General features: G+C 71.6%; 106 protein-coding genes and 1 riboswitch (2 of these 107 running past the window's edge). Of the genes, 50 read left to right on the top strand and 56 right to left on the bottom strand.

Translation table 11 applies throughout. The features are described from left to right. From pulA to ACH4G3_RS28360, 3 genes are all read left to right on the top strand, one after another. On the top strand, positions 1–1035 hold the 3' portion of the coding sequence (gene pulA, locus ACH4G3_RS28370) for a pullulanase-type alpha-1,6-glucosidase (RefSeq protein ID WP_397627156.1). It extends 4368 nt beyond the left edge of the window; 1035 of the gene's 5403 nt are visible here — the last part of the coding sequence; its start codon lies beyond the left edge, outside the window; it ends in the stop codon at positions 1033–1035. A 77-nt stretch (positions 1036–1112) separates the two neighbouring features. Next, positions 1113–2738 (top strand): SpoIIE family protein phosphatase, encoded by a 1626-nt coding sequence (locus tag ACH4G3_RS28365; protein WP_397627155.1) that lies wholly within the window; start codon positions 1113–1115, stop codon positions 2736–2738. A 35-nt stretch (positions 2739–2773) separates the two neighbouring features. Further along, positions 2774–3130, top strand: a complete 357-nt coding sequence (locus ACH4G3_RS28360; RefSeq protein WP_037673691.1) for a 5-carboxymethyl-2-hydroxymuconate Delta-isomerase — start codon at positions 2774–2776, stop codon at positions 3128–3130. A 36-nt stretch (positions 3131–3166) separates the two neighbouring features. On the opposite strand, the gene ACH4G3_RS28355 is transcribed toward ACH4G3_RS28360, so the two are convergent. The 3 genes from ACH4G3_RS28355 to ACH4G3_RS28345 form a co-directional block, all read right to left on the bottom strand. Continuing rightward, the gene (locus tag ACH4G3_RS28355; RefSeq protein ID WP_397627154.1) at positions 3167–3856 is read right to left on the bottom strand and encodes a TetR/AcrR family transcriptional regulator; all 690 of its coding nucleotides are present in this window, start codon (positions 3854–3856) and stop codon (positions 3167–3169) included. Positions 3857–3929: 73 nt separating this feature from the next. Continuing rightward, positions 3930–5852 carry a hypothetical protein gene (locus tag ACH4G3_RS28350; RefSeq protein ID WP_397627153.1) on the bottom strand — a complete coding sequence of 641 codons (1923 nt, stop codon included), beginning with the start codon at positions 5850–5852 and terminating at the stop codon, positions 3930–3932. Positions 5853–5901: 49 nt separating this feature from the next. Further along, positions 5902–6447 (bottom strand): tetratricopeptide repeat protein, encoded by a 546-nt coding sequence (locus ACH4G3_RS28345; RefSeq protein WP_397627247.1) that lies wholly within the window; start codon positions 6445–6447, stop codon positions 5902–5904. A gap of 128 nt (positions 6448–6575) precedes the next feature. Between ACH4G3_RS28345 and ACH4G3_RS28340 the strand changes: the two genes are divergently transcribed. Next, complete coding sequence (locus ACH4G3_RS28340) at positions 6576–7007, top strand: hypothetical protein (protein WP_397627152.1); 432 nt, start codon at positions 6576–6578, stop codon at positions 7005–7007. A gap of 68 nt (positions 7008–7075) precedes the next feature. Here ACH4G3_RS28340 and ACH4G3_RS28335 read toward each other — a convergent pair whose 3' ends face one another. From ACH4G3_RS28335 to ACH4G3_RS28295, 9 genes are all read right to left on the bottom strand, one after another. Beyond that, on the bottom strand, positions 7076–8659 hold the full coding sequence (locus ACH4G3_RS28335; RefSeq protein WP_397627151.1) for a DUF1996 domain-containing protein: 1584 nt from the start codon (positions 8657–8659) through the stop codon (positions 7076–7078). Positions 8660–8862: 203 nt separating this feature from the next. Next, positions 8863–9516, bottom strand: coding sequence for a LuxR C-terminal-related transcriptional regulator (locus ACH4G3_RS28330; protein WP_397627150.1), 654 nt, complete (start codon positions 9514–9516; stop codon positions 8863–8865). Continuing rightward, entirely contained in the window at positions 9501–10766 is a 1266-nt protein-coding gene (locus tag ACH4G3_RS28325; protein WP_397627149.1) for a sensor histidine kinase, read from the bottom strand. The genes ACH4G3_RS28330 and ACH4G3_RS28325 overlap by 16 nt, the downstream gene beginning before the upstream one ends. Before the next feature lie 52 nt (positions 10767–10818). Continuing rightward, complete coding sequence (locus ACH4G3_RS28320) at positions 10819–11844, bottom strand: NAD-dependent epimerase/dehydratase family protein (protein ID WP_397627148.1); 1026 nt, start codon at positions 11842–11844, stop codon at positions 10819–10821. Between the two features lie 75 nt (positions 11845–11919). Then, on the bottom strand, positions 11920–12525 hold the full coding sequence (locus ACH4G3_RS28315) for a winged helix-turn-helix domain-containing protein (RefSeq protein ID WP_397627147.1): 606 nt from the start codon (positions 12523–12525) through the stop codon (positions 11920–11922). Between the two features lie 117 nt (positions 12526–12642). Continuing rightward, positions 12643–12765 carry a hypothetical protein gene (locus tag ACH4G3_RS28310; protein WP_086025076.1) on the bottom strand — a complete coding sequence of 41 codons (123 nt, stop codon included), beginning with the start codon at positions 12763–12765 and terminating at the stop codon, positions 12643–12645. Positions 12766–12929: 164 nt separating this feature from the next. Further along, positions 12930–13961 carry a glutamine synthetase gene (glnII, locus tag ACH4G3_RS28305; RefSeq protein ID WP_397627146.1) on the bottom strand — a complete coding sequence of 344 codons (1032 nt, stop codon included), beginning with the start codon at positions 13959–13961 and terminating at the stop codon, positions 12930–12932. A gap of 364 nt (positions 13962–14325) precedes the next feature. Continuing rightward, positions 14326–15009, bottom strand: a complete 684-nt coding sequence (locus ACH4G3_RS28300) for an RlpA-like double-psi beta-barrel domain-containing protein (protein ID WP_397627145.1) — start codon at positions 15007–15009, stop codon at positions 14326–14328. A 127-nt stretch (positions 15010–15136) separates the two neighbouring features. Beyond that, a complete protein-coding gene (locus ACH4G3_RS28295) occupies positions 15137–15496 on the bottom strand; it encodes an arsenate reductase family protein (RefSeq protein WP_397627144.1) in 360 nt (119 codons plus the stop codon). Between the two features lie 200 nt (positions 15497–15696). On the opposite strand from ACH4G3_RS28295, the gene ACH4G3_RS28290 reads away from it, so the two are divergent. After that, positions 15697–16011 (top strand): hypothetical protein, encoded by a 315-nt coding sequence (locus ACH4G3_RS28290; RefSeq protein WP_020274434.1) that lies wholly within the window; start codon positions 15697–15699, stop codon positions 16009–16011. A gap of 71 nt (positions 16012–16082) precedes the next feature. Here the strand turns inward: ACH4G3_RS28290 and ACH4G3_RS28285 are convergent, their stop codons facing one another. From ACH4G3_RS28285 to glnA, 7 genes are all read right to left on the bottom strand, one after another. Then, on the bottom strand, positions 16083–17279 hold the full coding sequence (locus tag ACH4G3_RS28285; protein WP_397627143.1) for a winged helix DNA-binding domain-containing protein: 1197 nt from the start codon (positions 17277–17279) through the stop codon (positions 16083–16085). A gap of 93 nt (positions 17280–17372) precedes the next feature. After that, complete coding sequence (locus tag ACH4G3_RS28280) at positions 17373–19016, bottom strand: alpha/beta fold hydrolase (protein WP_397627142.1); 1644 nt, start codon at positions 19014–19016, stop codon at positions 17373–17375. 54 nt (positions 19017–19070) lie between these two features. After that, positions 19071–19655, bottom strand: a complete 585-nt coding sequence (gene pspAB / locus ACH4G3_RS28275; RefSeq protein ID WP_397627141.1) for a PspA-associated protein PspAB — start codon at positions 19653–19655, stop codon at positions 19071–19073. 7 nt (positions 19656–19662) lie between these two features. Beyond that, positions 19663–20580 (bottom strand): zinc metalloprotease HtpX, encoded by a 918-nt coding sequence (gene htpX, locus ACH4G3_RS28270; RefSeq protein WP_397627140.1) that lies wholly within the window; start codon positions 20578–20580, stop codon positions 19663–19665. 97 nt (positions 20581–20677) lie between these two features. Further along, positions 20678–21049 (bottom strand): cupin domain-containing protein, encoded by a 372-nt coding sequence (locus ACH4G3_RS28265; protein WP_397627139.1) that lies wholly within the window; start codon positions 21047–21049, stop codon positions 20678–20680. Positions 21050–21098: 49 nt separating this feature from the next. Beyond that, positions 21099–21371 (bottom strand): SCO2583/SCO2584 N-terminal domain-containing protein, encoded by a 273-nt coding sequence (locus ACH4G3_RS28260; RefSeq protein WP_397627138.1) that lies wholly within the window; start codon positions 21369–21371, stop codon positions 21099–21101. Between the two features lie 131 nt (positions 21372–21502). Continuing rightward, on the bottom strand, positions 21503–22912 hold the full coding sequence (gene glnA / locus ACH4G3_RS28255) for a type I glutamate--ammonia ligase (protein ID WP_020274427.1): 1410 nt from the start codon (positions 22910–22912) through the stop codon (positions 21503–21505). A gap of 210 nt (positions 22913–23122) precedes the next feature. Here glnA and ACH4G3_RS28250 point away from each other — a divergent pair, with 210 nt between their 5' ends. Then, positions 23123–23590, top strand: a complete 468-nt coding sequence (locus ACH4G3_RS28250; protein WP_010037124.1) for an RDD family protein — start codon at positions 23123–23125, stop codon at positions 23588–23590. Between the two features lie 76 nt (positions 23591–23666). On the opposite strand, the gene ACH4G3_RS28245 is transcribed toward ACH4G3_RS28250, so the two are convergent. The 4 genes from ACH4G3_RS28245 to lipB form a co-directional block, all read right to left on the bottom strand. Next, positions 23667–24371 carry a DUF4191 domain-containing protein gene (locus ACH4G3_RS28245; protein ID WP_397621337.1) on the bottom strand — a complete coding sequence of 235 codons (705 nt, stop codon included), beginning with the start codon at positions 24369–24371 and terminating at the stop codon, positions 23667–23669. A 78-nt stretch (positions 24372–24449) separates the two neighbouring features. Further along, the gene (locus ACH4G3_RS28240) at positions 24450–24662 is read right to left on the bottom strand and encodes an SCO2195 family GlnR-regulated protein (RefSeq protein WP_397627137.1); all 213 of its coding nucleotides are present in this window, start codon (positions 24660–24662) and stop codon (positions 24450–24452) included. 260 nt (positions 24663–24922) lie between these two features. After that, positions 24923–25888: a lipoyl synthase gene (gene lipA, locus ACH4G3_RS28235; protein ID WP_397627136.1), complete on the bottom strand. Its 966-nt coding sequence runs from the start codon at positions 25886–25888 to the stop codon at positions 24923–24925. Between the two features lie 94 nt (positions 25889–25982). Then, a complete protein-coding gene (lipB, locus tag ACH4G3_RS28230; RefSeq protein ID WP_397627135.1) occupies positions 25983–26783 on the bottom strand; it encodes a lipoyl(octanoyl) transferase LipB in 801 nt (266 codons plus the stop codon). A gap of 238 nt (positions 26784–27021) precedes the next feature. On the opposite strand from lipB, the gene ACH4G3_RS28225 reads away from it, so the two are divergent. Further along, positions 27022–28494 carry an NsdA family TPR-like regulatory protein gene (locus tag ACH4G3_RS28225; RefSeq protein WP_397627134.1) on the top strand — a complete coding sequence of 491 codons (1473 nt, stop codon included), beginning with the start codon at positions 27022–27024 and terminating at the stop codon, positions 28492–28494. 63 nt (positions 28495–28557) lie between these two features. Here ACH4G3_RS28225 and ACH4G3_RS28220 read toward each other — a convergent pair whose 3' ends face one another. Continuing rightward, a complete protein-coding gene (locus ACH4G3_RS28220; protein ID WP_397627133.1) occupies positions 28558–29961 on the bottom strand; it encodes an NAD(P)/FAD-dependent oxidoreductase in 1404 nt (467 codons plus the stop codon). Positions 29962–30210: 249 nt separating this feature from the next. Then, positions 30211–31113: a TIGR01777 family oxidoreductase gene (locus ACH4G3_RS28215; protein ID WP_397627132.1), complete on the bottom strand. Its 903-nt coding sequence runs from the start codon at positions 31111–31113 to the stop codon at positions 30211–30213. Between the two features lie 70 nt (positions 31114–31183). Here ACH4G3_RS28215 and ACH4G3_RS28210 point away from each other — a divergent pair, with 70 nt between their 5' ends. After that, a complete protein-coding gene (locus ACH4G3_RS28210; protein ID WP_397627131.1) occupies positions 31184–31681 on the top strand; it encodes a GNAT family N-acetyltransferase in 498 nt (165 codons plus the stop codon). 15 nt (positions 31682–31696) lie between these two features. Here the strand turns inward: ACH4G3_RS28210 and ACH4G3_RS28205 are convergent, their stop codons facing one another. Then, the gene (locus tag ACH4G3_RS28205) at positions 31697–32881 is read right to left on the bottom strand and encodes a MarP family serine protease (RefSeq protein ID WP_397627130.1); all 1185 of its coding nucleotides are present in this window, start codon (positions 32879–32881) and stop codon (positions 31697–31699) included. Between the two features lie 260 nt (positions 32882–33141). Here ACH4G3_RS28205 and ACH4G3_RS28200 point away from each other — a divergent pair, with 260 nt between their 5' ends. Together ACH4G3_RS28200 and ACH4G3_RS28195 are read left to right on the top strand one after the other, a co-directional pair. Then, the gene (locus ACH4G3_RS28200) at positions 33142–33993 is read left to right on the top strand and encodes a peptidoglycan recognition protein family protein (protein WP_397627246.1); all 852 of its coding nucleotides are present in this window, start codon (positions 33142–33144) and stop codon (positions 33991–33993) included. Then, a complete protein-coding gene (locus tag ACH4G3_RS28195; protein WP_397627129.1) occupies positions 33990–34199 on the top strand; it encodes a hypothetical protein in 210 nt (69 codons plus the stop codon). The genes ACH4G3_RS28200 and ACH4G3_RS28195 overlap by 4 nt, the downstream gene beginning before the upstream one ends. 1 nt (position 34200) lies before the next feature. Here the strand turns inward: ACH4G3_RS28195 and ACH4G3_RS28190 are convergent, their stop codons facing one another. The 8 genes from ACH4G3_RS28190 to ACH4G3_RS28155 all read right to left on the bottom strand — a co-directional run bounded on the left by ACH4G3_RS28190 (position 34201) and on the right by ACH4G3_RS28155 (position 45000). Beyond that, a complete protein-coding gene (locus ACH4G3_RS28190) occupies positions 34201–34719 on the bottom strand; it encodes a DUF4240 domain-containing protein (protein WP_397627245.1) in 519 nt (172 codons plus the stop codon). Positions 34720–34775: 56 nt separating this feature from the next. Further along, positions 34776–35762 (bottom strand): helix-turn-helix transcriptional regulator, encoded by a 987-nt coding sequence (locus tag ACH4G3_RS28185; RefSeq protein ID WP_397627128.1) that lies wholly within the window; start codon positions 35760–35762, stop codon positions 34776–34778. Between the two features lie 59 nt (positions 35763–35821). After that, on the bottom strand, positions 35822–38524 hold the full coding sequence (gene aceE, locus ACH4G3_RS28180) for a pyruvate dehydrogenase (acetyl-transferring), homodimeric type (RefSeq protein ID WP_397627127.1): 2703 nt from the start codon (positions 38522–38524) through the stop codon (positions 35822–35824). Positions 38525–38791: 267 nt separating this feature from the next. Continuing rightward, on the bottom strand, positions 38792–39415 hold the full coding sequence (locus ACH4G3_RS28175; RefSeq protein ID WP_397627126.1) for a GntR family transcriptional regulator: 624 nt from the start codon (positions 39413–39415) through the stop codon (positions 38792–38794). 259 nt (positions 39416–39674) lie between these two features. Further along, positions 39675–41471 carry a 2-oxoglutarate dehydrogenase, E2 component, dihydrolipoamide succinyltransferase gene (gene sucB, locus ACH4G3_RS28170; RefSeq protein WP_397627125.1) on the bottom strand — a complete coding sequence of 599 codons (1797 nt, stop codon included), beginning with the start codon at positions 41469–41471 and terminating at the stop codon, positions 39675–39677. A gap of 63 nt (positions 41472–41534) precedes the next feature. Then, positions 41535–42923 carry a dihydrolipoyl dehydrogenase gene (lpdA, locus tag ACH4G3_RS28165; RefSeq protein ID WP_397621347.1) on the bottom strand — a complete coding sequence of 463 codons (1389 nt, stop codon included), beginning with the start codon at positions 42921–42923 and terminating at the stop codon, positions 41535–41537. Between the two features lie 260 nt (positions 42924–43183). After that, a complete protein-coding gene (locus tag ACH4G3_RS28160) occupies positions 43184–44710 on the bottom strand; it encodes a leucyl aminopeptidase (RefSeq protein ID WP_397627124.1) in 1527 nt (508 codons plus the stop codon). 164 nt (positions 44711–44874) lie between these two features. Further along, positions 44875–45000, bottom strand: coding sequence for a hypothetical protein (locus ACH4G3_RS28155; RefSeq protein ID WP_397627123.1), 126 nt, complete (start codon positions 44998–45000; stop codon positions 44875–44877). Between the two features lie 56 nt (positions 45001–45056). On the opposite strand from ACH4G3_RS28155, the gene ACH4G3_RS28150 reads away from it, so the two are divergent. The 5 genes from ACH4G3_RS28150 (at position 45057) to ACH4G3_RS28130 (ending at position 51649) form a co-directional block, all read left to right on the top strand. Continuing rightward, a complete protein-coding gene (locus tag ACH4G3_RS28150; protein ID WP_397627122.1) occupies positions 45057–47090 on the top strand; it encodes a hypothetical protein in 2034 nt (677 codons plus the stop codon). A gap of 101 nt (positions 47091–47191) precedes the next feature. Further along, positions 47192–48715, top strand: coding sequence for a GT4 family glycosyltransferase PelF (pelF, locus tag ACH4G3_RS28145; RefSeq protein WP_397627121.1), 1524 nt, complete (start codon positions 47192–47194; stop codon positions 48713–48715). After that, positions 48712–50220 (top strand): hypothetical protein, encoded by a 1509-nt coding sequence (locus tag ACH4G3_RS28140; RefSeq protein WP_397627120.1) that lies wholly within the window; start codon positions 48712–48714, stop codon positions 50218–50220. The genes pelF and ACH4G3_RS28140 overlap by 4 nt, the downstream gene beginning before the upstream one ends. After that, the gene (locus ACH4G3_RS28135; protein ID WP_397627119.1) at positions 50217–50876 is read left to right on the top strand and encodes a spherulation-specific family 4 protein; all 660 of its coding nucleotides are present in this window, start codon (positions 50217–50219) and stop codon (positions 50874–50876) included. Before ACH4G3_RS28140 ends, ACH4G3_RS28135 begins: the two co-directional genes overlap by 4 nt. Continuing rightward, complete coding sequence (locus tag ACH4G3_RS28130) at positions 50873–51649, top strand: endo alpha-1,4 polygalactosaminidase (protein WP_397627118.1); 777 nt, start codon at positions 50873–50875, stop codon at positions 51647–51649. The genes ACH4G3_RS28135 and ACH4G3_RS28130 overlap by 4 nt, the downstream gene beginning before the upstream one ends. On the opposite strand, the gene ACH4G3_RS28125 is transcribed toward ACH4G3_RS28130, so the two are convergent. Both ACH4G3_RS28125 and ACH4G3_RS28120 read right to left on the bottom strand, forming a co-directional pair. Further along, positions 51609–52214 carry a hypothetical protein gene (locus tag ACH4G3_RS28125; RefSeq protein WP_397627117.1) on the bottom strand — a complete coding sequence of 202 codons (606 nt, stop codon included), beginning with the start codon at positions 52212–52214 and terminating at the stop codon, positions 51609–51611. The two genes, ACH4G3_RS28130 and ACH4G3_RS28125, sit on opposite strands and share 41 nt — an antisense overlap. Before the next feature lie 108 nt (positions 52215–52322). Then, complete coding sequence (locus ACH4G3_RS28120) at positions 52323–53105, bottom strand: adenosylcobinamide-GDP ribazoletransferase (RefSeq protein WP_397627116.1); 783 nt, start codon at positions 53103–53105, stop codon at positions 52323–52325. 60 nt (positions 53106–53165) lie between these two features. Here ACH4G3_RS28120 and ACH4G3_RS28115 point away from each other — a divergent pair, with 60 nt between their 5' ends. Continuing rightward, positions 53166–53930: a hypothetical protein gene (locus ACH4G3_RS28115; RefSeq protein WP_397627115.1), complete on the top strand. Its 765-nt coding sequence runs from the start codon at positions 53166–53168 to the stop codon at positions 53928–53930. Between the two features lie 790 nt (positions 53931–54720). Here ACH4G3_RS28115 and cobT read toward each other — a convergent pair. Then, entirely contained in the window at positions 54721–55839 is a 1119-nt protein-coding gene (gene cobT, locus ACH4G3_RS28110; protein WP_397627114.1) for a nicotinate-nucleotide--dimethylbenzimidazole phosphoribosyltransferase, read from the bottom strand. Positions 55840–56009: 170 nt separating this feature from the next. On the opposite strand from cobT, the gene ACH4G3_RS28105 reads away from it, so the two are divergent. After that, positions 56010–57056, top strand: a complete 1047-nt coding sequence (locus tag ACH4G3_RS28105; protein WP_397627113.1) for a class I SAM-dependent methyltransferase — start codon at positions 56010–56012, stop codon at positions 57054–57056. Positions 57057–57089: 33 nt separating this feature from the next. On the opposite strand, the gene ACH4G3_RS28100 is transcribed toward ACH4G3_RS28105, so the two are convergent. After that, positions 57090–58289, bottom strand: a complete 1200-nt coding sequence (locus tag ACH4G3_RS28100) for a bifunctional adenosylcobinamide kinase/adenosylcobinamide-phosphate guanylyltransferase (RefSeq protein ID WP_397627112.1) — start codon at positions 58287–58289, stop codon at positions 57090–57092. Positions 58290–58513: 224 nt separating this feature from the next. On the opposite strand from ACH4G3_RS28100, the gene ACH4G3_RS28095 reads away from it, so the two are divergent. Next, complete coding sequence (locus ACH4G3_RS28095) at positions 58514–58726, top strand: hypothetical protein (protein WP_020275851.1); 213 nt, start codon at positions 58514–58516, stop codon at positions 58724–58726. A 44-nt stretch (positions 58727–58770) separates the two neighbouring features. Here ACH4G3_RS28095 and ACH4G3_RS28090 read toward each other — a convergent pair whose 3' ends face one another. Then, positions 58771–59472: a class I SAM-dependent methyltransferase gene (locus ACH4G3_RS28090; protein WP_020275852.1), complete on the bottom strand. Its 702-nt coding sequence runs from the start codon at positions 59470–59472 to the stop codon at positions 58771–58773. A gap of 83 nt (positions 59473–59555) precedes the next feature. Then, positions 59556–60155, bottom strand: a complete 600-nt coding sequence (locus tag ACH4G3_RS28085; RefSeq protein ID WP_020275853.1) for a DUF3043 domain-containing protein — start codon at positions 60153–60155, stop codon at positions 59556–59558. 336 nt (positions 60156–60491) lie between these two features. On the opposite strand from ACH4G3_RS28085, the gene ACH4G3_RS28080 reads away from it, so the two are divergent. The 6 genes from ACH4G3_RS28080 (at position 60492) to ACH4G3_RS28055 (ending at position 69226) form a co-directional block, all read left to right on the top strand. Then, on the top strand, positions 60492–61277 hold the full coding sequence (locus ACH4G3_RS28080; RefSeq protein ID WP_397627111.1) for a PspA/IM30 family protein: 786 nt from the start codon (positions 60492–60494) through the stop codon (positions 61275–61277). 23 nt (positions 61278–61300) lie between these two features. Beyond that, positions 61301–61579, top strand: a complete 279-nt coding sequence (pspAA, locus tag ACH4G3_RS28075) for a PspA-associated protein PspAA (RefSeq protein ID WP_397627110.1) — start codon at positions 61301–61303, stop codon at positions 61577–61579. A 172-nt stretch (positions 61580–61751) separates the two neighbouring features. Further along, positions 61752–62969 (top strand): sensor histidine kinase, encoded by a 1218-nt coding sequence (locus ACH4G3_RS28070; RefSeq protein WP_397627109.1) that lies wholly within the window; start codon positions 61752–61754, stop codon positions 62967–62969. Continuing rightward, positions 62966–63649: a response regulator gene (locus tag ACH4G3_RS28065; RefSeq protein ID WP_397627108.1), complete on the top strand. Its 684-nt coding sequence runs from the start codon at positions 62966–62968 to the stop codon at positions 63647–63649. The genes ACH4G3_RS28070 and ACH4G3_RS28065 overlap by 4 nt, the downstream gene beginning before the upstream one ends. A gap of 160 nt (positions 63650–63809) precedes the next feature. Further along, entirely contained in the window at positions 63810–66926 is a 3117-nt protein-coding gene (locus ACH4G3_RS28060; protein WP_397627107.1) for an efflux RND transporter permease subunit, read from the top strand. A 125-nt stretch (positions 66927–67051) separates the two neighbouring features. Next, entirely contained in the window at positions 67052–69226 is a 2175-nt protein-coding gene (locus ACH4G3_RS28055) for a protein kinase domain-containing protein (protein ID WP_397627106.1), read from the top strand. Positions 69227–69244: 18 nt separating this feature from the next. Here ACH4G3_RS28055 and nadA read toward each other — a convergent pair whose 3' ends face one another. After that, positions 69245–70429, bottom strand: coding sequence for a quinolinate synthase NadA (nadA, locus tag ACH4G3_RS28050; protein ID WP_397627105.1), 1185 nt, complete (start codon positions 70427–70429; stop codon positions 69245–69247). Positions 70430–70710: 281 nt separating this feature from the next. Here nadA and ACH4G3_RS28045 point away from each other — a divergent pair, with 281 nt between their 5' ends. Beyond that, positions 70711–71067: a HesB/IscA family protein gene (locus ACH4G3_RS28045; protein WP_010037217.1), complete on the top strand. Its 357-nt coding sequence runs from the start codon at positions 70711–70713 to the stop codon at positions 71065–71067. Positions 71068–71189: 122 nt separating this feature from the next. Here the strand turns inward: ACH4G3_RS28045 and ACH4G3_RS28040 are convergent, their stop codons facing one another. After that, a complete protein-coding gene (locus tag ACH4G3_RS28040) occupies positions 71190–73040 on the bottom strand; it encodes a hypothetical protein (RefSeq protein WP_397627104.1) in 1851 nt (616 codons plus the stop codon). 146 nt (positions 73041–73186) lie between these two features. Further along, the gene (locus ACH4G3_RS28035; RefSeq protein ID WP_397627103.1) at positions 73187–73396 is read right to left on the bottom strand and encodes a hypothetical protein; all 210 of its coding nucleotides are present in this window, start codon (positions 73394–73396) and stop codon (positions 73187–73189) included. Between the two features lie 132 nt (positions 73397–73528). Here ACH4G3_RS28035 and ACH4G3_RS28030 point away from each other — a divergent pair, with 132 nt between their 5' ends. After that, positions 73529–74503 (top strand): carbohydrate kinase family protein, encoded by a 975-nt coding sequence (locus ACH4G3_RS28030; protein WP_397627102.1) that lies wholly within the window; start codon positions 73529–73531, stop codon positions 74501–74503. Positions 74504–74567: 64 nt separating this feature from the next. Here ACH4G3_RS28030 and ACH4G3_RS28025 read toward each other — a convergent pair whose 3' ends face one another. Beyond that, positions 74568–75947, bottom strand: a complete 1380-nt coding sequence (locus tag ACH4G3_RS28025) for a cysteine desulfurase/sulfurtransferase TusA family protein (RefSeq protein WP_397627101.1) — start codon at positions 75945–75947, stop codon at positions 74568–74570. Positions 75948–76234: 287 nt separating this feature from the next. Between ACH4G3_RS28025 and ctaC the strand changes: the two genes are divergently transcribed. The 4 genes from ctaC (at position 76235) to ACH4G3_RS28005 (ending at position 80715) form a co-directional block, all read left to right on the top strand. Then, positions 76235–77200: an aa3-type cytochrome oxidase subunit II gene (gene ctaC, locus ACH4G3_RS28020; protein ID WP_037672256.1), complete on the top strand. Its 966-nt coding sequence runs from the start codon at positions 76235–76237 to the stop codon at positions 77198–77200. After that, positions 77197–78933: an aa3-type cytochrome oxidase subunit I gene (ctaD, locus tag ACH4G3_RS28015; RefSeq protein WP_102514879.1), complete on the top strand. Its 1737-nt coding sequence runs from the start codon at positions 77197–77199 to the stop codon at positions 78931–78933. The genes ctaC and ctaD overlap by 4 nt, the downstream gene beginning before the upstream one ends. Then, positions 78930–79328, top strand: coding sequence for a cytochrome c oxidase subunit 4 (locus ACH4G3_RS28010; protein ID WP_356929770.1), 399 nt, complete (start codon positions 78930–78932; stop codon positions 79326–79328). Before ctaD ends, ACH4G3_RS28010 begins: the two co-directional genes overlap by 4 nt. A gap of 130 nt (positions 79329–79458) precedes the next feature. Then, complete coding sequence (locus ACH4G3_RS28005; protein WP_397627100.1) at positions 79459–80715, top strand: L,D-transpeptidase; 1257 nt, start codon at positions 79459–79461, stop codon at positions 80713–80715. Between the two features lie 34 nt (positions 80716–80749). On the opposite strand, the gene ACH4G3_RS28000 is transcribed toward ACH4G3_RS28005, so the two are convergent. Beyond that, the gene (locus ACH4G3_RS28000) at positions 80750–81151 is read right to left on the bottom strand and encodes a response regulator (protein WP_397620106.1); all 402 of its coding nucleotides are present in this window, start codon (positions 81149–81151) and stop codon (positions 80750–80752) included. 145 nt (positions 81152–81296) lie between these two features. On the opposite strand from ACH4G3_RS28000, the gene ctaE reads away from it, so the two are divergent. The 6 genes from ctaE (at position 81297) to ACH4G3_RS27970 (ending at position 88404) form a co-directional block, all read left to right on the top strand. Further along, entirely contained in the window at positions 81297–81917 is a 621-nt protein-coding gene (ctaE, locus tag ACH4G3_RS27995; RefSeq protein WP_033312739.1) for an aa3-type cytochrome oxidase subunit III, read from the top strand. Positions 81918–81994: 77 nt separating this feature from the next. Beyond that, positions 81995–82807 carry a cytochrome bc1 complex diheme cytochrome c subunit gene (gene qcrC / locus ACH4G3_RS27990; protein ID WP_037669479.1) on the top strand — a complete coding sequence of 271 codons (813 nt, stop codon included), beginning with the start codon at positions 81995–81997 and terminating at the stop codon, positions 82805–82807. Further along, positions 82804–83874: a cytochrome bc1 complex Rieske iron-sulfur subunit gene (gene qcrA, locus ACH4G3_RS27985; protein WP_397627099.1), complete on the top strand. Its 1071-nt coding sequence runs from the start codon at positions 82804–82806 to the stop codon at positions 83872–83874. The genes qcrC and qcrA overlap by 4 nt, the downstream gene beginning before the upstream one ends. Beyond that, complete coding sequence (gene qcrB, locus ACH4G3_RS27980) at positions 83871–85493, top strand: cytochrome bc1 complex cytochrome b subunit (protein ID WP_397627098.1); 1623 nt, start codon at positions 83871–83873, stop codon at positions 85491–85493. The genes qcrA and qcrB overlap by 4 nt, the downstream gene beginning before the upstream one ends. Before the next feature lie 135 nt (positions 85494–85628). Then, positions 85629–86693, top strand: coding sequence for an anthranilate phosphoribosyltransferase (gene trpD, locus ACH4G3_RS27975; RefSeq protein WP_397627097.1), 1065 nt, complete (start codon positions 85629–85631; stop codon positions 86691–86693). A 66-nt stretch (positions 86694–86759) separates the two neighbouring features. Then, positions 86760–86876: riboswitch (SAM riboswitch) on the top strand. Positions 86877–87036: 160 nt separating this feature from the next. Further along, entirely contained in the window at positions 87037–88404 is a 1368-nt protein-coding gene (locus ACH4G3_RS27970; protein WP_397627096.1) for an aminotransferase class V-fold PLP-dependent enzyme, read from the top strand. Here the strand turns inward: ACH4G3_RS27970 and ACH4G3_RS27965 are convergent. The 7 genes from ACH4G3_RS27965 to ACH4G3_RS27935 all read right to left on the bottom strand — a co-directional run bounded on the left by ACH4G3_RS27965 (position 88359) and on the right by ACH4G3_RS27935 (position 94645). Next, complete coding sequence (locus ACH4G3_RS27965) at positions 88359–89564, bottom strand: glycerate kinase family protein (protein ID WP_397627095.1); 1206 nt, start codon at positions 89562–89564, stop codon at positions 88359–88361. The genes ACH4G3_RS27970 and ACH4G3_RS27965 overlap by 46 nt on opposite strands. A gap of 12 nt (positions 89565–89576) precedes the next feature. Further along, the gene (locus ACH4G3_RS27960) at positions 89577–90992 is read right to left on the bottom strand and encodes an SLC13 family permease (RefSeq protein WP_397627094.1); all 1416 of its coding nucleotides are present in this window, start codon (positions 90990–90992) and stop codon (positions 89577–89579) included. A gap of 134 nt (positions 90993–91126) precedes the next feature. Next, a complete protein-coding gene (locus tag ACH4G3_RS27955; RefSeq protein WP_020272949.1) occupies positions 91127–91786 on the bottom strand; it encodes a response regulator transcription factor in 660 nt (219 codons plus the stop codon). After that, positions 91783–93297 (bottom strand): sensor histidine kinase, encoded by a 1515-nt coding sequence (locus ACH4G3_RS27950; protein WP_397627093.1) that lies wholly within the window; start codon positions 93295–93297, stop codon positions 91783–91785. The genes ACH4G3_RS27955 and ACH4G3_RS27950 overlap by 4 nt, the downstream gene beginning before the upstream one ends. After that, entirely contained in the window at positions 93224–93535 is a 312-nt protein-coding gene (locus tag ACH4G3_RS27945; protein ID WP_397627092.1) for a small secreted hydrophilic protein, read from the bottom strand. The genes ACH4G3_RS27950 and ACH4G3_RS27945 overlap by 74 nt, the downstream gene beginning before the upstream one ends. An 88-nt stretch (positions 93536–93623) precedes the next feature. Next, positions 93624–93905 (bottom strand): Lrp/AsnC family transcriptional regulator, encoded by a 282-nt coding sequence (locus ACH4G3_RS27940; protein ID WP_010048935.1) that lies wholly within the window; start codon positions 93903–93905, stop codon positions 93624–93626. Next, positions 93902–94645, bottom strand: a complete 744-nt coding sequence (locus ACH4G3_RS27935) for a rhomboid family intramembrane serine protease (protein WP_397627091.1) — start codon at positions 94643–94645, stop codon at positions 93902–93904. The genes ACH4G3_RS27940 and ACH4G3_RS27935 overlap by 4 nt, the downstream gene beginning before the upstream one ends. Before the next feature lie 159 nt (positions 94646–94804). Here ACH4G3_RS27935 and ACH4G3_RS27930 point away from each other — a divergent pair, with 159 nt between their 5' ends. The 5 genes from ACH4G3_RS27930 (at position 94805) to ACH4G3_RS27910 (ending at position 100177) form a co-directional block, all read left to right on the top strand. Beyond that, positions 94805–95044 (top strand): hypothetical protein, encoded by a 240-nt coding sequence (locus ACH4G3_RS27930; RefSeq protein ID WP_020272953.1) that lies wholly within the window; start codon positions 94805–94807, stop codon positions 95042–95044. A 40-nt stretch (positions 95045–95084) separates the two neighbouring features. Next, positions 95085–96434: an NYN domain-containing protein gene (locus ACH4G3_RS27925; protein ID WP_354750160.1), complete on the top strand. Its 1350-nt coding sequence runs from the start codon at positions 95085–95087 to the stop codon at positions 96432–96434. Between the two features lie 245 nt (positions 96435–96679). Continuing rightward, positions 96680–97720, top strand: coding sequence for a C40 family peptidase (locus ACH4G3_RS27920; protein WP_397627090.1), 1041 nt, complete (start codon positions 96680–96682; stop codon positions 97718–97720). Positions 97721–97942: 222 nt separating this feature from the next. Beyond that, positions 97943–98956, top strand: a complete 1014-nt coding sequence (locus tag ACH4G3_RS27915; RefSeq protein WP_397627089.1) for a C40 family peptidase — start codon at positions 97943–97945, stop codon at positions 98954–98956. A 33-nt stretch (positions 98957–98989) separates the two neighbouring features. Continuing rightward, positions 98990–100177, top strand: a complete 1188-nt coding sequence (locus tag ACH4G3_RS27910; protein WP_397627088.1) for a hypothetical protein — start codon at positions 98990–98992, stop codon at positions 100175–100177. A 72-nt stretch (positions 100178–100249) separates the two neighbouring features. Here the strand turns inward: ACH4G3_RS27910 and ACH4G3_RS27905 are convergent, their stop codons facing one another. Then, complete coding sequence (locus tag ACH4G3_RS27905) at positions 100250–100780, bottom strand: PadR family transcriptional regulator (protein ID WP_397627087.1); 531 nt, start codon at positions 100778–100780, stop codon at positions 100250–100252. Between the two features lie 87 nt (positions 100781–100867). On the opposite strand from ACH4G3_RS27905, the gene ACH4G3_RS27900 reads away from it, so the two are divergent. Continuing rightward, on the top strand, positions 100868–102193 hold the full coding sequence (locus ACH4G3_RS27900; protein WP_397627086.1) for an MATE family efflux transporter: 1326 nt from the start codon (positions 100868–100870) through the stop codon (positions 102191–102193). On the opposite strand, the gene ACH4G3_RS27895 is transcribed toward ACH4G3_RS27900, so the two are convergent. After that, entirely contained in the window at positions 102151–103389 is a 1239-nt protein-coding gene (locus ACH4G3_RS27895) for a glycosyltransferase 87 family protein (RefSeq protein ID WP_397627085.1), read from the bottom strand. The two genes, ACH4G3_RS27900 and ACH4G3_RS27895, sit on opposite strands and share 43 nt — an antisense overlap. 118 nt (positions 103390–103507) lie before the next feature. Between ACH4G3_RS27895 and ACH4G3_RS27890 the strand changes: the two genes are divergently transcribed. Together ACH4G3_RS27890 and ACH4G3_RS27885 are read left to right on the top strand one after the other, a co-directional pair. Continuing rightward, positions 103508–104650, top strand: a complete 1143-nt coding sequence (locus ACH4G3_RS27890) for a glycosyltransferase family 4 protein (protein WP_397627084.1) — start codon at positions 103508–103510, stop codon at positions 104648–104650. A 129-nt stretch (positions 104651–104779) separates the two neighbouring features. Then, positions 104780–106402, top strand: coding sequence for a GMC oxidoreductase (locus ACH4G3_RS27885; protein WP_449657604.1), 1623 nt, complete (start codon positions 104780–104782; stop codon positions 106400–106402). Positions 106403–106421: 19 nt separating this feature from the next. On the opposite strand, the gene ACH4G3_RS27880 is transcribed toward ACH4G3_RS27885, so the two are convergent. After that, on the bottom strand, positions 106422–108218 hold the full coding sequence (locus ACH4G3_RS27880; RefSeq protein WP_397627083.1) for an AMP-dependent synthetase/ligase: 1797 nt from the start codon (positions 108216–108218) through the stop codon (positions 106422–106424). Between the two features lie 297 nt (positions 108219–108515). On the opposite strand from ACH4G3_RS27880, the gene ACH4G3_RS27875 reads away from it, so the two are divergent. From ACH4G3_RS27875 to ACH4G3_RS27850, 6 genes are all read left to right on the top strand, one after another. Beyond that, the gene (locus tag ACH4G3_RS27875) at positions 108516–109313 is read left to right on the top strand and encodes a metallophosphoesterase family protein (RefSeq protein ID WP_397627082.1); all 798 of its coding nucleotides are present in this window, start codon (positions 108516–108518) and stop codon (positions 109311–109313) included. 109 nt (positions 109314–109422) lie between these two features. After that, the gene (locus ACH4G3_RS27870; RefSeq protein WP_086564878.1) at positions 109423–109860 is read left to right on the top strand and encodes an SRPBCC family protein; all 438 of its coding nucleotides are present in this window, start codon (positions 109423–109425) and stop codon (positions 109858–109860) included. A gap of 100 nt (positions 109861–109960) precedes the next feature. Next, positions 109961–111136: an ArsA family ATPase gene (locus ACH4G3_RS27865; RefSeq protein ID WP_397627081.1), complete on the top strand. Its 1176-nt coding sequence runs from the start codon at positions 109961–109963 to the stop codon at positions 111134–111136. Between the two features lie 44 nt (positions 111137–111180). Continuing rightward, positions 111181–111681, top strand: coding sequence for a DUF5304 domain-containing protein (locus ACH4G3_RS27860; protein ID WP_397627080.1), 501 nt, complete (start codon positions 111181–111183; stop codon positions 111679–111681). A 135-nt stretch (positions 111682–111816) separates the two neighbouring features. Next, positions 111817–112770, top strand: coding sequence for an ROK family glucokinase (locus ACH4G3_RS27855; protein WP_020272969.1), 954 nt, complete (start codon positions 111817–111819; stop codon positions 112768–112770). Between the two features lie 108 nt (positions 112771–112878). Beyond that, a complete protein-coding gene (locus ACH4G3_RS27850; RefSeq protein ID WP_397627079.1) occupies positions 112879–113625 on the top strand; it encodes an endonuclease/exonuclease/phosphatase family protein in 747 nt (248 codons plus the stop codon). Here ACH4G3_RS27850 and ACH4G3_RS27845 read toward each other — a convergent pair. Further along, positions 113622–114183 carry the 3' portion of a hypothetical protein gene (locus ACH4G3_RS27845; RefSeq protein ID WP_397627078.1) on the bottom strand. The gene runs 74 nt beyond the window's last position, so only the last 562 of its 636 coding nucleotides appear in the window; its start codon lies beyond the right edge, outside the window; it ends in the stop codon at positions 113622–113624. The genes ACH4G3_RS27850 and ACH4G3_RS27845 overlap by 4 nt on opposite strands.

The raw sequence follows: 114183 nt of genomic DNA, 5'->3' as shown, positions 1-114183 counted from the left end.
CAGGCCACCCAGAAGAACATGGCCGGCACCGGCATCGCCACCTTCTCCGACCGGGCCCGTGACGCCGTGCGCGGCGGCGGCCCCTTCGACGAGGACCCCGGCGTGCAGGGCTTCGCGTCCGGCCTCTACACCGAACCCAACTCCTCGAAGAACAACGGCACTCCCGCCGAGCAGAAGGCCCGCCTGCTGCACTACCAGGACCTGATCAAGGTCGGGCTGTCCGGCAACCTCGCCGGCTACCGGTTCACCGACGCCGGCGGCAAGGAGGTCAAGGGCTCCGAGGTCGACTACAACGGCTCACCCGCCGGCTACGCGGACGCCCCCGGCGACGCCCTGGCCTACGCCGACGCGCACGACAACGAGTCCCTGTTCGACGCGCTGGCCTTCAAGCTGCCCGCCACGACGAGTGCGTCCGACCGGGCGCGGATGCAGGTCCTCGCCATGGCGACGGCCACCCTGTCCCAGGGCCCGGCCCTCTCCCAGGCGGGCACCGACCTGCTCCGCTCCAAGTCCCTGGACCGCAACTCCTACGACAGCGGCGACTGGTTCAACGCCGTCCACTGGAACTGCGCCGACGGCAACGGCTTCGGCCGCGGACTGCCCATGGCGGCCGACAACGCCGCCAAGTGGCCCTACGCCAAGCCCCTGTTGAGCAAGGTCAGGGTGGGCTGCGAGCAGATCGACGGTGCCTCGGCGGCCTACCGCGACCTGCTGCGGATCCGTACCACCGAGCGGGACTTCTCCCTCGGTACCGCCGAGCAGGTGCAGTCCCGGCTCTCCTTCCCGCTGTCCGGCGAGGACGAGACACCCGGCGTGATCACCATGCGGCTCGGTGACCTCGTCGTGGTCTTCAACGCCACGCCCGAGCGGCAGGAACAGCGCGTCCCCGCACTCGCCGGAACGGGCTACCGGCTGCACCCCGTGCAGGCGGCGGGGGCGGACTCTACCGTCAAGTCGGCCTCCTACGCGGCGAAATCGGGCACGTTCGCCGTTCCGGGGCGCACGGTCGCCGTCTTCACCCGGGCCGCCGGATAGCCGCACTACGTTGGGTGGGGCAGGCCGCGACCGACGGTCCGCCCCACCCACGTACGCCCCGAGGCGCCCAGTCGAAGATGGACCGCAACGGCACGCAGCACAGCCCCGGCACCACCGTGCTGGTCGTGGACGACGTCGCGGCCAGCCGGTACGCCATGGGCGCGGTGCTGAGCCGCGCCGGCCACCGGGTCGTGCCGGTCGCCAGCGGCGGCGAGGCGCTCGTCGAACTCGACGTCCGGCTGCGGGACGGCACCCTGCCCGACGTGGCCCTCGTCGACGTGGGCCTGCCGGACATGAGCGGCTTCGAACTGTGCAGGCGGGTCCGGGCCCGGCCGCCCATGGCCGCCCTGCCCGTCGTGCACTTCTCCGCCGCCGCGACCGCGCCCGGCGACCGGTGCCGGGGACTGGACGCGGGCGGTGACGCCTATCTGACCGTGCCCGCCGAGCCACAGGAGATCCAGGCCGTCGTACGGGCCGCCGTGCGCGGGGCCCGGCGCAGCACGGGCGCCGAGACCGCCGTCCACCGTCTGACGCTGCTGTCCGAGGCCATCGTCACCGTGCAGACCGCCCGCTGCCCGCGGGAACTCGCCGCCGCGGCCGCCGACGGCGCCGCACGCCTCACCGCCTCGCCCGCCGTGGTGTTCGTGATCGGCCCGGACGGCGAGCCGTACCGCGGCACGGCCCGTTGCCGTCCCGCGCCCGCGGACAGCGGCGCCCACCAAGCGGCGGCACGGCTGATCACCCGGCTCGCGGAGGACCGCACGGGCGTCCACAGCACGGTCGTCCCCGCGCCGCTGTGGCCGGCCGGGATCTTCCGGCCGGGCGTCGAGGAGGACGCCCGGCTGACCGTGGCGACCGCCCAGGACGGCCGGACGGCGGTCTGTCTCGCCACACCCGTACGGCGGGCCGCGATCACCGACCCCGCGGCCGACGGGTTGCTCGCCCGCCTCGCCCAGGCCTGTGCGCTGGCCGCCGAGCCGCTGCTGCTGTACCGGGTGGAGCGGCACGTCGCTCTGACCCTCCAGCGCAGCTTCCTGCCCCAGCCGCACAAGCTGCCGCACCTGCCCGGCGTCGACATCGTCGTCCGCTACGTGCCCGCCTCCCGGCAGACCGAGATCGGCGGCGACTTCTACGCCGCCCTGCGCACCGGCGAGGGCGTGCTCATCGCGGTCGGGGACGTCGTCGGGCACTCGCTGGACGCGGCCACCGTCATGGTCGAGATCCGGCACGCGCTGCGCGCCTACTGCGTGACCGAGAGCGACCCGGTGGTCCTGGCCGAGCAGCTCGACCGGATGCTCCAGCGGTACCACCCCGACTTCACGGCCACCGTGTGCCTGGCCCTGGTCGACCCCGGAAGCGGGCGGGTGCGGATCGCCAACGCCGGGCACATCCCCCCGCTGATCCTGCGCGAAGGGGGCGGTGCTGAGTACGTCGACGCGTGCGGTCCGCTGCTCGGGCTGGGCCTGGAACGGCCCGCGCCGACCGAGCGGCGCCTGGCCCCCACCGACCGCCTCCTCATGGTCACCGACGGCCTCATCGAGACCCGCGGCACTCCCCTGGAGACCTCCCTGGAACAGCTCCGCACGGCCGCCGCCGACGCCCCGGCCGGCCTCGACACCCTCTGCGACGTGCTGCTCGGCTGCTTCGGCCGGGACCGGGAGGACGACATCGCGATGCTGGCCCTCCGGTTGGGGCCTGTCTAAGGTGAGCCCGTTGCCCGCCCAGAACAGGAGTGCTCATGCCGCAGATCACCGTCGACTATTCCGCGGACCTCGCGGACGGCTTCGACCGGCCCGGGTTCGCGAAGGCGCTGCACGAGGCGACCGTCGAGATCGCGGCCGCCAAGCCGCCGGCGTGCAAGACCCGGTTCCGCCGGACCGAGGACGTCGTGGTCGGCCCCGAGACCGGGGGACACGCCCATGTGCACGTCCACATCGCGCTGCTCCCCGGCCGCACCGAGGAGACGAAGGCCCGGCTCACCGAGGCCACCCTGGAGTTGCTGCGCACCCACCTGAAGGCCGCCGAGGGACGCGTGCTGCACGCCTCCGCCGAGGTGCGCGAACTGGACGCGTCCTACCGGAAGTTCGAGAGCTGAGAAATCCGGGAGCTGAGAGGTCGGGGGCGCGCCGTCTCAGGTCGCCAGCGCCAGCAGGCGGCCGGCCAGCTGGGCGAACGGGCCGTCGGCCGGTTCCTCCTGGGCGATGCGGCGCATCAGGGCACCCATCTCCGCGTCCTGGGCGGCGCTGACCGCGGTGAGCGCGGCGAAGTCGTGGACGAGCTGGACCTCCAGCTCGGCCCGCGGGATACGCCGGCCGTCCAGCCAGATCAGCGCCGTCGACTCGGCGAGCGAGATCCACGAACGCACGACCAGTTCCAGCCGCGCGGGCGGATCGGTCACGCCCAGATGCGAAAGGATCTGGACATAGGCGGCCTGCCGTACGGAGTCGATGAGCGCGTTGGTCGTCGAGGAGCCGACCGCCGGGCCGCCGCGCATGAGGGCGGAGAAACCGGGGCCGTGCTCGTCCACGAAGTCGAAGAAGCGGCGCATCACCCGCAGCAGCCGCGCCCCCAGCGGCCCCTCGTGCGGCTCCACGAAACGGGCCGCGAGATCGTCCGACGCCCGCTTCAACGCGGCCTCGTACAGGCTGAGTTTGCCGGGGAAGTAGTGGTAGACCAACGGGCGTGAAATGCCCGCGGCCGACGCTATCTCGTCGATGGAGACCTCGTCGGGCGAGCGGCGGCTGAACAGTTCGAGGGCGACGCCGATCAACTGCTGCCGCCGCTCCTCGACTCCCATTCTGCGGCGAACCCCGGTAGTCATGCGAACACCTTACCGATCGATTCCGGCCTTGAACGGATCGGATCGATCAGGGATGTTCACCCGGGCCCGTCGGTCAGCGCAGCCCGCCGATCGAACGCCCGTCCCGCAGCGTGCCCTTCAGCTCGGCCCGCGCGCCCCGCTCCGCCGGCACCGTCAGCAGACTGGTCTGCGACGACCCGGCGACCCCGCCGGTCGCCCGGACCGACGCGGTCTCCCGGCTGCCGGCGGCCAGCAGGTACCAGTCGCCCGCCTTCGACTTCCACAGCACTCCGGCCAGGACGTGCGGTTCGCGCGCCCCGCACGCCGGGACGTTCTCGGCCTTCGCCGCCACCGCCCCGTACGTACCGCCCGGCGTGTGGAACTGGGCGAGCACCCGCGACCCGCCGCCCCGCCAGGTCTCGGCCCGGGTGCACACCCACGCCGCCGAACCGCTCGCGTCCGGCAGCGGCTGCTCGTTGAACGCCCAGGCGTTGACGCTCCGCACACCCGCGGAGCGCACCGTGCCCAGCGAGCAGGCGAACGGCTCCCAGGTGCGCAGCGCCCTGGCGCCGGACGCCTCGCCCGGGGATCCGGGCCGTCCGGCGGTGAGCCGGGCCGGGACCAGTTCGCCGAGGTCGGTCAGCAGCCGCGTCCGCGTGCCGTCGGTCAGTTGCAGCACGTTCCACGACGTGCACGCGCCGGACCGCAGGACCGGGCTGGCCAGCGGCGCGGTCACTCCGTCGGTGAGGGTCAGGTCCATCGCGCCGGAGCCCGGCTTCATCAGGTCCCGCTCGCCCGCCTCCTTCACCCAAGGGGCGGTCAGATAGCGGACGTTGCCGTCGGCCCGGCCCAGGACCACCGCGCCCGCTTCGGCCCGGCCCGCGCCGTCGACCCGTGCGAAGTCGAGAGCGGCGCCCTGCGTGCCCTCCTTCGGCTCGGCGTACCGGGCGATGCGCAGACCGTCGTAGAGGATCACCACGCGTGCCGCGTCGACCGTCCCCGCGTACAGCAGCTGGGGCGGTCCGGCCGGGCCGCCGGACGCGGTGCCGGGCGTCGCGGAGACCCGGACCGTCTCGCCGGGGCGGGCCCAGACGGCCAGGGCGCGGCGCAGCAGGGCCGAGTCGCCGGTGAGATCACCGCGCGCCGGCCACACCGAGAAGTCGGTGCGGGCCGAGCCGCGCCACGCGGTGGGGGAGGCCCGGGTCAGTTTCGCCGGGTCCAGGGCGGCCTGGGCGGCCGGGTTGCGCGCATACGGCGGTGCGGCGGCGCCGTCGGGGCCCCAGCCCTCGCCGGGCAGACCCAGCAGCGCCCCGCACACCAGCAGCGCCGCCCCGGCGGCCAGCGCGGCCTTCAGGTGCTGGCGGCGCCGCATCAGGTCGGTGGGGCGGGCCTGCAGCGAGCAGGGGTCGAACTCGGGGGAGTCGAGCAGCCCGTACTGCGCGGGGACCCCGTCGGCCTCCAGCAGCGCGCCGTCCGCGTCGGCGACGCCCGCGGCCGTGAGCACCTTGCGTACGCCGTCGTCCGTCAGCCGCTCCAGGCCGCGCAGCGCGTAGGCGGCCCGGGCCGGTCCGGACAGGGTGGACAGCCGCTGGTCCAGGGCGAGTTCGTCGGCGCCGCCGGAGCGCGGGAACAGCTTCAGGCCCCACACCTGCGGCAGCACCGGCGGCAGCTGGGACCGCCTGGGCCATGCCTTGCGCTTCAGCGGCAGCCCCGCCTCCAGTGCCGTACGCAGCACCTGCAGACGGACCAGGGCGTAGCCCGGGTCGCCGTCCCGGCCGGTCGACTGGGCGGGGATCACCGGTGCCGGTGTGCGGTTGCGGGGGAGTGCCCGCTGGGTGAGGGCGTGTGCGGTGAGGACGCGCCTGCTGCGGCCCAGGTTCGGCGGCAGCACCAGATAGGCGAGCCGCACGAGCCGCGGATAGTGCTCGACGAGCGCGGCCTCGGCCTGCTCGACATCGACGACCGGGCCGGCGGGGGAAGGGGGCGCGGGGCGCTGGGCGACATCCTGTGACTGCACGTTCAGCAGAACGAGCGAATCGGGGGATGGTCACCTGACAGCGGGGGCGTCACGCCCCCGGCGACTCCCCGGGCTCCACGAGCAGCCGGGCGTAGTTCGCCATCGACCGCTGGTAGCGCGGCAGATGCGGGGCCAGGGCTCCGAGGGCCAGCGACAGCGCCTCGCGGTCGCGGCCCAGGCTGGACAGGCACAGCGCGAGCGTCGCGCGTACGGGGTCGTCCAGCTCGTCGGACGGGGCGTCCAGCTCGGCTTCGAGCAGCTTGACGCCCTCCGCCGCCTGCCCGATGTTCCGCAGGGAACTGGCCAGCTGGATCTTCGTCCGGCGGGTCTTGTAGGGGCTGATGTCGGCGAGGCCGAGGTCGAGCGCCTCCCGGTAGAGCGGGACCGCCTTGTCCGAGTGGCCCGTGGAGTCCCAGGCGCAGGCCTGCTCGAACGGCCGGAGCGGGCTGCCCTCCGGCAGCTCGGCGACGAGGGTGTCGACGTCGGCCCGGAAGCGGGCCTCGTCCTCCTCGGTTTCGGCGTAGTCGTCGAACCGGTCCCACAGAGCGGCCACGCGATCTTCCCAGTCCTGGTTCACCGGGACACACTCGCACAGGAGTGCCTACGCCGGCACCCGGATTTGAGCGCTGCGCCCGCCACAGCCGTATCGAAGGCGAGAGCCTCTTGCCGGGGCTCCGTGCGGCATGCGTCCGGACCGTGCCGTGACAAGGACCGGAGGAACAGATGAGGGTGACCCGACCGATGCTCGCGCTGAGCGGCGCGGTGGCGATACTGGCGCTGGCCGGCTGCGGATCCGGCGGCAAGGACGAGGCGGCCGTGCCGGAGGCGGTGACTGGCAGCCTGGAGCACATCGCGGCAGAGGCCAAGTGCAAGCCGAACATGCAGACCGACGCCGACGAGATCCGCCAGGCCCTCTGCAAGAAGGGCAAGGAGAAGTACGTCCTCGCCACCTTCGCCACCGACCGCGGCCAGCGCGAGTGGCTGAACGGGGCGAAGGACTACGGCGGCTACTACCTGGTCGGCCGCAAATGGGTCGCCATCGGCGAGAAGAAGACGGTCACGGCGCTCCAGGGCACCATCGGCGGGACCATGGAGGAAGGCTCCGAGCACATGAACCCCGGCGGCAGCCACAACAGCGGCAACCACCACGGCTGACCGCGTGGACCGGGCAAGCGAAAGCCGGCGGTGGGAAATCCCACCGCCGGCTTTCTACCGCGTGCTTACTACTGGCAGTCCTCGCCGTTGTTGATGCACTGGACCATCTCGTTCATCACGTTCTCGTCGAAGAAGTTGATGAAGTCGTTGTGGTCGGTGATCGCCTTGTGCAGCTGCTCCGGGAAGGAGTCCACCGCGAAGGCGTTCTGCACCTGTCCGTTGTTGATCTGCGGCGCCTGAACGTCGTAGACCAGGCGGACCTGGAGCTGGGGGATGGCCTGGAAGCCGTTCGAGCAGCTGCCGTCCGCCTCCACGAAGTCCACGTGGGTGCGGTGGTTGGCGCTGTCGATGTTCTGGCCGTCCCAGCAGCTCTGGAAGTTGGACGTCCGTACCACGGAGCTGCCCTCGGGGCAGAGCGGGTACTTGTCCGTCACCTGCCGGTCCTCGAAGCCGGTGCAGCTCCAGGAGGTGTTGGCGTTGTTCAGGCCGTTGGTGAAGGCCTTGGCGTCACCGGTGATGATCCGCAGGGCCTTCGGCATCGCGACGACGTCGCTGGTGCGGTTGCCGACGAACTTCAGCTGGGCCTCGGAAGGCTCGACGATCTTGCCGACGTTGCCGTCCTGGCCACCGCCGGGCTGACCCGCGTCGATGTCGTCCGAACCGTCCTGGATCCGCAGGACCGGCCAGAAGTACGACGACTTGTCGCCCTGGTTCTGGCAGGTCGTCTCGGCGTTCGCCAGGTCCTCGTCGCTCGCGAAGGCGTTGTTGCTCTGGTTGCCGACGTAGTCGTGCTGGTGCTGCGCACCGTTGGACACGCCCGGCGCCACGATCACGTTGTCCGAGTTGCGGTTCTCGTTCTCGTTGGTGCCGCAGTTCGTGGTGAACGAGCCCGTGGAACCACCGTCGCCGTTCGCCGCCAGGCCGTTCGGCAGGTTGCGGGAGTTGGGCTGGACGTCCTCGATGTTGATGAAGTCGCCCGCCGCGGGGCCGTTGCCGGCCTGACCGCCGTTGCCGCCCTGACCCTGGTCCTGGCCCTGGTCCTGACCGCCGTCCTGGTTCTGACCGCCGTCCTGGTTCTGACCGCCGTCCTGGTTCTGACCGCCGTCCTGGTTCTGGTCCTGGCCGTCCTGGTTCTGGCCGTCGTTGTTCTGACCGTCCCCGGCGTTGCCGTCGTTGGTGTTCGCGTCGGCGGCCATGCCCTTGCACTCGGCCATCTGGGCGAGGTTGTCCGGGGCCTGTCCGCCCACCCGCCGGATGTTGATGCCGATCCGGTCGATGGCCGCGGTCCGCTTCGACTTCAGCGGGCCGAGGATGGCGTTGTTGACGAAGCCCGGGTCACCGGCCTGGGCCTGGCGCGTGGAGGCGAGCCGGGTGTAGGCCTCGCTGATCTGCTTGTCGAGGTTGGCCAGCTCCTTGTCCACCCCCTGGCGCGCACCGTCCGGCACATCGGTCAGCTGCTGTCCTACGTCCGGACACTGGATCGTGGCGACCTGTGCGCCCGCGGACTTCGTCTGGTTCGCCGAGTTCTCCTCGTGCGCCGAGGCGTAGAAGTTTGCCCAGATCAGCCCGCCCCCACCGAGCGCTAGGGCCGCCGATGCGGCTATGGCCTTGGTGGCCATCGGCGTCCGGCGTTTTCTTGTGTTGCGTCCCATGGAACTCCTCTGACTTCCTTTTTCGGGGGCATCGAGGCGCCCGACAGGAGTGAAGCGGCTCCCTTCCATACGGAGGCCGTCCCAGGGGTGTTCAGATGTCTCGGAAATTGATGCGAGATTCGTGAGGGAGCTGTGTTCTCAACAGCCCCTCACACACCGGGAGTTGTTGATCTCCGACCGTGGGTGAACAATCCGGTCCGATTTCACCGGCCGTGGTCGAGATACGCGAGAACCGCCAGCACGCGCCGGTTGTCGTCGTCCGAGACCTCCAGTCCCAGTTTGGCGAAGATGTTCGCGGTGTGCTTGGCGATCGCCCGTTCCGTCACGACCAGTCGGCCCGCGATCGCCGCGTTGGACCGGCCCTGCGCCATCAGCTCCAGCACCTCTCGCTCCCGGGGCGTCAGCCGGGCCAGCGGACGGTCGTCGCCCGACTGCCGCGCCAGCAGCTGCTGGATGACCTGCGGATCCATCGCCGTACCACCGGCGGCGACCCGCCGCACCGCGTCCACGAACTGCTCGGCGTCGAACACCCGGTCCTTCAGCAGGTATCCGACGCCGCCGCTGCCGTCGGCCAGCAGCTCCCGCGCGTACAGCTGCTCCACGTGCTGGGAGAGCACCAGCACCGGCAGCCCGGGCCGCTTCCGGCGGGCGTCCAGCGCGCACTGCAGCCCCTCGTCGGTGTGCGTGGGCGGCAGGCGTACGTCGACCACGGCGACGTCCGGCGCCAGTTCGGCCAGCGCGGCGGCCAGTTCGGGACCGGACTCGACGGCCGCCGCGATCTCGAAGTCGTGCGCCTGGAGCAGCCGGACGAGTCCGTCGCGCAGCAGGAAGAGGTCTTCGGCTAGGACAACGCGCAAGGGATCTCCATGGTGACCATGGTGGGACCGCCCGCGGGACTGCCGACGGCCAGGACGCCGTCGAATGTACCCAGTCGCCGCTCGACCCCGGCCAGCCCCGAACCGGCCCCGATCACCGCACCTCCCTTGCCGTTGTCGGTGACGGTCGCCCGCAGATGGCCGTCCGCGTGGTGCAGGTCGACCCAGATCCGGTCGGCGCCGGAGTGCTTCACGGCGTTGGTGAGCACCTCGCTCACGGCGAAGTACGCGGCCGACTCCACGGGCGCCTCCGCCCGCCCGGGCAGGTCCACGTTCACCTCGGTCGCCACCGGCAGCCGCAGCGCCAAGGCCCGTACGGCGTCGCCCAGTCCGCGCTCGGCCAGGACCGGCGGATGGATGCCGCGCACCAGCTCGCGCAGTTCGGTCAGCGCCTCGACCGAGGACCTGCGGGCCTGCGCGATCAGCTCCCTGGCCTTGGCCGGGTCCTTGTCGAGGAGCGCCTCGATGGTGCCCAGGTCCATGCCGACCGCGACCAGCCGGGCCTGGGCCCCGTCGTGCAGGTCCCGTTCGATGCGCCGCAGTTCGGCGGCCGAGGTGTCGACGGCGTCGCGCCGCGTCTCGGTCAGCACGCGCACCCGCTCGGCCAGTTCGCGCCGGCCCGAGCCCAGAACGGCCTGGGTCAGCCGGAAGTGGACGTCCAGCAGCAGCGGGGTGAGGAAGTGCGCGAAGAAGAGGATCACCAGGCCCAGAGCGGCGGCACCGAACGCCGACAGCTGCCCGGTGACCTCGACGAACCCGTACCAGTACCCCTCGGGAAAGACCCGCCACAGCCCGGCCGCGAGCGCGAACCCCTCCAGCGGGTACAGCCACAGCGCGGCCGGCAGCAGCGCGGTCAGGAACCCCGCCGTCATGTCGACCGGGAGCCACATCAGGTCCCGCCAGGTCGCCGGGTCGCCCAGCATCCCGAAGGTGCGCGACCACGGATTGGCGTCCTTCGGCAGCGGCCGGTACGCCGGAGGTATACGCACCCCGCCCCACTCCGCCGCGAGCACCCGCCGCCAGTCGGCGAACGCCCGCACCCCCTTCAGTACGTACGGCGTCGTGACGAGCCCGATCCCGATCGGGATGAGCGCCATGGACACCAGGGACAGGGCGAAGCACAGCACCGCCCCCGGCAGGGAGACGAGGGCGACCCCCAGCCCCCGCACCGCGGCGAGTGCGAGGCCCCGCCCCTTCGTACGCCCGTTGCCGCTTTTCGTGTCGATGGTCATGGCGTCAGTCTCGCCGAGCGTGGATGCGGGGTCACTGGGGCGGAACACCCGGTCACGGGGTGGTGTTACGTACACCTCCGCCGGCTGCGAGCACCTTGGCCTCCACCTCCGGGTCGAGGCCCGGGTGAGGCCGGTCCGGGCGCTGTGGCGCGGCGCCGCCGACGTCCTGGAGCCACCGCCAGGTGTCGGCCACCGTCTCCTCGACGGGCCGGCAGCTCAGCCCCGCCGCGACCGCCCGTGAGACGTCCCTGTTGTGCAGGGCGTCGTGCAGGTCACTGCCCGGCGGCACCCACACCGGCAGCTCGGTCCACGGCTGGATGCCCGACTGGAGGATCACCTCCGGTTCGGTCCACCGGAGTTCGGCCGCGCCGCCGGTGACCCGTACGCAGGTGTCCAGCAGCTCACCCATCGTGGTGTGCCCCGGCGGACTGACCAGGTTGTACGGTCCGCTCAGCTCCCGCTCCGCCGCGTGCAGGACCCACCCGGCCAGGTCACGGACGTCCACGTACTGCAGAGGCAGGTCGCGCGGGCCGGGCGCCAGCATCGGGCCGCCGCGTGCCGTGCGGGCCAGCCACCAGGGCAGCCGGCCGATGTTCTCGTACGGGCCGAGGATCAGCCCGGCCCGTGCGAGCACCGACCGGTCCTCGCCGAAGGCGTCCAGCACGGCCAGTTCACCACCGCGCTTGTCCTGTGCGTACGCGGTCTGCTCCGCGTCGGCCGACGCCCCCTCCACCAGGGGCGCGTCCTCGCCGTACCCGGCGGGCCGGGCCCATGCGTACACCGAGCAGCTCGACACGTACACGTACCGGCCGGCGCGGCCCCGCAGCAGCCGCGCCGCGTCCCGGACCGCCCGGGGCGCCGCCGACCAGGTGTCGACGACGACGTCCCACTCGCCCGGGTCCTCGGCGAGGGCGGCCGGCCCGCCGGGCTCGGTGCGGTCGCCGAGCAGTGAGCGCACACCCGGCGGCGCCTCGTGCCGCCCCCGGTGGAAGACGGTCACCTCCCAGCTCCGCCGCAGGGCCGCCTCCACGACGGCCCGGCCCACGAACTCCGTACCACCCAGCATCAGAAGTCTCATGCCGTCGACTCTGCCCGCCGGGGCGGCGGAACGGAACGCCCCTCTGCCGTCAGCAGACGGGCGGGCACCAGCGGCTCAGTGACCCGCTGGAGGCACGTACTTGTAGCCGACCCGCCGCACCGTGCGGATCGTGTCGCGGTGCTCGGCACCCAGCTTGCGGCGCAGGCGGGCGATGTGGACGTCGACCGTACGGCCGTCGCCGACGTGCCCGTAGCCCCACACCGTGCCGACCAGCTGGTCGCGGGTGTGCACCCGGCCCGGGTGCGCCACCAGGTGGGCCAGCAGCTCGAACTCCAGATACGTGAGGTCGAGCGGCCGCCCGGCCACCTCGGCCGTGCGCTGCACGGTGTCGACGCGGATCGGCGGCTCGCCACGCGGCTCGGAGCCTGCGGGCCGTGCGGTGCCTTCGGGACCGGCGGCCTCGGGCCGGTCCGTCACAGCCACCGGGAACGGCGGCTGCTGGTCGGCCGGGACGAGCACCAGATAGCCGATCATCGGCGGCTGCCCGGGGAGCGTGGGCAGGGTGTGCTGCGGCGCCGGCAGCCAGGTGGCGCCCGGGGGCAGCAGATCCGCGACCGTCACCACCTCGTCCCGGTCGACGGCACGCAGCCGGTGCCGTGGCCCGGTGGCCGACGGGGCGTTGAAGGGGGCGGCGGTGGACAGGGAACGAGTGGTCGCCATGAGAGGTCAGCTCTTTCGCGCGAGGAGTTCGTCGGGGAGGTCGACGGCCGCGAGTTCGTGGTCGGGCTCGCCGAGGACGTACGCGGTTCGCGCTGGCCGAAGGCCGGGGGTACGGCTTTAGAGGGCCGGCGCGTTCGTCGCGCGGCAACACACCCGGTCGAAGTCGTGGTGCTGACGGGACGGCCAGAAGGGCTCGAGGTCATGGCGACCCGTCGCGGTGTGCTTCTGGTAGCTGGCCATGGGGCCATTGAAGCAGACCGGTGCCGGGTGCCGGGACCCTCCTCTCACAGCTTGGACACCGGCCGGGAGGCGGACGGTCGCCCGGGCGTGCGGACGGCCCGCTGACAACGCGAGGGGGCGCCCACCGCGAACGGTGAGCGCCCCTCAGGAGCCTTGCGGGTGGATCAGACCTGGCCGGCCTTCTCCAGCGCCGAGCAGCAGGTGTCGACGAGCAGCCGGGTCACCACGTACGGGTCGACGTTGGCGTTCGGGCGGCGGTCCTCGATGTAGCCCTTGCCGTCCTTCTCGACCTGCCACGGGATACGGACCGAGGCACCGCGGTTGGAGACGCCGTAGGAGTACTCGTTCCACGGGGCGGTCTCGTGCAGACCGGTCAGGCGGTCGTCGATGCCGGCGCCGTAGTTCTTGACGTGGTCGAGCGGCTTGGAGCCCTCACCGAGCGACTCGGCCGCGGTGATGATCGCGTCGTAGGACTCGCGCATCGCCTTGGTGGAGAAGTTGGTGTGCGCGCCGGCGCCGTTCCAGTCGCCCTTCACCGGCTTCGGGTCCAGCGTCGCGGCGACGTCGAAGTCCTCGGCGGTGCGGTACAGCAGCCAGCGGGCCACCCACAGCTGGTCCGAGACCTCCAGCGGGGCCAGCGGGCCCACCTGGAACTCCCACTGGCCGGGCATGACCTCGGCGTTGATGCCGGAGATGCCCAGGCCCGCCTTCAGGCAGTTGTCCAGGTGCGCCTCGACGACGTCACGGCCGAAGATCTCGTCGGCGCCGACACCGCAGTAGTAGCCGCCCTGCGGGGCCGGGAAGCCGCCCTTGGGGAAGCCGAGCGGGTAGCCGTCCTTGAAGAAGGTGTACTCCTGCTCGATGCCGAAGATCGGCTCCTGGGCCGCGAACTTCTCCTCGACCTCGGCCAGCGCGGCACGCGTGTTGCTGGCGTGCGGGGTGAGGTCGATGTTCAGGACCTCGCACAGGACCAGGACGTCGTCCCCGCCGCGGATCGGGTCCGGGCAGGTGAAGACCGGCTTGAGGACACAGTCCGAGGCGTGGCCCTCGGCCTGGTTGGTGGAGGACCCGTCGAAGCCCCAGATCGGCAGCGCGTCGAGACCGGCGGGGGAGCCCGCGATGATCTTGGTCTTGGAACGCAGCTTGGCCGTCGGCTCGGTGCCGTCGATCCAGATGTACTCAGCCTTGAAGGTCACGGGCCACATCCTTCGGGGGTGTGTCTGGGCGCGTATCGCGGGTGCTTGCGGCGCTGCGGCACTGGGGCGCCGCGTCAATGCCCGGCAGCCTGTCAACAGGCGATTTCCCGGCCATTGCTCGAATGTGAACCCCGTGTTACCTGGTGCCGCTGTGCCGCACCTCACGGTGTGAGGGCGTTTGGTCGCGGGGCAGGAGCCGGTCACCGGCTTCCCTCCGTCAAGCCGGTGACCGGCGCCGCGTGTCCCACAGCGCGCCGGTCCTGCCGCTCCTGGCCGGGAGCGGCAGGACCGCTGACACGTACGAGGAGACGGCCGAGGGGGAGGCCGCCGCCTCAGCGACTCACTCGTCCTCGTCCGTCCGGCGTCACCCCACCTTCTCGATCACGGCCCGGCGGATCAGGAACTTGCCGGGCTCACGGACCTGTTCGAAAGCCGCGTTGTTCAGCAGCACACAGCTGCCGGAGACCGAAGTGACCTCCACCGTCGTGGACTTGTTGTTGTCCAGGTTGGTGACCTTCAGCTTCGTGCCGGCCGGGAACTGGTTGCTGGACGCGGCGGGCGCACCGTCCTCGCCGGAGAGCGTGACGGTGGAGCCGTTGCACACCTGCTGCCCGGAGGCGGCAGCGCCACCACCGGGGTTCGCCGCGGGGGCGGACTCAGCGGGCTGAGCGGACTCAGCGGGCTGTGCGGACTCAGCGGGCTGCGCCGGCTGCTCGGGCTGCGCGGCCTGGGAGTCCTGAGCCGACTCCCCCACCACGCACCCCGACGCCTCCTGCTTCCGCTTGATCTCCGCGACGACCGCCTCGCGGTTGGCGATCCGCGCCTCGGACTGCGCGTCCGGGTTGGCCCGCTGGTCCGCGATGAACCTCTGGTTGTTGCCGAGGGCGGTGGCGAGGCCCTGGCAGACCGCCGACTCCGCCGCCGACTTGGGGGACTGCGCGGCGTTCGACGTACTCGCCATGACGAAGGCCCCGCCTCCCGCCACGGTCGCCGCGCTCACCAGCAGCGCGATCTTCTTCTTCGTACCGAGCGTTCTCCTACGCGACATGCGCGCCTCCTGAAGAGATAGGGGAGCGTACGCCGCTATGTACGAGATACCGAACGAGGTTACTCAGCGGTTACAGGAGTCACTGAAGTAACCTCCGTCACACGAGAAGGAGATCTCCAGGGGGCCTCTAACGGGACATGGCGTCCCGTACGGCCTCGTCGGTGCGCGCGACCACCGCCGTACCGTCGTCCGCCGTGATGATCGGCCGCTGGATCAGCTTGGGATGCTCGGCGAGGGCCTTGATCCACTGCTCCCGCGAACCCGCGTCCCTGTCCCACTCCTTGACGCCGAGTTCCTTGGCGGCGTCCTCCTGGGTGCGGGTGATGTCCCAGGGCTCCAGCCCGAGCCGGTCCAGCACGCCCCGGATCTCGTCCTCGCTCGGCACGTCCTCCAGATAGCGGCGGACGGTGTAGTCGGCGCCTTCGGCGTCGAGCAGCTTCACGGCACTGCGGCACTTCGAACAGGCCGGGTTGATCCAGATCTCCATGGGGCTACGGTACGCCCTCGTGACGCCGGGGAGAGTGGGCCCGAAACCCGTTCTCCACTTGTGTCACCGCACCCCCGAAAGCCCTTGTGGCCAGGGCCTTTTGTCAGTGGTGGGCAGTAGAATAGAAGCAGTGTTCGAGGGTGGCGCCGGGATCGCCGAGGAGTCCGGAGTGCCGCCCTCACCGCGACAGGAGGATGCCTGTGCCCGCTGCCGCACTCAAGCCGAAGCCGCTGCCCACCCAGTCCACCGCGAAGCGCCCCGTCCTGCTCGACCTGCCGTACGCGCCCCTGGAGAAGCGGCCGCTGCCGCCGGGCCGGCCGCGCGAGTGGTACGTCATGCACAACCGTCGTCTCAAGGCGATGCGCCTCGCCATCGCCCTGCTCGACTCCGGCGTCCACACGCCGAACCAGGCCCGCAACGAGACCATCCGCGACACGGCGGAACTGATCGGCGTCCACCCGCCGTCGGACACGACGTGCCACATGGTGAGGGCGTTCATGCGCTACTCGCGCTGAGCCGCCTGACCTGAACAGAGCTGAACCGAGCGCCGGGTGCCCGTTCTCCAGGGCACCCGGCGTCGGGGTTCTCAAACGTCCTGCCCCGCCGCCAGCTCCTTCTCCAGCGGCGTCCGGAAGCGCGGCGTGATCCTGGTCGTCCCCACCCACCCGCTCAGCCGCTCCGCTTCCTTCTCGATCGCCGCGAGCGCCTCCCGGCCCACCCCCTCCTCGTCGAGGATCCGCCAGACGATCTCCCCGCCGGGCCGCTGGGCCCACCCGCCGACCACGCGTCCGTTCCACCACACCGTCGGCCCGACGTTCCCGCTGCGGTCGAACAGCCGGGGCCGCAGCTCCGGCGCGAGATACCAGTCGCGCTGCTGCCACCCCATCGCCGTCGGGTCGAGGCCGGGAAGCAGCGCCGCCCAGGGCTCGCCGGGCTCGGCCACCTCGTCGAGATCGCCGTCGGTCACCCAACCCGTGCCCTCGTCCAGCGACACCGGCCGCGCCCCGAGCGCGGCCAGTGCCGTGCGGACCTCCGTCACGCGCCATCCCGTCCACCACTTCAGATCGGCCTCGGTCGCCGGACCGCACGCGGCGAGCCACTCCCGCAGCAGCTCCGCCTGGGCCTGCGCCGGCTCCAGTTCGGGATGCTCGGGCGCGAGCGCCCAGCGGAACTGGCTGGACGTCCAGGAGCCGAGCGGCCGCCCGCGTACGACCTTCCCCTCGACGCCCAGCACCCTCAGCAGCCGGGTCGAGACCGTGTGCAGACCCTCGTACTTCTTGCCGGCCGCGTACACGAACTGCTCCCGCAAGCGCGGCTCGTCCTGGGCGAGTTCGGCGGCCGTGGCCTGCCCGCGCCGGGCGAGTGCCGCCAGCGCCGACTCCTCGACCTCCGTCAGCCAGGCCGCGTCCGGAGCTCCGGCCGCCGCCATGTCCCTGAGCAGCGCGGTCCGCTCCCGGGCGGCGACCGCCAGCCCGGTCGAGGCGTGCACGACGGCGGTCAGAGCCGTGGGGAACACGAACACCGTGTGCCGCATGCCGTGCATCCGCACCAGGGAACGGTCGTCGTACAGCGCGCGCCCGGTCTCGGCCACCGTCTCCGAGGGATCCGCGAGCCGCGCGCCCACGGCCAGATACACCGTCGCCGGGTCCGTACCGTGCAGGGCGACGAGCGAACCGGCGACCTCCTCGGGCGTCCCCGCCCGCGCCTGCCCCGCCAGCCGCTGCCGCAGCGCGAGCCGGGCCCGCCGCTCCGCCACCCCGATGTACCGCTGCGCCTCGCCCATACCGGCCTCCTCCCGTCACGTCCCTGCGACCCGACCGCATCATCGCGAACACCACTGACAATCGGCCGTCGCCCGCACACCGGCTGCCACCTCTCAGGCGTACCGCTCCAACAGGCCCGCCACATACGCCTCCAGCCGCCCGCCCAGCACCTGGGGCGTCAGATCCGTCCGGCCCAGCTCCCGCCACGGGCCCGCCAGCTTCGCCGCGTCGGGGGCGTAGGCCAGGGCGTCGAGCAGCCGCCAGTACAGGTGGTCCGGGCCGTCGGCGAGCCGGTGGCCGCCGTGCGCCTCGTAGCGCTCCCGGAAACCGAGGCCGTACTTCGGGCCGTGCAGCAGCGCGAGGGCCGTCGAGCAGTGGGCGACGTCCAGGTCGGCGGGGCCCCACGAGGTCTCCACCCAGTCGACGACACCGCTGATCCGCAGGCCGGCCCCCGAGCCGGTGAACAGCACGTTCCCCGGGTGGAAGTCGCGGTGCAGGAAGCAGCCCTCGTACGGCGGCGGGTCGCGGCGGAGCACGTCCACCGCTCGTTCCCACAACGCACCCTCGGGTGCGAGCACCCGGTCCGGGGACGTCCACGCCTGGTACGGCCGCGGGCGCTCCTCGGGGACGACCCGGTGGATCCGGGCCAGCTGGGCCGCCAGCAGGTCCACCCGCGGGTCCAGGTCGTCCTCCTCGTCCACCCGGACCCGCCCCGGCAGCACGGACATCAGCAGGGACGGGTGGTCGCACTGCTCGGCGGTCGCGTCCACGCCGGTCAGCCCGGGTGCCGGCACGCCCTCCTGCCCGGCCAGCAGAGTGAGCACCTCCGCCTCGCGGGCGAGCAGCCCCGGGGCGTGCCGCCGGAAGAAGGGCTTCACGAAGGTCCGCAGGGCGAGTGCGGTGCCGTCGTCGAGGGTGAGCCGCCGCATCTGGGCGCTCCAGCCGCCCGTGAGGAAAGTGGACTTGTCGACCGTACGGCCGTCCGGGAGCTGTTTGGCCACCCACGCGCGGGTCGCCGTCCAGCCCTGGTCGCCGAGCCCGGTCAGAACGGCGGTGACGAACTCCCGCAGGTCGCCGGGGTGGTCGCGGAACCACCGGCCCAACCGGTGCTCCGCCTGGGGGAGTTCCCAGTGGGTGAACTGGGCGCGCCGGGCCAGCGCCGCCGAGACGGCCTCCGTCACTGCGGGTGGGATGACCTCGTCCGTGCCCGGCACCGCGAGCACCGCCCGCCCCTCGTACCCGCCCAGGACGTCGAGCGCGGGCGACTCCCGCCAGCTTCCGGGCCGTCGGATGATCTCGCTGAACCGCCCGTCGCCCGTGCCGAACGGCACGTCCCACGCCTGCGCCGCGTAGACCGCCGGCGCGCACAGCCCCAGTGCCGCCACCCGGTCCCCGTAGTGACGGGCGAGATCGGCCACCGTCTGGCCGCTCATGCTGAAGCCGGCGAGGATCAGCGGCCCGCCCACGCGCGCGCGGGCGTCGATGACGGACACGGCCTGCTCGAAGCGGCGGCGCAGGCTCAGCTCCCGCAGCAGGCCGGTGCTCTCCCCGTGCCCGGAGAAGTCGAAGGCGAGGGCGTGGCAGCCGCGGGCGGCGAACTCCTCCAGCAGGGGCACCAGCCGGTCCTTGCCGCCGTTGCCCGCGCCGTGCAGCAGTACGGCGGTCGCCCGGGCCGGCTCACCCGGGCCGGGTCCGCCGGACAGCCCGCTGAGTCGTTCACCGTCGACGGTGTGCGTGAAGGGGATCAGCTCACTCATACGGCCATTCACTCACGCGCCCGGGCCGGGTGACGGGCGGTCGCACCGGGACGGTCACAGACCCGGCGCGCCCCACACCGGGAACCAGCGGCTCAGGTCCTGCTCGATCGGCAGGTCCTCGGCGAGCGCCGCCCGCACCTGGAGTTCCAGCGCGTTGTCACGCCGCTGCGTCTCTCCGGGCACGGGTGCGAACGGGTAGAAGGTGCCGCGCTTGTAGAGGTAGACCAGGCCCAGCGGCCGACCCGACCGGTCCCGGAACCCGGCCAGGGAGCACAGGAGTTGGGGGCCGAAGCCGTTGACCTCCATCTGGCTGTTCACGGCGTGCAGGTCCGTCACGAGCGGGGCCAGCTGGTCGGGGGCGCGGTGCGAGACCAGCCAGGAGTAGCCGTAGTCGTCCTGCCGCAGTTCCACCGGCGGGCCGTCGCGGTCGGTGTCCGCGTCCAGCAGCGCCTGCACCTCGCGGTGGGTCTGCTCGAAGGCCGCGCCCTCGACCGTGGCGAAGCACACCGCGCCCTGCCCGGTCGGGGTGAAGCCCGCCGCGGCCTCCAGCGTCACGGCCGCCGACGGCAGCGCGAAGAGCCGGTCGAGGTCCGGCGCGACCGGCTTCGTGCGGCCGAGCAGGATGTCCAGCAGCCCCATGCCCCGCTCACACCCCTCCGGGTGCCGTCGCCTCGCCCAGCTCGGCGGAGATCCGGCCGAGCTGGTCGAGCCGCTGCTCCAGGCTCGGGTGGGTCGAGAAGAGCCGCGCGACACCGGGCTCGCGGCCCAGCGCCGGCGTGAAGTAGAAGGCGTTGAACGCCTGTGCCGTGCGCAGGTCCTTCGTCGGGATGCGGGCGATGTCGCCCGACACCTTGGTGAGGGCGGAGGCCAGCGCGGAGGGCCGGCCGGTGAGCAGCGCCGCCGCACGGTCCGCGGCCAGTTCCCGGTACCGGGACAGGGACCTGATCAGCAGGAAGCTCAGGGCGTACACGGCCGCCGACACGCCCATCACCGCGGCGAAGACCACCGCCGTGTTCTGGTCCCGCCGGCCCCCGCCGAACAGCTGCGAGTAGAAGGCGAACCGCACGATCAGCCCGGCGAGCACACCGAGGAACGAGGCGACCGTGATCACGGCGACGTCCTTGTGTGCCACATGCGACAGCTCGTGCGCGAGCACGCCCTCCAGCTCGGCCGGCTCCAAGCGCCTGAGCAGCCCGGTCGTCACACAGACCACGGCATGGTCGGGATTCCGCCCCGTCGCGAACGCGTTGGGCATGTCCATATCGGACACGGCCACCACCGGCACCGGCATGTCCGCGATGGCGCACAGCCGGTCCACCACACCGTGCAGCTCGGGAAACTCCTCCCGCTCCACGACCCGCCCGCGCATCGCGAACAGCGCGACCCGGTCCGAGAACCAGTACTGCGCCCCGAGCACCGCCGCCGCGACCACCACGACCAGCACCCACGACTTCAGCAGCACGATCAACGCCGCGACGAACCCCACGTACACCAGCCCGAGCAGGAACAGCGTGACCCCCATACGGGTGGTCAACCGCCGGTCGCTCCGGAAGCGGCTGTGCATCTGCATCACCCCGCAGTCAGGCACTCGTCCCACTGCCAGTGTGCACCCGCACCGGCCCATGAACGGGTCGCGATCACCCCCAGGCCCGGCAAAGGCGTCAGCCGCCCGCGGCCACCGCGTACCCGGGCACGGACGGCCACCGGACCGTCAGCACGACCGACTCCTCCTCGGCGAACCAGGAGTGATCGACCCCGCGCCCCCACACGACGTAGTCGCCCTGGCGCTCCAGCAGGACAGTGCGGCCGGGAAGTTCCACCCGGAAGCGCCCGCTGATGAGAACCAGCAGCGCGGTCCGCTCCTCACCCCGCACCCACTGCGACCGCTCGTCGCCGGCCGGGTGGACACCCCACTTGATCTCGACGGCCTCGCTGTGACGCGGATCGCCGACGTCCTTGAAGTACCCGAGGAGCCACCCCCGGTCCAGCGCAGCGTCCTCGCCGGCGTTGCCCACGTACACACCGTCATCCACGCGGCGGGACGCTAGCACCCGCGTCGACGGCCCCCTAGTACGGCGCCCGCTAGTACGGCGCCCGGAAGTTGAGGTACCCGAGCAGGACGATCACCGCGGCCACGCAGCCGAGCACCACGGCCGTCGACACCCACGACGAGCGGGACCCGCGCCCGCGCGACCTGTGCTCTGGCTCGGGGCGGAAGGGCACGGGCCCGGGCGGGTTGTGCTTCCAGCGCGCGGCGAGCATACGGGCCCGCGCCGAGGGCTCCTTGTGCTCGGCGCTGTCCGCCCATCTGAGGTCGAACTCGCGCTCCTGGCCGTCCTGTTCGTGCTCGGGCATCTCCTGCTCCACCCCCGTGAGGTCCTGACAGCAGAATAGAACACACGACCGCGCCTGCGCCGCCCGTACGGGCGGCGCAGGCGCGGTCGTGATGCCTCGATCAGGCCCCGATCACACGGATCGGGTGTCGATCACACGTCGAAGTACAGCTCGAACTCGTGCGGGTGCGGACGCAGCTGCAGCGGCGCGATCTCGTTCGTGCGCTTGTAGTCGATCCACGTCTCGATCAGGTCCGGCGTGAACACGTCGCCCTGGAGGAGGAACTCGTGGTCGGCCTCGAGGGAGTCGAGGACGGCCGGGAGCGAGGTCGGGACCTGCGGGACGCCCGCGTGCTCCTCGGGAGCCAGCTCGTAGAGGTCCTTGTCGATCGGCTCGGCCGGCTCGATCTTGTTCTTGATGCCGTCCAGGCCGGCGAGCAGCAGCGCCGAGAACGCCAGGTACGGGTTGCCGGAGGAGTCGGGCGCGCGGAACTCGACGCGCTTGGCCTTCGGGTTCGAGCCCGTGATCGGGATACGCATGGCCGCGGAGCGGTTGCGCTGCGAGTAGACCAGGTTCACCGGCGCCTCGAAGCCCGGGACCAGGCGGTGGTACGAGTTCACCGTCGGGTTGGTGAAGGCCAGCAGCGACGGGGCGTGCTTGAGGATGCCGCCGATGTAGTAGCGGGCGGTGTCCGACAGGCCCGCGTAACCGGCCTCGTCGTAGAACAGCGGGGAGCCGCCCGACCACAGGGACTGGTGGACGTGCATGCCCGAGCCGTTGTCACCGAAGATCGGCTTCGGCATGAAGGTCGCCGTCTTGCCGTTCTTCCACGCCACGTTCTTCACGATGTACTTGAAGAGCTGGAGGTCGTCGGCAGCGGCGAGCAGCGTGTTGAACTTGTAGTTGATCTCGGCCTGGCCGGCGGTGCCCACCTCGTGGTGCTGGCGCTCGACCTGCAGGCCGGCCCGGTTCAGCTCCAGGGAGATCTCGGCGCGCAGGTCGGCGAAGTGGTCGACCGGCGGGACCGGGAAGTAGCCGCCCTTGTAGCGGACCTTGTAACCACGGTTGTCCTCGACGGCACCGGTGTTCCAGGCGCCGGCCTCGGAGTCGATGTGGTAGAAGGACTCGTTCGCGCTGGTCGCGAAGCGGACGGAGTCGAAGACGTAGAACTCGGCCTCGGGGCCGAAGTACGCGGTGTCGGCGATACCGGTGGACGCGAGGTAGGCCTCGGCCTTCTTTGCCACGTTGCGCGGGTCACGGGAGTACTGCTCGCCCGTGATCGGGTCGTGGATGAAGAAGTTGATGTTCAGCGTCTTGTCACGGCGGAACGGGTCGACCCGGGCGGTCGACAGGTCCGCGCGCAGCGCCATGTCGGACTCGTGGATGGCCTGGAAGCCGCGGATGGACGAGCCGTCGAAGGCCAGCTCCTCGTCCGCGTCGAACGCCTCAGCAGGCACCGTGAAGTGCTGCATCACGCCCGGCAGGTCGCAGAAGCGGACGTCGATGAACTTGACGTCCTCGTCCGCGATGAACTTCTTGGCCTCGTCGGCGTTCTGGAACATCCAGCTCCTCCTACTCCCGACCGTCCCGCCGGGGTGGTAGTTCGTTCGTGCGGCCAGTGCGGGTGGCACACGCTGACCTCGACCCTAGGGACGGGTGGTTTCTCGGGCGTGACTCATTTGTTTCGCACAAGTTAACCGGCCCGGCTTCCACCCTAGCCCCGACGCACCCCGGCGTGCCCTGGTCATTTCCGGGCGCAGTACCGTGGACGGGTGGACAACAGGCAAGCACTCGGATCGTGGCTTTCCGGGCCCCGCGCGGCGGCGGAAGAGGCCGGTGTCGACTTCGGATACCGGGGTGAACAGCTCGGTCTGCCCGAGGAGGGACCCGGCTCGATCGCCCGACCGGGGCGGCGGCTCGGCGCCCTCGCCGTGGACTGGGGCCTGAGCCTCCTGATCGCATACGGTCTCATCACCCAGAGCTACAACGAAGCGGCCCAGATCTGGGCGCCGCTCATCATGTTCGCCCTGATGGTCCTCACGGTCGGTACCGTCGGCTTCACGCCGGGCAAGCGGCTCCTCGGCCTGCGGGTGCTCGCCCTGGACACCGGCCGGGTCAGTCCCTGGCGGGCCGTGCTGCGCACGGTCCTGCTCTTCCTCGCGATCCCCGCCCTGATCTGGGACCGCGACGGCCGGGGCCTGCACGACCGGCTGGCGGGCACGGTCGAGGTCCGCATCTGACCCGGACGAACGGACATGGAAGAAGGGGCGCCCGGACTGGTCCGGGCGCCCCTTCGGGTGTCTCGTGAGGGTGCGGTCAGCGCGCCTTCGGCCCGCCGCCCCGCGGCATCCGCATGCCCTTCGGCATCGGCCCCTTCGGCAGCGGCATGTTGCTCATCAGGTCGCCCAGGGCGCGCAGCCGGTCGTTGGTGGCGGTGACCTGCGGGCCGGTCAGCACGCGCGGCAGCTTCAGCATGGTCGTGCGCAGCTTCTTCAGCTCGACCTGGCCCTCGCCCGTGCCCACCACCAGGTCGTGCACCGGGACGTCCGCGACGATGCGGTTCATCTTCTTCTTCTCGGCGGCGAGCAGGGACTTCACCCGGTTCGGGTTGCCCTCGGCGACCAGGACGATGCCGGCCTTGCCGACCGCGCGGTGCACCACGTCCTGGTTGCGGTTCATCGCCACCGCGGGGGTCGTCGTCCACCCCCGGCCGACGTTGTCGAGCACCGCCGCCGCGGCACCGGGCTGGCCCTCCATCTGCCCGAAGGCGGCCCGCTCGGCCCGGCGCCCGAACACGATCGCCGACGCGAGGAAGGCGAGCAGGAGGCCCAGGATGCCGAGATAGATGGGGTGACCGATCAAGAAACCGATCGCGAGGAAGACACCGAAGGTGACGATTCCGACTGCCGCGAGTACAAGACCGATCTTCTTGTCGGCCTTGCGGGTCATCTTGTAGGTCAGGGCGATCTGCTTCAGTCGCCCGGGGTTCGCAGCGTCCGCTGCAGGTTCCTTCCTCGCCATGCCACGAAGTCTACGTGGCCCCACAAGCGCCTACGACGGCAGTGTCCGCCGGGCGACCCGCGGGGGAGGGGAGCGGGCTCAGGGGCGGGCGGAGAGGGACCGGGAGACGGACTGCTCGAGGACGCGCTGCGCCTCGACCCGGTCCTTGGCGCGGCGGCGGTCCTCCAGCACGGAGGTCCAGGCGTTACGGCGGGCGGTGCGCTGACCGCTGCTCAGCAGCAGCGACTCGACGGCACGCAGGGCGGTGGTGAAGGACGGAATCGCGGTGGCGCGAACGGGCGCGGCCTGCATGGGTCAGGTCCCCCCTCGGGAGCGGTGTACGTGCTGTGAGTTCAGCGTCACTGATTGGTGTTACCAGGGCGTGTCCGACCGGTCAAACACCCATGAAGCCCCGGCGTGGATCCGTGGAACGCCGACGCGGCCCTGACATACGCCCTCATCTGCGAGGACGGTCAGGACCGCGTCATATCGGTCACTACCGGCGGGTAGTTTCTTGTGCGCGAATTCACACGCTTGTCTCGCCCTTTGGCGGGAAGGGCGGTGACGGTTCGTCAGACGGCCTGGGCCGCGATGCGCGCGTCCCGCTGCTCCATGGCCATCCGGTAGAGCCGCCCGGCACGGTACGAGGACCGCACCAGCGGGCCCGACATCACACCGGAGAAGCCGATCTGCTCGGCCTCCTGCTGCAGCTCCACGAACTCGTGCGGCTTGACCCAGCGCTCCACCGGGTGGTGGCGCACGGAGGGCCGCAGGTACTGCGTGATGGTGACCAGCTCGCAGCCCGCGTCGTGCAGCTGCTTCAGCGCCTCGCTGACCTCCTCGCGGGTCTCGCCCATGCCGAGGATGAGGTTCGACTTGGTGACGAGGCCGTAGTCGCGGGCCTCGGTGATGACCTTCAGGGAGCGCTCGTAGCGGAAGCCGGGGCGGATCCGCTTGAAGATCCGCGGGACGGTCTCGACGTTGTGCGCGAAGACCTCGGGGCGGGAGGAGAAGACCTCCTCCAGCTGCTCCGGGACGGCGTTGAAGTCGGGCGCGAGCAGCTCGACCTTCGTCCGGCCGGCCTCGCGGCCCGCCGTCTGCTCGTGGATCTGGCGGACCGTCTCGGCGTACAGCCAGGCGCCGCCGTCCTCCAGGTCGTCGCGGGCGACGCCGGTGATCGTGGCGTAGTTCAGGTCCATGGTGACCACGGACTCGCCCACGCGGCGGGGCTCGTCGCGGTCGAGCGCCTCGGGCTTGCCGGTGTCGATCTGGCAGAAGTCACAGCGCCGCGTGCACTGGTCGCCGCCGATGAGGAAGGTGGCCTCGCGGTCCTCCCAGCACTCGTAGATGTTGGGGCAGCCGGCTTCCTGGCAGACCGTGTGCAGGCCCTCGCTCTTCACGAGGTTCTGCATCTTGGTGTACTCGGGACCCATTTTCGCCCGGGTCTTGATCCACTCGGGCTTGCGCTCGATGGGGGTCTGGCTGTTGCGGACCTCCAGGCGCAGCATCTTGCGTCCGTCGGGTGCGACTGCGGACACGACCGGCTCCCTAGCGATTGATTCTTCGGCGCCCTCAAGGGTACGCCCGTTGATTTGAATGCCTGTGTGGGTGCCAGCCCCTCCACAGCCCGATTTATGCCGCCGGCGCCTTCTCGATCTCCCGCGGCTTCAGCTCGGCGTTCTCCAGGACGTCCCGCAGGTGCCGTTCGACGACCGGCAGGACCTCCTCGATCGTCACGTCGCGGCCCAGTTCGTTCGCCAGGGAGGCGACCCCCGCGTCACGGATGCCGCACGGGATGATCCGGTCGAACCACTTGTTGTCCGGGTTCACGTTGAGCGCGAAGCCGTGCATGGTGACGCCCTTGGCCACCCGGATGCCGATCGCGGCGATCTTGCGGTCCTCACGGCGCTGGCCCGCGTTGGAGGGCGCGTACTCCGGCCCGTTCATCCGCGGGTCGAACTCCTCGTCGTGCAGACGCGGGTCGAAGTCCAGGGCCAGCCCGCCGAGCGCGGGGCGCCGCTCGACCGGGTCGCCGAGCACCCACACCCCGCTGCGGCCCTCGACCCGGGTGGTCTCCAGGCCGAACTCCGCGCAGGTGCGGATCAGGGCCTCTTCGAGGCGGCGCACGTGCGCCACGACGTCCACCGGGCGCGGGAGCTTCTGGATCGGGTAGCCCACCAGCTGGCCGGGGCCGTGCCAGGTGATCTTGCCGCCGCGGTCCACGTCGATGACCGGCGTGCCGTCGAGGGGCCGCTCGTTGTCCGCCGTGCGCCGTCCCGCCGTGTAGACCGGGGGGTGCTCCAGGAGCAGCACGGTGTCGGGGACCTCGTCGGCGAAGCGCGCCGCGTGCACCCGGCGCTGTTCGTCCCACGCCTCCTGGTACTCGACGGCCTCGTCACCGAACCCCATGCGGACGAACCGCAACTCACTCACGGCAAGCGCCTCCCTAGGACGGGTGTGTCAGGCACGTATCGCGCCCCAGCCACTGTACGTCCGGCCCGGACACGTCAGTCCTGGGGTCAATCCTCACACGATCGGATGAATGTCCGCGAAAATGTGTGATGGGGTGTTTACTCTCCGCTACATTCGCGCCGTCCAGCAAGCCATAAGGCCTGCTCACAGGCAATCCGGCAGATCACCCACACCGGAAGGCAGGAGACCGCACCGCACCATGACGGAACGACCCGCGCAGCGCACCCCCAACCGACAGCTCGCCGCGCTCATCGCAGAAGCGGGGTTCTCCAACGCGGGTCTCGCCCGTCGCGTGGACCAGCTCGGTCTCGAACACGGGCTCGATCTGAGATACGACAAGACATCCGTCACCCGGTGGCTGCGCGGTCAGCAGCCCAGGGGCACCACGCCCGCGCTGATCGCCGAGGTCTTCACCCGGCGCCTGGGCCGCCGCCTCACCGCCCAGGACCTCGGCCTGGACGCCTGCGCGCCCGTCTACGCGGGGCTGGAGTTCGCCGCCACCCCCGAGGAGGCCGTCGACATCGTCAGCGGGCTCTGGCGCAAGGACTCCGGCAGCCACGCCGAGCTGCGCAAGATCGCCTTCACGCCCGCCGGGCTCGTCGTGCCGAGCCGGGACTGGCTGATCGGCCGCGCGGACGAGAAGGTGGCCCGGGGCGAGCCGGCCGCCGCACGCATCCCGGCGCAGGGCCGCGTCGCCCTCCGTCCCCCGTCCGAGCAGGGCGTGGCGTCCCTGCCCCGCCAGCGTGGGCAGGCCGAACGCGGACCGGGCCAGAAGGTGACCGCCGGCGACATCGCCGCCCTGCGCTCGGTCGGCGAGCTGTTCCGCACCCTCGACGACGCCTACGGCGGCGGTCACGCCCGCCAGGCCCTCGTGCGCTATCTGGAGCACGAGTGCGAGCCGATGCTGCGCGGCAGCTACGGCGAGCAGACCGGCCGCCGGCTGTTCGCCGCCGCCGCCGACCTGACCCGGCTCGCGGGCTGGACGTCGTACGACATCGCCGCGCACGGACTCGCCCAGCGCTACTTCGTGCAGGCGCTCCGGCTCGCCCAGGCGGCCGGGGACCGGACGTACGGGGCGTACGTGCTGGTCACCATGAGCCGGCAGGCCGTCTACCTCGGGCACGGGCGGGAGGCGGTGCAGCTCGCGCGCGTGGCGCAGCAGGGCGTCGGCACCTCGGCCCCGCCGGTCGTACAGGCGCTGCTGCACTCCTCCGAGGCACGCGGGCACGGCGTGCTCGGCGAGGTGCGGGCCTGCACCGCCGCACTGGTCCGTGCCGAGCGCGCCCTGGAGACGGCCCGGTCCGGGGACGACGTCCCCCACTGGGCCAAGTTCTTCGACGAGGCGCAGCTCGCCGACGAGTTCGGGCACTGCCACCGGGACCTTCAGCAGTTCCGCGCCGCCGCCCAGCACGCGGAACGCTCACTCCAGCTCCGCGCCCCGTCCTACGCCCGCAGCCGCCTGTTCTGCCGCGTCGTCCTCGCCACCGCCCGCCTGGGCCTGGGCGAACTCGACCAGGCCTGCCAGCTCGCGGCGGAGGCCGCCGGCCAGGCCGCCGAGATGCGTTCGGTAAGGGCGGTGGAGTACGTGCGGGACTTCGAGCGGCGACTGGAGCCATACAAGGACGCGGCTCCGGTGCGCACTTACCGCGACAAGGTAGCGGCCCTTGGGTGAGGTTCTTCAGGGGCGCGGGGAACTGCGCGACAAGCCCCCACGCACCCGCACCCGACGCATCACCTAGGCAGCCCTAGGCACAGTCGGCAGCGGATCGGCAACATGCATCGACCGCCCCGCCCCCAAGTCCGCCAGAATCGCCGCCGACGCCCGATGCCCCGAGTGCAGAGCGCCCTGAACCGTACTGGTGTCCCGGTGATCCCCGCACACGTACAGCCCCGCGAGCAACCGCACCGGCCGCCGCAGATCATGCGGCGGCCGCATCGCCGGCACAGCCTCCGCCGTGTGATGCACTGCCAACGTCTCCCACCGCGCCGTCGACACCCCGTACAGCCGCGCCAGATGCATCCGCACAGCCGTGTCGACATCCCCCGGCGGCCGCCCCAGCACCGTCGAGGACACCAGCGCCCGCCCCGCCGGAGCCCGGGACGGATCAACGCGACTGACCACAGCCGTGTGCGCGACCGGCCCGCCCAGGTCCGCGTCGAGCAACAGCGACGCGCCTGTCGCCGGCGGCTCGTCGGTCGTGTGGTGCACCACCGTCACCGGATGGAACTCCGGCACCCGCAACCCGGGCAGCAACTCGGCCGCGACCCTGGCGCCCGTCGCCACCAGCACCGCCCGGCAGCGGATCTCGCCGTGCTCCGCGGTGGTCACCGAGGTCGTGGACACGGACGTGACGCGCACGCCGGTGTGCACGGTGCCCGGCGGCAGCGTGCTCGCCAGCAGCTCCGGCAGGGCCTCGGCGCCGCCCTCCGGCAGACACAGCCGGCCACCCGCGAAGGCGCGCAGCGCGAGGTCCGCGCACCGGCTGGACGTCGTCAGGTCCGGGTCGCACAGCAGGGCGGCGAGCAGCGGACGCAGGAAGCCGTCGATCGTCCGGGCCGGCAGTCCGCGGGCCGCCAGGGCCTCACCGGCGGGCAGCTCGGGGCGGGCCAGCAGCCGTTCGGCCGGTGTGCCCGCCAGCCGGGTCAGGGCGGCACCCAGGCGGGCTTGGTCGACCGCCGTGCCCAGTGGCGCGCCGGACCGGCTCCGGGGCGCGGAGACCTGCCGGCCGGGCACCGCCGGCCTCCTGGGCGGCCTGGGCGCGGACGGGGGCCGGGGAGCATTCGCCAGGGCGCGCACCGCATGCAGCGCGCCCCGTGCGCCCCCTGTGCCTGCCTGGACGCCCGCGCGATGGTGGCGTCCGTCGCCGTGCAGCAGGACCCCGGGCGCGAAGGGGCGCAGCACGAGGGTGCCGAGGCCGGGTGTCAGTCGTAGTTCCGGGTATGCCGTGGACAGCAACTGGCCGATTCTGTCGAGCCGGAAGCCGTCGACCTTCTCCGTCGCCATGCGGCCGCCGACCCCGTGGGCGGCCTCCAGGACCATGGTCGTCACTCCTGCGCTGGTCAGCCGGTGCGCGGCCGAGAGTCCGGCGACCCCGGCCCCCACCACGACCACGTCCGCCTGGTAAGCGGGCTCAAGCACGTGCCCCTCCTCGAGGTTGCGCGGGCGCTGGAGACGTCATGCCCTCAACAGGCCCCAGGGATACGCCAGTTCTGGTCGAGGGTAGGGCCGTGATCGGTCATGGGGAGTCGCGCATCGGCAGGGCACGGTCGCACAGCGGTCGCATACGGACGCCTTGTGGGCATGAAGTGGTCACAGGGGGCTGGAGTGCGGCGCGAGGGGCTGTCTCGGAACGGTCGGTCGGCGGACGGTCGGCGGTCTCGGAGTGCGTCACAACGCTGCCCGGATCGCCCCCTCGATCTCCGGGAAGGCGAACCGGAACCCCGACTCCAGCAGTCGCGTCGGCAGGACCCGGGCGCTGCCGAGCACATCCCCGGCCATCTCGCCGAGCACGGTCCGCAGGACGGGCGTGGGCACCGCGAAGAGCGTCGGGCGGTGCAGCACGCGCCCCATCGCCGCCGTGATCTCACGGTTCGTCAGCGGGTTCGGGGCGGTGAGGTTGAACGGCCCGGACAGGCCGTCGGTGTCCATGAGATGCCGGATCGCGGCGACTTCGTCGTGCAGCGCGATGAACGACCAGTACTGCCGCCCGTCGCCCAGCCGCCCGCCGAGGCCGGCCTGGAACAGCGGGAAGAGCCGCCCCCACGCACCGCCCTCGCGGGACACGACCAGCCCGGTCCGGGTGAACACCGTGCGGACACCGGCCTCCTGGGCGGGGGCTGTCGCGGCCTCCCACTCCACGCACAGCTCGGGCAGGAAGCCCTCGCCCGCCGGCGCGCTCTCGTCGACGGTCCGGTTCCCGGTCTCGCCGTAATAGCCCATGGCGCTGCCGTTCACGAAGACCCGTGGCCGGTCCTTCTCGTCCAGCGAGGCGACCGCGCGGGCGAGCGCCGCCGTGCCGTTCACCCTGCTGTCGCGGATCCGCCGCTTGTAGGCGTCGGTCCAGCGGCGGTTGCCGACCCCCGCACCGGCCAGGTTCACCACCGCTTCGCACCCGGCGAGCCCCGCCGCGTCCACACGCCCGCCCTCGGGGTCCCAGCGGACCTCGTCCGCGGCCCGGGGCGCATGGCGCACCAGGCGCACCACCTCGTGCCCGTCCGCGGCCAGGGACCGCACCAGGGCGCCGCCGATGAGACCGGACGCACCGGCCACTGCGATTCGTGAGCGTTCCATGGGCCCCATCCTGCCTGCCGGCGCAATAAATCCGGCGTACGGCCACAAGCCATCGCCGTAGGGTGACGCCATGCCCGAGTCCCGCGATCTCCGTGTACGCGTCGCCACGCCCGATGACGGCGACGGGCTGGCCCTGCTGGACCGGCTCGCGTGGTCGCACCTGCACGCCGTGGTGCCCGAGCCGCAGCCGCCGTACCCGCCGTTCTTCAGCGAGCGGCACGCCCCCGAGGACTGCCTGGTCGCCGAACTCGGTGACCGCCTGGCGGGCTACATACGTCTCGGCTTCCCGACGCCGGTCGAAGCGAACCGGCACGTCCGGCAGGTCCAGGGCCTCGCCGTCGCGGAGGAGGCGCGCGGCCGGGGCGTGGGGCGGGCGCTGGTCCGGGCCGCCGTGGACGAGGCGCGCCGGCGCGGGGCCCGCCGCCTCACCCTGCGTGTCCTCGGCCACAACACCCCGGCGCGGGGGCTCTACGAGGCCGAGGGATTCGTGGTGGAGGGAGTCCTCCCCGAGGAGTTCCGGCTCGATGGGCGGTACGTGGACGACGTACTGATGGGACGTTTCCTCTGAGCGGTGACAGGACGCCTACGACGCGGCCAGCTCGCCCGTGTCCACCGGCGCCGTCGCGTTCGCCGCGCGCTCGGCGTCGGAGGAGACCTCGGCCGCCGTCAGCACGTAGCCCGTCTCCGCGTCCGAGGTGGAGCGGGCGAAGACCACGCCGAATACCCGGCCGTCCGTGGTGAGGAGCGGGCCGCCGGAGTTGCCGGGGCGGACAGTGGAGCGGATCGAGTAGATCTCGCGGGTGACGGTGCCGTCGTTGTAGATGTTCTGGCCCGTCGCCCGGACCCGGTTCGCGACCGTCGCCGCCTGGAGGTTCAGGTCGCCGTCCTGCGGATAGCCCGCGACGACCGCCGAGTCGCCGCGCTCGGCGTTGTCGTCGAACCGCAGCACGGGCGCCCTGAGCCCCGGCACGTACAGCACGGCCACGTCCTTCTGCGGGTCGAAGAGCACCACCCGCGCCTCGTACGTCCGCCCGACCCCGCCGATCTGCACGGTCGGCTCGTCGATGCCCGCCACCACGTGGGCGTTGGTCATCACGTGCTCCCGCGCGTACACGAACCCGCTGCCCTCGCGGCCCTGGGTGCCCGCGACGCCCTCGACCTTGACCGTGCTCAGCTTGGCGGCGTTCGTGGCGGCCGCCGTGACGCTGTCGCCGGAGGGGGCGGCGACCTCGGCGGTCGACTCGTTCTCGAAGGGGTTGAAGACCTGCGGGAAGCCCGCCTCGGTCAGCGCCGACGTAGCCCGCGAGAACCAGGCGGGGGTGGTCTCCGGCATGGTCTCCTGAACCGCGCCGAGCAGCCGCGAGTCCCGGATCGCCGAGGTGACCAGCGGCGACGAGGACGCGCCCAGGACGCTCGCGGCCACCCACGCCACGATCAGGACCGCGACCGAGTTGGCCACGGCCCCGCCGATCCCGTCCGCCACTCGGAGCGGCCCCCGGTCCAGCTCCCGCCGCAGCCTGAGCGCGAGACGCCCCGCCAGCTCGTGGCCCACCACCGCCGGGAGCAGCACCGTGAAAACCGCCGTCACCGTCGCGCCGGTCGTGCCCGGCGGCACCAGGTCCATCACCCACGGCAGGATCCACACGCCGACGACCGCACCGCCCACGAAGCCCGCCAGCGACACACAGCCGGCCACCAGCCCGCGCCGGTAGCCGGACGCCGCATAGGCCAGGACCACCAGCAACAGCAGGATGTCGAGCAGGTCCACGCAACGCCGCCTTTCTGTCGGAACCCTTTAATACGCGGGGGGAGGGCCCGGTGATCAGTCACACGCGCGCCGATGATCAGAACCGGCCACGCGCGCGTGCACTCGGAAAAACGCCGCGGACCGTGACGATGGTTCCACCGGGTGGCACATCACACATCGCGGACGGACCGGATCAGGCCGACAGTGGGTCCATGCGTGTCTTCCGAAGACGGCGGGGCACGCGCAGGCACCGCACCGCCGGGACACCCGGCGCAGCCGGTATGCCGCGCGCGGCCCGGGTGCTGCTCGGCTGCCTGCCGGGCGTGGCCGCCGTCGCGGCGCTGGTGCTGTGCGCCCACGGCGTCGAGAACGCCGCCGAGACCAGCGCCCGCCCGGCCACGCACCGCCCCGCCGCCACGCCCTACGCCGCACCCCGCCCGCACATCGTGCCGAGATCGCAGTGGCTGGGCGACGCCGCACGCAAGCAGCCCCGCCCGCGCTACGACGACCGGGTCGCCGCCGTCTTCGTCCACCACACCGACTCGCCCAACGGCTACGACTGCGCCGACGCGCCCCGCATCCTCCGGGACCTGTACACCGGCCAGACCGGCACCCGCGACTGGGACGACATCGGCTACAACTTCGTCGTCGACCGCTGCGGCACCGTCTACGAGGGCCGCGCCGGCGGCATCGAGCGGGCCGTCACCGGCGCCCACACCCAGGGCTTCAACCACCGCACCACCGGCATCGCCGCACTCGGCACCTTCACCGCGGGCATGCCCGTACCCCGGGCGATGATCCGCGCCATCGCCGCGCTGTCCGCCTGGAAGCTGGGCCTGACCGGCACAGACCCGCGATCGCGCGTCCGCCTGGTCTCCAGCAACGGCCTGAGCCGGTACGCGGCAGGCACCACCGCCGAGCTGCCCGCCCTCGCCGGCCACAACGACGGCTACATGACCAGCTGCCCGGGCGCCGCCCTGCACGCCAGGCTGCCGGAGATCAGACAGCTGGCCGCCCGGTTGCAGGGCCGGCCGGCGGGTCCACAGGAAGGCCACAGCCGGCACGCAGCGTCCTCCGATCCCGGCGCCCTACCGTCGTCCCCACAGCGGGCCGACCGGAGGTGGGGATCATGAACAGCAGCCGTACGGAGGATCCGGCGCGCACCCGGCCGGGCGGCCCCTGGGCGGTGCTGTGCGCGGTCGCGACCGTCGTCCTGGGCCCGGCCGCGGCCACCGCGTCCGCCCTCGACCAGGCCAACGCCGCCCCGCTGCACGACGCGGGGGCGGGGGACCGGACGCACGCCCTCCCGTCCGACACGAGCCGCCGCCCCGTCGCCTGATTCAGCCCCTGAAGCGCTGCCACAGCCGGGGATAGCGCTCGGCGAGCAGGTCCTCGTTCTCGAAGTCCAGCGGGGTGCCCTCCGGTTCCGGGGGCGGGGGCGGGATCGCCAGGTCCGGGGCGACCGTGCCGGTGAGCTGCTCGTAGGCCTCGTCCGCCGCGTAGCCGAGCTCCTCGCCGTCGCCGTCGATCTCCTCGTCGAAGTCGCCCAGCAGATCGGCGAGCGAGTCCGGGTCGTGCACGGCGCCCTCGAAGACATGGCGGCCCTGGCCGATCAGCCAGCACCGGAAGAAGTCGAAGGCGTCGTCGCTCGCCCCGTCGAGCAGCACCCAGGCGGCGCCCCACAGGTCCCAGCGGTAGGCGCGGTTGTAGCGGGACTCGAAGTGCCGGGCGAAGTCCAGGACCGAGTCCGGGTCCTTCTGCGTGAGCCGCTCCACGAGCAGGTCGGCCTGCTCCTCCGGGTCGCCCTCGGCGGCCTCCCGGGTGTCGTCCACCAGCTCCCAGAACTCCGTCTCGTCCATCACGGGTCCAGCATCGGCCCTGGGGCACGGGGGCGCACCCGGAGTGCGCGGGATCGTTATACGCCGTCCCGGGGGTGGTACAGCCCGGCCAGCCGCAGCGCGTCCCCGGCGAACCGCTCGCGCAGGCTCTCCGGCGCCAGTACCTCCACCTCCGGGCCCAGCGCCGTCAGCTGGGTGTGGGCGACCTCCTCGGACTCCACCGGCAGGGCCACCGTCACCCAGCCGTCGCCGTCCGGGGCGTCGGCGCCCGCCAGGGCCTCGCGGGCGGACAGCGAGTCGAGGGCGTGCGGCAGTCCGCGTACACCGTCCGGGGACAGCCGCACCACGACCCGCGCCCGCAGGATGGAGCGCGCGAACTGCTCCGCCCGCTCCTCCCAGAAGGCCGGCAGATCGAACTCCGGCTCCCGCTCGAAGCGCTCCTCGCCCGGCTCCACCGCCGTGAACCGGTCGATCCGGTACACCCGGAAGGAGCCGCCCCCGGCCACCCGTGCGCACAGGTACCAGACGCCCGCCTTCAGCACGAGCCCGTACGGCTCCAGCTCCCGGACGACCTCGTCCTCGCCGCGCCGGTAGCGCGCGGTGATCCGCCGGTCGTCCCACACCGCGTCGGCGACCGCCGGCAGCAGCACGGGCGTCTCCGGCTCCCTGAACCAGTTCGGCGCGTCCAGATGGAACCGCTGCGCCGCCGTCCTCGACGCGTCCCGCAGGGAGGGCAGCAGAGCCGCGGACACCTTCAGCCGGGCCGCCGAGGCCGCGTCCTCCAGCCCCATCTCGCGCAGCGCCCCCGGCACCCCGGACAGGAACAGCGCCTCGGCCTCGCTGCGGTGCAGCCCGGTCAGCCGCGTACGGTACCCGCCGACCAGCCGGTACCCGCCGACGCGGCCCCGGTCCGCGTACACCGGCACACCCGCCTCCGACAGCGCCTGGGCGTCCCGGGTGACCGTCCGCTCGGACACCTCCAGCTCACGGGCGAGTTCGGCGGCCGTCATGGAGGGCCGGGACTGGAGCAGCAGCACCATCTTGATGAGCCGGGCAGCGCGCATGGACCACATGATGCAGCAGGAGGCCCCCGCAGCAGCGGGAGCCTCCTGCCGGACAGCCCTTACAGGCCGTACTTCGCGCGCGCTTCCTTCACGGCCGTCGCCTTGACCTCGCCGCGCTTGGCCAGCTGGGCCAGGGCCGCGACGACGATCGACTCGGCGTCGACGCCGAAGTGGCGGCGGGCCGCCTCACGGGTGTCCGAGAGGCCGAAGCCGTCGGCGCCCAGCGAGGACCAGTCCTGCTCGACCCACTGCGCGATCTGGTCCGGGACCTGGCGCATGTAGTCGGAGACCGCCAGCACCGGGCCTTCGGTGCCCTGGAGCGCCTGCCGGACGAACGGCACCCGCTCCTCACCGCGCAGCAGTGCCTCGTCGGCCTCCAGGGCGTCCCGGCGCAGCTCGCTCCAGGACGTCGCCGACCACACATCGGCCGCCACGCCCCACTCCTCGGCGAGCAACTGCTGCGCCCTGAGCGCCCAGTGGATCGCCGTACCGGAGCCGAGCAGCTGGATCCGCGGGGCGTTGGCCGGCGGCGTGATGCCCGCCGACTCCGCCGTGTTGAAGCGGTACAGGCCCTTGACGATGCCCTCGTCGATGCCGTCCACGGACGGCTTCGCGGGCTGCGGCAGCGGCTCGTTGTAGACGGTCAGGTAGTAGAAGACGTTCTGGTCCTCACCCGGGGCCGCCTCGCCGTACATCCGGCGCAGACCGTCCTTGACGATGACCGCGACCTCGTACGCGAACGCCGGGTCGTACGTCAGCGCCGCCGGGTTCGTCGCGGCGATGACGGGGGAGTGGCCGTCGGCGTGCTGGAGGCCCTCACCGGTCAGCGTCGTACGGCCCGCCGTGGCGCCGACGAGGAAGCCGCGGCCGAGCTGGTCGCCGAGCTGCCACATCTGGTCGGCCGTGCGCTGCCAGCCGAACATCGAGTAGAAGATGTAGAACGGGATCATCGTCTCGCCGTGCGTCGCGTACGACGTCGAAGCGGCGATGAAGTCGGCCATCGAACCGGCCTCGGTGATCCCCTCGTTGAGGATCTGGCCGTTCTTGGCCTCCTTGTAGTACATCAGCTGGTCGCGGTCGACCGGCTCGTACGTCTGGCCCTTGGGCGAGTAGATGCCCAGGGACGGGAAGAGGCTCTCCATGCCGAAGGTACGGGCCTCGTCGGGGACGATCGGCACCCAGCGCTTGCCGGTCTCCTTGTCGCGGACCAGGTCCTTGACCAGGCGGACGAACGCCATGGTGGTGGCCACGTTCTGCGAGCCGGAGCCCTTGTCGAAGGACGCGAACGCCTTGTCCGCCGGGGCGGGCAGCGGCGCGACCGGGTGCACGCGGCGGGCCGGGGCCGGACCGCCGAGGGCGGCACGGCGCTCCTGGAGGTAGCGGACCTCGGGGGAGTCGGCGCCCGGGTGGCCGTAGGGCACCACGCCGTCGACGAAGTCGCTGTCCTTGATCGGCAGGCCGAGCAGGTCGCGCATGTTCTTGAACTCGTCCACCGAGAGCTTCTTCATCTGGTGGTTGGCGTTCTTCGACGCGAAGCCCTCACCGAGGGTGTGGCCCTTGACCGTCTGGGCGAGGATCACGGTCGGCGCGCCCTTGTGCTCGACGGCCGCCTTGTACGCGGCGTACACCTTGCGGGACTCGTGACCACCGCGCGAGAAGTGGAAACACTCGAGGATCTTGTCGTCGCTCAGCAGCTTCGCCAGCTCCGCCAGCGCCGGGTCGGCGCCGAAGAAGTCCTGGCGGATGTAGGCCGCGTCGCGGGTCTGGTACGTCTGGATCTGCGCGTCCGGTACCTGGCGCAGACGGCGTACCAGCGCGCCCGTGGTGTCGAGCTGGAACAGCTCGTCCCAGGCCGTGCCCCACAGCGTCTTGATGACGTTCCAGCCGGCACCGCGGAACTGGGCTTCCAGCTCCTGCACGATCTTGAAGTTGGCGCGGACCGGGCCGTCGAGGCGCTGCAGGTTGCAGTTGATGACGAAGGTGAGGTTGTCCAGCTCCTCACGGGCCGCCAGCGCGAGGGCCGCCGTCGACTCGGGCTCGTCCATCTCGCCGTCACCGAGGAACGCCCACACGTGCGAGGCGGAGGTGTCCTTGATGCCGCGGTTGGTGAGGTAGCGGTTGAAACGCGCCTGGTAGATGGCGGAGAGCGGGCCCAGACCCATGGAGACGGTCGGGAACTCCCACAGCCAGGGCAGGCGGCGCGGGTGCGGGTAGGAGGGCAGGCCGTTGCCGCCCGCCTCGCGGCGGAAGTTGTCGAGCTGCTCCTCGGTCAGACGGCCGTCGAGGAACGCGCGGGCGTAGATGCCGGGGGAGGCGTGGCCCTGGATGTAGAGCTGGTCGCCGGAGCCGTCGGCCTCTTTGCCTTTGAAGAAGTGGTTGAAGCCGGTCTCGTAGAGCCAGGCCGCGGAGGCGAAGGTGGCGATGTGGCCGCCGACGCCGTACTTGCTGCCCCGGGTGACCATCGCGGCCGCGTTCCAGCGGTTCCACGCGGTGATCCGCTGCTCCATCGCCTCGTCACCGGGCACGGCCGGCTCGGCGGCGGTGGGGATGGAGTTGACGTAGTCCGTCTCCAGGAGCTTCGGCAGCGCGATGCCGGCGCCCTCGGCACGCTCCAGCGTGCGCCGCATCAGGTACGCGGCACGGTGCGGCCCGGCCGCCTCGGTCACCGCGTCCAGGGAGGCCTGCCATTCGGCGGTCTCCTCCGGGTCCCGGTCCGGGAGCTGGTCGAGCTCGCTCGGCTGGATGGCGTTGGGGTCGGTCATGTCGCCGCCTTCCTCAGTCGAAGGGGGTTCCCTCACGTAAGGGGATCGGGGGTGCCCTTTGTCTTTGGCAGGACAGGGCTGGAGCTTGGGTGGCAAGCCCGTCGGCGACTGTAACTCGCTGATCGATGATCGATCAAAGGGTTGAGGGGCAAAACCTCTTGATCACGAGAAAGTAGGCACGGGGTGCCTCCAGCGGTGGCACGCGGTGACGGCGTGGCTCTGGGTTTTCGCAGGTGGGAGGCGTTTGAGCGGGGGTGTGCTCGGGTGTCACGCCCGGGGCGCGCAGCCCAGGACGTGCGCCTTCACGAGCTCGGCGATCCGGGGGTCGCGGCGCTTGAAGGCGGCGACCAGCTCCTCGTGCTCCTCGGCGTACGACTGCTGCCGGGTGCCCAGCCAGCGGATCGACAGGGCCGTGAACACCTCGATGCCGAGGCCTTCCCAGGTGTGCAGCAGGACCGAGTTGCCCGCCGCGCGGACCAGTTCGCGGTGGAAGGCCACGGTGTGACGGACCTGGGCCGTGCCGTCGGACATGCGGTCGGCCTCGTAGAGGGCGCTGACATGGGGTTCCAGGGCCGAGCAGTCCTCGGCGAGGCCCTGGGCCGCCAGTTCCGCGGCGATGGCCTCCAGGCCGGCCCGGACCGGGTAGCTCTCTTCCAGGTCGGCGGCCGTCAGGTTCCTGACGCGGACGCCCTTGTTCGGGGCGGACTCGATCAGGCGCAGGGACTCCAGTTCGCGCAGCGCCTCACGGACCGGGGTCTGGCTGACTTCCAGCTCCGTGGCGATCCGGCGCTCGACGATCCGCTCACCCGGCTGCCAGCGTCCGCTGATGATGCCCTCCAGGATGTGCTCGCGGATCTGCTCGCGCAGCGAGTGGATGACGGGCGCGGTCATGAGGGCTCCTCAGTCGGGATTGACGTTTAGACAATACGGCCGGTTCGCTCCGCGGGTGGGGCGGGTGGGGGTGTCTTGGTGCAGGTGAGACGAGACTTACATGGGGGAGTCGGGTTGTCGTTCGGCTGACGGTTGTGGGGGGTTGCTCGCGCCCACGCGGCGGAGCCGCACATCGATACGGCCCCGCGCCCCTGAAAAACAGGCGGTGCCCCCGCCCGGGGATTTCCGGACAGGGGCACCGCTCAGCCGTGAAGGAAGGTCAGAGGCCGAGCTCGACCTCGAACTCGCCCGCCTCCAGGATGGCCTTGACCGCCGTCAGGTAGCGGGCGGCGTCGGCGCCGTCCACCAGGCGGTGGTCGTAGGACAGGGTCAGGTACGTCATGTCGCGGACGCCGATGACGGGGCCGTCCTCGGTGTCGATGACGGCAGGGCGCTTGACCGTGGCGCCGATGCCGAGGATGGCGACCTGGCCCGGCGGCACGATGATCGTGTCGAAGAGCGCGCCGCGCGACCCGGTGTTGGAGATGGTGAAGGTCGCGCCGGACAGCTCGTCCGGGGTGATCTTGTTGGCCCGCACCTTGCCCGCGAGCTCGGCCGTGGCCTTGGCGATACCGGCGAGGTTGAGGTCACCGGCGTTCTTGATGACCGGGGTCATCAGGCCCTTCTCGGAGTCCACCGCGATACCGATGTTCTCGGTGTCGAAGTAGGTGATGGTCCCCTCGGCCTCGTTGATCTTGGCGTTGATCGGCGCGTGCGCCTTCAGCGCCTGGGCCGCGGCCTTGACGAAGAACGGCATCGGGGAGAGCTTGACGCCCTCACGGGCCGAGAACGCGTCCTTGGCACGGGCGCGCAGCTTCATCAGGCGCGTGACGTCGACCTCGACGACCGAGGACAGCTGGGCCTGCTCGTGCAGGGCCTTGACCATGTTGTCGCCGATGACCTTGCGGATCCGCGGCATCTTGATGGTCTGGCCGCGCAGCGGGGACGCCTCCAGCGCGGGGGCCTTCTTCGCGGCAGCCGGAGCAGCCGCGGCCGGAGCCGGGGCAGCGGCGGCGGCCTTGGCGGCCTCGGCGGCGGCCATGACGTCCTGCTTGCGGATACGGCCGCCGACGCCGGTGCCCTTGACGGTGGACAGGTCGACGCCGTTCTCGGCGGCGAGCTTGCGCACCAGCGGGGTGACGTAGGCACCGTCGTCGGCCGGCTTGGCGGCGGCCGGAGCGGCCGGGGCCTGGGCCGGAGCCGGGGCGGGAGCAGGAGCGGCCGGGGCCGGCTCGGGAGCCGGGGTGACCTGCTGCTGCGGAGCCGGGGCGGACGGAGCCTGCGGGGCCGGGGCGGGCTGCGCCGGAGCCGGAGCAGCGGCCGGAGCCGGGGTGGGCTCGGGCTGGGCCGGGGCGGCCGGGGCCTCCTGCGCCGGGGCGGCGGCCGGAGCGGCACCCGCCACGCCGATGACGGCCAGCTTGGCGCCGACCTCGGCGGTCTCGTCCTCGCCGACCACGATCTCCAGCAGTGTGCCGGAGGTGGGGGCGGGGATCTCGGTGTCGACCTTGTCCGTCGACACCTCCAGCAGCGGCTCGTCGGCCTCGACGCTGTCACCGACCGACTTCAGCCAGCGGGTGACGGTGCCCTCGGTGACGGACTCGCCGAGCGCGGGCAGGACGACGTCCGTGCCCTCGGCGGACCCGCCGCCGGCAGCGGCGTCGGCGGTGGGAGCGGGCGCCGGGGCGGCCTGCTCGGTGGACGGGGCGGCCGGGGCCGGCTCGGGGGCGGGCTCGGCGACCTGCTCGGCCTGCGGGGCCGGGGCGGCGGCGGGCGCGCCGCTGCCGTCGTCGATCAGGGCCAGCTCGGCGCCGACCTCGACCGTCTCGTCCTCGGCGACCTTGATGGAGGACAGCACGCCGGACGCGGGGGAGGGGATCTCGGTGTCGACCTTGTCGGTGGAGACCTCGAGCAGCGGCTCGTCGGCCTCGACGCGCTCACCCTCGGCCTTCAGCCAGCGGGTGACAGTGCCCTCGGTGACGCTCTCGCCGAGCGCCGGAAGGGTTACGGAAACCGCCATGGTTTCGGTTGCTCCTTACGGAAAGTGCGGAAGTCTGTGTCGTCGCGTTCGTCGACCGAGGGGTCAGTCGTGCGCGTGGAGGGGCTTGCCGGCCAGGGCCAGGTGGGCCTCGCCGAGCGCCTCGTTCTGCGTCGGGTGGGCGTGGATGAGCTGTGCGACCTCGGCGGGCAGCGCCTCCCAGTTGTAGATCAGCTGGGCTTCGCCGACCTGCTCGCCCATGCGGTCGCCGACCATGTGGACGCCGACGACGGCACCGTCCTTGACCTGGACGAGCTTGATCTCGCCCGCGGTGTTCAGGATCTTGCTCCTGCCGTTGCCCGCGAGGTTGTACTTCAGAGCGACGACCTTGTCCGCGCCGTAGATCTCCTTGGCCTTGGCCTCGGTGATGCCGACGGAGGCGACCTCCGGGTGGCAGTACGTCACCCGCGGGACACCGTCGTAGTCGATCGGGACGGTCTTCAGACCGGCCAGGCGCTCCGCCACCAGGATGCCCTCGGCGAAGCCGACGTGCGCGAGCTGGAGGGTCGGGACGAGGTCACCGACGGCGGAGATGGTCGGGACGTTGGTGCGCATGTACTCGTCGACCAGGACGTAGCCGCGGTCCATCGCGACGCCCTGCTCCTCGTAGCCCAGGCCCTGGGAGACCGGGCCGCGGCCGATGGCGACGAGCAGGACCTCGGCCTCGAACTGCTTGCCGTCGGCGAGGGTGACCTTGACACCGTCCTGGGTGTACTCGGCCTTCTCGAAGAAGGTGCCCAGGTTGAACTTGATGCCGCGCTTGCGGAAGGCGCGCTCCAGCAGCTTGGAGGAGTTCTCGTCCTCGACCGGGACGAGGTGCTTCAGGCCCTCGACGATGGTGACGTCGGTGCCGAAGGACTTCCACGCGGAGGCGAACTCGACGCCGATGACACCGCCGCCGAGGATGATCGCGGACTTCGGCACACGGTCCAGGACGAGGGCGTGGTCCGAGGAGATGATCCGGTCGCCGTCGATCTCCAGGCCGGGCAGCGACTTCGGCACGGAGCCGGTGGCCAGCAGCACGTGGCGGCCCTGCACCCGCCGGCCGTTCACGTCGACAGAGGTGGGGGAGGAGAGACGGCCCTCACCCTCGATGTAGGTCACCTTGCGGGAGGCGACGAGCCCCTGGAGCCCCTTGTACAGGCCGGCGACCACGCCGTCCTTGTACTTGTGGACGCCGGCGATGTCGATGCCCTCGAGGGTGGCCTTCACACCGAACTGCTCGCTCTCGCGGGCCTGGTCGGCGATCTCACCCGCGTGCAGCAGGGCCTTGGTGGGGATGCATCCCCGGTGCAGGCAGGTGCCGCCGACCTTGTCCTTCTCGATCAGGGCGACGTCCAGGCCCAGCTGCGCCCCGCGCAGGGCCGCGGCGTAACCACCGCTGCCACCGCCGAGGATCACTAGGTCGAAAACGGTGCTGGCGTCGTTCGCCACGTCACGTCCTCCATGCATGTGCGCCGTACGCCGGTCTTCACTGACCGGCAGGCGGCTGGTGTCCGGCCGCTCGTTCTTCGGCCCTTCGGTGGGGCCCTGTCCTGCCGAGCCCCATCTTCGCACTTGTCAGCACAGAAGGAGACGCCGGGCTGCTGTGTGAGACGCCCCACGTTCAGACAGGGGCGCGGGGAACTGCGCGAACAGCCCCCACGCCCCCGCACTCGCCACACGACCGGCGAGACCGAGCTCTCAGGCGGAACTCAGCCCAGATCACCCGCGGCCGTCAGTTCGGCCAGCCGCACCAACGTCCGCACACCACTGCCCGTGCCGCCCTTCGGCGTGTAACCGAACGGCCCGCCCTCGTTGAAGGCCGGGCCCGCGATGTCGAGGTGCGCCCAGGTGATCCCCTCGCCCACGAACTCGCGCAGGAACAGTCCGGCTACCAGCCCGCCGCCCATCCGCTCACCCATGTTCGCGATGTCGGCCGTGGGGGAGTCCATCCCCTTGCGCAGGTGTTCCGGCAGCGGCATCGGCCACGCCGGCTCCCCGACCTCCTGCGCCGCCTCGTACAGCGCCGTACGGAAGGAGTCGTCGTTGCCCATGATCCCGAACGTCCGGTTCCCCAGCGCCAGCACCATCGCCCCGGTCAGCGTCGCGACGTCCACGATCGCGTCCGGCTTCTCCTGGGACGCCGCCCACAGGGCGTCGGCCAGCACCAGCCGGCCCTCCGCGTCGGTGTTGAGCACCTCCACGGTCTTGCCGCTGTACATCCGCAGCACGTCACCCGGACGGGTCGCGGACCCGGAGGGCATGTTCTCGGCCAGCGCCAGCCAGCCGGTGACGTTGACCTCCAGCCCCAGCCGGGCGGCCGCCACGACCGCGGCGAACACCGCGGCCGCGCCGCTCATGTCGCACTTCATCGTCTCGTTGTGACCGGCCGGCTTCAGCGAGATGCCGCCCGAGTCGTACGTGATGCCCTTGCCGACGAAGGCGAGGTGCTTCTTCGCCTTGGAGGACGTGTACGACAGCTTCACCAGGCGCGGACCCGCCGCCGAGCCGGCCCCGACGCCGAGGATGCCGCCGTAGCCGCCCTTCTCCAGGGCCTTCACGTCGAGCACCTGCACCTTGATGCCGTGCTCCTTGGCCGCCGCCTGCGCGATCGCGGCGAACGACTCGGGGTTCAGGTCGTTCGGCGGGGTGTTGACCAGGTCGCGGGCGCGGTTGAGCTCCTCGGACACGGCGACGGCACGCTCGATCGCGGCCTTGTACGCCTTGTCGCGGGGCTTGCCGCCGAGCAGGGCGACCTCGGCGAGGGGGGCCTTGCCGTTCTTCGCCTTGGGGTCCTTGCCGTTCTCCTTGTAGGCGTCGAAGGAGTACGCGCCGAGCAGCGCGCCCTCCCCGATCGCGCCGGCGTCGGCGGCGTCCGTCAGGGGCAGGGCGAAGGCGGCCTTCTTGGACCCGGTCAGGGCGCGGGCGGCGATGCCGGCGGCCTTGCGCAGGGCCTCGGTGTCGTAGCCGGCGTCCTTCTCGGGCACCGCGCCCAGGCCCACCGCCAGCACGAGCGGTGCCTTGAAGCCGGACGGCGCCGGCAGCTTCGTCACCTCGCCCTCGGCGCCGGAGGCGCCGAGGGTCTCCAGAACGCCGGCGAGCCTGCCGTCGTACGCCTTGTCCACGGCCTCGGCGCCCGGTGCGACGACCGGCCCCTTGGCACCCTTGGCGACACCGATCACGATGGCGTCGGCCCGCAGACCGGGCGCCGCGGCGGTGCTGAGAGTGAGAGCAGTCACGGTAGTGAAATCTCGCTTCCGATGTGAAGTTTCTGTGGTCGAACGGTGTGGGTCGACCGGGCCCGACAGCCGACCCTATTCCGACCTCAGGGTTCGGGTATCACGGGGCCTTCCCCGGTGCGGCGAACACTCGACGACGAGACTACGCGCGTGGCCGTGTTCGCTCATTCCTGCGGGCGTTCACCTGACGGTGGCGTAGTGGCCATTTCTTGATCCTCCATGTCGGTGAACTGAGTCACACTCGTCGTGATCCGGTGAGCGCCCTGCTCACCGCTTTGCATGATTTCCACGGATCCTCCTCTGTTCGACCGCAAGGGGATCTCTGGGATCTTCTGGGGGAGGAACCATGGCGCAGCGTGCGCGCGGATGGAGAAGCACGGCCGCCGCGGTGACGGTGACCGGCATGATCACGGCCGGGGCGATGGCACCCGGGGCGGCGGCCGCGGAGGGACCCCGCATCGATCTGAAGGTGCTGGTGGTGGACAACGGCGACAGCCCCGTCCGGGCCGTCACCGCCCAGCTGAGAAGCACGGGCATCCCGTACACGACCGTCGACCTGAACGACGCCGGCCGCCCGAAGATCACCGAGTCGTTCCTGAGCGACACGGTCAACGGCAGCCCCCGCGCCAAGTACCAGGGCGTCGTCCTGCCGAACGAGTCCCCGTTCGGCGCGGGCTCCGCCGAGCAGACCGCCCTGGAGACCTACGAGCGGACGTACGGCATCCCGCAGGTCGACGCCTACACCTGGGCGCATCCGGAGGTCGGCCTCGACTACACCAGCGAGGGTGGCTGGGCGGGCACTCTTGACGGGCGCGAGGCATCCGTCACCGCGGCCGGAAAGGCGGGCTGGTTCGGCTACCTCGACGGCGCCTTCAGGTTCGAGGACAACTCGGCTGCCGTCCAGGAGAGTTACGGCTACGTGGCCCGGCCCCGCGCCGGCTTCACCAGCTACGTCGACATCCCCGTGCCCGGCGGCAGCGGCCGCGGCAGCCTCGTCGGCGAGTACGCCCACGACGGACGCCGCGAACTCGTCGTGACCTTCGCCTACAACGGCAACCAGCAGCAGTTCCGGCTGCTGGCCCGGGGCATCGTCGAATGGCTCACCCAGGGCGTGCACCTCGGGCAGACCCGCAACTCCTTCGCGGTGCACGTCGACGACGTGTTCGCCCCGGACAGCCGGTGGGACACCGAGCGCAACTGCACCCCGGGCGACTTCGACTGCGCGGGCGGCGACGGCGAGGGCACCACGCCGATCCGCATGACCGCCGACGACGCCGCCCACGCCGCCCAGTGGCAGCGCGAGCACGGCTTCACCATGGACATGGTCTACAACGCGGGCTCGGGCGAGGAGTGGAAGACCGAGCACGGCGGCACCGACGCCCTGACCGACCGGCTGCTCGCCGACAAGGCCCAGTACCGCTGGGTCAACCACACCTACACACACCCCTTCCTCGGCTGCGTGCAGGACACCTCCACCGTGCCGTGGAGCTGCGCGAAGAACGCCGACGGCTCGACCAAGTACATGAGCCGCGCCGAGATCGCCGCGCAGATCCGCGACAACCACGCCTGGGCGGTGAACAAGGGCCTTCCCGTCGACCGCACGGAACTGGTCACCGGTGAGCACTCGGGCCTGAAGACCCTGCCCCAGCAGCCCGCCGACAACCCGAACCTGGCCGGCGCCCTCGCCGACACCGGCGTCAAGTGGGTCGCCTCGGACAACTCCCGCGAGCCCGAGCAGCGCGCGATCGGCAACGCCCTCACCGTCCCGCGCCACCCGATGAACGTGTACTACAACGTGGGCACGGCGGCCGAGATGGCCGACGAGTACAACTGGGTCTACACCTCGCGGGCCGACGGCGGGAGCGGCGTCTGCGAGGACAACCCCTCCTCGACCTGCCTCGACGAGCCGCTCGACCCCGCCACCGGCTACGCCGAGCACATCGTCCCGCAGGAGGCGCGCACCGCCCTCGGACACGTCCTCGCCGGCGACCCCCGGCCGCACTACGCGCACCAGTCCAACCTGGCAGAGGACCGGCTGCTCTACCCGGTCATGGAGAAGGTGCTGGACGACTACCGGGCGCTGTTCGCCGACAACACCCCACTGGAGAACCCCCGGCACAGCGCCATCGGCACCGAGGTGCAGCGCCGCGCCGCCTGGCAGACGGCCTTGGCCGACGGCCGTGTCACGGCGTACCGCACCGGCAACACGGTCACGGTCACGGCACCGTCCGGAACGCAGATCCCGGTGACGGCACCGGAGGGCACGAAGAAGCAACTCCTGCTGAGCACGACCGACTTCGGCACCCCGTACGCGGGATCCCGCTCGGCCTGGACGACCCCGGCAGCACTCCAGTCGGCTCTCACCTTGAAGCTGCCCTAAAGGGGCGCGGGGAACTGCGCGACCAGCCCACACGAGACCCGCACTCGGCACCCGGGCAGCAGTTCCCCGCACCACATCCGCAACACAGGGGGAAACACCGCATGAGGCGAACAGGCCGTCATGTCACCATGCTCACGGAAGGCACCTACCCGCACGTCCACGGCGGCGTCAGCACCTGGTGCGACCAGCTCGTCAAGGGCATGCCCGAGGTCGACTTCCACATCGTCTCGCTCACCGGCAACGGCCGCGAACCCGTCACCTGGGAACTGCCGCCCAACGTCTGCGCGCACACCTCGGTCCCCACCTGGGGCCCGCGCCCCGGCCGCACCAGAGCCCCGTACGGCAGGGCCCGCCGCCGCTTCACCGAGACCTACGAGCGCTTCCTGCTCTCCTTCCTCGACCCCGGCTCGCACGCCGACTTCGGCGAGTCCCTGACCGAGCTGGCCGAACTCGCCCGCGACGGACGCCTGCCGGCCGCGCTGCGCACCGAGTCGGCGCTGCGGTCGCTGATGTGGATATGGACCATGCCGCATCTGCCGACGGCCGCCGCCCGCCCCACCGTGCACGACGCGCTGACCGCGACCGACCTGCTGGAACACGCCCTGCGCCCGCTCGGCGTCCGTATCCCCGAGGACTCCGTCGCGCACGCCGTCAGCAGCGGCCTCGCGACCCTGCCGGCGCTCGCCGCCCGCCACCTGGACGGTGTGCCGTTCCTGCTCACCGAGCACGGCATCTACCTGCGCGAGCGCTATCTCGGCTACCGCCAGGGCGCCCAGCGCTGGCCCGTGAAGGCCTTCATGCTCGGCTTCTACCGCGAGCTCAACTCCCACGGCTACCGCGCCGCCGACCTGATCACGCCGTGCAACCAGTACAACCGCCGCTGGGAGGAGCGCGGCGGCGCCGACGCCGACAAGATCCGCACGGTCTACAACGGCGTCGACCCGGCCGCCTTCCCGCACGCCGGCCCCGAGCCCGAGGTGCCGACCCTGTCCTGGTGCGGCCGGATCGACCCCATCAAGGACCTGGAGACCCTGATCCGCGCCTACGCGATGGTGCGCGCCGAGATCCCGGCGACCCGGCTGAGGCTCTTCGGCCCGGTCCCGCCCGGCGGCGAGGCCTACCGCACCCGGCTGGAGAAGCTCGCCGCCGAACTGGGCGTCACCGACGGCCTGACCTTCGAGGGCCGCATCAGCGAGGTCTGGCGGGCCTACGCGGCCGGGCACCTCGTCATGCTGTCGTCGATCTCGGAGGGCTTCCCGTTCTCCATCATCGAGGCCATGTCGTGCGGCCGTACGACGGTGTCGACGGACGTCGGGGGAGTGCGCGAGGCCGTCGGCGACACGGGCCTGGTGGTGCCCCCGCGCGAGCCGGAGAAGATGGCCGCCGCCGCGCTGACCCTGCTCAAGGACGACGAACGGCGCCTCGAACTGGGCGCGTTGTCGCGCCAGCGCGTCATCGACCGGTTCACGCTGCGCCGCTCGGTGGACGCCTTCCGCACCATCTACAAGGAACTCGCGGGCGAGGACGAGGTGTACGAGCCGACGCTGGAGACCGTGGCCGACTGGACCCTGGAGCTGCGCGACCCCTGGTACGCGGCCGTCGCTACGGACGGGGCGGGCTGGTGAGCGGAAGCGTCTGGCTGCCCCCGGGCTCCCGCCCGGACACCCTCCCCGGCATTCCCCGGCAGCGCACCCCCAGCTGGGCCCGGCCCGACCCGGTCGACGAACTCGCCGTCCGCCTTGAGGACTTCATAGCCGCGGCCGTCCACCCGGACGAGATAGCCGCCCTGCTGGAGTCCGACGGCCTCTCCGACGACCAGATACGCCAGAGGTACGGGGTGAAGAACTCCTTCGCCCTCGCCGAGACCCTCTACGAACGCGTCGAGCGCCGCTACCCCGAGCCCGACGGCCCGGTCCACGACCCCTGGCGGATGGGCCTGCTGGGCTGCCTGCTGCGCGGTGTCGTCTTCGCCCTGCCCGGCCTCGCCTACGTGCTCGGCGCACCCCTGTTCACGGGCCCCGGCGACTACGGCCTCCCTGCGGGCACGGTCCCGCTCCTGGCCGGGGCACTGTGCGGCTGGACGTGGAACCAGGGGCTCGCCCACCGGGCGTACGCCTGGCTGGGGCTGGGCGACCGGATGGCCGCCCGGCGGGCCCTGCTGCTCGGCGCCCCGGCCGGCGCGCTGCTCGGTTCCCTGGTCGCCCTGGCCTTCGCGGGCGGCGCCGCCCGGACCGTGGTCGCCTTCGCCGCCGGGCAGTCCTGCTACCTGGCGGCGGCGACCGTCCTGCTGGTGATGGGCCGCGAACGGTTCCTGCTGGCCGCGCTCGCACCGATGGCGGCGGGCGCGGTCCTGTCCCTGGCCGACCCGCTGCCGGAGGCCGCGAGTCTGGCGCTGCTGCTCGGCTCCCTGGTGGCGGTCGCGGCGCTCGCGCTGCGGGAGGTGGCGCCCGCCCTGAAGGACGAGGCCGGCTGGATGGCGGGCCTCGTCGCCCTGCTCCCCTTCGGCGCGTTCGGCACCGCCCCCGCACACCTGCGCCCCGCCGGTCCCCGGCTCACGGGCTCCCTGCCCTACGCCCTGTTCGGACTCGGCACCGGCGTCCTCGTGCTGTACGCGGCGCTCGGCGACGGCCTCGCCGGCGAGGAGCCCAGCGCGGTCGCCGCGCCCGCCGCCGTGGCGCTCACCCTCAGCATGGGCCCCGCCGAGTGGCTGCTGTACCGCTTCCGCAGCGACAGCCTCGCCGGGCTGCGCTCCAGCGGCACCGCCCGGGACTTCCGGCGGACCACGGCCCTGACGGTCGTCCAGTGCCTGGCCGCCTATCTCGCGGTGCTGCTCGCGCTGAGCCTCGCCGTCTCCGCCCTGTGGCCGCACTCCCCGGTCCCGGGCGACGTCCGGCTGGCCGGGCTGCTCCTGCTGGGCGTGGTCCTGTGGACGGGCCTGCTGCTCCAGTCGTTCGGCGCGGTGACCGGCGCGACGGCGGTGTGCTGCGCCGCGGCCCTCGCCCAGACCCTGCTCCTCGTCACCCGCACCGGCGATCCGCACCTGGCCGGTGCTGCCGTCTGCGGCACGGCGGCCATCGTCCAGGCCGTCCTGGTGTGCGCCCTGCTGGGGAGGGCAACCGCCCACCGATGAGCACTCTCCTGGTCCCGTACTACGAGCACCCGTCCGCCCGCCCCGCCGAATGGGACGCGATCGTCGCGGCCGCGCCCCGCCTCTACGGGGTCGTCCTCAATCCGGCCAGCGGCCCCGGCGACCGCCCCGACGCGGCCTTCGCCGAGGTCGCCGCCCGGCTGAAGGGGGCGGGCGTCCGGGTGCTGGGGTACGCCGACACCGACTACGGCCGCCGCGCCGCCACGGACGTCGTCCGCGACCTCACCCGGCACCGCGACTGGTACGGCACCGACGGCGCCTTCCTCGACCAGGTCCCGTCCGGGCCCGAGCAGTTCGAGCACTACCAGCGGCTGGCCGTGGCCGCCTGGGGCGTCGGCTGCGGCACCCTCGTCCTCAACCACGGCACGGCACCGCACCCCTGCTACGCCCGCATCGCCGACGTCCTCGTCACCTTCGAGGGCACCTGGGCGTCCTACCGCGCCCTGCCTCCCCAGCCCCGGCCCCGCGACAGCGGGGTACGGCTGTGCCACCTGGTGTACGGCGTGCCGCCCGGCGCCGACCCCGAGGGCCTGGCGCGGGAGCGGGGCGCGGCGGTGCACTGCGCGGTGCCCGGAACCGGGGATCATCCTTGGGGCACACTGCCGTACCCCCTGCACAACCCGGAGAACGCCCCGTGAGACGCCCCCTGCTCGCCGTCCTGCTCGTCCTGCTCCTCGCGGGCTGCACCCAGGGCCCGGACGACAAGCCCGGTCCTCGCTGGCAGCCCCGCCCCGGCACGGCCTGGCAGTGGCAGCTCAGCGGCCGGCTGGACACCTCCGTCGACGTGCCGGTCTACGACATCGACGGCTTCGACCACTCCGAGGCCACCGTCGCCCGGCTGCACCGCGAGGACCGCAAGGTCATCTGTTATCTGTCCACCGGTGCCTGGGAGGAGTTCCGCCCGGACGCGAAGAAGTTCCCGAAGCCGGTGCTCGGCCGGGGCAACGGCTGGGAGGGCGAACGCTGGCTCGACATCCGCCGCACCGACGTCCTGGAGCCGATCATGGCGGCCCGCATGGACATGTGCCGCGACAAGGGCTTCGACGCGGTGGAGCCCGACAACATGGACGGCTACCGCAACGACACGGGCTTCCCGCTGACCGCCGCCGACCAGCTCCGCTACAACCGCCTCATCGCCCGCCTGGCCCACGACCGGGGTCTGGCCGTCGGCCTGAAGAACGACCTGGACCAGATCCCGGAACTGGTCGGCGACTTCGACTTCGCGGTCAACGAACAGTGCGCCCAGTACGACGAGTGCGGGGCCCTGAAGCCGTTCGTGGAGGCGGGCAAGGCCGTCTTCCACGTCGAGTACGAGGTGCCCACCGGCCGCTTCTGCGCCGAGTCCCGCCGCCTGAAACTGAGTTCACTGCTCAAGAAGTACGAACTAGGGGCGTGGCGACAGGCGTGCTGAGCCAGAGCCCCGTGACCGTCGTACCCGCCACCCAGTCGGCGAGGGACCGGCCGCCGGGGGAGAGGACCGGCAGCGCGTTCAGCAGGAACAGCACCACCGCGACCGCCCACACCAGCACCGACAGCACGACCTGACCCTCGACCAGCAGCACACAGGCCACCGCGTACACGGCGACGTCCGCTGCGGTGGTGACGGCGGCCCGCAGCGCCGCCCGGCGCGGCAGCCGCGGTGTGACCTTCAGCCCGGCCAGGCCCTTGCCGACCGTCCGCCCGGCCAGGGCCAGACACCCCCACTGGTAGAGGAACACGGTCAGCACCAGCAGCCCGAAGGCCTGCTCGACGTACAGCACCGACTTGTCCCACAGCGTCAGCCCCAGGTCCTGGGACGCGTCGAGCACGTCGCCGCGCGAGGTCAGCAGGTCCAGGCCGCTGCGGGTGGCGAGTTCGGGCACGTCGGTGACGAGCGCCGAGATCCGGTGGAAGGTGAGCACGGCGAGCGCCGAGACCAGCGCCACCACCAGTGCGAAGTCGACGGCCCAGGCCACGGCACGGCGCAGCTTCGGCATGAACGTCCCCCGATCGCTTGTGAGTTCCGGGGCAGGAAGCTAGCGGATGGGCGGCCCGGGCAGGAGGGGGACGGTGAGATCGTTTCAGCCCGGTGACAGAGGTCCGGCTCAGCCCAGCGCCAGAACGACCAGCGCCGTGGTCGCCGCCGTCTCGGCGAGGCCCCCGAACACGTCCCCGGTGATCCCGCCGAAGCGGCGCGTGCAGTGACGCAGGAGCGCTTCGGCGGCGGCCAGCGAAAGCAGGATCGCGAGCACGGTCCGGGCGATGTCGTACGGGCCGAAGGCGGCAGCGACCGCTGCCGCCACGCCCGTGACGGCGAGGCCGGCGAGCGCCGCCCCCCGTACCGGCACCACACCCGCCACCGCGGCCCCCAGCCCCTCCGGCCGCGCCGCCGGCACCCCGGTCCGGGCCGCCAGGGTCAGAGCCAGCCGGGCGACCGTCGCGGAGACGACGGCGGCACCCGCGCCCCGGGCCCAGGAGGCGTCGTACGCCTGGGCGAGCGCGGCGACCTGCGCGAGCAGGGCGAGGACGAGGGTGAGGACCCCGAACGGCCCGATGTCCGACTGCTTCATGATCCGCAGGGCGTCCTCGGCCGGCTTGCCGCTGCCCAGCCCGTCGGCGGTGTCCGCGAGCCCGTCGAGGTGCAGCCCCCGGGTCAGGACGGCGGGGACGGCGACGGTGGCCACGGCGGCGAGCAGTCCACCCGCACCGAGGAACAGCAGCACCAGCCCGGCGGCGGCGGCAGCGGCACCGACCGCGAGACCGGCCAGCGGAGCGCACAGCATGCCGCCGCGCGCGGCCTCCCGGTCCCATCGGGTCACCCGGACCGGGAACACCGTGAGGGTGCCGAAGGCGAAGCGGAGACCGTCGGGGGGCGAGATTCTGGGCACCGGCGCAGGCTACCCGCCGGTCAGAAGAGCGGATGCGGTGGCCGAGGATAAAGTTCACATATGGGATGGCTGGAGCGGAACATCATCGAACCAGGCAAGCTGCCGCTGCTTCTCGCCCTCGTCTCCTTCGTGCTGACCTTCCTGATCACCCGGGGGATCACCCGCCTCATCCGCGCGGGCAAGGGCCCCTTCCGCAACGTCAGCGGCAGTGGCGGCCTCCACATCCACCACGTGGTCCCCGGCGTCATCCTGACGATCATCGGCGGCTTCGGCGCGGTCGCCGGCGGCCAGCACGGCTTCGGCTCGGCGCTGAGCGCGGTGATCTTCGGCATCGGCGCGGGCCTCGTCCTCGACGAGTTCGCCCTGGTGCTGCACCTGGCCGACGTCTACTGGACCGAGGCCGGCCGCAAGAGCGTCGAGATGGTCGTCCTCACCGCCTCCCTCGTCGGACTGCTCCTGATCGGCTTCTCCCCCCTGGGCGTCAACGACCTCTCGGACGACCAGGAGCAGAACCGCGCCACCGTGATCGTGAACATCGTCGTGAACTTCGTCTTCGCTCTCATCGCCCTGTTCAAGGGCAAGACCCGCCTCGCGGTCTTCGGCGTGATCGTCCCCGTCATCGCCCTGATCGGCGCCGTACGGCTGGCCCGCCCCGGCTCCTACTGGGCCAAGCGCTTCTACCGGCGCCGCCCCCGCGCCCGCGCCAAGTCCGGCCTGCGGGCCTACCACCACGACCGCCGCTGGCTGGGCCCCCGGCGCGCCTTCCAGGACTGGATCGGCGGCGCGCCCGACCAGCAGCCGACCAGGTCCCTCGAACACCACTGACGCGCCTCCGGCGCACCGCGCCGGCCGCGCACACCACCAGTACGGCCACGATCGCCGCCAGGTGCTCCTTGCCCGCCAGGTTCTCCTTCACGGCGACCTCGGCCACCATCGCCACGACCACCGCCCCGGCCGTGACGTACGCGCGGTAGCGCCATCCCAGGTAGACGGCGAGTCCCACCACCGCCGCCGACGGCCCGGTGTCGACGACCTGGGCGTCCGAGGCGGGCAGACCCAGCGGGGAGTGCGGGCCCAGCCAGATGCCCAGGCGGGCGTAGAGCGTGCCCGCGAGCGTCGCCAGGTACGCGATGAGCAGCGTCCGCCGCCAGCCCAGGCAGAGCTCCGCGATGCCGAACACCAGCAGGAGCTGCGCCAGCGCGCCCCACACCGGCAGGTCCAGCGCGGGCACGAACAGCGACAGCGGCGTCCGCAGGAGTGCGAGCCACAGCGGCTCCTCGGCCCGAACCGCCCCGATGTCCTGCACGAACCGGTAGCCCCAGGACTGGTTGTGCACCATGTGCAGCGCGGCCGTGAGGCACACGGCCGCGACCGCCATCGGCACGGCCCGCAGGCGTCGCTCCCGCAGCGGCCCGCGCACGGCCGCGTACAGGGGCCCCCATTCGGCGCGGGCCCAGCGGGCGAGCGTGGTCATCGGGTCGTCCTCGTCCGGATGTCGGTACCTCAGCGGGTGTGCGCGGTGTCTGTGGCTCAGTCAAACCGACACCACACGCGAAGACCGACCGGAACGGGACGAAGTTGAGCCAGGTGTGCGTGACCAGGATCTCCCGGAACGCTACTGCTCGGTGGGAACCTCCGATGCCTCCGACGCGTCGGGTGCCTCCGCGGTCTCCGGCTCCTCGGACTCCTTCGGCTTCTCGGGCAGCTCCGCCGCCAGCGCGGCCGCGGCCTGCACCAGGGGGAGCGCGAGGAGGCCGCCCGCGCCCTCGCCGACGGTCACGCCGTGCGTCAGCAGTGGCTCCAGGGCCATCCGGTCCAGCGCCTTGGCCTGCCCGGGCTCGCCGCTGTCGTGCGCGGCCAGCCACCAGTCCGGCGCCCGGAACGCGATCCGCTGTCCGACCAGCGCGCACGCGGCCGTCACGACCCCGTCGAGCACCACCGGGAGTTTCCGCACCGCGCTCTGCAGCAGGAAGCCCGTCATCGCGGCGAGGTCGGCCCCGCCCACCGCCGCCAGCAGCTGCAGCTGGTCCCCGAGCACCGGCCGGGCCCGGCGCAGGGCGTCGCGGATCGCCGCGCACTTGCGCATCCACGCCAGGTCGTCGATCGGCAGCCCGCCGCGGCCGGTGACGACCGACGCGTCGACCCCGCACAGCGCCGCGACCAGCACGCCCGCCGCCGTGGTCCCGCCGACGCTCAAATCGCCGAGCACCACCAGATCCGTACCGGAGTCGGCCTCCTCGTCGGCCACCGCGACCCCGGCCCGGAACGCCGCCTCGGCCTCCTGAAGGGTCAGCGCGTCCTCGACGTCGATGCGCCCGCTGCCACGCCGCACCCGGTGCCGCACGACGTCCTCGGGCAGGGACTCGGGGTCGCAGTCCAGGGCCATGTCGACGATCCGCACCGGGACGCCCAGGCGCCGCGCCAGCACCGACACGGGCCGGCCACCCTCCAGCACCTCACGCACCAACTCCCCGGCGCCGCCCGCCGGCCGGGCCGAGACGCCCAGCTCGGCGACGCCGTGGTCACCGGCGAAGAGCACCACCCGCGGCCGTTCGATCGGCCGCACCGGCACGGCGGACTGCGCCGCCGCCAGCCACTCACCCAGGTCGTCGAGGCGGCCCAGCGACCCGGGCGGCACGATCTGCCGCTCCCGGCGCGCCTCGGCGTCACGGCGTACCCCGCCGTCCGGACGCTCGATCAGATCGGTGAAGTCGTCGAGATTAAGCGAGCTCATTCGCCGAACAGTACCGGCACCGGTCGAACAGCACGGCGCCACATCGCGACTCCGCGGCGGCGACGTCGTTGCACCCGGGATCCCCATCCCATACGTTCCGGTTTGCAGTGGATTGTCGTACGCGGTGGGTCGGACGTCCCTGCCGTACGCCTCGCGCCCGGGAGCCGCCCATGCCAGCACATCCCGCCCCCTCCGCACTCCCCGCCCCCCAGGCGACCACCCGGGTCCACGAGCCGCGCCGCGCGGACTGCCCCTGGTGCGGCTCCGCCCGGCTGCGGAACCGGCTGCGCACCGGCGACCTGCGGCGATACAACCCGGGCAGCTTCACCGTCGACGCCTGCCGGGACTGCGGTCACACCTTCCAGAACCCCCGCCTCACCTTCGAGGGCCTCGCGCTCTACCACCGGATGGTGCACGGAGCGCCCCGGGACGCCGCGGCCGACACCCTCCTCGCGCTGCGCGGCAGCCGGCTCCGCCACCGCTCGGCCGCCCGCGCGATGCTGCGGTTCGGTGAGCCGGAGAGCTGGCTGGACGTGGGCACGGGCCAGGCCCGCTTCCCCGTGACGGCCCAGGAGTTCTTCCCCTACACCTCGTTCGACGGCCTGGACCACACCCCGCGCGTGGTCCGCGCCCGCTCGGCCGAACGCGTCGAGGAGGCCCATGTGGGCCGGCTGACGGACCCCCGGATCTCGGCGCCCCTGCGCGCCCGCTACGACGTGGTCAGCATGCTCCACCACCTGGAGGGCACCCCCGACCCCCGCGCGGAACTCCACGCCGCCCTCGAAGTCCTGCGCCCCGGTGGCCACCTGCTCATCGAGACCCTGAACCCGCGCAGCCTGTACGCCGCGCTACTGGGCCGCTGGTGGCTCGCCTACGACCAGCCCCGCCATCTGCACCTGCTCCCCCCGCGCAACCTCCGCGCGGAACTCGAGGCGGCCGGCTGCACGATCGCCCTCCTGGACCACCGCCCCGTCCACATCCCCCACGACCTCTCCGGCGCCACGGCCCTGGCCCTCTCCCACATGCTCCCCGTCCCCGACACCCCCTGGCGAGCGGTTCCCCCGCCCCTGGCCCGCCAGCACCTCCGCGAGGCCCTGCTCCGAGCGGGCATCCCTCTCGTGGCCCTGGCAGCGGTGGCGGACCACCTCCTCGCCCCACTGGCCCGCCGCACGCGCTTCGCGAACACGTACCGCCTGATCGCCCGCAAACCGACCTAGCTGAGTGAGCTGCGGGCATTCGCTGCGAACCGTTCACCCCCGCAGCACCACAGCCTGCCCCGCCACCACCAACAGCACGTGCTCACACTCGTCGGCGAACCCCGCGTTCAACCGCCCGAGTTCATCCCGATACCGCCGCCCCGACGCGGTCGACGGCACGATTCCCGACCCCACCTCGTTCGACACGGCGACAACAGTCCGCCCAGTCGACCGCACCGCCTCCGTCAACTCCCGCACCCGCTCCCGCAACGCCTTCTCCCCCCGCTCCGCCCACACCGCGTCGTCCCAAGCCCCCACCGCATCCATCGCATCCGTCAGCCACAACGACAGACAGTCGATGAGCAACGGCGGCCCCTCCGCCTCCAGCAACGGCACCAGATCGCACGTCTCGACCGTCTGCCACGACCCCGGCCGCCGCTCCCGGTGCGCGGCCACCCGCGCCGACCACTCGGTGTCCCCGTTGCGCGACCCGCCCGTCGCCACGTACAGCACGTCCGGAAAGGCCTCCAGCCTCCGCTCGGCCTCGACCGACTTGCCCGACCGTGCTCCGCCCAGCACCAGTGTCCGCCGAGGCACGTCCGGCACGTCCTCGTACACCCCCACCGCCAGCGCCGTCCCGTCCGGCACGGCCCGCGCCCCGGCCGCCGCGAGCCGCCGCCCCAGCTCCGGCCCGGGCGGCACGTCGTGGTCCAGATGGACGGCGACCACATCGGTCGTCGGCCCCACCGCGCCCACCGCCCGCAGCTTCGCCAGCGCGTCCGGCCGGCCCACGACATCCACGAGCACCATGTCGTACGACTCGGCCGGCGCCTCGAGCCCCGCCGGCGCCCCGCCCGGCGGCAGGTACAGCAGCCGCTGCCCCTCCGGCCCGGTCACCGCGTAGCCCGTCCCCGGCGCGTCCATCGCCACCGCCCGCACCCGGTGCCCCGTCAGCACCGTCAACTCCCGCCCGTCCGGCACCCGTCCGGGTTGCGGCAGCCCGGCCGGCACCTCGACGGCCGGACCGTGGTGCGGATGCGACAGCAGCACCTGCCGTACGCCGGTCAGGGAACGGCCCGCCCGTGCCGCCGCGAAGGCGGCCCCGGGCGTCAGGTCGAGCAGCAGCGCCCCGTCCACGAGCAGCGCGGTGGCCGCCCGCGCGTCGGGGCCGAGGGCAGCCGCACAGGCCGCGCAGGGACAGTCGGGGCGGGGGAGCCCCGCGGGGGCGCCGGTGCCGAGCAGAGTCAGTTCCACGCCCCGATTCTCACCCGCCGCAATGGGTCATGCGTGATGGAGACGCGCCTAAGGGGGCGCGGGGAACTGCGCGACCAGCCCACGACGACCCGCACACGCTCAACCACCCCCACTCCCGGACCACCTATCCCGCCCCACCCAGCGGAGCGCATAGGCTCTGGACAGGAGCCGGACCAAGATCCGGCTTCCGCTGTGCAGTGTGCTCACACACATGGGAGGCGTACATGGCGGCATGGACGTGGCGGTTCGAGAAGACCGACGGGACGGAGGTCCAGCCCGCGGTGCCGCCGGAGGAGTTCCCCACCCAGGGGGACGCCGAGTCCTGGATCGGGGAGCACTGGAAGGCCCTGCTGGAAGGCGGTGCCGACCAGGTGCGGCTGTTCGAGGACGCCACGGAGATCTACGGGCCGATGAGCCTGCACGCGGCCGAGGCGTGAGCCCGGGGCGGGGGCCGACGGCCCTCGCCCCTCCTCCGGGTGCGTCAGCCGCGCACGCCGCACAGGTGCAGCAGTGCCGCCACCCCGCGGTACGGATCCGTCCGCCCGGCCTTCTCCTCCACCGCGAGCAGCGTCTCCACGTCGGCCGGGGCCTCGGCGCCGTCCGCCGCCGTGTCCGTGAACACGCGCACCCCGTACCAGGCGTGCAGCGGTGCCCCGATCCCGGCGAGTGTCGACGTCAGGTCCTTCAGCCGGTCGGCCCGTACGTCGAGCCCCAGCCGGTTGCGATAGGAGACCGTGTCGAACGCGGCCAGCGCTCCCGCCCAGTCGCCGGACAGCCCCGGCCGGATCGCGAGCGCGTCCCCGTTGCGCACGAGCAGGGACAGCAGCCCGCCGGGCGCGAGCATCCGGGCCAGGCCCGCCAGCAGCGGGTCGGGCTCCTCCACGTACATCAGGACGCCGTGGCACAGCACCACGTCGAAACTCCCCGGCAGGAAGTGCACGCCGGTGTCCCGGCCGTCGCCCTCGATGATCCGCATCCGCTCCCGGATGCCCTCCGGCTCCCCGGCGAGGGACTCCCGGGCCACGGCGACCATCTTCGCGTCCTGCTCCAGACCGGTCACCTGGTGCCCGGCCCGGGCCAGCCGCAGCGCCTGCGTGCCCTGGCCCATCCCCACGTCGAGCACCCGCAGCCGCTGCCCGACCGGGAACCGTCCCACTATCTGCTCGTCCAGCTGCCGGGCCACCAGCTCCTGCCGGACGACATCGCGCAGCCCGCCCAGCTTGTCCAGCCAGGCATCCGCCGCACCCCCGGAGAACGCCGTCGCGGTCAGGGCCGTTCTCCGCGCTTGACCTGCGGCTTCGGCAGCCGGAGCCGGCGCATCTGGAGAGAGCGCATCAGGGCGTAGGCGACCGCGCCGCGCCGGTTCTCACCCGCGAAGCGCTCGTTCAGCTGCTTCTTCAGGCGGAACGCCGTGACGAACGAGTCGAGCACGATCAGCACGATCACCACGAGCCACAGCAGCAGCGCGATGTTCTGGAGGGCGGCCACCCGCACCATGCTCAGCACGAGGATGACCACGGCCATCGGCAGGAAGAACTCCGCGATGTTGAACCGCGAGTCGACGAAGTCGCGCGCGAACCGGCGGACCGGTCCCTTGTCACGCGCGGGCAGGTACCGCTCGTCGCCGCTCGCCAGCGCCTGGCGCTGCCGCTCCAGCGCGCTGCGGCGCTCCTCGCGCTGCCGCTTGGCAGCCTCCTTCCGCGTCATCGACGTGTTGGCGACGCTGCGGCGCTGGGACTGGGCCTCACTGCGCTTGGGCGTGGGCCTGCCCTTCGGGGCCTGCGGGTCGCGGGGCTGCTTGGAGAAGTTCACCGGCGCCTTGTCGGCTGCCTGGGCCTTCTCATCCTTCGCACGGCTACGGAACACAAAACCCAAGGGTAAGGGCTTCCCGGGCATGGACCCCAGTCCCGTGGGGAACGATCCGGCAACACCAGTCGTCTGTAAGGGGACAGAGGGGACGTTGTGCACGCACCCGGTCGTTCCCGGGAGGTACGGCTCCGGTTACCGGAGGTATGCCCGGTGACCCCGGGGATCACCTACTCCCTACGCCGGAGCGGGAGCGTGCTCAGTCGTCCTTGGGGATGAGCGCATCCGTCCCCGAACAGTGCGGTAATGGATGCAGGGCCCGTACTGTGGGTTCTGTCGCAGGTGCTGCAGCCGGAGTCGGTCAGAAGGGGGCGCGCGAAGCCCATGAGCGGTGTCATGAAGCGTATGGGGATGATCTTCCGCGCGAAGGCGAACAAGGCCCTTGACCGGGCCGAGGACCCGCGCGAGACCCTCGATTACTCGTACCAGAAGCAGCTGGAGCTGCTCCAGAAGGTCCGCCGCGGCGTCGCCGACGTCGCGACCTCGCGCAAGCGACTGGAACTCCAGCTGAACCAGTTGCAGTCCCAGTCCACCAAGCTGGAGGACCAGGGCCGCAAGGCGCTCGCGCTGGGCCGTGAGGACCTGGCCCGCGAAGCGCTGTCCCGCCGTGCCGCCCTCCAGCAGCAGGTGACCGACCTGGAGACCCAGCACGCGACGCTCCAGGGCGAGGAGGAGAAGCTCACCCTCGCGGCCCAGCGGCTCCAGGCCAAGGTCGACGCCTTCCGTACGAAGAAGGAGACGATCAAGGCGACGTACACGGCGGCCCAGGCGCAGACCCGGATCGGCGAGGCCTTCTCCGGCATCTCCGAGGAGATGGGCGACGTCGGCCTGGCGATCCAGCGCGCCGAGGACAAGACGGCCCAGCTCCAGGCCCGCGCCGGCGCGATCGACGAGCTGCTCGCCTCCGGTGCCCTCGACGACCAGTCCGGCATGCACAAGGACGACATCCAAGCCGAGCTGGACCGGCTCTCCGGTGGTACGGATGTAGAGCTGGAACTGCAGCGGATGAAGGCCGAGCTGGCCGGAGGTTCGAGCAGTGGGCAGCAGGCCCTCGAAGGTGGCACGAGCCAGCAGCAGGCCCAGCAGCAGCCGCAGGACACCCCGCGCTTCGACAAGCAGTAGGGGCCCACGCCTAGGAGGGCGACATGATCGTACGGATCATGGGGGAGGGCCAGGTGAGGCTGGCCGACGGCCACCTCACCGAACTGAACAAGCTGGACGACGAACTCCTGGCGGAAATGGAGAACGGCGACGGCCCCGGCTTCCGCCGCACCCTCCAGGCCCTGCTGACCAGGGTCCGAGACCTGGGCGAACCCCTCCCGGACGACTCCCTGGAACCCTCAGAACTGATCCTCCCGTCCCCGGACGCGACCCTGGAGGAGGTCCGGGAGCTGCTCAACGACGACGGCTTGATTCCGGGCTGACCCAGCTGCGGGCAGTCGTGCCGCTGGGGCGGCACGGGTGGGCGCAGCGGCATCCCGCACCGCCGGGCTGCGGACCACCCGGCCCCAGCTCCGACGCCGAGCACCTCACAACCGGCCTTCCGACCCCGGCCCCCATACCCCCGCACACCCACCCCGGCTACCGTGAACCCCCGTGAGCACCCTCCAGCGGGTCAAAAGCCAGGCCAAAGCACATCCCCTGGCCATGGACGCGGTCCTGGCCGCAGCCGTCCTGGTCTGCATGGTCGCCGGCTCGTTCGTGGAGCCCCGGCATCGTGACAGCGTCAGCTGGGCCCTACGCACCCCCGCCCCCCTCAGCCTCGTCCTCATGGCCCTCGGCGCCGCCGCCCTGGTCTTCCGCCGCCGAGCCCCCATGACGGTCCTCTGCCTCACCGGCACGGTCTCCGTCGTCGAGTCCGTCACCGGCGACCCCCGCGCCCCCGTCGCCATGTCCGCGGTCATCGCCCTGTACACCGTCGCCTCCACCACCGACCGCCCCACCACCTGGCGCGTCGGCCTGCTCACCATGACCGTGCTGACCGGCTCCGCCATGGCCGCCGGCAGCCTCCCCTGGTACGCCCAGGAGAACCTCGCGATCTTCGCCTGGACCGGCATCGGCGCCACCGCCGGCGACGCCGTCCGCAGCCGCCGCGCCTTCGTCCAGGCCATCCGCGAACGCGCCGAACGCGCCGAACGCACCCGCGAGGAGGAGGCCCGCCGCCGGGTCGCCGAGGAGCGTCTGCGCATCGCCCGCGACCTGCACGACGTCGTCGCCCACCACATCGCCCTGGTCAACGTCCAGGCCGGCGTCGCGGCCCACGTCATGGACAAGCGCCCCGACCAGGCCAAGGAGGCCCTCGCCCACGTCCGGGAGGCCAGCCGCTCGGCGCTCAACGAGCTGCGCGCCACCGTCGGACTGCTGAGACAGTCCGGCGACCCGGAGGCCCCCACCGAACCCGCCCCCGGCCTCGACCGCCTCGACGAACTCACCGGCACCTTCCGCCACGCCGGCCTGCACATCGAGGTCGCCCGCGCCGACCAGGGCACCACCCTCCCCGCAGCCGTCGACCTGGCCGCCTACCGGATCATCCAGGAGGCCCTCACCAACGTGCAGAAACACGCCGGGCCGCAGGCCAAGGCCGAGGTCAGCGTCGTACGGGTCGGACCGAACATCGAGATCACCGTCCTCGACGACGGCAGCGGCGAGGACGAGGACCCGGGCAGCGGCGGCGGGCACGGGCTGCTCGGCATGCGCGAACGCGTCACCGCCCTGCGCGGCACCCTCACCACCGGTCCCCGCTACGGCGGCGGATTCCGTGTCCATGCGATCCTGCCGGTCAAGAACCGCACACCCGGGGAGGACCCCGCATGACGATCCGTGTCCTGCTCGCCGACGACCAGGCGCTGCTGCGCAGCGCCTTCCGCGTACTCGTCGACTCCGAGCCCGACATGGAGGTGGTGGGCGAGGCCTCCGACGGTCTGGAGGCGGTGCGGCTGACGAAGGAGCAGCGCGCCGACGTCGTCCTCATGGACATCCGGATGCCCGGCACCGACGGCCTCGCGGCGACCCGCATGATCAGTGCGGACCCCGACCTCGCCGACGTCCGCGTGGTCATCCTGACGACGTTCGAGGTCGACGACTACGTCGTGCAGTCACTGCGCGCCGGCGCCTCCGGCTTCCTGGGCAAGGGCTCCGAACCCGATGAGCTGCTGAACGCCATCCGGATCGCGGCCGGCGGCCAGGCCCTGCTGTCCCCGGCGGCCACCACCGGCCTGATCTCCCGCTTCCTCGCCCAGCAGGACCCGGCCGACGACGACCGCGACCCGGCCCGCGGCGAACGGCTCGACTCGCTCACCGGCCGGGAGCGCGAGGTGCTGGTCCAGGTCGCGGGCGGCCACTCCAACGACGAGATCGCCGAGCGGCTGGAAGTCAGCCCGCTGACGGTGAAGACGCACGTCAACCGGGCCATGGCCAAGCTGGGCGCCCGGGACCGGGCCCAGCTGGTGGTCATCGCGTACGAATCCGGCCTGGTCCGTCCAAGGGTGGAGTGAGTTCCGGCCGGGCGTACTGCGGCGGGAGTATGCGCCGGATAAGGAAATGGACCTGGGGCCTACGAATCGGCCCTCTCCCATGGCTCAGGGTGTAAGGGCGGGCGCTCATCTGTGCGCCCGCTGCCGCTTCTGCCGCTAAACAGAAGAGAGACCCTGACCCATGTCCTGGCTGTCGAGATTCAGCCTCGCGCAACGGGCCCTGATAGGGCTGATGTCGATCATCGCGCTCGTCTTCGGGGCGATCGCGATACCCCAGCTCAAGCAGCAACTGCTGCCCACCATCGAACTGCCCATGGTGTCCGTGCTGGCGCCGTACCAGGGCGCGTCCCCGGACGTGGTCGAGAAGCAGGTCGTCGAACCGATCGAGGACAGCCTCGAAGCCGTCGACGGCATCAGCGGCGTGACCTCCACCGCCACCGAGGGCAACGCCCTGATCATGGCGTCCTTCGACTACGGCAACGGCACCGAGCAGCTCGTCGCCGACGTGCAGCAGGCCGTCAACCGGGCCCGCGTGCAGCTCCCGGACGAAGTGGACCCGCAGGTCGTCGCCGGTTCCACGGACGACATCCCGACCGTCGTCCTCGCCGTCACCTCCGGCCGGGACCAGCAGGCCCTGGCCGACCAGCTCGACAAGACCGTCGTGCCGGACCTGAAGAGCATCGACGGCGTCGGCCAGGTCACCGTCGACGGCGTGCGGGACGTCCAGGTCTCCGTCACGCCCGACGAAGCGAAGCTCGCGAAGGCGGGGCTCACCTCGCAGTCCCTCGCCCAAGCCCTCCAGGCGGGCGGCGCGACCGTTCCGGCCGGCTCCTTCGACGAGGGCGGCGCCAACCGCACGGTCCAGGTCGGCGGCGGCTTCACCTCGCTGAAGCAGATCCAGGACCTGATGGTCACGGGCGAGCCCGGCAAGGGCAAGCCGGTGCGCCTCGCCGACGTCGCCACGGTGAAGCAGCAGGAGGCCCCGGCCGACTCCATCACCCGCACCGACGGCAAGCCCAGCCTCTCCGTCGCCGTCACCATGGACCGCGACGGCAGCGCGGTCGCGATCTCCGACGCCGTCCAGGACAAGCTCCCCGACCTCCGCAAGGACCTCGGCTCCGGCGCGACCCTCACGGTCGTCAGCGACCAGGGCCCGGCCGTGTCGAAGTCCATCAAGGGCCTCACCACCGAGGGCGCGCTCGGTCTGCTCTTCGCCGTCCTGGTGATCCTGGTCTTCCTGGCCTCGATCCGCTCCACCCTCGTGACGGCGGTGTCCATCCCGCTGTCCGTGGTCCTCGCCCTGATCGTGCTGTGGACCCGCGACCTGTCGCTGAACGTCCTGACGCTGGGCGCGCTGACCATCGCCATCGGCCGGGTCGTCGACGACTCGATCGTGGTTCTGGAGAACATCAAGCGCCACCTCGGCTACGGCGAGGAGCGCCACTCGGCCATCCTCAACGCCGTGCGCGAGGTCGCGGGCGCGGTGACGTCCTCGACGCTCACCACGGTCGCGGTGTTCCTGCCGATCGGCCTGGTCGGCGGCATGGTGGGCGAGCTGTTCGGCTCGTTCAGCCTCACCGTCACGGCCGCGCTGCTGGCGTCCTTGCTCGTCTCCCTGACGGTCGTGCCGGTGCTGTCGTACTGGTTCCTGCGGCCCCCGAAGGGCACTCCGGAAGACGCGGACGAGGCCCGCCGGCTCGCCGAGGAGAAGGAGGCCAGGAGCCGCCTGCAGCGCATCTACGTTCCGGTCCTGCGCTTCGCGACCCGCCGCCGCCTCACCAGCGTGGCCATCGCGATCGTCGTCCTGGTCGGCACGTTCGGCATGGCTCCGCTGCTGAAGACGAACTTCTTCGACCAGGGCGAGGTCGAGGTCCTCACCGTCAAGCAGGAGCTGAAGCCCGGCACCAGCCTGGCGGCGACCGACGCCCAGGCGAAGAAGGTCGAGCAGCTCCTCGCCGGCACCAAGGGCGTGAAGGACTACCAGGTCACGGTCGGCTCGTCCGGCTTCATGGCCGCCTTCGGCGGCGGTACGGACACCAACCAGGCCTCGTACCAGGTGATGCTGGACGACTCCGCGTCGTACGAGGACGTCCAGGACCGCATCGAGAAGGGTCTGGCCGGGCTGAAGGGCATCGGCACGACCACCATCTCCGCCGGTGACGGCTTCGGCGCCCAGGACCTCAGCGTGGTCGTGAAGGCCGCCGACGCCGACGTCCTGCGCACGGCGTCCGAGGAGGTCCGCAAGACGGTCGCCTCCCTCGACGACGTCACGGACGTCACCAGCGACCTGGCGACCAGCGTGCCCCGGATCTCCGTGAAGGCGGGCGACAAGGCGGCCGCGGCCGGCTTCAACGACCAGACCCTGGGCGCCGCCGTCGCCCAGGCCGTCCGCGGCACCACGGCCGCCAAGGCGGTCCTGGACGACACCGAGCGCGACGTCGTCATCCGCTCGGCCGAGCCCGCGACGACTCTGAAGCAGCTCCGGGACCTGCGCCTCGGCCCGGTGAAGCTCGGTGACATCGCGACGGTGAAGCTGGTCGACGGCCCGGTGTCGATGACCCGTATCGACGGCCAGCGCGCTGCCACCATCACCGCGAAGCCGACCGGCGACAACACGGGCGCCGTGAGCACCAAGCTCCAGTCGAAGATCAACGCGCTGAAGCTCCCGGACGGCGCCACGGCGTCGATCGGCGGAGTCTCCGAGGACCAGGACGAGGCGTTCGCCAACCTGGGCCTGGCCATGCTGGCGGCCATCGCGATCGTCTTCATGCTGCTGGTCGGCACCTTCCGGTCCCTGGTCCAGCCGCTGATCCTGCTCGTCTCCATCCCGTTCGCGGCCACCGGCGCGATCGGCCTGCTGGTGGCCACCGGCACGCCGATGGGCGTCCCCGCGATGATCGGCATGCTGATGCTGATCGGCATCGTGGTGACGAACGCGATCGTGCTGATCGACCTGATCAACCAGTACCGCAAGCAGGGCTACGGCGTCGTCGAGGCCGTGATCGAGGGCGGCCGGCACCGTCTGCGCCCGATCCTCATGACGGCCCTGGCGACGATCTTCGCCCTGCTGCCGATGGCCCTCGGCATCACCGGCGAGGGCGGCTTCATCGCCCAGCCGCTGGCCGTGGTCGTGATCGGCGGCCTGGTGACGTCGACCCTGCTGACGCTGCTGCTGGTGCCCACGCTGTACGCGATGTTCGAACTCCGCAAGGAGCGCCGGGCGAAGAAGCGGGCGGCGAAGAAGGGCCTTCCGGCCCAGCGCACGGACGCGGCGGAGCCGGAGCACGCGGGCGTGTGACGGCCTGACCCGGCGGGGGGGGGGGGGGGGCCCCCCCCCCCCCCGGGGGGGGCCCCCCCCCGCCGCCATGTGCCCTTACGTATCCTGTGGGCTCGAACGGCTTTACGGGGGAAGGTGATTCGGGCGTGCCGCTGCACAGCGACGACCCGAAGTCGGTCGGCGGCTACAGGCTGCTCGACCGGCTCGGGGCCGGGGGCATGGGCGTCGTCTACCGGGGCAGGGCGCGTTCGGGCCGTGACGTGGCCATCAAGGTGGTGCATGCCCAGTACGCCGCGGACCCCGTCTTCCGCACCCGGTTCCGGCAGGAGATCGCGGCCGTCCGCAAGGTCAGCGGAGCCTTCACCGCCCCGGTCCTGGACGCGGACCCCGAGGCGGCGCTGCCCTGGATGGCGACCCAGTATGTGCCCGGGCCCTCGCTCGCCCGGCGGATCCGGGACCGGGGCGCCCTGCCGGACGCCGAAGTGCGCGGGCTGGCCCTGGGCCTGGTCGAGGCACTGCGCGACATCCACCGGGCCGGTGTGGTGCACCGGGACCTGAAACCGGCCAACGTCCTGCTCGCCGAGGACGGGCCCCGTGTCATCGACTTCGGCATCTCCCGCGCGGCGGAGAACCACCAGACGCTCACCGAGACCGGCCAGCTGATCGGCACTCCGCCCTTCATGTCGCCCGAACAGCTCGTCGACGCCCGTGCGGTCGGCCCGGCGTCGGACGTCTTCTCGCTGGGGTCCCTGCTGGTGTATGCCGTGACCGGCCGCGGCCCCTTCGACGCGGACAGTCCGTACCTGACGGCCTACCGGGTGGTTCACGACGTACCCGTGCTGGAGGGGGTCGGGCAGCCACTGCGCGAACTGCTGGAGCGCTGCCTGAGCAAGGACGCCGCGGACCGGCCCGGACTCGACGAGCTGGCCCGGGAGTTCGCGACCGCCCTGCCCGGACCGGAGGCGGACGACGCGTCCACCGTGCTGCTGCGGGCGGACCGGCCCGGACCCCGTCCCGGCCCGACGGACACCTCGGCCCCGGCCCGCCGCGGACGTCCCTGGGCACTGCCGGCCGCGATCGGCACGGTCGCGACGCTGGTGCTCGGACTGACGGCCTACTCGCTGATCGGCCCGGGACAGGCGGGCAGCGGAAGCCCGGAGGCCTGGCGGCCCTGGCAGACCACCGTGTACGAGTCGGCCGCGCGTGGCGCGAAGCAGGCCCTGGACGGCGCCGACGGCGACGACACCGGTCCCGTCTGCCGGGTCTCCGAGGACGCGGTCTACTGCGGCGGCGACCGGGTTCTTCCCGTACGTCTGGACGGGCGGACCGGCAGGACCGTCTGGCGGGCCGATGTCGCACCCTCCGGAACCGGTGAGGGGGCGTACTCCTCCACCGTCCTCGGTGTCCGCGACGACACCGTGCTGGTGCGGCAGGTGTCCTCGCGGGGCTCCCTCGGCGACGATCTGACCAGTGTCGTCGCGCTCGACGCCACGACGGGCGAACGCCTGTGGTCCCGTGCGGTCCGTGACACGCACGCCGCCCCGGTCATGGTCGGCGGCCTGGTGGTGCTGCCGGACGGCGGCAGCGGCCGTACCCTGACCGCGCGTTCTCCGCGCACCGGCACCGAACGCTGGACGGCCCCGCTGCCCGAGGATCACTCCTGCGGACTCACCCCGGCCGGCGGGAGCCTGTATCTGGAATGCTTCTCGGAGTCCCAGGGGGACCGTCAGGACTCCGTCATCGTCGCGCTCGACCCGGCCGACGGATCGACGCGGCGGCTCACGGCACCGGCGGACGACACCGAGCTGCTCGGAGCCTACGACGGGCAACTGGTCTTTCTGAGGGAGAGTTCGGCGAAGGCGCCGGGCGGTGAGACGGCGTACGACGAGATCGTGCTGATGGACGCCACGGGCTCCCTCACCCTGACGAGGCCGGCCGAGAGGCTCCACGGGGACGCGACCCTGGCGGGCGGCACCCTGTGGTTCACCTCGTCGGGCGGCGAGGTGACCGCCGTGTCGCCCGCGTCCGGCAGCGCGCTGTGGCAGACCCGCAGCAACGTGCGGCAGCCGGGTCCGGCCGCCTACGACGCACGGACGCGCACTGTCTACGTGGCGGGTGCCGACGGCCGCATGGCGGCCCTCGACGCGCGCAAGGGCACGCCGCTGTGGCAGACGCCGCCGCGCGCCGAACGGGAGCCGTCCGCCGCCGAGAGCGGCCCCGAGGTGCTGGTCGGCGGGCGCACCCTGGTCGTGGCCACGCCGGGCGGCGGCGTCTTCAGTGTCGACCCCGCCGACCCCGGGCGGACAGCCGTCCCGGGGTGACGGCGAGGGGGCCGACGGCTACGGCAGCGCCAGCATCCGCTCCAGGGCCAGCTTCGCGAACGCCTCGGTCTCCTTGTCCACCTCGATGCGGTTGACGAGGTTGCCCTCGGCCAGCGACTCCAGGGCCCAGACCAGGTGGGGGAGGTCGATGCGGTTCATGGTCGAGCAGAAGCAGACCGTCTTGTCGAGGAAGACGATCTCCTTGCCCTCCGGCGCGAAACGGTTCGCCAGACGGCGGACCAGGTTCAGCTCCGTGCCGATGGCCCACTTGGAGCCGGCCGGCGCGGCCTCCAGGGCCTTGATGATGTACTCCGTCGAGCCCACGTAGTCCGCCGCGGCCACGACCTCGTGCTTGCACTCGGGGTGGACCAGGACGTTCACGCCCGGGATGCGCTCGCGCACGTCGTTCACCGAGTCCAGGCTGAAGCGGCCGTGCACCGAGCAGTGGCCGCGCCACAGGATCATCTTCGCGGCGCGCAGCTCGTCGGCCGTCAGCCCGCCGTTGGGCTTGTGCGGGTTGTAGACGACACAGTCGTCCAGGGACATGCCCATGTCCCGCACCGCCGTGTTCCGGCCAAGGTGCTGGTCCGGCAGGAAGAGCACCTTCTCACCCTGCTCGAAGGCCCAGTCCAGGGCCCGCTTGGCGTTGGAGGAGGTGCAGATCGTGCCGCCGTGCTTGCCCGTGAACGCCTTGATGTCCGCGGACGAGTTCATGTACGAGACGGGCACGACCTGCTCGGCTATCCCGGCCTCGGTCAGCACGTCCCAGCACTCGGCGACCTGCTCGGCCGTCGCCATGTCGGCCATCGAGCAGCCGGCGGCGAGGTCGGGCAGGACGACCTTCTGGTCGTCGGACGTCAGGATGTCCGCGGACTCCGCCATGAAGTGCACACCGCAGAACACGATGTACTCGGCCTCCGGACGCGCGGCCGCGTCCCGGGCCAGCTTGAAGGAGTCCCCCGTGACGTCGGCGAACTGGATGACCTCGTCGCGCTGGTAGTGGTGGCCGAGCACGAAGACCTTGTCTCCGAGCTTCTCCTTCGCCCTGCGGGCGCGCTCCACCAGGTCCGGGTCGGACGGCGAGGGCAGGTCGCCTGGACACTCCACGCCGCGCTCGCTCTTCGGGTCGGCCTCACGGCCGAGGAGCAGCAGGGCGAGGGGCGTCGGCTGTACGTCGAGCTCCTGGGTTTGGGCGGTGGTCACGACACGCACCCTTTCTGTTCCGCGACTTTTCGTCGATTTGACGCTATTTATCATAACCGCTTCACGTCACTTTGACGATGGCCATAGCGTCTGTGTGACGTGAATCCCGGTGAGCCGCCGTTCATTCCCGGGAAGGCCCGGAAAGAGCCGTTTTCCGGTTCCGGGCGCGTGTGCGAGCATGAAGAGGAGCCGAGATCGAGCGTCCGGCCCGGAATGAATCCGCGGCCCCGCCGGTTGCAACCGTCGGCAAGCAGTCTCCGTACAACCCGGGAGAGATGTAGATGTCCGTATCGGACGAGACCAGCACCGTCACCGACGGCATCATCCTGACCGACGCCGCCGCGTCCAAGGTCAAGGCGCTGCTCGACCAGGAAGGCCGCGACGACCTCGCGCTGCGCGTCGCCGTCCAGCCCGGCGGCTGCTCCGGCCTGCGCTACCAGCTCTTCTTCGACGAGCGTTCCCTCGACGGTGACGTGGAGAAGGACTTCGGCGGTGTGAAGGTCGTCACCGACCGCATGAGCGCCCCGTACCTGGGCGGTGCCACGATCGACTTCGTGGACACGATCGAGAAGCAGGGTTTCACGATCGACAACCCGAACGCGACGGGCTCCTGCGCCTGCGGCGACTCCTTCAGCTGAGCCTGCCGAGCCGCTCCTCGCGGCCGCGGACATGACGAAGGCGGCGGCCCCCTCCGACGGGGCCGCCGCCTTCGCGCTGCGCCGAGCCTGCGCGCTGTGCCGAGCCTGCGCGCTGTGCCGTACTACCGCTCCCGCGTCGGGGGAGCCGGCAGCCGCGCGCCCTCCTTGGCCAGCGGGACTCCCTTGCCGTCCGAGCCCACGACCGCACGGTCGCCGAGCGGCTCGTCCAGCTGCACGGTCTGCTGGAACTGCTTCGCGATCATGATGCAGATCGCGCCCGGCCACGAGGTCGAGGTCACCGTGACCTTCACCTCGTCCCCGCTCTCGCTCGCCTTCACGGCGTAGTCGGAGCACACCCCGCCCGTGAAGGTCACGGTCAGCTCCGAGCCCTCGGCCCGGTAGCCGTCCACCTTGACGTCACGCGACTCGGGAGCCGACGTCGGCTTGTCGCTCGGCCCGCTCGGCCCGCTCGGCCTGGGGGAGGCCAGGTACTTAGGGTCGATCGCCGGGTACGTCACCGTGAACGGTTCCTTCGCGCCCGGCGCCGTCACCTCGAACAGCCAGGACGGCACCAGCGCCTGCCGCCCGTCCACGAAGTGCGAGGCCAGCCCGAACACCGCGTCGCGCACCGTCACCGCGTCCTGCTCGGGCGCGCCGCTCGCCGACGACCCGCAGGGCTGCTCCAGCCGGTCCTTCAGCGGCACGGGACTCGCGCAGCCGCCGATGCCCATGCGGTGGTCGCCCGTCGGCCGCTTCTCCATCAGCTCCAGCGCCTTCGCCGCGCCGACCACGGGGTACGTGTCGCCCTTCACCGGCGTCTTCAGCTGGCCGCTGCCGCCGACGACCTCACCGTCCGAGCCGACCGTGACCCCGGTCGTCCAGCCGTGCGTCGGCAGTCCGCCGATTTCGGGAGCGGCGTTCACCACTCGCTGGGCGCCCATGACCTGACTCGCGTCGAGCTTCGCGTCGTCCTGACCCAACGCCTTCAGCACGGGAGCCGCGGCCTTCTCGGCCTCCGCCTCGCTCACCGGGCTGCCGTCGGACCGCGGAGCGGTGCAGGCGTCGGTGCCCTTGCAGGCGTCGGTGCCGGGGGCGTACCGGCTGAAGGTCCAGGCGCCCGGCGCCTGCCTGTTCACCTGCAGGCTCGGCCCCGAACCGTCCTGACCGGCCCCGACCTTCCAGGCCTCGCCGTGCGCCACCGGCGTCCCCTCGACCCCGAGGGCCTTCGCCAGCCGGGCCACGTCCTCCTCGGTGACCTGGCCCCGGGCCCGGTACACCGGGGCTTCGCCGGGACCGTCCGGAAGCGGGCCGTCGACCCGGTAGGTGGCGCCGTAGGGGTTCGGCTCACCGGGCGCGATGCCGTTGCCGCCGCCCGGGGCCGATTCCGAGTACCCGTCGAGCGCGAGCGGCGGGGGAGTGTCGTCACCACCGGGCGCGCCGGAGGTCGCACCGCCACCGGATCCGCCGGAGGCGTTGGCCGCGAGCCAGGCCCCGCCACCGCCGATCAGCAGCACGGCGGCGGCGACGGAGGCGATGATCGCGGGCGTCCGCGACCGCCCACTGCCCGGACGGACCAGGTGCTCTTCGTCGCGGGGCAGGTCGCCGCCGGGGGCGGCGCGCGTTTCCTCGTGGGCTTCCGGGGCAGGGCCTGCTTCCTCGGCGCCGGCGATGTCCGTAGTGGCGTCCCCGGCGTCCTCGGCGTCGGTTTCCCGGCCTTCGGGCGCGTCGGCCTTCCCGGCTGCGGTTTCCGACGTGCTGGTCTCCTCGGCCGCCGCGGTCGCGTCGTCCGTCGTCTCCGCCTCGGAAGCCCGCGCCTCATCCCCCGACGTCCCGGAAGTCTCGGTGGCCTCAGCGGCCTCAGTGGTCTCAGCGGCGTCCGCCGAACCCCGCTCCTCGACCTCCGGGGTGTCGGCGGATCCGGCGCCGCCCACATCCCTGGCGTCGTCGTCGTTGTCGGGTCGCTCGGTGTTCACCGCATCGCTCCTTCGGCTGCACAGCTGTCCCATGGGACCCGGCCCGGTCCGGCACGGGACGCTGTCGGGTCGTATCCCGCCTCCCCTTTACGGGGGACGGCGATGGGACGCAGCGGGGGAGCGCACGGTTCCCGTCGGCGCGCCGCTCAGTCGCCGTAGTCCGACATCGCGTCGAGCAGCCGAGCCGACGCCGGGGGTACGGTCACCCCGTGGATCAGGGCCGGGGAGACCGGCCGGGAGGCGTCCCGGTCGGGAACCGCCCAGTGGGGAGCCATCCGGGCCCCGTCGCCAGGCAGCGACGCCAGGTCGCCTTCGAGATCGACCGGAACGGGCACCTGGACCTTGAGGTTCGTCATATCCGCACCGTAGGCACGCCGGACCTCACGGAGAAAGATCTACTATCGGGTAGTTTCCATGCCTTCAGAGCGGCCCCGCCCACCCGATAGCGTGAAGCGTCAAGGTCCGCCTCCCTCAGGAGAGTCCACGCCGTGCGCATCGCAGTCACCGGCTCCATCGCCACCGACCACCTCATGACCTTCCCCGGCCGCTTCGCCGACCAGCTCGTAGCGGACCAACTGCACACGGTCTCGCTGTCGTTCCTGGTCGACAAGCTCGACGTCCGCCGCGGCGGCGTCGCCGCGAACATCGCGTTCGGCATGGGACAGCTCGGCACCCGCCCGATCCTGGTCGGCGCCGCGGGCGCGGACTTCGACGAGTACCGCGCCTGGCTCGACCGGCACGGCGTCGACACCGACTCCGTCCGCATCTCCGACACGCTGCACACCGCCCGCTTCGTGTGCACCACCGACGCCGACCACAACCAGATCGGTTCCTTCTACACCGGCGCCATGAGCGAGGCCCGCCTCATCGAGCTGAAGACCGTCGCCGACCGCGTCGGCGGGCTCGACCTGGTCTCCATCGGTGCGGACGACCCGGAGGCCATGCTCCGCCACACCGAGGAGTGCCGCTCCCGGAACATCCCGTTCGCCGCCGACTTCTCCCAGCAGATCGCCCGGATGGACGGTGAGGAGATCCGCATCCTGCTGGACGGGGCGACGTACCTCTTCTCCAACGAGTACGAGAAGGGCCTCATCGAGAGCAAGACCGGCTGGACCGACGCGGAGATCCTGTCCAGGGTGGGCCACCGGGTGACCACCCTCGGCGCGCAGGGCGTGCGCATCGAGCGGTCCGGCGACGACCCGATCGAGGTCGGCACCCCGGACGAGGAGCGCAAGGCCGACCCGACCGGCGTCGGCGACGCCTTCCGCGCCGGGTTCCTCTCGGGCCTCGCGTGGGGTGTCTCCCTGGAGCGCGCCGCGCAGGTCGGCTGCATGCTGGCGACTCTGGTCATCGAGACGGTGGGGACGCAGGAGTACCAGTTGCGCCGCGGGCATTTCATGGAGCGGTTCACCAAGGCGTACGGGGATGAAGCGGCTGCGGAGGTTCAGGCGCACCTGGCCTGACCGTTGCCGTCTGCGGGTGCGTGGGGGCTGGTCGCGCAGTTCCCCGCGCCCCTGAAGAGGGCGTTCAGCTCACCCGGCGGACCAGGTACGCCGTTCCCTTGTCCGCCGGCTCTTCACCGACGTACTCCTGGTTCCGCATCTCGCACCACGCCGGGATGTCCAGCCGGGCCGCCTCGTCGTCAGCGAGGACCCGTACCAGTCCGCCCACGGGCACATCGCCGATGACCTTCGCCAGCTCGATCACCGGGATCGGACAGCGCTTGCCCAGGGAGTCGACGACCAGGACGTCCTCCTCGCGGGCGACGTCGGTGGCGACCGGCGCCCCCAGCTTGTCCCGCACCGCCGCCACGGCTCCGGGAAGGACGGTCAGGAACCGCTCCACATCCTCCTCGGCGGCCCCCGCCGGCAGCGAAACCCGCACATTCCCCTCACTCAGCACGCCCATCGCCCGGAGCACATGGCTCGGCGTCAGCGTGCTGCTCGTGCAGGACGATCCGGACGAGACGGAGAAACCCTCCCGGTCCAGCTCGTGCAGCAGGGCCTCCCCGTCGACATAGAGACAGGAGAAGGTGACGACCCCGGGCAGCCTGCGCACGGGATCGCCGACCACCTCGACATCCGGCACCATCCGGGGCACCTGCACCCGGATCCGCTCCGTCAGCTCCCGCAGCCGCGGGGCCTCCTCGGCCGCCTCGGCCCGTACGGCCCGCAGCGACGCGGCCGCCGCCACGATCGCCGGGATGTTCTCGAAACCGGGCGCCCGCCCCGACTCCCGCTCGTCCACCGGCCCTTGCGGAGCGAATCTCACACCCTTGCGGACGACGAGCAGGCCGACCCCCGACGGCCCGCCCCACTTGTGGGCGCTGGCCGCGAGCAGCGACCAGTCACCCTCCACCGGTCCCCACCCCAGTGACTGCGCCGCGTCCACCAGCAGCGGCACGCCCGCCGCCCGGCACGCCTCGGCGACTTCGGCCACCGGCTGTTCGGTCCCCACCTCGTGATTGGCCGACTGCAGACAGGCCAGCGCCGTGTCCGCGCGCAGGGCATCGCCGTACGCCGACGGCTCCACCCGTCCGGAGCGGTCCACCGGGGCCTGTGTGACGGTCCCTCCGGCGGCCTCTAGGAGCTCCGCCGAATGCAGTACAGACGAATGTTCGACTGCTGACACGATCAGGTGGCGCCCGACCCGCCTCCGCCCGGCCAGCGCCCCGGCGATCCCCGTATGTACGGCACGCGTTCCGGACGACGTGAAGATCAGTTCGTCCGGCCGACAGCCCACCGCCTCGGCAGCGGCCTCCCGCGCCGCGTCCAGCAGCACCCGGGCGCGCCGTCCCTCCCTGTACAGGCGGGCGGGATCCGCCCACCCTTCGTCGAGCGAGGCCAGCAGGGCCTGCCGGGCAACAGGATGAAGCGGAGCAGCGGAAGCAGCGTCGAAGTAGGCCACACAGCAACGCTAGAACGTCCCCGGGGCAGGCGTACCTCAGGGGCGCGGGGCTGTGACATATGCGGCTCCGCCGCGGGGCGCGACCAACCACAAACAACCCGCAGCCGCCAATTCAGCGAACCCCCCGGGTGAGTAGGCACCCCTCCCCGAGAACCCCCGGAGGGCGTCGGCTAGGGTTTGGTCCGCATAAACATCCAAACCCCTGCCCGACGCAGGGCGGCGACCGACCAGCGAGAAGGCCAGGCCGCAGCCGATCCGCGCGGGCGAGACTCTCGGGAAGGCGCTACGTGAGTCCCAACGGCTCCGACCGCTCGCCGCGGCGCCCGATGCGGCGGAAGCTGCTGCAGGCACTGACCGCGGGCCTGGTCTTGGCGACAGCCACCGGTTGCTCGTACAACTGGGAAGACTTCCCCCGCCTTGGTATGCCCACCCCGACCACGGAAGAGGCTCCGCGGATCCTCTCCCTGTGGCAGGGGTCCTGGGCGGCTGCGCTCGCCGTTGGCGTGCTGGTGTGGGGTCTGATCCTGTGGAGTGCTTTCTTCCACCGGCGCAGCCGCACCAAGGTCGAGGTTCCTCCGCAGACCCGGTACAACATGCCCATCGAGGCGCTGTACACCGTGGTCCCGCTCATCATCGTCTCGGTGCTGTTCTACTTCACCGCCCGCGACGAGTCCGAGCTGCTCAGCCTCAAGAAGAAGCCCGACGTCACGGTCAACGTGGTCGGCTTCCAGTGGAGCTGGTGCTTCAACTACATCGAGCCGGTCGCCGGTTCCACGGGTGACGCCAAGAAGTCCCCGGAGCTGGACGCGATCCCCGACCGGTTCAAGGACGACTTCCCGGCGAACGCCGGCGGCGTCTACGACTGCGGTACCCCCGGTACGCGGAACCCGCAGACGAACAACCCGGGTCCGACGCTCTGGCTGCCCAAGGGCAAGACCGTCCGCTTCGTCCTCACCTCGCGTGACGTCATCCACTCCTTCTGGGTGGTGCCGTTCCTGATGAAGCAGGACGTCATCCCGGGCCACACCAACGCCTTCGAGGTGACCCCCAACAAGGAGGGCACCTTCCTGGGCAAGTGCGCCGAGCTCTGCGGCGTCGACCACTCTCGGATGCTGTTCAACGTGAAGGTCGTCTCCCCCGAGCGCTACGAGCAGCACCTCAAGGACCTCGTGGACAAGCAGCAGAACGGTTACGTTCCTGCCGGCATCGCGCAGACGAGCCACGAGAAGAACCGGGAGACGAACAACCTGTGAGCATCCTCAACGAACCCCAGGGTGCCGCGGCAGCAGGGTCCCACTACCAGGACGAGCTGCCGGTCAGGCGCCAGAACCGCGGCAGCGTCGTGGTCAAGTGGCTGACGACGACGGACCACAAGACGATCGGCACGCTGTACCTGGCCACGTCGTTCGCGTTCTTCGTCATCGGTGGCGTGATGGCGCTGTTCATGCGCGCCGAGCTCGCCCGGCCCGGTCTGCAGATCATGTCGAACGAGCAGTTCAACCAGGCGTTCACGATGCACGGCACGATCATGCTGCTGATGTTCGCGACGCCGCTGTTCGCCGGCTTCGCGAACTGGATCATGCCGCTGCAGATCGGCGCGCCGGACGTGGCGTTCCCCCGGCTGAACATGTTCGCCTACTGGCTGTACCTGTTCGGCTCGCTCATCGCCGTGGGCGGCTTCCTGACCCCGCAGGGCGCGGCCGACTTCGGCTGGTTCGCCTACAGCCCGCTCTCGGACGCGGTCCGCTCCCCGGGCATCGGCGCCGACATGTGGATCATGGGTCTGGCCTTCTCCGGCTTCGGCACCATCCTCGGCTCGGTCAACTTCATCACCACGATCATCTGCATGCGCGCCCCGGGCATGACCATGTTCCGCATGCCGATCTTCACCTGGAACGTGCTGCTGACCGGTGTGCTGGTCCTGCTGGCCTTCCCGGTCCTGGCCGCGGCCCTGTTCGCCCTGGAGGCGGACCGCAAGTTCGGTGCGCACGTCTTCGACTCCGCCAACGGCGGCGCGTTGCTGTGGCAACACCTCTTCTGGTTCTTCGGCCATCCAGAGGTGTACATCATCGCGCTGCCGTTCTTCGGCATCATCTCCGAGGTCATTCCGGTCTTCTCCCGCAAGCCGATGTTCGGTTACACGGGTCTGATCGGCGCGACCATCGCGATCGCGGGTCTGTCCGTGACGGTGTGGGCGCACCACATGTACGTCACCGGCGGTGTGCTGCTGCCGTTCTTCTCCTTCATGACCTTCCTGATCGCGGTCCCGACCGGTGTGAAGTTCTTCAACTGGATCGGCACCATGTGGAAGGGCTCGCTGTCCTTCGAGACACCGATGCTGTGGGCGACCGGCTTCCTGATCACCTTCACCTTCGGTGGTCTGACCGGTGTCATCCTGGCCTCGCCGCCGATGGACTTCCACGTCTCCGACTCCTACTTCGTGGTGGCCCACTTCCACTACGTCGTCTTCGGCACCGTGGTCTTCGCGATGTTCTCCGGCTTCCACTTCTGGTGGCCGAAGTGGACCGGCAAGATGCTGGACGAGCGCCTCGGCAAGATCACCTTCTGGACGCTGTTCATCGGCTTCCACGGCACGTTCCTCGTCCAGCACTGGCTGGGTGCCGAGGGCATGCCGCGCCGGTACGCGGACTACCTCGCGGCCGACGGCTTCACCGCGCTGAACACGATCTCGACGATCAGCTCGTTCCTGCTCGGCATGTCGATCCTGCCGTTCTTCTACAACGTGTGGAAGACGGCCAAGTACGGCAAGCCGGTCGGCGTCGATGACCCGTGGGGCTACGGCCGCTCCCTGGAGTGGGCGACCTCCTGCCCGCCGCCGCGGCACAACTTCATCACCATGCCGCGGATCCGCAGTGAATCCCCGGCGTTCGACCTGCACCACCCGGAGATCGCCGCCCTCGACCAGCTCGAGAACGTCGGTCACGGCGAGAAGGCCATCGCTGGTGGCAAGGAGGCCGGCAAGTGAAGATCCAGGGCAAGATGTTCATGTGGCTGAGCGTCTTCGTCCTCGCCATGGCGGTCGTCTATGGCGTGTGGTCGAAGGAGCCGGCCGGTACCACGGCCCTCTTCCTGGCCTTCGGCCTGTGCATCATGATCGGCTTCTACCTCGGCTTCACGGCCAAGCGGGTCGACGTCGGTGCGCAGGACAACAAGGAGGCGGACGTCGCGGACGACGCCGGCGAGGTCGGGTTCTTCAGCCCGCACAGCTGGCAGCCGCTCTCCCTGGCCATCGGTGGCGCCCTCGCCTTCCTGTCGATCGCGATCGGCTGGTGGCTGATGTACTTCTCGCTGCCGATCATCCTGATCGGCGTCTGGGGCTGGGTCTTCGAGTACTACCGCGGTGAGAACCGCACCCAGTAACACGAGCCGAGCGCTCCAGGGCCCGGACACTCCGCAAGGAGCGTCCGGGCCCCTGCTTTTGCCGCAATCCGTGTCACTCGTACGAGTCACCCGGCGTGCCACAGTTGACGCGGCTTCCTAGCGTGAGGTCATGAGCCACACAGCGATCTCCCGCCCCCGCACCGTCGTCAGCTGCACGCTGCTGGTGATAGCCCTCTGCGCGGGCGTCACCGCCTGCGGCTCCGACGGCAACCCGCTCTCCCACCGCCCCTACGACGCGGCGGACCAGATCTCCTTCAACGCCCCCTCCGAGGGCCGCGAGAAGGCCGACCCGGACAAGCCCCTGGAAGTGGTCGCCGAGGACTCCGACGGGCGCATCACGGACGTCACGGCCCACGACGCAGCCGGACGCTACGTGGCCGGCGAACTCGCCGCCGACGGCGGCCGCTGGCACAGCACCTCACCGCTCGCCGCCAACGCCAGCTACACGGTGCGGGTGAGCACCGAGAACGAGGACGGGGCGCCCGGCCGCAAGGTCCTCACCTTCGACACCGGCAGGCCCACCGCCAACAAGCGCCTGGACGTCACCTTCGGCCCCAAGGCGGGCACCTACGGCGTCGGCCAGCCCATCACAGCCGAGCTGAGCCAGGCCGTGAAGGACAGGGCCCAGCGGGCCGTCGTCGAACGGGCCCTGAAGGTCTCCTCCATGCCCGCCACGGACGGCGCCTGGCACTGGGTGGACGACAAGAAGCTCCACTACCGCCCGAAGGAGTACTGGCCCACACAGGCCACCATCCAGGTCCGCAGCAACCTGGAGGGCATCAAGATCGGCGACCGTATGCGGGGCGGCAAGGCCAAGCCGCTGACGATCAGCACGGCCGACAAGGTCATAGCCGTCACGGACGCCGCGGCCCACCAGATGACCGTCTACAAGAACGACGAGATCGTCCGGCAGATCCCGGTCACCACGGGCATGCCCGGCTACGACACCCGCAACGGCGTCAAGGTCGTCCTGGCCAAGGAAGGCACCGTCCGCATGACCAGCGCCAGCATCGGCGCCTCGGACTTCTACGACCTGATCGTCCACCACTCCGTGCGGGTCACCAACAGCGGCGAGTACGTCCACGCCGCCCCCTGGTCCGTCGGCTCCCAGGGCTACGCCAACGTCAGCCACGGCTGCACCGGCATGAGCACCGAGAACGCCGCGTGGTTCTACGAGACCATCCGCGAGGGCGACATCGTCAAGGTCATAAACTCCGGCGGCGACTCGATGCCCGCCTTCGGCAACGGCTTCGGCGACTGGAACCTCGAGTGGAAGCAGTGGCGCACGGGCAGCGCCCTGACAGCCGGCACCCCGGAGGGCCCGACACCGGCGGACAGGGCCCGTCTGAGACCGCAGAGTGTGTGACTCTCAGGCACCCGCAGGTCGCCACACAACCGGCCTAGGCGTTCAAAGCCGCCCTCTCCCGCAACAGCGAAGCCAGGGCAGCAGCAAACTCCACCGGCTCCACCGGCAACGTCACCGCCGATTCAGCGCGACTCCAGGTCGCGAGCCACGCATCCTGCGGCCGTCCCATGAGCAGCAACACCGGCGGGCAGTCGAACACCTCGTCCTTGATCTGCCGGCACAGCCCCATGCCCCCCATCGGCACTGCCTCACCGTCCAGCACACAGACGTCGATCCCGCCCCGGTCCAGCTCCCTGAGCACCGCGTCCGGAGTCGCACACTCCACGAACTCCACCAGAGGAACGTCCGGCGCCGGCCGCCGCCCCGTGGCGAGCCGTACCTGTTCGCGGGTGTTGGAGTCGTCGCTGTAGACCAGCACCGTGGCGGTCGGCTGCATTGTTCCTCCGTGACGTCAGCGTCGTAAGGACAGGCCCGTTGGGCCGGATGCTACTCCCTTGAACACCACGTCAACACCGGTACGACCGGCTTAGACACTCCGAACGGCACCCCCCGGAGTGAGGGCGGGATAAGCGACCGACATAATGTCGGTCGTGGCGACAGCAACGACAGTAGAAACCGGGCACGCGCACCCGTCGGTCAATCGGCCGAACCTCACCAGCGTCGGAACCATCATCTGGCTGAGTTCCGAGCTGATGTTCTTCGCGGCCCTCTTCGCGATGTACTTCACCCTGCGATCGGTGACGGGTCCCGATCACTGGAAGGAGATGGCTGCCCATCTCAACTTCCCGTTCTCGGCGACGAACACCACGATCCTGGTGCTCTCCTCACTCACCTGCCAGCTCGGCGTCTTCGCCGCCGAGCGCGGTGACGTGAAGAAGCTGCGGATGTGGTTCATCGTCACCTTCGTGATGGGTGCGATCTTCATCGGCGGTCAGGTCTTCGAGTACACCGAGCTGGTCAAGGAGGCGGGCCTGTCCCTGTCCTCCGACCCCTACGGCTCGGTCTTCTACCTGACCACCGGCTTCCACGGCCTGCACGTGACGGGCGGACTCATCGCCTTCCTGCTGGTCCTGGGCCGGACCTACGCGGCCCGGAGGTTCACCCACGAGCAGGCGACCGCCGCGATCGTCGTGTCCTATTACTGGCACTTCGTCGATGTCGTCTGGATCGGCCTCTTCGCCACGATCTACATGATCAAGTAGCGGGACCGCAGCGCGCGCCCGACGAGGCACGCATCCCAGAAGCACCGACGCAGAAGATCCTGACACCGGGGTAATCCGTGAAAAAGCTCTCCGCACGACGACGCCACCCGTTGGCGGCGGTCGTCGTCCTACTCCTCGCGCTGCTCTTCAGCGGGGGGCTGTACGCCGTGTTCGCACCCACGAGCAAGGCTGAGGCCGACGAAACCGCCCAGTCCCTCACCATCGAGGAGGGCAAGAAGCTCTACTCGGTCGGCTGCGCCAGTTGCCACGGCACCGGCGGTCAGGGCACCTCCGACGGCCCGAGCCTGGTGGGTGTGGGCGCCGCCGCCGTCGACTTCCAGGTGGCCACCGGCCGTATGCCGGCCGCCACCTCCCAGGGCCCGCAGGTCCCGAAGAAGAAGAACGTCTACAGCCAGGCCGAGATCGACCAGCTCGCGGCCTACATCGCCTCGCTGGGCGCCGGTCCGGCCATCCCGACGGAGGAGCAGTACGGCCCCCAGGGTGCCGACATCGCCAAGGGCGGTGAGCTGTTCCGCACCAACTGCGCGCAGTGCCACAACTTCACCGGCAAGGGCGGTGCGCTGACGCACGGCAAGTACGCGCCGACCCTTGAGGGTGTCGCTCCCAAGCACATCTACGAGGCCATGGAGACCGGCCCGCAGAACATGCCCTCCTTCCCCGACACCACGCTGTCGGAGAAGAACAAGAAGGACATCATCGCGTACCTGGACGCGGTCAACAGCAGCAAGTCCGAGAGCCCCGGCGGCCTCGAGCTCGGCGGCCTCGGGCCGGTCAGCGAGGGCCTGTTCGGCTGGATCTTCGGTCTCGGCGGGCTGATCGCCGTCGCCGTGTGGGTCGCCGCCCGGACCGCAAAGGCCAAGAAGTCATGAGTAGCCAAGACATTCCAGAAGAGAACCTGCCTGCTGAGCAGACCGCAGGACATGACGAGCACGGGCACGGGGCGCTGAGCCCCACGGACGAGCACCCGTTCGCCGACCCGGGCCTGCCCCCCCACGAGCACCGGATCCAGGACGTCGACGAGCGGGCCGCCAAGCGGTCCGAGCGCTCGGTCGCCCTGATGTTCACGGTGTCGATGCTGGCCACCATCGCCTTCATCGCCGCGTTCGTGGCGATCCCGGTCGACAAGTCGGTCTACATCTTCCCGCTGGGCCACATCAGCGCGCTGAACTTCGCGCTGGGCATGACGCTCGGCATCGCGCTGTTCTGCATCGGCGCGGGCGCGGTCCACTGGGCCCGCACCCTGATGTCGGACGTGGAGATCGCCGACGAGCGGCACCCGATCGAGGCGGAGCCCGAGGTTCGCGAGAAGGTCTTCGCGGACTTCAAGCAGGGCGCCAAGGAGTCCGCGCTCGGCCGCCGCAAGCTGATCCGCAACACCATGTTCGGCGCGCTCACGCTGGTGCCGCTCTCCGGTGTCGTACTGCTGCGCGACCTCGGCCCGCTGCCCGAGGACAAGCTGCGTCACACGCTCTGGTCCAAGGGCAAGCTGCTCGTCAACATGAACACGAACGAGCCGCTGCGTCCGTCGGACGTCGCGGTCGGCTCGCTGACCTTCGCCAAGCCCGAGGGCCTGGAGGAGCACGACCACGAGTTCCAGAACGAGATCGCCAAGGCCGCCCTGATGATCGTCCGGATCCAGCCGGAGAACATCAAGGACAAGCGCGAACTCGAGTGGTCGCACGAGGGCATCGTCGCGTACTCGAAGATCTGCACCCACGTCGGTTGCCCGATCTCCCTGTACGAGCAGCAGACGCACCACGTGCTCTGCCCCTGCCACCAGTCCACCTTCGACCTCTCCGACGGTGCCCGAGTGATCTTCGGTCCCGCTGGTCACGCTCTGCCGCAGCTCCGCATCGGCGTGAACGACGAGGGCTATCTTGAGGCGCTCGGCGACTTCGACGAGCCCGTCGGCCCTGCTTTCTGGGAGCGCGGATGAGCACTGCACAGACACGTCGCAAGGCGCCCGCCGGAGAGCGGGTCGCCGACTGGGCCGACGGCCGCCTGGGGATCTACTCCCTGGCCAAGGCCAACATGCGCAAGATCTTCCCGGACCACTGGTCCTTCATGCTGGGTGAGATCTGCCTCTACAGCTTCATCATCATCATCCTGACGGGTGTGTACCTGACGCTGTTCTTCCACCCGTCGATGAACGAGGTGGAGTACCACGGCAGCTACGTCCCGCTCCAGGGGCAGCTGATGTCGGAGGCGTTCGCCTCGACGCTGGACATCAGCTTCGACGTGCGCGGCGGTCTGCTCATCCGGCAGATCCACCACTGGGCGGCGATCATCTTCCTCGCCGGCATGTTCGTGCACATGATGCGCGTCTTCTTCACCGGCGCGTTCCGCAAGCCGCGCGAGATCAACTGGCTGTTCGGCTTCCTGCTGTTCGTCCTGGGCATGTTCACCGGTTTCACCGGCTACTCGCTCCCGGACGACCTGCTCTCCGGCACCGGTGTCCGCTTCACGCAGGGCGCGATCCTGTCCGTGCCGATCGTCGGCACGTACATCTCGATGTTCCTGTTCGGCGGGGAGTTCCCGGGGACCGACTTCGTGGCCCGGTTCTACTCGATCCACATCCTGCTGCTGCCGGGCATCATGCTCGGTCTCGTGGTCGGCCACCTGATCCTGGTCTTCTACCACAAGCACACGCAGTTCGCGGGTCCCGGCCGGACCAACAAGAACGTCGTCGGCATGCCGCTGCTGCCGGTCTACATGGCCAAGGCCGGAGGCTTCTTCTTCCTGGTCTTCGGTGTCATCGCGGCCCTCGCCGGCATCGCGACCGTCAACCCCATCTGGGTGCTGGGCCCCTACCGGCCCGACCAGGTGTCGACGGGCGCGCAGCCCGACTGGTACATGGGCTTCGCCGAGGGTCTGGTCCGTGCGATGCCCGGCTGGGAGATCAACTTCTGGGGTCACACGCTCGTCCTGGGCGTGTTCATCCCGCTGGTCCTCTTCGGCCTGTTCCTCGGGATCATCGCCCTCTACCCGTTCATCGAGTCGTGGGTCACCGGGGACAAGCGCGAGCACCACATCCTGGACCGGCCGCGCAACGCCCCGACGCGCACCGCCTTCGGTGTCGCGTGGGTCACCGGCTACATGATCATGCTGATCGGCGGTGGCAACGACATCGTCGCCACCCACTTCCACCTGTCGATCAACGCGGTCACCTGGTTCGTCCGGATCGGGTTCTTCGCCGGGCCGGTCCTCGCGTTCATCGTCACCAAGCGCATCTGCCTCGGCCTCCAGCGCCGGGACAAGGAGAAGGTGCTGCACGGCCGCGAGTCGGGCATCATCAAGCGCCTGCCGCACGGTGAGTTCATCGAGGTGCACGAGCCGCTCAGCCAGGAGCAGATGTACACGCTCACGGCGCACGAGCAGTACGAGCCGGTCGAGATCGGCCTGACGGTCGACGAGAACGGTGTCGAGCGCAAGGTGAAGGGCTCCGAGAAGCTGCGCGCCAAGCTCAGCGAGTCCTACTACGGCGAGGGAGCCCAGATCCCGAAGCCGACCGCCGAGGAGTACCGGGAGATCACGAGCGGCCACGGCCACCACTGATCACTGCTTCGCCACGCCACAGAGGGCCCCGTCCGATGTTCGGACGGGGCCCTTCGCGGTGCCCCGGGCTGGATAGGGTGGACCTCGTTGAGACTCTCGTCCCGTAGTGCGGGACGCCTGACCCTGGAGCGGCTTATGAGCGCTGTGACCCCCGCTGGAGGCGACACCGCGGCGGGCCGCTCCTGGCCCCTGCTGCTGAACGGTCTGCTGGACCGCCGGGACCTGACCGCCGACGACACCGCGTGGGCGATGGACCTGATCATGCGCGGCGAGGCGACGGACGCCCAGATCGCCGGACTCGTGGTGGCGTTGCGGGCCAAGGGCGAGACTGTCGAGGAGATCGCCGGATTCGTCCGGGCGATGTACGAGCACGCGAACGTGATCGAGGTGCCGGGCCCGGCCGTCGACATCGTCGGCACGGGCGGCGACGGGGCCAAGACCGTCAACATCTCCACGATGTCGGCGATCGTCATCGCCGGCACCGGTGCCAAGGTCGTCAAGCACGGCAACCGCGCGGCGTCGTCGGCGTCCGGGGCGTCGGACGTGCTGGAGAAGCTCGGCGTCAACCTGGAGCTGCCGACGCACCGGGTGGCCCGGGTCGCCGAGGAGGCCGGGATCACCTTCTGCTTCGCGGCGAAGTTCCACCCGGCGATGCGCCACGCGGGCGCCGCGCGCGGCCAGTTGGGCATCCGGACGATCTTCAACGTCCTCGGCCCGCTGACCAACCCCGCGAAGGTGCGTGCCCAGGCGGTCGGAGTCGCGGACCCGCGCATGGCAGCGATCGTCGCGGGCGTCTTCGCCGAGCGCGGTCACTCGTCCCTGGTCTTCCGCGGGGACGACGGCCTCGACGAACTGACCACCACCGCCACGTCCAGAGTGTGGGTCGTGCGCGACGGCAAGGTGACCGAGGAGGCCTTCGACCCGCGCGACGTGGGCCTCGAACTCGTCCCCGTGGAGGCCCTGCGCGGCGCGGACGCCTCCTACAACGCGGAGGTCGCCCGCCGGCTGCTGGACGGCGAGACGGGCCCGGTGCGCGACGCGGTCCTGCTGAACTCGGCGGCGGCGCTGGTGGCCCTCGATCCCGGCCCGGGGACGCTGGCCGAGCAGATCCGCGCCGGCATGGCGAAGGCGGCCGAATCGATCGACTCCGGGGCCGCCAAGCGGACCCTGGAGCGGTGGGTGGCGGCGAGCAACGCGTAGCGCGGGTGTCCCGCGATCCGGACTCGGGTTGCGGGACTCCGATCTTTTCGCGTACGTTCCTGACCAGGTCATGAGTGACAGTCATGAGGCCCCGGCCGACTGTCCGGCAACCCTCCGTCCGTGGCGGGGTGCCCCGGGTGAAGACCAGGCCGCAGGCAGCGAGGTCTGTGGCAAGCGCGGACCCCTCGCGAAACCAGGGGTCCTGGTCGTCGAGGAGTCTTCCGTGAATCAGCGAATGCGTTAGGGCCGCAGAGCCCCGCCTCCGCACCCTTCCTCTTCTTCGCCCCGCTTGCAGCCGTACGGCTCGCGGGCGCATTCCACCTGCCTTCACGGGAGTTCCGCCATGTCCGTTTCCACCCTTGCCTCCGCCCCGTCCGTCTGTGCCCCGCTGCCCGTGCTGGGCCGGGACGTCACCGTTCCGCTCGTGACCGGGGGCGAGGTCACCTACGCCGCGCTCGACTACGCCGCCAGCGCCCCGGCGCTCCAGCGGGTCTGGGACGATGTCGCCGCCTACGCGCCGTACTACGGCAGTGTCCACCGCGGTGCCGGGTACCTGTCCCAGCTGTCGACCGACCTGTTCGAGAACGCCCGCCGGACCGTCGCGGAGTTCCTCGACTGCCGGGACGGTGACCAGGTCGTCTTCACCCGGTCCACCACCGACTCCCTGAACCTCCTCGCCGCCGCGCTCCCCGCCGGCTGCCAGGTCTTCGTCTTCGAGACCGAGCACCACGCCTCCCTGTTGCCCTGGCGTGACGCCCGCGTCACGTACCTCGACGCCCCGCGCAGCCCCCGCGAGGCCGTCGAGACCCTGGAGCGCGCCCTCGCCGGCCGCGACCCCCACGGCCCGGCCCTGGTGTGCGTCACCGGCGCGTCGAACGTCACCGGCGAGCTGTGGCCCGTGCGGGAACTCGCGGCGGCCGCGCACGCGCACGGCGCCCGGATCGTGCTCGACGCCGCCCAGCTGGCCCCGCACCACCCCGTGTCCGTCGACGACCTCGACGTCGACTGGGTCGCCTTCTCCGGGCACAAGCTGTACGCGCCCTTCGGTACCGGCGTGCTGGCCGGGCGGGCCGACTGGCTGCGCGAGGCCGAGCCGTACCTCGCGGGCGGCGGCGCCAGCCGCAAGGTCACCCGGCGCACGGACGGGGGAGTGGACGTGGAGTGGCACGACAGCGCCGCCCGTCACGAGGCCGGATCGCCCAACGTCATCGGCGCCTACGCCGTCGCCTCCGCCTGCAAGGCGCTGACGGAGGCCGGCTTCGACACGCTCGTCGCCCGCGAGCAGTACCTGGTCGCCAAGGTGCGGGACGGGCTCGCCGACGTGCCCGAGGTGCGGTTCCTGTCCCTGTTCGGGGACGACGCCCCGCGCGTCGGTGTGCTCTCCTTCGTCGTCGAGGGCTGGAACAGCTCGCACTTCGCCGCCGCGCTCTCCGCCGAGTACGGCATCGGCGTGCGGGACGGGCTGTTCTGCGCCCACCCGCTGGTGCGCACGCTGCTCGGCAGCGACCCGCAGACGCAGGGCGAGTGCGGTTCCCCGGAGGCCGCTCCCGGCGAGAAGTCCCTCAACGCCATCCGGGTCAGCTTCGGTGCGGGCACGCCGGACGAGCACGTGGAGCGGTTCGTGCGGGCCGTGAAGGAGCTCGTGACGGACGGGGCGCGGTGGAACTACCGCACGGAGGACGGGCGTTGCGTGCCGGACACCTCCGCCTGAACGTCGGACACCAGGGGTAGCCGGGTGCCGAGGACGATCATCCGCAGGGCGCGTTCCGTGGCGGCGGTGAGCAGTTCGCCCGCCCGGAGCAGCGCCTCGGCCAGCTCCATCGGGGCGGGCAGGATGCCGTGGCAGGCGTCCACGCCCGGCACCTCGTGCGCGCCCTCGCCGAGCGTGCCCGCCAGGGCCAGGACCGGGCGGCCGTAGAGCTTGGCCCGGCGGGCCACCTCGGCGGGGACCTTGCCGCGCGGCGTCTGGTGGTCCAGGGCCCCCTCGGCGGTGACGACCAGGTCCGCGCGGGCCAGCCGGGCGTCCAGGTCGAGGTGGTCCAGCAGCACGTCGAAGCGGGGCAGGAGCCGGGCGCCGAGGGCGGCGAGGCCGGCACCCAGCCCGCCGGAGGCTCCGGTTCCGGGACCGTACCGGAGGTTGGTGTCCGGGACGGCGACATCGCGGGTGAGGACGAAGGCCCAGTTCTCCAGTCCGGCCGACAGCTGCTCGACCTGCTCGGGCGTCGCGCCCTTCTGCGGTCCGAAGACCCGGGCCACGCCCCGTTCGCCGCACAGCACGTTGTACGGGTTGCAGGCGACGAGCAGCTCCACGTCCGCCAGACGGGTGTCCAGGCCCCTCGGGTCGACGCGGTGCAGCCGCGTCAGCTCCCGGCCCCCGGCCAGGAGTTCCTCGCCCCGCTCGTCCAGCAGCCGGGCGCCGAGCGCCTGGAGCGCGCCCGCGCCGCCGTCGGAGGTGCCCGAGTCGCCGCAGCCGACGAGGATCCGCCTCACTCCCCGGTCGAGCGCGGAGCGGATCAGTTCGCCGACGCCGTAGGTGGTGGTGGCGCCCGGGTCGCGCAGGTCGCGCGGGACGAGGGAGAGACCCGCGACCGCCGCCATCTCCACGACCGCCGTGTCCCCGGAGCCCAGCAGGGCGAAGTGGGCGCCCACGGTCTCCCCGACCGGGCCGGTGGCGGGCACGGTGACGAGCCGGCCCCCGGTCGCGGCGGCCAGGGCGACGGCCGTGCCCTCCCCGCCGTCCACCAGCGGGACCAGATCGAGCTCGGCGCCGGGCAGTACCCGGCGCACGCCCGCGGCGATGGCCTCGGCGGCGGCCTCGGCGGACAGGGACTCCTTGAACCCGCTGGGGGCTACGACGACACGGGTCAGCATGGGTGGGGCTCCTTAACGGGTGACGGAGACGCCGAGCAGCGGCCACACCGCGACGGCGAAGAGCAGCACGAGCGCGGCAGTCAGCGGGGCCAGGAAGGCGGACAGCCGCAGCAGGTCGCGCGGCGTGTAGGTGGGGGTGCCGGGGATCTGCGCGAAGAGCGTGACCGGCTTGGCGGAGGCGGGCAGCGTGTGGCAGAAGCCGGCGGCCGCGGTGGAGGCGAGCGCGGCGGCGACCGGGTTGACCCCGACGCCGACGGCGGCGGCCACGACGAGCGGGACCAGGACCGAGGAACGGGCCGAACGGGACTGGAGGACCAGGTGGGCCGCCGTGCTGACCGCGATCACGACCGCCAGGAACGCCACCGGGGCGCCACCCGTCGGCAGCCCGGAGACCAGCCACTTCGCCGCTCCGGAGTCGGCGAGCGCGACGCCCATCGCCATCGTCGCCGCCATGAACAGCAGCAGCGACCAGGGGACAGTCTTCAGCGCGTCCTTCAGACGTACGGTGCCGAGGGCGGGTGAGGAGGCGATGACGGCGCCGATCAGCGCGACCAGCGCGGGCGGCACACGGTGCAGCGGCTCGGTGCACCACAGCAGCACCACCGTCGCCATGAGCAGGGCGCAGCGCTTCTCGGCCTGGCTCCAGGGGCCGGTCACCGGCTGCTCGCTGTGCTGCTGGATCTGCTCGGGCGTGATGTGGACCGGGCCGCGGCGGTCCGCCCGCCGGGTCGTCGTCAGCAGGACCAGCTCGGCGGCCAGGTGCGAGGAGGCCACGGCCAGCGGCAGGCCGAGCAGCAGCCACTGCGTGAAGCCGATGTGCTGTCCGGTCGCCTCCCACAGCACCGACACGGTGATCAGATGCGCGCCGGCGCCGATCAGGGTCGCGACCGCCGACAGCAGGATCACGGTCGGGAACAGCAGCGCCAGCATCACGACCAGTCGCTTCCGGTCGGCGAGGACCTTGGCGAGGGCGAGGAACACCGGCAGCGCGAGCGCGGCCCGGCCGGAGGTGGCGGGCACCGCGAACGCCGTGACGACCAGGGCCGCCGTCGTCAGGTGCACGAGCTGTCGCACCGTGCGCGCCCCGCTGACCAGGAACACCGCCGCCCGCCCGGCGAGCCCGCTCCGGCTCACCGCGGCCGCCAGCACGAACGCGCAGATCAGCAGCCAGACCGTGGCGTCACCGAGGGTGCCGAACAGGGTGTCGCTGCTGATCACCCCGGTCACCGTGAGCGCGAGCCCGGCGCCCAGCGCGATGTAGGTGTCGTCGATCGGCGTCCCGATCCAGGCGCAGGTCGCCAGAACGAACACGGCGAGCGTGAAACGGGCGTCGGCACCGAGTCCCGGGAAGTTCGGGGGGACCGCGAGCAGTGCGCACAGCGACAGCGCCACGCAGAGGGCGGTGGTGGAGCGCAGATTCAGGGTCACGCCATCGAGGTTCGGCGAGAGCGGTGAGCCCTCGATGAGCCTTACATGAAGGAGTTTTCACACGTCTCAGGGGCGCGGGGAACTGCGCGACCAGCCACCCACGACCCGCACCCGGCAACGGCGCCCGAGTGGCACTACGGCAGCCGGTACCCCATCCCCCGCACCGTCTCCACCCGCTCCGCCCCCAGCTTCTTCCGCAGCGTCCGCACGTACACGTCGACGATGTTGGACCCCGGGTCGAAGTCGTACCCCCACACATGGGACAGGATCTGCTCCCGGGACAGCACCTGCCCGGGATGCCGCAGGAACAGCTCGAGCAGCACGAACTCACGAGCCGTCAGATCGACCGTGCGCTCCCCGGACCGGGCACGCCGCGTACGGAGATCGAGGCTCAGGGAGCCCGACCGGAGCACCGTCACCTCCGGCGCCCGCGCGGCCGTCCGCAGCCTCAGCCGCACCCGGGCCAGCAGCTCCTCGAAGCGGAACGGCTTGGTCATCCAGTCGTCGGCGCCGCCCTCCAGACCCGCCACCGTGTCCCGCACGGAGTCCCGCGCGGTCAGCACGATCACCGGCACCGTCACCCGCGCCTCACGCAGCTCGCGCAGGATCGTGAAGCCGTCCCGGCCGGGCAGTCCGATGTCCAGGACGACGAGGTCGAAGCCGCCGGTCAGGGCGTACTCGTAGCCCGCGTCGCCGTCGGTGACGACGGTGGTGGTGAAGCCGTTGGAGCGCAGGCCCTTCTCCACGAAGGAGGCGATGCGCTCCTCGTCCTCGACGATGAGGATGCGGTTCACGAGGGGTCCCCTTCCGGTGCCCGGGGTGCGTGCAGGACGAGGGCGAAGGTGGCGCCGCCACCGGGCGAGTCACGGAGCCGTACGTGCCCCCGGTGGCCCTCGGCGATCGCCTTGACGATGGACAGCCCGAGCCCGGCGCCGGAGCCCCGGGCGCCGCGGCGGGCCGTGCCGCGCCGGAAGCGTTCGAAGATCACCTCGGTGTCCTGGGGCTGCACACCGGGTCCCGAGTCGGCGACGTACAGCTCCAGGTGCGGGCCGTCGGTGCGGGAGCCGATGCGGATGGTCTGGCCGGAGGTGGTGTGCTGCACGGCGTTCTGCGCGAGCTGCACCATGGCCTGCGTGATCCGCTGGGGATCCAGCTCGGCCTCCAGGTCGGCGACCCCGTCGAGCTGCCAGTCGCGTTCACCGAGCGTGCGGGCCTTGACGTAGACGTCGGCGGTGAGTTCGGCGACCTGGACCGGCTCGGGGGAGACGAAGTCGGGGCGTTCGGCCTTGGCGAGCAGCAGCAGGTCCTCGACGATGCGGCTCATCCGGTCCAGCTCGTCGGTCACCAGCCGGACCGTCTCCTCGCGTTCGGCCGGGTCGTCGCCCATCACCTCAAGATGGCCGCGCACGATGGTGATGGGCGTACGCAGCTCGTGGCCCGCGTCGTCGACGAACTCGCGCTGGGCGGCGAAGGCCCGCTCCAGCCGGTCGAGCATGCCGTTGAACGTCTCGGCGAGAGCCGCTATGTCGTCGTTGCCGTGCACCGGGATCCGCCGGGTGAGGTCCTGCTCGGTCAGCTGCGCCGCCGCGGTGCGCACCACCCGCACGGGCTTGAGGATCCGCCCGGCGACCGCCCACGCGATGCCGACGGTCAGCAGCAGGGCGACCCCGGAGATGCCGAGCAGCGTGCGGAACATGCTGTTCACGCGGGCCTGCTCGCGCTGTGGGTGGAAGGCGACGACGAACGCGGCGTCCGGCTGCCGGCCCTGCTGGGCCACGGTGACCTTGGCCCAGCGGATCTCGCCCTCGGGCCGGTGCAGCACACCGGAGGACGCGGGCGAGTCGAAGATGCCGCGCTTGGCGCCGGGGTCCCGGTGCAGGGGCAGGGTGACGGGCAGGTCGTGCCGCTGGCGGATCTGCCGGGGAGTGCCGTCCGCCTCGCGGACCAGGCCGATCAGCTCCTCGTCCGCGTCGGGGTTCTGCCGTTCCAGGAACACCGCCAGCAGCCGGTCCGCGTCGGTGAACGGCCGGCCCGTCTGCGGATCCCCGCCCCGCTCCTCGAAGTTGGCGAACTCGCCGGTCTCCTGGGTGAGCAGGCGGTTGATCCGGTTGTCGACGTCGCGCAGCAGGAACGAGCGGGTGGTCATGGCGACGGAGGCGAGCGCGACCGCCATCACGAGCAGCAGCCAGAGCAGGATGCGGACCCGGGCGGAGACGCGTCGGCGGCCGGGGTCAGTTGTCGGAGCCGGCGTCGTCGTCGCCCGGTCCGTCGTCCCCGGTGCTCCGGCCGCGGTCGTCGTCGTCATCGTCACTCGCTGAGCTGTCGGTCACCGGGGGCCGCGAGACGACCTCGTCGCCCGGCGTGGGCTTCGGGGTGGGGTCGAGCGTGGAGGTGGGGGGCGGTGTGCTGCTGTCCAGCTCCACCCGCTGGGACGGGACCTCGGGCGCCCGGGGGCTGTCCGCGAGGGCGTAACTGGTCGCGGCGATGCCCAGCGGGATCAGCACGACCGCGGAGAGGGCGGCCATACGACGGGAGAATGCCATGTGCCCGATCCTGCGGACGGAACCCGGAGCCAATGATGAACCCCGGATGAAGAACTCTTCATCCGGGGCCCGGCAGGCCGGGACGGCTCTAGTTGTCCAGTCCGATCGAGAACGCCGCCTCCAGGTCGTGCTGCGAGTACGTACGGAACGCCACGTGCGTGTCGGTCCCCTCCACCCCCGGGATCTTGCTGATCCGGCCGGGGATGACCTCCGCCAGGTCCTCGTGGTCCTTCACCCGGACCATCGCGATCAGGTCGTAGGTGCCGGTGACGGAGAAGACCTCGCTGACGTTGTCCAGCGCCGCGATCGACTCGGCGATCTCGGGGATCCGGTCCACGCTGGTCTTGATGAGGACGATCGCGGTGATCACGGCTGGTTCTCTCCCTCGGGGGCCGGAGCAGTGGCGGCCTTCACTCTAGTGGGGCGGGCATAGCGGACCGACGCGTAGCCGAAGCCGAGGCCGAAGCCCACCAGGTGGGCGAGGTAGGCCACGCCCGGCCCGTCCGAGGCACGCCCCGCCGCCAGCCACTGGAGTGCCGCCCAGAACGGCAGCACGATCCAGGCCGGGAAGCGCACCGGCAGGAAGAACAGGAACGGCAGGAGACTGGTCACCCTGGCCCGGGGGAACAGGTAGAGGAACGCACCGAGGACCGCCGAGATCGCCCCCGAGGCACCGACCAGGGACTGTCCGGAGTCCGCGTTGGCGGCGGCGTAGCCCAGCAGGGCCAGACAGCCGCAGCCGACGTAGAACAGGGTGAACTGCACCCGGCCCATCCGTTCCTCGGTCATCGCCCCGAAGACGTAGAGGAAGAGCATGTTGCCGAGCAGGTGCACCCAGCTGCCGTGGACGAAGAGGGCCGTCGCGGGGGTGAGGGCCGATCCGGCGGACCCCTCGAACAGTTCTGCGGGGATCACGCCCCAGCGCCGGAAATAGGCCCGCTGTGCGGCGAGCAGGTCGTCGCCCGTGCCGTACGCCGGACCGAGGCCCGAGGCGGGGCCGACCAGGAAGACCGCGCAGCACAGGGCGATCAGTGAGTACGTCACCGGCGCCGACGACCCCGCGACCGATCTGCCGGCCCGGACGAACGACGCCCTCCACTTGCTGATCATGGACACAGAGCATGACGTAACGGGACGCAACCGCACAGACCGCCTCGCCGCCGTGGACGCGCGGGCGGCGAGGACCCGCCAGGCCGTAGGGTTACGAGCCATACGCACCGGGGATGCCGGTGGCGTCACGGACACTAGAAGGAAAGAGAACAGGTCACGATGACGGTTCCCCTGCCGACCGCCTCGACACGGTGGCGCTGCGCCCTCTGCGGCAACCTCACGAGGTTCGACGTGACCCGCTCGTCGAAGGTCGTCGAGTACGTCCACCTCGACCTGGCCGGAGAGCCGAAGGTCGAGGAGCGCGAGGTGCTCAGTGAGACCATCGAGTCGGTGCGCTGCCGCTGGTGCAACGCGGTGGACCAGGTGGAACTCGTGGACAGGCCGGGTGCCGGCTCCTGACGATGGGGGACGGCCCCGCAAGAATTGGGGTGTGTGACGGATGGTGGAGACCACAGGCGGGGGGCCGGGCGACGGCGCCGCCGAGGTGCTCGACCGTCCGCTGCCCGACGGCGTTCGCCGCAGGGTCGTCCAGATCGTCTCCGACGGCTTCGGTTCCCTGACCGTCGGCGAGCTGCCCGCGCAGCTCAGGCAGTACGCCCGGTTCGCCCCGAACCGCCGCGCCAAGTTCGCCGGCAACGCCATGGCCGCGGCGCTGGAGACCGACCCGCTGTTCCGGCAGCGCATCGGGGAGAAACTCAGAGAGACCCAGCCGGAACTGACCGGCGCTCTCGACTCAGGCTCCCCGCCCCCGGCCGCGGACCCGCTCGACGTGGCGGCCGCGGCCTACGTACTGCGGCCGCTCGGCTGGGTGAAGCTGGTGACCGCCGCCGGCGAGGAGGCCCAGCGGGCCGACGCCGAGCGGGCCGACGAGGAGAACCGGGCCGAGCTGGAACGGCTGCGCGCGGAGCTGGACCGAGCCCGTGACCACACCAGAGCGGAGACGGAGCGGCTGCGCACGGAGCTGGATTCGGCCAAGAAGGAAGCCGAGTCCCTGCACCGCAAGCTCCGCGCCGCCCTCAGTGACGTCAAGCGGGGCGAGGCCGCCCTGCGCAAGGCGCACGGCGAGATCGAGGCCGTCCGCGCCGAGGGGCAGGCCCAGGTGTCCGCCGCCGAGAGCGAGAGCCGGCGGCTCAAGGCCCGGCTGGGGGAGACCGAGGCCGCCCTGGAGGCCACGCGCCGGGCTGCGCGCGAGGGCCGCAGCGTCGAGGACATGCGGGTACGGCTGCTGCTGGACACCCTGCTGGACGCCACCCAGGGACTCCGGCGCGAACTGGCCCTGCCGCCGGTGTCCGTGCGGCCCGCCGAGACCGTGGACGCCGTCGAGCCGGGCCGGATGAGCCCCAAGGACATCGCCGCCCGCGCCCTGTCCGAGGACGACCCGCAGGTCCTCGACCAGCTGCTGGCGCTGCCCCAGGCCCATCTCGTCGTCGACGGTTACAACGTCACCAAAACGGGTTATCCGCAGATGCCGCTGGAGAAGCAGCGCCTGCGGCTGCTGGGGCAGCTCTCGCAACTGGCGGCGCAGAGCGGCGCCGAGGTGACCTGCGTCTTCGACGGGGCCGAACTGGCCGCGCCGGTACTGCTCGCGCCGCCGCGCGGAGTCCGGGTGCTGTTCTCGAAGCCGGGCGTCACCGCCGACGAGCTGATCCGCCAGCTGGTCCGCGCCGAACCGCCCGGCAGGCCGGTCATCGTCGCCTCCACCGACCGCGAGGTCGCCGACGGCGTGGCCCGCGCAGGCGCCCGCCCGGTGGCCTCGGCGATGCTGCTGAAGCGCCTTTCGCGGGCCTAACGCCTGTTCGCACCATGCGTAACTTACGGGCTTCATGCCCGAATTGGTGAGGTCTGTGTGCCACTTTGCGTCAAATGAGTCTCACCGCCTGTGAGTCAAGATGAAAAGATGGCTCACCGTGACGCAATTTTTCAGCTGAGGATTTGAACTGATCACAGGAAGGTCACTAGGGTCGGGCCGAACCTCCGCTCGGGTGATCACTCATCGGGAGAGACGGCGGAGGGGCCAGAAGGAGCTTTTCACCCGTGGCGTCCCACCGTCGTCCCAAGCAGCCGAGCCGCGCACGTGTGACCGTGTTGACCACCGCCGCCGCCGCTGCCGTCGCCTTCAGCTCGCAGGCCGCCAACGCGGCCCCCAGTGAGAAGCCGAGCAAGGACGAGGTCAAGGCCAAGGTCGACAAGCTCTACGAGCAGGCGGAGCAGGCCACCGAGAAGTACAACGGGGCCAAGGAGAAGCAGGAGAAGCTCCAGAAGGAGATCTCCACCATCCAGGACAACGTCGCCCGCGGCCAGGAGGAGCTCAACGAGCTGCGCGACAGCCTGGGCCTCGCGGCCGCGTCGCAGTACCGCACCGGGTCCATCGACCCCTCCGTCCAGCTCTTCCTCTCCGCGGACCCGGACGACTACCTCGACAAGGCCTCCACGCTCGACCAGTTGAGCAGCCAGCAGGTCGAGGCGCTGAAGAAGGTCCAGGAGAAGCAGCGCGAACTCGCCCAGGAGCGCGCCGAGGCCTCCGAGAAGCTCAAGGACCTCGCCTCCACCCGCGCCGAACTGGGCAACAAGAAGAAGGAAGTCCAGGGCAAGCTCGCCTCCGCGCAGAAGCTGCTCAACAGCCTCACCGCCGCCGAGAAGGCGGCACTCGCCGCCGAGCAGGACCGCGCCAGCCGCGACAGCGAGCGCGACGCCCTCACCGGCAACGTCCCGCCGGGCTCCGGCCGGGCCGCCGCGGCCTACGCCTTCGCGCAGAGCCAGCTCGGCAAGCCCTACGTCTACGGCGCCACGGGCATGAGCTCCTTCGACTGCTCCGGCCTCACCTCCCGGGCGTACGCCGCGGCGGGCGTCCAGATCCCGCGTACCTCCGAGGCGCAGTCCCAGATCGGCACCAAGATCTACTCGGTCAGCCAGCTCAAGGTCGGCGACCTGGTCTTCTTCTTCAACGACCTGCACCACGTCGGCCTCTACGCCGGCAACGGGCAGATCATCCACGCCCCGCGCACCGGCACGGTCGTCCGCTACGAGTCGATGGACACCATCGGCGGCCCGTTCATGTTCGGCGTCCGCGTCTGATCCCAGCCCCTGGGAATCCCCCGGCGTCTCCAAGATCAGGACACCGTATCCGCCGTTCGGGCGAATCACGGCAACCTCGAACCGGCCCGCGCCCCGCCAGTGACCTGCGTCAGTGGCGGGGCGTCGCGCCGCGTACCCACGGATGGTCGTTGGCGGTACCCCGTCGCGGGGCTACTGTCTGCCGCGTTTCCTAGTCCGCCAGCGGAAGGAGAGCGGCTTCCCGTGGGGTCCCATCGCCGCCTTGCACCGTCCGGGTCCGACCGGGGCGCCGGTGCCGCGGTCAGCATCCTGTCCGTCGCGGCCGCCGCCCTGGCCGCGGTACCGGCCGGCGCCGCACCGTACGACGACACCCGGGCCGAGATGGACCGGCTCTACGAGCAGGCCGAGAAGGCGACCGAGGCCTACAACAAGGCCGACGAACGCGCCGACGAACTGCGCGACGAGGTCGGCACCGCCCGGGACCGGATCGCCCGGCAGCAGCAGCGCATCAACTCCATGCGGGAGTCGCTCGGTTCGCTCGCCGGCGCCCAGTACCGGTCGGGCGGCATCGACCCCTCCCTCGCCCTGCTGTTCTCCGACGACCCGGACGACTACCTCGACAAGGCCTCCCGGCTGGACCGCATCACGGCCCACCAGGCCGGTGAGCTGAAGGAGCTTCAGCAGGCCATGCGCGAACTCGCCCAGGACCGCGAGGAGACCGCCGGCAAGCTCCGCGAACTGGAGAAGAGCCGCAAGGCCGTCGCCGCCCACAAGAAGACCGTCGAGCGCAAGCTCGCGACGGCGCGGCGGCTGCTCAACTCCCTCCCGGACAGCGAGCGTGACGCCTACGGCCGCGCCTCCCGCTCCGGCCGCTACGGCATCCCCGGCCTCGGCAGCGCCACCGCCGCGTCGGGACGCGGAGCCGCCGCCGTCGCCGCCGCCCGCAGCGCGCTCGGCAAGCCCTACATCTGGGGCGCCAACGGCCCCTCCGGCTTCGACTGTTCGGGCCTGACGCAGTGGTCGTACGCCCAGGCCGGGGTCGCCCTGCCGCGCACCTCGCAGGCCCAGCGGTACGCCGGCCGGCAGGTCCCGCTGTCCGAGGCGCGCCCCGGTGACCTGGTCCTCTACCGGGGCGACGCCAGCCATGTCGGGATGTACATGGGCAACGGCCAGGTCATCCACGCGCCCTACCCCGGCGCACCCGTGCGCTACGACCCGGTCGGGATGATGCCGGTCTCGTCGGTCACCAGGGTCTGACCGGCGCGGCCCGGCGCCCGTACGATCGGGAGCGTGGCTGGTCGAAGGTCGGGGTCCCTGGTGGTGGCGACGCTCGTAGCGCTGCTCGTCCTCCTGACCGGATGCGGCGGCCGGTCCGCCGCCGACAGCGCAACAGCCGACGTCCAGCGCCTCCTCGACCGGCGGGCCGCCGCGGTCCTCGACCACGACGAGCGGGCCTACGCGCGCACGGGCACGGGAGTGGATTTCAGCCATCTGCGCGCGCTGCCCCTGGCGGGCTGGTCGTACCGCGTGACCGGCCTGCACCGCACCGGCGACACCGCCACCGCCGACGCCGAACTGCGGTACCGCGTCGCTGGGTACGACCGGGTGCCGGTGACCGCGGGCCGCACGCTGCGGCTGAGCCGCGACGCGGACGGGCAGTGGTCCGTCGAGGCCGACCGGCCCGCGAGGAAGTCCGCCCAGCAACTGTGGGACCAGGGGGCGGTCCAGGTCGTCCGGGGCGAGCGCAGCCTGGTTCTCGGTGTCGGGCGGTCCGCCCGGTCGCTGCGCGGCTTCGCGGACCTGGCCGATCGTGCGGTGCCCGCCGTCACGGAGGCGTGGGGCAAGGACTGGGGCCGGCGCGTCGTCCTGCTCGTACCGAAGTCGCTGGAGGGGATGGCGGGGCTGCTCGGCTCACCCGCCTCCTCCTACCGCGGGATCGCGGCGGTCACGACCGGCGAGACGGGAGCACCGGCGCGCGCGCCCGCGGACCGCGTCATCGTCAACCCGGACGCGTTCGCACTCCTCGGCACCCTCGGCGAGCAGGTCGTCGTCACCCACGAGACGACCCATGTCGCCACCCGCGCGCACACCACCCCCGCCACCCCGCTCTGGCTGTCCGAGGGCTACGCCGACTGGGTCGGCTACCGGGCCGCCGGCCGCACCCCGCGCGAGGCCGCGCCCGAACTGTCCCGCGCGGTGACGCAGGACCGGATCCCCTCCGCCCTCCCGGACGACGCGGACTTCGGCTTCACCGGCGACGCGAGCCGTCTGGCCCGGGCCTACGAGAGCGGCTGGACGGCGTGCCGGCTGATCGCCGACCGCTGGGGCGAGGCCCGGCTGGGCGAGTTCTACCGGGCCGTCGGGGAGCACCGGAAGCGGGCCGGGGCGGTGGAGGAGGCGATGCGCGACGTGCTGGGTACGACGCCGGAGGCCTTCACGGCGCAGTGGCGGGACTATCTGCGGGTCCAGCTGGGCTGACCGGGCCGGGACCGGAGGCCGCGGCGTTCGTCCCGGCTGACGGTGCCGTGCCGGAACGGACCGCCCGCGGGCTCAACCCGGCTGTCCGAGCAGCGCGATGGCCTCCCGCAGCCAGGCCCGTTCCGCCTCGCCCGTCGCCCGGGCGACCCGCAGCATGCCCTGGCGGAACAGGTCGTCCGTCTCCTCGGCGCGGACCGGCTTGCCGGACTCGTAGAAGAAGCTCGCCGGCGTCTCGAGGAAGTCCAGCCGGCGGCGCAGCACAGCTGCCTGCTCGTGCCGGTCGGGCAGGTGGCGCAGGAACGCCAGGACCGTGTTGAAGCGGACCTGGTCGGTGATCTCGGTCTGCTTCGGACGGCGCAGCCGCTCCAGCAGTTCCTCGCGGCCCTTGCCCGTGAGGGCGAGGATCCGGCGCGGGGCCGCGCTCGCGCCGGGCTCGGTGCGCTGGTCGAGCAGGCCCGCCCCGACCAGGCGCGTGATCGCCGGATAGAGCGCGCCGTCGCTCACCGGCCGGACATGGCCGGTCAGCGCCTTGATCCGCTCCTTGAGCTCATAGCCGTGCAGCGGCTCCTCGGCCAGGAAGCCGAGGATCGACAGCTCCAGCATGGTCCTCCTTGCGGGTGCGCGAGGTCCCATGCTACCTCTTATCGAGCTACCTCGAAACGAGGTACGGCCTCAGGGGGGACAGTCACCGTGAACGCCCATCGCAAGCAGCTCCTCCAGCTCGCCCGCCCCGTCTACTTCTCGCTCCTGGCGTCCGTCGCCGCCGGGATCATCAACACCGTCTGGGTCGCCCGGCTCGGCGGCCCGGCCGTGGCCGCCGTGGCCGTGGCGACCACCACGGAGAACGTGCTGCTCGGCATCGCCCTGGTCTTCGGCTCCGGCACGACCGTGCTCGTCGCCCACGCCCGGGGCGCCCGCGACCCCGCCGCCGTACGGGCGGCCGTGCGCGGCGGCTGGGCGCTGTGGGCGCTGGTGACGCCCCTGGTGGTGGCGGGCGGCCTGTTCGGCCGCGAACCGCTGGCCCGGCTGGTGCTGGGCGGGGCCGACGGCGCCGCCCTCCCGCTCGCCGTCGCCTACTTCACGCTCTCCATGCCCGGCATGGCCGTCTTCTTCGCCCAGCAACTCGTCGACGGCATCCTCAAGGGCACCGGCGACACCAGAACCCCGCTGCGGCTCGCCCTGCTCTCCAACGGCCTGATCCTGGCCCTCGACCCGCTCCTCATCCACCTGCACGGCGTCCAGGGCGCCGCCGCCGCCACGGTGCTGTCCCGGTCCGTGGCGCTCGGGGCGGGACTCGTCGCGGTCCGGCGCACCGCCCTGCTGCGCAGCGCCCGGGACGCGCCACCGGCCGAACCCCTGGCCGTCTCCCTGCGCCGGACGCTGACGACCGGCCTGCCCATGTCCGCCGACTTCACCGTGCGGCAGACGGGCACCCTGGTCCTGGTCGCGATCGTGGCGCGGCTCGGGGTGACGGCGGTGGCGGCGTACTCGATCACCTACAAGGTCATGTACGTGGCGACCATGGCCTTCTACGCCGTGCGCCAGGCCGCGTCCATCCACACCGCGCACACGCGGGGCGAGGGGAGGGACGCACGCCGGGAGATCGGGCGGCAGGCGGTGCTGCTCTCCGGGGTCATCGGCCTCGCCGCGGGCGTACTGCTCGCCGTCACCGCTCCGTGGCTCATGGCCGCCTTCGGCGCCGGACCCGGGGTCGCGCGCGAGGGCGTGCTGTTCCTGCGCTGCGTCGGGCCCTACCTGCTGCTGATGGCCTGCCTCATCGCGCTCGGCGGGGTCTTCGAGGGCAGCGGGGACGCCCCGAAGCTGCTGCGCGTCACCGCGCTCGGGACGGCTCTCCAACTGGCGCTCGCACACGGCCTGACAGGGCTCGGGCTGCCCGGTGTGTGCCTCGCGCTGGCGGTGGCGACGGCGGTGCAGTGCGCGCTGGCGGGCGTGCTGTTCCGGCGGGCCCCGGCTCAGGTGGACACCGGGGTCTCGTCGGTGCGGGTGGTGGGCTGAGCCGGCACGCGAGCCGGAGCCGTACGCGGCACCGTCGCCCGCCACAGGGCGCGGGCCGCGAGCAGCGTGGCGGCGACGAGCAGGCCGTTGCGCAGGAACAGCAGGGTCAGGCCGAGGCCGTCACTGGCCACCACGTTGCCGAAGTAGAGCGGGAACTCCAGCACCGTCACGAAACACGCCACCAGGACCAGCCCGACCGGCAGCCGCATCCGGCTCCCGGGGAAGTACAGGCAGACGGCAGCCAGCCCGACCAGCCACACCATGTACTGCGGGCTGATCACCCGGCTGGTGGTGGTGAACATCAGCACCGCCACGAAGGCCGCGTCGGCGACCGTGTGCTCCTCGAAGGTCCGGGCCAGCAGCCGCCACAGCACCAGCCAGCCGAAGGCCGCCCCCGTCAGGAACAGCGCGCCCGTGCTCACCTCGCTCACGTACGGCCCGAGGAACTCGATCGAGCCGTAGTTCAGCCGCACCTCGCCCCGCCAGCCGAAGTGCCGGGCGACGTGGAAGACCAGCGCTCCCAGCGACTCCACCTCGGTGCCCCGGTCGCGCTGGGAGGTCAGGAAGGTGAAGGCCCCCGGCATGGCCAGGGCGAACACGCCCGTCACCGCGATGCCGGTCACCACGGCCGACACCCAGGAGGCGGGGCGGCGGGCCGCCAGCAGGAGCATCGCCGGCCAGACCTTCAGCAGCGCCCCGAACGCGGCCAGCGCCCCCATCACCTTCGGATGCCGGGCACCCGCGAGCAGCGCCGCCACGGCCACCGCCGTGACCATCACGTCGTAGCGCGCGTACACCGTCGGCCCGAGCAGCGGCACGCCCGCCACCCACACCCAGGCGCCGCGCAGCGACCTGCCGGGGCGCCGGCCCGCGTACGTCAGCAGGGCCAGGACGGCCAGGTCGGTGACGCAGACCAGCACGAAGAACGCGGTCGCGTAGGGCAGGAAGGACAGCAGGCCGGGGGAGAGGATCGCCAGGGCGGCGGCGGGCGGGTACTGCCAGGTGACGTCGTCCTGAGGGAACGTTCCGTTGCGCAGGACGTCGTACCAGCCCTGGTAGATCACGGACACGTCGCTCGTCACGTCCGGGCCCGGGAAGACGTACACCTTCAGCACGAACAGCAGCAGCACCAGTCTCGTGAGACACCACGCCACCGGCAGCCATGCCAGGGACCGCCTCGCGCCCGTCGTACTCACCAGATCCCTGCCCGTCCGCGTGCCGTGTCGAGGAGGCCATGATGTCCCCGACAGCTGTGAGGGTGCCACACCTGCCGGTGCGTACGGCCGTGCGGGGCGGTTCGGTAGGGTCGGCGGCGTGCGCAAGACCCTGATCGTGACCAACGACTTCCCGCCCCGGCCGGGCGGCATCCAGGCCTTTCTGCACAACATGGCGCTGCGGCTGGACCCGCAGCGGCTGGTCGTCTACGCGTCGACCTGGAAGCGGGGCCGGGAGGGCGTGGCGGCGACCGCCGCCTTCGACGCCGAGCAGCCCTTCACCGTCGTACGGGACCGTACGACCATGCTGCTGCCGACGCCGGGCGTCACCCGGCGGGCCGTCGGGCTGCTGCGGGAGCACGGGTGCACATCGGTCTGGTTCGGCGCGGCGGCCCCCCTCGGCCTGATGGCGCCTGCGCTGCGCAACGCGGGCGCGCAGCGGCTGGTCGCCACCACGCACGGCCACGAGGCCGGCTGGGCGCAACTGCCCGCCGCCCGGCAGCTGCTGCGCCGGATCGGGGACTCCACGGACACGATCACCTACCTCGGCGAGTACACGCGCTCCCGGATCGCCGGCGCGCTGAGCCCGCAGGCGGCCGCGCGGATGGCGCAGCTGCCGCCGGGCGTCGACGAGAAGACCTTCCACCCCGGCTCGGGCGGCGACGAGGTGCGGGCCCGACTGGGCCTGACGGACCGGCCGGTGGTGGTGTGCGTCTCCCGGCTGGTGCGGCGCAAGGGCCAGGACACCCTGATCCAGGCCATGCCCCGGATCCTGGCGGCCGAGCCGGACGCCGTCCTGCTGATCGTCGGCGGCGGCCCGTACGAGAAGGACCTCCGCAGGCTGGCTCACGACACGGGCGTCGCCGCCTCCGTCCGCTTCACGGGCCCGGTGCCCTGGGCGGAGCTGCCCGCCCACTACGGCGCCGGCGACGTCTTCGCCATGCCCTGCCGGACCCGACGCGGCGGCCTGGACGTCGAGGGCCTCGGCATCGTCTACCTGGAGGCCTCGGCGACGGGCCTCCCGGTCGTCGCCGGCGACTCGGGCGGCGCCCCGGACGCCGTCCTCGACGGCGAGACGGGCTGGGTGGTCCACGGCGGCTCTCCCGAGGAGGCAGCCGACCGCATCACCACCCTCCTCGGCGACGCCGAGCTGCGCCGCAGGATGGGCGAGCGGGGCCGCGAGTGGGTCGAGGAGAAGTGGCGCTGGGACCTGCTCGCGGAGCACCTCAAAGACTTGCTGTAGGTGTCTCAGGGGCGCGGGGAACTGCGCGATCAACCACAACGCACCCGCACCCGCCCACGACGAACAAGCGGCACCCCACTAGGCGGAACCAAATAATCCGCCGATGCTGCGCACATGACATCAAACCTGATGCAGCGTCAGCTGACAAGACGTCAGATCCTGGGCATGGCAGCCCTCCAGACCGCAGCCACCCTCGGCTTCACCCGCATCGGCCTCCAATCCGCCCGAGCCGCCGAGCCCGACGCAGTCGACACCGCCCCCGCCATCGTCATCGGCTCAGGCTACGGCGGCGCCGTAGCCGCCCTCCGCCTCGCCCAGGCCGGCATCCGCACCCTCGTCCTGGAGATGGGCCGGCTCTGGAACACCCCCGGCCCCGACGGAAAGATCTTCTGCTCCACCCGCACTCCGGACCAGCGCTCCATGTGGTTCCGCACCCGCACCGAGGCACCCCTGGGCACCTTCCTCTGGCTGGACGTCGTCAACCAGGACATCGGCCGCTACCCGGGCGTCCTGGACCGCGTGCACTTCGCGCAGATGTCCGTCTACGTCGGCCGGGGCGTCGGCGGCGGCTCACTCGTCAACGGCGGCATGGCGGTCACGCCGCCCAGGGCCTACTTCGCCGAGCAGTTCCCCACCGTCGACGCCGACGAGATGTACGGCACGTACTTCCCGCGCGCCCGCGCCGCCCTCGGCGTGAACACCGTCGACCCGGCCTGGTTCGAGTCGACCGAGTGGTACCGCTTCACCCGCGTCTCCCGCAAGCACGCCGAGAAGACCGGCCTGCGGACCACCTTCGTGCCGAACGTCTACGACTTCGGCCACATGGCGCGCGAGGCGGCCGGCACCGCCCCGAAGTCGGCACTCGCCGGCGAGGTCATCTACGGCAACAACCACGGCAAGCGCAGCCTCGACAAGACCTACCTCGCCACCGCGCTCGGCACCGGCCACGTCACGATCCACACCCTGGAGAAGGTGCGCGCGATCAGCCGGGCGCCGGACGGGAGCTACGTCCTGACCGCCGACCGCGTCGACGAGACCGGCCGGGTCGTCGAGACCAAGGAGTACGGCTGCACGTACCTCTTCCTCGGCGGCGGCAGCCTCGGCACCACCGAACTGCTGCTGCGCGCCCGGGAGACGGGCACCCTGCCCGATCTCGACCCCAGCGTCGGCGCCGGCTGGGGCACCAACGGCAACGTGATGCTCGGCCGGGCCAACCACCTGTGGGACACCGTCGGAGCGAACCAGTCGACCATGCCGGTCATGGGCATCGACGACTGGGCCAACGCCGGCAACCGCGTGTTCGCCGAGATCGCCCCGCTGCCGACCGGGCTGGAACACTGGGTGAGCCTCTATCTGGCGATCACCGGCAACCCGGAGCGGGCGTCCTTCTCCTACGACACCGGCTCGGGCGCGGTACGGCTCGGCTGGACGGCCGCCCACAGCGCGGTCTCCGTCGCCATGGCCAGGAAGCTGTTCGACCGGATCAACGCGGCCAACTCGACGATCTACCGCTACGACCTCTTCGGATCGAGCAGCAGGGTCTTCGCCGACGACTTCACCTACCACCCGCTGGGCGGCTGTGTGCTGGGCCGGGCGACGGACGACTACGGGCGCGTGAAGGGCTACCCCAGGCTCTACGTCACCGACGGCTCACTCGTGCCCGGGTCGATCGGGGTCAACCCCTTCGTGACCATCACCGCGCTCGCCGAACGCACGATGGCGCGGGTCCTCGCCGAGGACACCGCGCCATGAATGCCTGAGGAAAGCCCTGCTACTTCGCGTAGATCGCCTCGACCTCGTGCGCGTAGTCCTTCGCCACCACGTTCCGCTTCAGCTTCAGTGAGGGGGTCAGGTGGCCCGACTCCTCCGTGAACTGGGAGGACAGAATGCGGAACTTCCGCACCGATTCCGCCTTCGACACCGCGGCGTTGCCGTCGTCGACCGCCGACTGGATCGCGGCCAGCAGGTCCGGGTCCTCGCACAGCGACGCCGCGGTGGAACCCGCCGGCTTGCCGTGGTCCGCGCACCAACGGCCCAGGAACTCCTCGTCGATGGTGATCAGCGCGCCCACGAACGGCCGCCCGTCACCCACCACCATGCACTCCGCGACCAGCGCGTGCGCCCGGATGCGGTCCTCGATCACGGCCGGGGCGACGTTCTTGCCGCCCGCGGTGACGATGATCTCCTTCTTGCGGCCGGTGATCCGGAGGTAGCCGTCCTCGTCGAGGGTGCCGATGTCACCCGTGTGGAACCAGCCGTCGGCCAGTGCCTCGGCGGTCGCGCCGGGGTTGTTCCAGTACTCCTTGAACAGGTGCTCGCCGTGCAGCAGCACCTCGCCGTCGTCGGCGATCCGGACCACGGAACCGGGCAGCGGCTGGCCGACCGTGCCGATCTTCTGCCGGTCCCAGGGGTTGAACGCGGTGGCCGCGCAGGACTCGGTCAGGCCGTAGCCCTCCAGGACCGTGAAGCCGATGCCGCGGAAGAAGTGGCCGAGGCGCTCGCCCAGCGGGGCGCCGCCGGAGATGGCGTACTCGCCCCGGCCGCCGAGGACCGCGCGGAGCTTGCTGTAGACGAGCTTGTCGAACGTCTTGTGCTTGATCTTCAGGCCGAGGGACGGGCCCGAGGGGGTGTCCAGCGCCTTGCTGTACGCGATCGCCGTGTCGGCGGCCTTGTCGAAGATCTTGCCCTTGCCGTCGGCCTGCGCCTTGGCACGCGCCGAGTTGTAGACCTTCTCGAAGACGCGCGGCACCCCGAGGATCAGGGTCGGGCGGAACGCGGCCAGTTCGTCGGTGAGGTTCTTGATGTCCGGGACGCAGCCGAGCTTGATCGGCGCCATCATCGGCGCGATCTGCACGAGCCGCCCGAAGACGTGCGCGAGTGGCAGGAAGAGCAGCACCGAGCACTCGCCCGTGCGGAACAGCGGACGCAGCCGCTCCACGATGTTGCCGCACTCCGCGAAGAAGCTGCGGTGGGTGAGCACACAGCCCTTGGGGCGGCCGGTCGTGCCCGAGGTGTAGACGATGGTCGCCGGGTCGTCGGCCTTGGCGATCGAGCTGCGCTCCTCGACCGTCTGGTCCGTGACGTCCTGCCCGAGCCGGCCCAGCTCGTCGATGCCGCCGCCCTCGATCTGCCACACGTGCTTGAGCGCCGGCAGCCGGTCACGAACCGACTCGACGGCGGCCGTGTGGCCGTCCGACTCCACGACGCATGCGGTCGCGCCCGAGTCGCCGAGGATCCACTGCACCTGCTCCGGCGAGCTGGTCTCGTACACCGGCACGGTCACCGCGCCCGCGCTCCAGATCGCGAAGTCCAGCAGCGTCCACTCGTAACGGGTGCGGGACATCAGGCCCACGCGGTCGCCCGGCTGGACGCCTGCGGCGATCAGCCCCTTCGCGGCCGTGTGCACTTCGGCGAGGAAGGCGGTGGCCGTGACGTCCTGCCAGGTACCGCCGACCTTGCGGGCGATGACGGCGACGTCCGGGTGCTGCGCGGCGTTTCTGCGGACGATGTCGGTCAGATTGCCGTCCGCAGGGACCTCGTACAAAGCCGGAAGGCTGAACTCGCGCAAGACTGCTGCTCCTCATAGGGCGCCGGCGCCACGACGTTGTGTGATGCGACGGTCCGGTCCAAGGCTCGGGCAGGTGCTCCGGCATTCACTTGTTGAAATGCAGAGCACGACTGGACTGCCCGGACGTTACCCGCCGGTATGGCTTCTCCGACAGGGGGTGCCGTCGAGATGTTCGCTGCGTCACACAGTTGGGTATTCCTTCGCGCAGAGTAGTCCACGCACTAACTGACTGACCAGTAACCGCAGGTAGGACCGCCACTGTTCACAACTGCGCCGCTCGACCTACCCTTGATCACCATGGCACCCACACCAGCCGGAAACCACAGGACGCGCGTGCATGTGGTGAGCGACGTGCACGGCAACGCCCGTGACCTGGCCAGGGCCGGCGAGGGCGCCGACGCCCTGATCTGCCTGGGCGACCTCGTCCTCTTCCTCGACTACGCCGACCACTCGCGCGGCATCTTCCCCGACCTGTTCGGCGTCGAGAACGCCGACCGCATCGTCGCGCTGCGCACCGCCCGCCGCTTCCAGGAGGCGCGGGAGCTCGGGGCCCGGCTGTGGGCCGGCGTCGGCGAGGACCGCGCCTCGGTGATCGAGAAGGCGGTGCGCAAGCAGTACGCCGAGATGTTCGCCGCGTTCCCCACCCCTACGTACGCGACCTACGGCAATGTCGACATGCCGCCCCTGTGGCCGGAGTACGCCGGCCCCGGCACGACCGTCCTCGACGGCGAGCGCGTGGAGATAGGCGGCTGGGTCTTCGGCTTCGTCGGCGGCGGCCTGCGCACGCCGATGCGGACGCCGTACGAGATCGGTGACGAGGAGTACGCGGCCAAGATAGAGGCCGTCGGCGAGGTCGACGTGCTGTGCACGCACATCCCGCCCGAGGTTCCCGAACTGGTCTACGACACCGTCGCGCGCCGCTTCGAGCGGGGCAGCCGGGCCCTGCTGGACGCCATCCGCCGTACCCGGCCCCGCTACTCCCTCTTCGGGCACGTCCACCAGCCGCTGGTGCGGCGGATGCGGATCGGGGCGACCGAGTGTGTGAACGTGGGGCACTTCGCGGGGACCGGGACGCCGTGGGCGCTGGAATGGTGAGGACGCCCCAGGTCGGGTGAGATCGGCGGGCCCCGTGCGCGGTAGCCTTCACGCTGCACGCTTGCGCACGACGACCTCATACCGGCCCGTATCTGGAGGAGCCACGGCGATGGCGGAACACACCAGCTCGAGCATCACCATCGAGGCGGCCCCGGCCGACGTCATGGCGGTCATCTCCGATTTCGCCCGCTACCCGGACTGGACCGGCGAGGTGAAGGAGGCCGAGGTTCTCAAGACCGACGAGCAGGGCCGTGCCGAACAGGTCCGGCTGGTCATGGACGCGGGTGCGATCAAGGACGACCAGGTCCTCGCGTACACGTGGACCGGGGAGAACGAGGTCTCGTGGACCCTGGTCAAGTCCCAGATGCTCCGGTCCCTGGACGGCACGTACCTGTTGAAGCCGGCGGGGGCGGGAGGCACCGAGGTCACGTACGCGCTGACCGTCGACGTCAAGATCCCCATGCTCGGCATGATCAAGCGCAAGGCGGAGAAGGTCATCATCGACCGGGCGCTGGCGGGCTTGAAGAAGCGCGTCGAGTCCGCCTGACCGCCGCCGGGGTGCCTGCGGGAGCCCCTGTGCAGGTGCGTTGTGGCTGGTCGCGCAGTTCCCCGCGCCCCTTGGGGCGTCTGAGTTACCGTTCACCCCCATGCGCACCATCCTGATCACCGGCCCCGGCGGCAGCGGCCGTACCACCCTCACGGCCGCGACCGCCCTGGCCGCGGCAGCGCAGGGCACCCGCACCCTCGTCCTCGGCACCGACCGCACGGACACCCTCGGTGCCGCCCTGGGCACCGGCACCGGCCCTGAGCCGACCGAGGCCGCACCCCGGCTCACGGCCTGGCGTCCCGACCCCGCCCAGGACTTCCGTGCGGACCTCACCGCCCTCCAGGACCGCGCCTCCTCCGCCCTGGACCTCCTCGGTGCCTCCCGCCTCGACCCCGAGGAACTCACCCCCCTGCCCGGCGCCGGGGAACTCGCCCTTCTGCGCGCCCTGCGCGACGCCGCGCTGTCGGAGGCGTACGACCTGCTCGTCGTCGACCTGCCCCCGGTCCCGCAGGCCCTCGCCCTCCTCGCCCTGCCCGAGGAGCTCCGCCGCTACCTGCGCCGCCTGCTCCCGCCCGAACGCCAGGCCGCCCGCGCCCTGCGCCCCGTCCTGGGCCGGCTCGCCGGCGTCCCCCTGCCCGCCGAGTGGCTCTACGAGACTGCCGCCCGCTGGGACCTGGAGCTCGCCGCCGTCGAGGCCGTCGTCGCCGACCGCGACACCGTCGTACGACTGGTCGCCGAGCCCGGCCCCGCCGGTGCCGACGCCCTGCGCACCGCCCACCTCGGACTCGCCCTGCGCGGCCTGCGCACCGACGTCGTGGTCGCCAACCGCGTCCTGCCCGAGGCGTCCCCGGACACCTGGCTGGCCGGCCCGGTCGCCCAGCAGCGCAAGACACTGGACGAGTGGCGCGAGTCGTACGACGTCCGGACCGTCGCCCACCTCGGACGCGACCCGGTCGGCGCCGACGACCTGGCCGCCCTCGCCGTGCCCGGCGCCGACCCGGACGCCCCCGTTCCGCCGGTCGAGTGGCCGGTGGCCGACCGGCTCGCCGAGGACGGCGTGCTCGTCTGGCACATCCCGCTGCCCGGAGCCATACGCGAGGAGCTGGACCTCGTCCGGCGCGGCGACGAACTCGTCGTCACGGCGGGGCGGTTCCGCCGCATCGTTCCGCTGCCCTCCGCGCTGCGCCGCTGCACCGTCGACGGGGCCGCCCTGCGCGAGGGCGAGCTGCGCATCCGGTTCGCGCCCGACCCGAAGCTGTGGCCGCAGACCCGGTGAGAGGGGGTAACGTCGTAGGGACGAACCGTAGTCAGGAGTCCGTCATGAGCGAAGAGCTCCCCCCGTTCGACGCCGCCAGCGAAGAGGCCGCGGACGAGGTGCGGGCGACCGACGCCGACGCCTGGGCGACCGCGTGCGCCGAGGACCTCGAAGCGGAGAAGGCCCGGCGCCGCACCGAGTACGGCCCGCCCCCGGGCTCCGCGGCCGAGGAGCTGAAGAAGCTCGTCGACGTCGTCGCGGACAAGCTGTCGGGGATCCAGTCCCCGCTGTTCGGCGCGGTCGCGGGGCCCGCTGCCGAACAGGTCGTCCGCCAGGTCGTCCAGCAGGCCAAGGCCGCCGTGGAACCCGTCATCGAACGCAACCCGGACGTCTTCGACCACCTGGCCGCCGCCGGGAACGAACTGCTGGCCGCCTACCGCTCCGCCGTCGAGGCCCAGGAGCGGCGCTGGACCGGCCGTGACGACCGGATCGATCCGCGTGACCTGGACGAACGTCCCGACCGGGGCGACGACGCCGGCCCCGGGGAGCACATCGACCTGGACTGACCCCTCCCTCCTCGAAATCGAGCCGCGACCGGCGTGCCGCCGCCGGTCCTGCCCAGCGTGCGGACGACAGCGAACCCGACGGCGTGCCTCGGGTACCGTTGGCCGTAGCGGGGCTCGACCGAAACTGAGGGATTCATGGGACTCACCATCGGCGTCGACATCGGCGGCACGAAGATCGCGGCCGGCGTGGTCGATGAGGAAGGCAACATCCTCTCGACCCACAAGGTGCCGACCCCGGGCACGCCTGAGGGCATCGTGGACGCCATCGCATCGGCGGTGGAAGGCGCACGCGTCGGGCACGACATCGTCGGCGTGGGCATCGGCGCGGCCGGCTATGTGAACCGGCAGCGCTCCGAGGTCTACTTCGCGCCCAACATCCACTGGCGCAACGAGCCGCTCAAGGAGAAGGTCGAGGCCCGTGTGGGCCTCCCGGTGGTCGTCGAGAACGACGCGAACGCCGCGGCGTGGGGCGAGTACAAGTTCGGCGCCGGCAAGGGCCACCGCAACGTCATCTGCATCACGCTCGGCACCGGCCTCGGCGGCGGCATCATCATCGGCAACAAGCTGCGCCGCGGGCACTTCGGCGTGGCCGCCGAGTTCGGCCACATCCGCATGGTGCCGGACGGCCTGCTGTGCGGCTGCGGCTCGCAGGGCTGCTGGGAGCAGTACGCCTCGGGCCGGGCACTGGTGCGGTACGCCAAGCAGCGCGCCAACGCCACCCCCGAGAACGCAGAGATCCTCCTCGGCCTCGGCAACGGCACGCCCGACGGCATCGAGGGCAAGCACATCTCCATGGCCGCCCGCCAGGGCGACCGCGTGGCCGTCGACTCCTACCGCGAACTGGCCCGCTGGGTCGGCGCGGGCCTCGCCGACCTCGCCTCCCTCTTCGACCCGTCCGCCTTCATCGTCGGCGGCGGCCTCTCCGACGAGGGCGAACTGGTCCTGGGCCCGATCCGCAAGTCCTACAAGCGCTGGCTGGTCGGCGGCAACTGGCGCCCGGTGGCCGAGGTCCGCGCCGCGGAACTGGGCAACAAGGCCGGCCTGGTCGGAGCAGCGGACCTGGCGAGGGAACCCGACCCGATCATGTAACGCCTTGTTTTTGCTCTCAGGGGCGCGGGGAACTGCGCGACAAGCCACAACGAACGGTCAGTCGCGCACCATCCTCGCGCCCCGGCTTCTTGGGCGTAAATTGATCACATGCCCCTGCTCCCCAACTCCCGTACCGAACCCGACGGTTCCGCGGTCATCAGGGTCCTCAGCTACAACATCCGGTCGATGCGCGACGACACCGACGCCCTGGCCCGCGTCATCAAGGCCTGCGCACCCGACCTGGTCCTGATCCAAGAAGCCCCCCGCTTCTTCCGCTGGCGCAAGAAACTCGCCCGACTGGCCCGCGAATCCGACCTGGTCGTCGTCACCGGCGGCGCCACCACCACAGGCCCGGCGATCCTCAGCTCGCTCCGGGCGAGCGTCGAACGCACGGAGGACATCCTCCTGCCCCCCACCCCCGGCCTGCACCGCCGCGGCTTCGCCACGGCGGTCGTCCGCTTCGCAGGCACCCGCCTCGGCGTCCTCAGCTGTCACCTGTCGCTCCAGAAGGACGAGCGCTACGACCAGGCCGGCATGCTCCTGGACCGGCTCGCCGCCATGGGCCTGGAGCACATGATCGTCGGCGGCGACCTGAACGAACGCCCCGACGGACCCGCCTTCTGCCGGCTGACCGACACCCTGACCGACTGCCGGGCCGCGTCCCCCTGGGGCGGCGAGCACACCTGGACCCCCGCCGACCCCTACCAGCGCATCGACGCGATCTTCGCGACCCAGGGCATCGAGGTGCTGGGCTGCGGCGTGCCGTCCGAGCAGCCGGGGGTGACCGACACAGACCTGAGGGCGGCCACGGACCATCTCCCGGTCCTGGCCGCCCTCAGGATTCCAGCCGTCTAGACGACCGCACCCCGCCCGGGGTCGTCGTCCTCCTCCTCGTCGTCCGTCCGCATCCGCATCACGAGCGTCGCGAACCCGCCGACGAACCCGCCGATGCTCAGCGTGGTCAGCCACCAGGTCATCTCCCAGCCGAGGAGCACGGCCAGCAGAAGCAGCACCGGCCCGCCCAGCACACCGAGCCAGGCGAACTTTGCGGTGGGGTCGGCGGACGGCAGCGGGGGCGGCTCCGGCGGCACGAAGTGGCCCTCGTCGTCCTCGTCGAAGTCGTCCTCGGCGGGCTCGGGCGCGGTGTAGTCGCGCGGGCCGACGCCGGGCGCGAAGGAGACGGAGCCGCCCAGCGGCTTGGCCGGCTTGTCGCCGGATTCCTTCGGCTCCGGCCCGTCCGGCTCGCCGGGCTTCCCGGCCTCCGCGGGCGCCGACGCGGCCGTGTCCACCCGGTCGACCCGGTCGTCGTTGGTCGGAGTCTCGAGCAACGCCAGATCCTCGACCGACTTGAACGGCTTGGCGCCCGGCGGGTCCGGCGGCTCCTCGCCGTACCCGGCGACGATCGCCGCCCAG

The sequence above is a fragment of the Streptomyces afghaniensis genome (assembly GCF_044327915.1).
GTDB lineage: Bacteria > Actinomycetota > Actinomycetes > Streptomycetales > Streptomycetaceae > Streptomyces > Streptomyces afghaniensis.
The sequence above is the reverse complement of the archived record's forward strand: the minus strand, read 5'-3'. Positions and strand labels throughout refer to the sequence as shown.

Bases quoted from the DNA above. Each gene is read 5' to 3' on its own strand.
- ACH4G3_RS28240 (WP_397627137.1), bottom strand. From the start codon at position 24,662: ATGCAGGCCGCGCCCGTTCGCGCCACCGCGATTCCGTCCTTCACCACC.
- ACH4G3_RS28335 (WP_397627151.1), bottom strand. From the start codon at position 8,659: ATGGGACGCAACACAAGAAAACGCCGGACGCCGATGGCCACCAAGGCC.
- ACH4G3_RS28340 (WP_397627152.1), top strand. From the start codon at position 6,576: ATGAGGGTGACCCGACCGATGCTCGCGCTGAGCGGCGCGGTGGCGATA.
- ACH4G3_RS28225 (WP_397627134.1), top strand. From the start codon at position 27,022: ATGACGGAACGACCCGCGCAGCGCACCCCCAACCGACAGCTCGCCGCG.
- ACH4G3_RS28190 (WP_397627245.1), bottom strand. From the start codon at position 34,719: ATGGACGAGACGGAGTTCTGGGAGCTGGTGGACGACACCCGGGAGGCC.
- ACH4G3_RS27850 (WP_397627079.1), top strand. From the start codon at position 112,879: ATGCCCCTGCTCCCCAACTCCCGTACCGAACCCGACGGTTCCGCGGTC.
- ACH4G3_RS27865 (WP_397627081.1), top strand. From the start codon at position 109,961: ATGCGCACCATCCTGATCACCGGCCCCGGCGGCAGCGGCCGTACCACC.
- trpD (WP_397627097.1), top strand. From the start codon at position 85,629: ATGAGCGCTGTGACCCCCGCTGGAGGCGACACCGCGGCGGGCCGCTCC.
- ACH4G3_RS27860 (WP_397627080.1), top strand. From the start codon at position 111,181: ATGAGCGAAGAGCTCCCCCCGTTCGACGCCGCCAGCGAAGAGGCCGCG.
- ACH4G3_RS27935 (WP_397627091.1), bottom strand. From the start codon at position 94,645: ATGATCAGCAAGTGGAGGGCGTCGTTCGTCCGGGCCGGCAGATCGGTC.
- ctaE (WP_033312739.1), top strand. From the start codon at position 81,297: ATGTCGGTCGTGGCGACAGCAACGACAGTAGAAACCGGGCACGCGCAC.
- ACH4G3_RS28060 (WP_397627107.1), top strand. From the start codon at position 63,810: ATGTCCTGGCTGTCGAGATTCAGCCTCGCGCAACGGGCCCTGATAGGG.
- ACH4G3_RS28195 (WP_397627129.1), top strand. From the start codon at position 33,990: ATGAACAGCAGCCGTACGGAGGATCCGGCGCGCACCCGGCCGGGCGGC.
- ACH4G3_RS28175 (WP_397627126.1), bottom strand. From the start codon at position 39,415: ATGACCGCGCCCGTCATCCACTCGCTGCGCGAGCAGATCCGCGAGCAC.
- ACH4G3_RS28210 (WP_397627131.1), top strand. From the start codon at position 31,184: ATGCCCGAGTCCCGCGATCTCCGTGTACGCGTCGCCACGCCCGATGAC.
- ACH4G3_RS27885 (WP_449657604.1), top strand. From the start codon at position 104,780: ATGCAGCGTCAGCTGACAAGACGTCAGATCCTGGGCATGGCAGCCCTC.
- ACH4G3_RS28135 (WP_397627119.1), top strand. From the start codon at position 50,217: ATGAGCACTCTCCTGGTCCCGTACTACGAGCACCCGTCCGCCCGCCCC.
- ACH4G3_RS28125 (WP_397627117.1), bottom strand. From the start codon at position 52,214: ATGCCGAAGCTGCGCCGTGCCGTGGCCTGGGCCGTCGACTTCGCACTG.
- ACH4G3_RS28280 (WP_397627142.1), bottom strand. From the start codon at position 19,016: ATGAGTGAGCTGATCCCCTTCACGCACACCGTCGACGGTGAACGACTC.
- ACH4G3_RS28325 (WP_397627149.1), bottom strand. From the start codon at position 10,766: ATGACCATCGACACGAAAAGCGGCAACGGGCGTACGAAGGGGCGGGGC.
- ACH4G3_RS28360 (WP_037673691.1), top strand. From the start codon at position 2,774: ATGCCGCAGATCACCGTCGACTATTCCGCGGACCTCGCGGACGGCTTC.
- ACH4G3_RS27925 (WP_354750160.1), top strand. From the start codon at position 95,085: ATGGTGGAGACCACAGGCGGGGGGCCGGGCGACGGCGCCGCCGAGGTG.
- ACH4G3_RS28115 (WP_397627115.1), top strand. From the start codon at position 53,166: ATGGGATGGCTGGAGCGGAACATCATCGAACCAGGCAAGCTGCCGCTG.
- ACH4G3_RS28285 (WP_397627143.1), bottom strand. From the start codon at position 17,279: ATGGGCGAGGCGCAGCGGTACATCGGGGTGGCGGAGCGGCGGGCCCGG.
- htpX (WP_397627140.1), bottom strand. From the start codon at position 20,580: ATGCACAGCCGCTTCCGGAGCGACCGGCGGTTGACCACCCGTATGGGG.
- ACH4G3_RS28105 (WP_397627113.1), top strand. From the start codon at position 56,010: ATGCCAGCACATCCCGCCCCCTCCGCACTCCCCGCCCCCCAGGCGACC.
- ACH4G3_RS28260 (WP_397627138.1), bottom strand. From the start codon at position 21,371: ATGCCCGAGCACGAACAGGACGGCCAGGAGCGCGAGTTCGACCTCAGA.
- ACH4G3_RS27945 (WP_397627092.1), bottom strand. From the start codon at position 93,535: ATGGCATTCTCCCGTCGTATGGCCGCCCTCTCCGCGGTCGTGCTGATC.
- ACH4G3_RS28245 (WP_397621337.1), bottom strand. From the start codon at position 24,371: ATGGCGAGGAAGGAACCTGCAGCGGACGCTGCGAACCCCGGGCGACTG.
- ACH4G3_RS28080 (WP_397627111.1), top strand. From the start codon at position 60,492: ATGAAGCGTATGGGGATGATCTTCCGCGCGAAGGCGAACAAGGCCCTT.
- ACH4G3_RS27870 (WP_086564878.1), top strand. From the start codon at position 109,423: ATGGCGGAACACACCAGCTCGAGCATCACCATCGAGGCGGCCCCGGCC.
- ACH4G3_RS28045 (WP_010037217.1), top strand. From the start codon at position 70,711: ATGTCCGTATCGGACGAGACCAGCACCGTCACCGACGGCATCATCCTG.
- pspAA (WP_397627110.1), top strand. From the start codon at position 61,301: ATGATCGTACGGATCATGGGGGAGGGCCAGGTGAGGCTGGCCGACGGC.
- ACH4G3_RS27930 (WP_020272953.1), top strand. From the start codon at position 94,805: ATGACGGTTCCCCTGCCGACCGCCTCGACACGGTGGCGCTGCGCCCTC.
- ACH4G3_RS27965 (WP_397627095.1), bottom strand. From the start codon at position 89,564: ATGCTGACCCGTGTCGTCGTAGCCCCCAGCGGGTTCAAGGAGTCCCTG.
- ACH4G3_RS27970 (WP_397627096.1), top strand. From the start codon at position 87,037: ATGTCCGTTTCCACCCTTGCCTCCGCCCCGTCCGTCTGTGCCCCGCTG.
- ACH4G3_RS28005 (WP_397627100.1), top strand. From the start codon at position 79,459: ATGAGCCACACAGCGATCTCCCGCCCCCGCACCGTCGTCAGCTGCACG.
- ACH4G3_RS28310 (WP_086025076.1), bottom strand. From the start codon at position 12,765: ATGGCCAGCTACCAGAAGCACACCGCGACGGGTCGCCATGACCTCGAG.
- ACH4G3_RS28320 (WP_397627148.1), bottom strand. From the start codon at position 11,844: ATGAGACTTCTGATGCTGGGTGGTACGGAGTTCGTGGGCCGGGCCGTC.
- ACH4G3_RS28095 (WP_020275851.1), top strand. From the start codon at position 58,514: ATGGCGGCATGGACGTGGCGGTTCGAGAAGACCGACGGGACGGAGGTC.
- ACH4G3_RS28295 (WP_397627144.1), bottom strand. From the start codon at position 15,496: ATGGAGATCTGGATCAACCCGGCCTGTTCGAAGTGCCGCAGTGCCGTG.
- ACH4G3_RS27875 (WP_397627082.1), top strand. From the start codon at position 108,516: ATGGCACCCACACCAGCCGGAAACCACAGGACGCGCGTGCATGTGGTG.
- ACH4G3_RS27855 (WP_020272969.1), top strand. From the start codon at position 111,817: ATGGGACTCACCATCGGCGTCGACATCGGCGGCACGAAGATCGCGGCC.
- ACH4G3_RS28200 (WP_397627246.1), top strand. From the start codon at position 33,142: ATGCCGCGCGCGGCCCGGGTGCTGCTCGGCTGCCTGCCGGGCGTGGCC.
- ACH4G3_RS28000 (WP_397620106.1), bottom strand. From the start codon at position 81,151: ATGCAGCCGACCGCCACGGTGCTGGTCTACAGCGACGACTCCAACACC.
- qcrB (WP_397627098.1), top strand. From the start codon at position 83,871: ATGAGCACTGCACAGACACGTCGCAAGGCGCCCGCCGGAGAGCGGGTC.
- ACH4G3_RS28300 (WP_397627145.1), bottom strand. From the start codon at position 15,009: ATGTCGCGTAGGAGAACGCTCGGTACGAAGAAGAAGATCGCGCTGCTG.
- ACH4G3_RS28185 (WP_397627128.1), bottom strand. From the start codon at position 35,762: ATGCGCGCTGCCCGGCTCATCAAGATGGTGCTGCTGCTCCAGTCCCGG.
- ACH4G3_RS28215 (WP_397627132.1), bottom strand. From the start codon at position 31,113: ATGGAACGCTCACGAATCGCAGTGGCCGGTGCGTCCGGTCTCATCGGC.
- qcrA (WP_397627099.1), top strand. From the start codon at position 82,804: ATGAGTAGCCAAGACATTCCAGAAGAGAACCTGCCTGCTGAGCAGACC.
- aceE (WP_397627127.1), bottom strand. From the start codon at position 38,524: ATGACCGACCCCAACGCCATCCAGCCGAGCGAGCTCGACCAGCTCCCG.
- ACH4G3_RS28035 (WP_397627103.1), bottom strand. From the start codon at position 73,396: ATGACGAACCTCAAGGTCCAGGTGCCCGTTCCGGTCGATCTCGAAGGC.
- ACH4G3_RS27905 (WP_397627087.1), bottom strand. From the start codon at position 100,780: ATGCTGGAGCTGTCGATCCTCGGCTTCCTGGCCGAGGAGCCGCTGCAC.
- ACH4G3_RS28150 (WP_397627122.1), top strand. From the start codon at position 45,057: ATGGCGCAGCGTGCGCGCGGATGGAGAAGCACGGCCGCCGCGGTGACG.
- ACH4G3_RS27950 (WP_397627093.1), bottom strand. From the start codon at position 93,297: ATGACGACGACGACCGCGGCCGGAGCACCGGGGACGACGGACCGGGCG.
- ACH4G3_RS28065 (WP_397627108.1), top strand. From the start codon at position 62,966: ATGACGATCCGTGTCCTGCTCGCCGACGACCAGGCGCTGCTGCGCAGC.
- ACH4G3_RS28315 (WP_397627147.1), bottom strand. From the start codon at position 12,525: ATGGCGACCACTCGTTCCCTGTCCACCGCCGCCCCCTTCAACGCCCCG.
- pspAB (WP_397627141.1), bottom strand. From the start codon at position 19,655: ATGGGGCTGCTGGACATCCTGCTCGGCCGCACGAAGCCGGTCGCGCCG.
- ACH4G3_RS28355 (WP_397627154.1), bottom strand. From the start codon at position 3,856: ATGACTACCGGGGTTCGCCGCAGAATGGGAGTCGAGGAGCGGCGGCAG.
- glnA (WP_020274427.1), bottom strand. From the start codon at position 22,912: ATGTTCCAGAACGCCGACGAGGCCAAGAAGTTCATCGCGGACGAGGAC.
- cobT (WP_397627114.1), bottom strand. From the start codon at position 55,839: ATGAGCTCGCTTAATCTCGACGACTTCACCGATCTGATCGAGCGTCCG.
- pelF (WP_397627121.1), top strand. From the start codon at position 47,192: ATGAGGCGAACAGGCCGTCATGTCACCATGCTCACGGAAGGCACCTAC.
- sucB (WP_397627125.1), bottom strand. From the start codon at position 41,471: ATGGCGGTTTCCGTAACCCTTCCGGCGCTCGGCGAGAGCGTCACCGAG.
- ACH4G3_RS28365 (WP_397627155.1), top strand. From the start codon at position 1,113: ATGGACCGCAACGGCACGCAGCACAGCCCCGGCACCACCGTGCTGGTC.